Origin of the sequence: Lentzea indica (assembly GCF_012184385.1) — a bacterium.
GTDB lineage: Bacteria > Actinomycetota > Actinomycetes > Mycobacteriales > Pseudonocardiaceae > Lentzea > Lentzea indica.
In genome coordinates, this window is sequence record NZ_VSRL01000011.1 from 1 (window position 1) to 81,424 (window position 81,424).

Sequence of the window (81,424 nt, forward strand, 5' to 3'; positions counted from 1 at the left end):
CGAGAGACCAGTTGCGGCGAGGTGAGCCGAAACCACGCCGTGGGCGCCGAACGCCGCGGCGGACCGCACGACGGCACCCAGGTTGCGCGGGTCGGTCACGCCGTCCAGCGCCACCAGCAGCGGCGGGTCACCGGCGCGCTGCGCCAGTTCCAGCAGCTCGTTCGGCGACGCGTACTCGAACGGGGGCACCTGCAGGCCCAGGCCCTGGTGCATCGCTCCACCGGTGATCCGGTCGAGCTCGCCGCGGGCCACCTCCAGCACGGAGATGCCCCGGTCGGCGGCCAGACGCACGGCCTCTGCCACGCGGTCGTCCGCGTCGATGCCCAGCGCCACGTACAGCGCCGTCGCCGGCGTGCCCGCGCGCAGACACTCGACGACGGGGTTGCGGCCCGCCACGGTCTCCGCGTAGGCCTTCTCGGTCTTCTGACGCCGCTGCGTCTTGACCGCCTCGGTCTTCGCGGCCACCTTGGCCCGCTTGTACGCGGGGTGGTTCGGGCGCTCCGACGCCTTCGGAGTCGGGCCCTTGCCCTGCAGCCCCTTGGACTTCTGTCCGCCGGAGCCGACGACCGCGCCCTTCTTCGAGCCCGGATTGCGCATCGCGCCCTTGCGCTTGGAGTTGCCAGCCACGGAAGTCAGTCGTCCTTCAAAGTCCACTGCGGACCGTCGGGGGTGTCCTCGACGGCGATGCCCGCATCGAGCAGCTGGTCGCGCAACGCGTCAGCACGCGCGAAGTCCCTGCTCTTGCGGGCTTCCAGGCGCTCGACGAGCAGCCGATCCACGAGCGTGGTCAACGCCTGCCGCATGCCGAGATCGGCAGACGAGACGTCGTTCCACTTCGGCGACAACGGGTCGACGCCGAGGATGTCGGCCATGCGGCGAACGCACTCGGCGGCCTCGCGGGCCGCGTCGTGGTCGCCGTCGGCGAGCGCCGTGTTGCCCTGGCGCACCTTGTTGTGCAGTGCCGCCACGGCTTGGGGCGTGTTCAGATCGTTGTCCATCGCAACGACGAAGTCCGGGCACATGTCGCCACGCAGCTCGACCCGGCCCACGCGCTCGACGACGCGACGCAGGAACGACTCGATGCGGCCGTACGCGGTCACCGCCTCCGCCAGCGCGCCTTCCGAGTACTCGATGTGTGAGCGGTAGTGCGGCGAGACCAGGTAGTACCGCAGCTCCTGCGCGCGGACCTTGTTCAGCATCGCCGGGATGGACACGGTGTTGCCGAGCGACTTGGCCATCTTCTCGCCGGACAGCGTCACCCAGTAGTTGTGCATCCAGTAGTTGGCGAAGCCGTCGCCGGCCGCGCGCGACTGGGCCTGCTCGTTCTCGTGGTGCGGGAAGATCAGATCGAGCCCGCCGCCGTGGATGTCGAACGTGCTGCCGAGGTACGTCGTGGCCATCGCAGAGCACTCGAGGTGCCAGCCGGGCCTGCCGTTGCCCCACGGCGTCGGCCAGGACGGCTCGCCGGGCTTGGCGGCCTTCCACAGCGTGAAGTCGCGTGCGTCGCGCTTGCCGCGCACCGCGGTCTCACCCTGCTCCACGGAGTCGAGCTTCTGCCCGGACAACGCGCCGTACTCGGGGAACGAGCGCACGTCGAAGTAGACGTCACCGTCGACGTCGTACGCGTGACCCTTGTCGATCAGCCGCTGCATCAGCTCGACCATCTGCGTCACGTGACCCGTGGCGCGCGGCGCGTACGACGGCGGCAAGCAGCCCAGCGCGTCGTAGGCGTCCTCGAAGGCGCGCTCGTGCGTGTACGCCCATTCCCACCACGGCCTGTTGTGCTCTGCGGCCTTGGTGAGGATCTTGTCGTCGATGTCGGTGACGTTGCGGATCAGCGTCACGTCGGCGCCGTCGCGTGCGAGCCAGCGACGCAGAACGTCGAAGTTCAGGCCGCTGCGGACGTGGCCGATGTGCGGGATGCCCTGCACGGTCGCCCCACACACGTAGATCGACGCCGTTCCGTTGACCTGCGGGTGGAACTCCCGCATGCTCCGGCTCGCCGTGTCGTAGATGTGGAGGCTCACACGGGAATGGTACGGGCCACATCCAAAAGAGCATTGGGGCGGTCACTCGTCGGAACCGGATTGACAAGCCGGAAGGAGCAGCCGATCGCCTCGGCTCCGCCGTCCGCCTCCTCGCTGTCGCCGACCATCACCGCGTCCGCCGGATCGACGCCGAGCCGTTCGCACGCGGTGGTGAAGATCTTCGGGTCCGGCTTGATGACGCCCTCCTCGTAGGAGAGGACGAACTCGTCCACGAGGTGGGTGAGGCCGAACCGCTCGAACACCGGGCGGATGTCCCAGCCGATGTTGCTGACGACCGCGACGGGGATGTCGGCGAGGTGCTCCAGCGCGGCACTGGTGTCCGGGTAGGGCTGCCACGACTCGGCGTCGATCAGCTGGTCGTAGAGCGCCTCCGCATTGGGCACGAGTGCGTCGTTGAGGACCTTCACGTGCACCCAGCGGTGGACGTCGGGGTCGAGGTCGCGCCGGTACCACGCGTCCACGAGCTCGGGGTCCATGCCGTCGGCGATGCCGACGGGGGCGGTGAGCGCACGCATCAGGTCCGCGTTGGACGCCAGCTCGGGGTGCTCGAGCCGGAAGAGCGTGCCGGAGAAGTCGAAGAGTGCAGCGCGGATCGTCACGCCCCGACTGTACGTGCCGAACGGCTAGGTGGTCTGGACCTTTGTGAGCTCGGCCTCGACCTCCGACGGGTCGTACTCGATGGTCAGCGTCAGGTCGCCGGCACCGCGCTGGGCAGCGGCGGCGAAGTGCTCGACGAACTCCTCGATCTGCTTCAGCGGGTGATCGGCGAGCCGCGCCGCGGCCGCGTAGAGCGCGCGCAGGTGGTCAGGCGTCGCGGTGCCGCGCAGGTCGGCCGCCCAGTCGAGCAGGTTCTCGTACGCCTTGAGGAACGTCCCGGCCAGGTGCCGGATCCGGTCGGCGTCGCCCGGCTTGTTCGCCGGTCCGAACGCCCACTGCTGGTTACCCGCCGAGAGCACGTTCGAGACGCTGTTGACGATGTCGTCGAACACGCGCGAGCGCGCCTTGAAGTAGTCGAGCGCGTCGGTGTCCGTGGTGTGCGTGCGCACGTTCGCCGCGAAGGCCATCCCGTGGCTGAGCTGTTTGTCCTTCAGCTTGGCCATGTTGGTCGTGACCGTGTCCGAGAACAGCTGGTACTCCCAGCCGGCCGGCGGTGGACCGACCTCGACGCCCACCTTCTCCGCGATCTTCTCGGCCAGTTCGCGCGGGGTGAGGCGACGCAGGTCGAGGTAGCCGGTCCCGACGCGCAACGCGGGGATCACGGTGTCGTCGAACCGCACGGGCAGCACGTACTCGGTGTCGGAGACCAGCGCGCGGTCGAACGCGGACTGCCGCTCGTGCTTGGTCCACATCTTCCGCGCGTAGTGCTCGGAAACGAACATCACGCAGAAGCGCGAGTCCACGCGGTAGATCTGGTCGAGGTGCTCGACGAGGTTCTTGCCCCAGAGATCGGCTTGCTCGTCGGTGTCGTAGAAACGGGATACGCCCAGTTCGGAGAGGTGGCGGGCCACCTCGTCGACGTAGGGGCGGTCTTCACCGGCGAACGAGAGACAAACGTCGTACTTGGGCACCGGCGTCATGGTAGTGGCGGGAACCACAGCGCCGTGGCCGGAGTTGTCCAGGTATGAGCCTGGGGTTCCTTTTCGCGATGTCGTTACCGGCGTTGGTGGCCGCTCTGTTCGTGCTCGCCGTGATCGAACGGTTCGCGCGGGGGAAGAAGGGCACGCCGATGGCCACGGCCGGAATCGGCGAACTCGGCGCGACGTTCGAGGCGGGCAAGCGCGACGAGATCGAGTACCGCAAGGAGGAGCGGCAGCTGCGCGACGAGGAGGGTGACGCCGCGCCGCCGGGAAGCCGGGTGGACCTCGACGGCGGCACCGCTGTCCTGAAGCTGCCGGACTAGAGGTTTCCGGTCGTCTTGGTCACGTTCACGCGGACGATGACGCGCACGTTGTCCGTGCCGACGTCGCCCGGGTAGTCCTTGCCGATGTACTTGTGCGACAGCTCGTTGATGAGGTCGAACCCGCCCTCGGTCGTCAGCGACGCGGCGCCGCGGAACTCCGTGTACTGGTACGGGTTGTCCTTGTTGATCACGGTGATGCTCACCCGCGGGTCGCGCTGGAGGTGGCGTTGTTTCGCACGGCCGATCACGGTGGAGAACAGCACGTCGTCGCCGTCGCGCTTGATCCACACGACGGAGGTCTGCGGGCTGCCGTCCTTGCTCAGCGTCGCGACCGTGGCGTAGTTCGGGCTATCCAGAAGTTCGCGCTGTGGTTCCGAAAGCGTGGCCATGCGGTCAGGTTACGCTGATCAGCAACGCCGTGGCGATCGCCGCGATTCCTTCGTTTCGCCCTGTGAGACCGAGCCCGTCGGTGGTGGTGCCCGCGACGGAGACAGGGCCGCCGATGGCCTCGGAAAGCGTTTTCTGCGCCTCTTCGCGGCGTTTGCCGATGCGCGGCTGGTTGCCGATGACCTGAACTGTGGCGTTCGCCACACGGTATCCGGCCTCTTCGACGAGGCGGCGCACCTCCGTGAGCAGAACCACGCCGTGCGCGCCCGACCAGCGTGGATCGGAGGTGCCGAAGACGGCGCCCAGGTCGCCGAGGCCTGCCGCGGAGAGCAGTGCGTCACACAACGCGTGCGAGGCGACGTCACCGTCGGAATGACCCGCGCACCCGTCGACTCCCTCCCACAGCAGCCCGGCGATCCAGCACTCGCGACCTGCCTCGATCGGGTGGACGTCGACGCCCTGGCCGATCCTCACTCCTGGCCTCCGCTGAAAAGTGCTTCCGCGACCGCGAGGTCGAACGGGGTGGTGATCTTCATGGCATGGGCGTGTCCGGGAACCGTGTGGACCGTGCCGCCGTTTTTCTCTACGAGACCAGCGTCATCAGTCGCGGCAATACCGGAGCAATAGGCGGCTTTGAGAATCTCGGCGCGGAAACCCTGCGGGGTCTGGACGACCCGCAGACCGGTCCGGTCAGGTGTGGAGACGACTACTCCGACCTCGTTCACCTGCTTGATCGTGTCGGCCACCGGAAGCACAGGGATGACGGCGTCGTGCCCGTCGCGCACCGCGGCCACGACGTCGGCGATGACCTCGGGAGGGGTGAAGGCGCGAGCAGCGTCGTGGACCAGCACGATCGAGGTGTCCGGAATCACGCGGAGCGCGTGTTCGAGGGCGAGGCGCACCGAGTCGGTGCGTTCGGCGCCCCCTGAAAGCACGTGCACCGCCCCGCCGGCCGGAGCCAGCGAGGCGGTTGCGTTGTGCACCAAGTCCACATCGGACGGTGGCGCGGCGATGACGACGTGCTGCACCTGGCCTGAGGCGAACAGACCTTGAACGGCACGGGTCAGCAGCGGTACTCCGTTGACCGGCACGAGCGCCTTGGGCATCCCGTAGCCCAGACGCTCACCCCGCCCAGCCGCAGGAACGAGCGCGACAACACTCATCTTGCGGCGTTATCCGATGCTCTGTGTTTTGTGATTGTGAGAACTACGACGCGGTGGCGAGAACTTCGTCGAGGAGAACCTCGGCCTTGTCCTCGTCGGTACCCTCGGCCAGCGCCAGCTCGCTGACCAGTATCTGCCGCGCCTTCGCCAGCATCCGCTTCTCGCCGGCGGACAACCCGCGATCCTTCTCGCGCCGCCAGAGGTCGCGCACCACTTCCGCAACCTTGTTCACGTCGCCGGAGGCGAGCTTCTCAAGGTTGGCCTTGTACCGCCGAGACCAGTTGGTCGGCTCCTCGGTGTGGGGAGCACGCAAGACCTCGAAGACCCGGTCGAGCCCTTCCTGGCCGACAACGTCACGCACGCCTACGATCTCGGCGTTGTCAGCGGGAACCCGAACGGTGAGGTCGCCCTGCGCCACCTTGAGAACGAGGTACTTCTTTTCCTCGCCCTTGATCACGCGGGTCTCGATTGCTTCGATGAGAGCGGCACCGTGGTGCGGGTAGACGACGGTCTCTCCGACCTTGAAAACCATGTGTCCTCTGCCCCTTTCGCTTCCTCCATCCTAACACGTCCGGCAAGGCTTCGAACGCAGCTCGATGATCCGTTAGTGCTGGTCAGGGCCATGCGGGGGGTTGACAAACCACCTGTTCGCGTGCAACGTACGGGGGTGTCAAGATCGATTGGCACCACGTCGAGTCCGCTTTTCGGGCCCCGGTTAGGCTCCTTGCCTGGTGGTTGTTCCCTAGGAAGGACGCTGGAGCCGTGAATTCAGGAGTGTCTCGCCGGATGATCGTGACGGCAGCGCTGGCCGCGGGCCTCGGCCTGGTGGCGGTCGGCTGCAGCGCCGGTCAGGTCACCCAGACCGACACCCAGGTCGCTGCCGTCGACGGTGCGAGCGGCAACGCGGGCCCGATCGCGGTGCGCAACGTCATGCTGGCGTTCCCGCCGGATGGCAACCGCTACCACGAGGGTGAAGACGTGCCGATGACCTTCGTCATCGCGAACACGGGCGAGAACCCGGACAAGCTGCTGTCGATCAAGTCCGACGCCGCTGAGGGCGAGGCCGAGGTCGTGGGTGGCAAGGACATCCCGCCGCGGTACGCGCTGCAGGCCGAGTACGACGCCTCGAAGGCGCCGACGAAGACCTCCGCGCCTTCGTCCTCCGGGCACGCCCCGTCGTCCTCGCACGCGCCGTCTTCGTCGCATGCGCCTTCTTCTTCGGTGTCGCCGACGTCCGGTGCGCCGTCGTCTGCCCCGTCGTCGTCTTCGGTCGCCCCGACCTCGGGCTCCGTGTCGCCGTCGTCCGGCCGGCCTTCCGGCTCGTCCGTCGCGCCGACCTCCTCGTCGGCCGCGATTCCCGACGACCTCGAGGTGCTGCAGATCCGCTGCACGTTGAAGAAGATCAACCGTGACGTGGTGGCCGCGCAGACCATCAAGATCACGTTCCTCTTCGAGAAGGCTGGTTCGGTCACGCTCGAGGTGCCGATCGCGCCGTCCGAGCACAAGCGCGTCAGCGAAGGCCACGAAACCGGCGGTCACTGAGTTTTGGCCGCTGCTCCGCAGGCGGCGGCGAGTTCGTCTGCAAGTCGGTCGTCCGGCCACCGCTTCGGGCCGAATCGCCTGCGGCGGTTGACCCGAAGAGGTAACCGGACGACCGACACGAACTCGCGACATGACAAACGCCGCTCCCTCCTGGTGAGGGGGCGGCGTTCGTCGTCGTTCGGTCAGGCGGCCTTGAGCATCGGCCGGAACTTGTCGCGATAGGCCCACGCCAGGCCGATCTCGGCCGCGACCACCAGCAGCGCCATGACCATGCCGCTCGGCTCCAGGAAAATGTGGAACAGGAAGATGTTCACGACCATCGGGGCCAGCATCGCGAGCGCCAGCGGCACGAACCGGCCGATGATCAGCAAGAGGCCGGAGAGCAGCTGGACACCGGACGCGAGCTGCACCATGTACCCGGTCGCGTAGAGCGCGGCGTTGAAGGCCACGCCTTCGGGGGCCAACGTACTTGGGTCAGGTGCGGGCATGAACATCAGGAAGCCGTTGAGACCGGTCGTGGCGAACAGCAGGCCGGTCAGCACGCGGGTGACGACGGTGGCGTAGCGGCCGACGGTGGACTTGCGGGTCTGGGTCGGGTTAGCGGTGGTCACTGTGTCCTCCAGGCTGTCGTGTCCTTCCACTGATGCGTCGAACGGGCGCGACACCGGATCGACAAACCTGCCAAAAATCTTCGAAGTTTCTTTGACCGGGTGTCTGACCTGGGACGCGAGTTCGCGTCGGTCATCCGGTCACCTCTTCGGGTCAACCGCCGCAGGCGATTCGGCCCGAAGCGGTGGCCGGATGACCGACTTCCCGGCGAACTCGCCGCCGTCTGCGAAGCGGCGGCCAACAAACACTGTCGGTGTCGTGCTCTAACGTTCGATCCCGTGGCGAAGACAGCGCGGCCGATCTTCCGTTGTGCCGAGTGCGGGCACGAGGTGGCGAAGTGGTTCGGCCGCTGCCCCGAGTGCCAGGCCTGGGGCAGCATCGAGGAACGTGGCACGGCGTCGGTGACCCGCGTCGTGGCCGGTGCGCCGACGTCGGCTGCCCGGCCGATCGGCGAGGTCGACATCGAGTCGGCGCGGGCGCTCACGACGGGCGTCAGCGAGTTCGACCGCGTGCTGGGCGGCGGTCTCGTGCCGGGTGCCGTCGTGCTGCTGGCCGGCGAGCCCGGTGTGGCAAGTCGACGTTGCTGCTGGAGACCGCGCACCGCTGGGCAGAAGGCCACGGCCGCTGCCTCTACGTCACGGGCGAGGAGTCCGCCGGTCAGGTGCGGCTGCGCGCGGAACGCACCGGCAACCTGCACCACGAGATGTACCTGGCGGCCGAGAGCGAGCTCAGCGCGTTGCTCGGCCAGGTCGACCAGGTGAAGCCGTCGATGCTGATCGTCGACTCCATCCAGACCATGTCGACCGTGAGCGTCGACGGTGTGCCCGGCGGTGTCACGCAGGTGCGGACCGTCGCAGCAGGACTGATCGCGATGGCCAAGGAACGCGGCCTCCCCGTCGTGCTGGTCGGGCACGTCACCAAGGACGGATCCGTTGCGGGGCCTCGGGTTCTGGAGCACCTCGTCGACGTGGTGCTGCAGTTCGAGGGCGATCGCCATTCGAGTTTGAGGCTGTTGCGCGGCATCAAGAACCGCTACGGCGCGGCGGACGAGGTGGGCTGTTTCGAGCTGCGCGACGACGGCATCGTCGGGGTGCCGGACCCGTCGGGGCTGTTCCTCACGCGCCGCGAGAAGGCCGTCGAGGGCACCTGCGTCACGGTGATCGTCGAGGGCAAGCGGCCGATGCTCGGCGAGGTGCAGGCGCTGGTGGCCAAGACGAACCTGCCGGCACCCCGGCGTGCGGTCAGCGGTCTGGACGCCGCGCGGATCTCGATGGCGCTGGCGGTGCTGGAGAAGCGCGGGAAGGTCAACCTGTTCCAGAAGGACGTGTTCACCGCGACCGTGGGCGGGATGCGGCTGGTCGAGCCCGCCGCCGACCTCGCGGTCGTGCTGGCGGTGGCGTCTGCGGAGCGGGAGATCGCGTTGCCCGCCGACCTGGTGGTGCTCGGCGAGGTGGGGCTCGCGGGGGAGATCCGGCGGGTCAACGGCGTCGGCAAGCGGCTGACCGAGGCTGCTCGGCTGGGGTTCAAGAAGGCGTTGGTGCCGCCGGATCACGGGCCGTTGCCCGACGGGGTGCGGGCGCTGGTGGCGAACGATCTGGTGTCGGCGCTGGACGTGCTGGGCCTGAACGGGCGTCGCAGCAGCAAGGGTGAGGAGGGCTGAGCTGACGCGCCGGTCGCCCCGGTGGGCGACCGTGATCGAATACACGGGTGTTGGGGAGACACGACAGCGAGATAGGTGAGCTGTTGCGGTTGGCTGCGGGACTGGTGCCGGCCGAGGTGCAGAGCGCGGACGTGCTTGACCACCTCGACCACGAGGAGTGGGAGCTGGTGCTCGACCTGCTGGGGGAGTTCGACGGCAACACCTGGCAGACACCGCGTTATTGGGCGCTGCTGGCGGAGACGGCGATCCAGATGGACCTCGACGAGGCCTGGTTCCAGTGGCGCTGCGTGGAGTCGATCCAGGGCCTGATGCGGGTCGAGCTGACACTGTCGTACGACGCGGAACCGTTGCCCGCCAGGGGACAGCGGCCGACGTGGGACCTGACGGGCAACGATCGGCGAGTGGCCGCGCTGTGGATCGAGTCCAAGCCCGTGCTGGGGCCGGGTGAACGTGCGACGGCACGGTTGCGCCCGTTCGTGCCGCCGGCGTGGGCTCATCTCGGCAGAGGCGATGTGATCACCCTGCAGGGCAGTTCGCCGGGCACCGCGAAGATCGTGGAACGGGTGCCACCACGACCGTGAAACGCACTCGGGGACCTTCCGGGTGTGGAAGGTCCCCGAGTGCGGTCAGATCACTGCGAGAGCAGCTGGGCGCAGCGGATCAGGCCCAGGTGGGAGTAGGCCTGCGGGTGGTTGCCCAGCGAGCGCTCGGCGATCGGGTCGTACTCCTCGGGCAGCAGGCCGGTGGGGCCGGCGGCCGCGACGATCTGGCCGAACAGCTCCTCGGCCTCGGTGCGACGGCCGGTGAGCAGGTAGGCCTCGATCAGCCACGCCGTGCACAGGTGGAAGCCGCCCTCGTCGCCCGGCAGGCCGTCGTCGCGGTGGTAGCGGTACACGGTCGAGCCGGACCGCAGCTCGGCCTCGATGGCGGTGACCGTCGACTGGAACCGCTCGTCGGCCGGGTCGATCAGACCCGACAGTCCGACGAAGAGCGATGCCGCATCCAGGTCGTCACCGTCGTAGGCCGTGGTGAACGACTGGACCTCGTCGTTCCAGCCGTTCTTCAGCACGTCCGTGGCGATCGTGTCGCGCAACGTCACCCACGACGGGTCGAGATCCCGGCCGAACTGCTCGCCGAGCTTGATCGCGCGGTCGATGGTCAGCCAGCACATGACCTTCGAGTACACGTGGTGGCGCGGCGCGTGCCGCTCCTCCCAGATGCCGTGGTCCGGCTCGTGCCAGCGCCGCGAGACGGCCTCGGCCATCGCCTGGGCCATCTTCCAGTCCTGGTCCGACAGCGAGCCGCGCGCGGTGGCCAGCTGGACGACCAGGTCGACCACCGGGCCGAACACGTCGAGCTGCACCTGCTGGTTGGCGAGGTTGCCGACGCGAACCGGACGCGAGCCCGCGTAACCGGGCAGCGTGTCGATCACGGCCTCGGCGCCGAGCTGGGTGCCTTGCAACGTGTACAGCGGGTGCAGGCGCTCCGGACCCGGGATGGTCTGCAGGACGCCGTGCAGCCACGCCAGGAAGCCGTCGGCCTCCGCGAAGGAGCCCACGGACACCAGCGCGGCGGCGGTCATCGCGCCGTCACGCAGCCAGCAGTAGCGGTAGTCCCAGTTGCGGACACCGCCCAGCTCCTCGGGCAGCGACGTGGTGGCCGCGGCCATGATCGAGCCGGAGTCCTTGTGCACCAGGCCGCGCAGCGTCAGAGCCGAGCGCAGCACCAGGTCCGTCTGCACGGGCGGGAGCCTGAGGCCCGCCGCCCAGTCCGACCAGTAGCCGGACGCGCGGTCACGACGGACGGACTCGGCCTGCGCGTGCTCGGAGATGTCGTCGGTGCCGCAACGCAGCTCCAGCAACACCGGTGCGCCTTCGCGCGGACGCACGATCGCCCGTGCGGTCTCCTGAACGCCGTCGGAGGTGATCTCCCAGTCGACGCCGGGCGAACGCAGCACCATCGGGTCCGAGGTGCCGACTACGCGCAGACCTTCGCGCTCGCGGATGAACCGCACCGGCACTTGACCGAACTCCGGGCGCGGCGCGAACGTGATCACCGCGTTGGTCGAGCCGGAGATCCTGCGCACCAGGTCCGTGCGGTGCGAGGCGAGGTCGTGCTCCAGGTAGTCGGTCACCAGGAGCCGCGACCAGCGGGTCTCCACGATCATCGTGCCCGGCAGGTAGCGCTGGCCCAGCGGCAGCGACCCGTGCTCCGGCTTGATCGAGAAGTGGCCTGCGGCCGGACCACCCAGAAGGTCTGCGAAGATCGCCGCGGAGTCCGGCTCCGGGTGGCACAGCCAGTTGACCTTGGCATCGGGCGTCACGAGGGCGACCGAGCGCTCGTTGGCGAGCATGGTCAGCCGCTCGATCGGCACGGCCTGGTCGCCGTGCAGCCACGCCCGTCGCTCCTCCAAGAGGAACGCGAGGACCGTGGCCACGTCAGCGGGGTCGCTCACGTAGTGCTCGGCCAGCGACTCGCCGGCGCCGACGCGGATACCGACGTCCGGACCGTGCAGGCGCGCGAACGCCTTCTCGTCCGTCACGTCGTCACCCAGGAAGATCGCCGCGGTGGCGCCGACCTGGTGACGCAGGACGTCGAGGGCGTGGCCCTTGTCGGTCTCGACGACGGCGAGCTCGATGACGGCCTTGCCCTCGGTGACCTGGACACCTTCCCAGGTGCACGGGCCGGTGCGGACGGCGGAGAGCACCGTCTCACCGATGGCCTCGCTCGCGGCACGGCGCACGTGCACCGCGACCGAGGCGGGCTTGACCTCGAGCTGGACGCCCTCGTGGCCGTCGACGATCTGTTCCAGCTCGGCTTCGATGCGCCGCAGCAACGCCTTGGCGTTCGCGTCCAGCGCGTGGACGAAGCCGACGTCGAACTCGGAGCCGTGTGAACCGACGAGGTGGACCTCGCCGGGCAGGCGGGACAGGGTTGCGAGGTCGCGCAGCGCGCGACCGGAGATCACGGCAGAGGTGGTCTCGTGCAAGCTCGCGAGAGAACGCAGCGCGTTCACCGACTCCGGGAGCGGGCGTGCCTGCTCCGGGTCGCTCACGATCGGCGCGAGTGTTCCGTCGTAGTCGCTGGCGACCAGCAGTCGTGGGGTTCGGGCCAGCTGCACGATTGCTCGGCGCAGTTCGGCGGGGAGGGCCTCGGCGGTCAACGCCCCTCCTGGAGCACTCGATGGGTCAGTGGGATCTGAAATGATTCAGACCGAGGTCTGCGTGCCCAACGCCTCCAGGAACGACCTCGCCCAACGGTCAACGTCGTGGGTGAGAACTTGGCGGCGCAGCGCGCGCATCCTACGGCGGCCTTCAGCGGGATCGATGTCGAGGGCGGCCTGCAGTGCGTTCTTGACACCGTCCAGATCATGGGGGTTCACCAGGAACGCACTGGTCAGTTCTGCGGCAGCGCCGGCGAACTCGCTGAGCACCAGAGCTCCACCAAGATCATATCGGCAGGCGACGTACTCCTTGCACACGAGGTTCATACCGTCACGAACCGGCGTCACGACCATGACGTCCGCGGCGCTCATGAACGCGACGAGTTCCTCGCGGTTCACCGACTGGTGGAGGTAGTGCACGACGGGTTTGCCGACTCGTCCGAACTCGCCGTTGATCCGGCCGACGGACTGTTCGATGTCCTGACGCATCGTCTTGTAGTGGTCGACACGCTCCCGGCTGGGCGTGGCGAGCTGGACCATCGTGACGTCCTCGGGGTCCACGCGTCCGTCCGCGATCAGCTCGTACAGAGCGCGGATCCGGACGTCGATGCCCTTCGTGTAGTCGAGACGGTCCACGCCCAGAAGGATGCGCTTGGGGTTGCCAAGATCCGCTCGAATCTGCCTCGCGCGGGCCTGCGTCTCCTTGCGCCGTGCCACCGCGTCCAGGCCGGCGCTGTCGATCGAGATCGGGAACGCGCCGACGCGCACCGTGCGGTCGCCGACCTGCACGACACCTGGCCGGGTCCTGACACCAACGGTGCCGCGGCTGGGCTCGAGGCCGACCAGCCGGCGGGCCAGCCAGAGGAAGTTCTGCGCGCCGCCGGGGCGGTGGAAGCCGATCAGATCCGCGCCGAGCAGGCCGCGGATGATCTCGGTTCGCCACGGCAGCTGCATGTACAGCTCGACCGGCGGGAACGGGATGTGCAGGAAGAAGCCGATCTTCAGGTCCGGCCGCTGGTCGCGCAGCATCGCGGGGACGAGCTGCAGCTGGTAGTCCTGCACCCACACGGTCGCGCCGTGCGCGGCGATCTTCGCGGTCGCGTCGGCGAACCGCTGGTTGACCCGCACGTACGCGTTCCACCAGTGCCGGTGGAACGCGGGCTGCGCGACGACGTCGTGGTAGAGCGGCCACAGGGTGCCGTTGGAGAAGCCCTCGTAGTAGTCCTCGACCTCTTTGGCGGACAGTGGCACGGGGTGCAGCAGCAGGCCGTCGTCTTCGAACGGTGCCACCTCGGCGTCGGACACGCCGGGCCAGCCGACCCACGCGCCGCTGTGTGAACGGAGGAACGGCTCGAGCGCGCTCACCAGCCCTCCCGGGCTGTGCTTCCAGCGCTCGGTGCCGTCAGGCAAGCGCTCCAGGTCAACCGGCAGCCGGTTGGCCACGACTACGAATTCCGCCCCGTTCTCGCCAATGTCCATGCTCACGTTTCTGAGGCTAGTGCGGACGCGTGTCCGGGGCGTGTCGTGTAACCCCCGTCACAGCGAGTTTCACTCCAAACGACGCTTCGTGGGTTTGAGAGGCCCGGACATGCGCGGACCTGCGAGCTTGCGCTCCAAACGGCTCAGTCCGGTGCGCACTGGCTGGGCCAGGTACTCGCCGAACACGACACCTCCGGCCAGAGCGAGAGCAATGCCACTCGCGAACACCAGCGTGCTCAAACCGGCCGGATCGCCCTCCGCGGTGAGCTGGAACAGGCCCCGGTAAGTGGTCCAGCCCGGCAGCAGCGGAACGACGCCGGCCTGCACGACGACGAGCGTCGGAATGCGCAACCGGCGGGTCATCGTCGCGCCGCCGAACCCCGTGATCGCGGCCGCCACCGCCGATCCGAGCAGTGCGTCGAGACCGAAGGTGGTGACCAGGCCGTAGGAGGCCGTGCCGATCGCGCCGGAGATGGCGGCGGCGACGAGCGCGCGGGGCCGGGCGTAGCAGGCGAGCGCGAAGAACCCACTGGTCGCCGCACCGGCCGCGAACTGCATCGGCACCGCGGAGATCAACGGCGGCAACGGGTCGGTGAGCCGGATCGGGAGTCCGAAGTGGACGGCGGTGCGGATGGCGAGCGCGACGCCCGCGATCAGGCCCGCGCTGAGCAGCACTGTTTCCACGGTGCGGCCCGCGGCGGTGACGTTGTAGCCGGAGATCGCGTCCTGCACGGTGCTGACCAGCGCGAGCCCCGACAGCAGCACGACGATCCCGACGGCGACGAGCAGGCTCGGGCGGACGTTCGGCAGCAACCCCGTGGCGTAGACGGCCAGCGCCGCACCCGTGGCGAGCGCACCGCCGACGACCTGCTGGAAGAAGAACGGCAATGCACGGCGGTTGAGGATCCGGCCGACCCTGTCGATCACGGCGGTGACGATCGACGCGGTGATCGCGAGCTCCAGCCCTCCGCCGACGAGGAACGCGACGGCCGCGGCCATCCCGGCCCACGCGACGGTGGCGACCCAGCGCGGGTACGGGTGCTTGGCGTTGGTGATGTCTTCGAGCTTCGCGTGCGCGTCCTCGATCGGGCCGAGATTGCGCACCAGATGTTCGACGGCCGCTAGCCGCGTGTAGTCGAGACTGCGCTGCCGGACGACCCGTACCGCGGTGATCGGCGGTGACTCCGTGCCTCGATGACACGACACGCTGATAGAGGTGTAGATCACGTCGACTTCGGTGTGGGGAAGTCCATAGCTCTCGGTGACTGAGAGAATCGTGGCTGTTACGTCGGCCGCGCCCGCACCACTGGCCATTTGGACCTCACCGATCTTCAATGCGAGATCGAGTACCAGGTGAACAGTGGTGTCGTCGGGCAGCGAGGGACCGTGCATGTTGTTCGTGGAAATCTCGCGCACCTCCGTGGTGTGATCGTGCGGAGTCCTTCGACTGTTGCTGTGTCGTCTGCCACCTCCGATCGGGCGACCCGAAAAGGAGGACATGATCACTGTCCGTTGGTTACCCTCCTGACCTGGTCAAGGCGGTCGGTCCGACGCTTTGAGCCACTCAGTTGGTTGGTCCGACTCCGGTCGGAGCAATCCGATCACACTGAGAGCAGACCGTTCGCCGCAGGTAGCACCCGCAAGGGGCGCTTACCATGTTCGCGAACACGAGCCAGGCCGGCGTAGCTCAATTGGCAGAGCACTCGCCTTGTAAGCGAAAGGTTAGGGGTTCGATTCCCCTCGCCGGCTCTTGTACAACGAGGGTTCGCCCAGGTGGGCGGGCCCTCGTCTCATTCCGACGTGACAGTTCGTCAGCTTTTGCGAACGAGTCCGGTAAAGCCCGCGACGCTCAGCGTGGCGAACGACCAACCCAGGATCTGCACGACCCAGCCTGCTCCGGTCGCCCATTGCCCGGCTGTTCCGTTCGCCAGTTCGCACCTCGGCGTGCCGCCGAGCTTCACCAGCGGGATCGCGAGATCGGCCGCAAGACTGATCCTGTTCACGGGTGAACAGGAGTCGGCGGGGCGGTCCTTGGCCGGTGTCAGGCCGTTGAACTCGCCCGCCGTCCACACCAGACAGATCGACAGCAGGAACGTGACCAGCAGTCCGACCACTGCTCTGGACGGCTTGTAGCCGTAGCCCAGAGTGACGCCGAGGAACCAGTGCCAGAGCTTGTTGCCGGGGTCGCCGCGGCGGCGGAGATCGCGTTGCTGGGCGATCAGGACCTTGCGGGCGGTGTGTTCGTGGCCGGCGGCGCGGCACACGGCGGCGAGCTGTTGGTACGGCTGGGCTTCGTACCGGAAGTTGTGGTCTCGCAGCATGGTGAGCCACGCGCCTGTGTCGGCCGGAGGCTCGGGGTAGGTCAGGCCGTTCACCGTCACGGTGAAGCGCTCTGCCTCCATCAACTCCGGGACGTCGAGCCGCAACGGGTCCCCGACCTTGGTGTTGGACAGGCTGAGCTCGTAGCCGTCGCCGTGGTTGATCAGCTTCTCCGGCCGGAAGGTCAGGGTGCCGCTCACGGCGGTTTCGTCGATCTCCACTGCGGGCCGCGGGGTGTTCGCCTGGATCACGGTGTCGCTGAGGTAGAACGTTGCCGAGATCGTCGACTTCTGCACGATCACGGCAGGGCCGTCGTCGTTGCGCACCGACCCCTGGATGGTGAGGCTGCCGCCGATCCGGGCTCCGACGATTCGGACCGTCCCGAAAGTGGGGGCGTGCTTCGACCGTGCGTCGAAGCCCTCGTTGAGCCGCACGTTGGCCTGGAATTGGCTGCCGTCCAGGCTGAGCCCGCAGGTCGCGGCGGTGCGCACCACCGCTCCCCGCATGTGCAGGGCGCCGGCCGTCGCGTCGATCATCAGTAGCCCACAGCCCTCGCCGCCCGCTTTGACCAAGATTTCGTCGAGGTAGACGTCCCCACCGATCTTGGCGTTGTTGAGGACCAGGGCCGTGTCCGACTCGTTGACGATCACCGCCTCGTACAGGTTCAGATCGCCGCCGATGTCGCAGCCGTCGAGCCGGACCTCGGTGGCGAACAGCCGGTACGCGACCACGCGCCGGCTGACGCGCAAACCCGCCGCGTACATCAGACCGACACTGCTGCTGTGGAGCAGCAACGGGCCGTCGATGTACGCGTTGTCGAGGTTCAGGAATCCCGTGCAGCGGGCGTTCCGCATCCCGAAGTAGCGGGTCTGCAGGCCGGACGCGTCGAGGCCCGGCAGCGTGGATCCGTCGAACGTCAGGGAACGCAGTTCGGTGTCGCAGAGGGACGGCGGCTCCTCGAACACGCATTTGTCCAGTTCCAGCGATGCCGGGGTCTGGAGGTTGGTGAGATCGAGCAGGCCAGTCACGCGTGCGCCGACGACCCGGACCCCGCGTGGGTCGATGCTGCCGGAACGCAGCAGGGCACGGATCGCTTTGGCGCTCAGCGCGTTGTCCCCGCGACGCGAGAGATCGAGCACCTCACCCGCCTCGGCGGCGCGTCTCATGTCCTGCTCTGTCTCACTACGGCGTGACATTGTGGGCCCCATGTCCTACCTCGCGGATAGCGCGCGCTACGACCAGATGACGTACCGGCGGACGGGACGCAGCGGCCTCAAGCTGCCCGCCATCTCGCTCGGCCTGTGGCACAACTTCGGCGGCGACCGGCCGTACGAGCTCGGCCGCGGTATCGCTCGGCGGGCGTTCGACCTCGGAGTCACGCACTTCGACCTCGCCAACAACTACGGTCCGCCCTACGGCTCGGCGGAGATCACGTTCGGGCAGATCCTGAAGGATGATCTCAGGCCGTACCGCGACGAGCTCGTCATTTCGACCAAGGCCGGCTACGACATGTGGCCGGGGCCGTACGGGGAGTGGGGCAGCCGCAAGTACCTGCTGAGCTCGCTCGACCAGTCGCTCACCCGGACGGGCCTCGACTACGTCGACATCTTCTACTCGCACCGGTTCGACCCGGAGACGCCGCTCGAGGAGACGATGGGCGCGCTGGTCAGCGCCGTCCAGCAGGGCAAGGCGCTCTACGCAGGCATCTCGTCCTACTCGCCGGCCAAGACCCGCGAGGCGGCCGAGCTGCTCAGGTCCGCCGGTGTGCCGCTGCTGATCCACCAGCCGAGCTACTCGATGCTGAACCGCTGGATCGAGCCGGAGCTGCTGGACGCGCTGGAGGAGGTCGGCGCGGGCTGCATCGCGTTCTCGCCGCTCGCGCAGGGCATGCTGACCGACCGCTACCTCAACGGTGTGCCGTCCGACTCCCGTGCCGCGCAGGGCAAGTCGCTGTCGACCGACCTGCTGACCGAGGAGAACCTCGGCCGCATCCGGGCGTTGAACGACATCGCGAAGTCCCGTGGCCAGTCGCTGGCCCAGCTCGCGTTGACGTGGACGATTCGCGACCCGCGCGTCACGTCGGCGTTGATCGGTGCCTCGTCCGTCGGGCAGCTGGAGCAGAACCTCGCGGCTCTGCAGGCGCCACCGCTGACCGACGACGAACTCGCCGAGATCGACAAGCACGCCGTCGAGTCGGGCATCGACCTGTGGGCCACCAGCTCGCAGTCCGAATGAGTTTGGGCGTCTGCAAGTACCGCCAACTCGCAGTTGGTGGTACTTGCAGACGCCGAACAGCTAGCCCAGGTGGCGGGGGAGACGGATCGTGAACGTCGTCGACCCCGGCCGGCTGGTCAGTTCGATCGTGCCGCCGTGGACCTCCACCAGTGACTGCACCACGGCGAGGCCCAGGCCGCTGCCGCCGCGCTGGCGGGTCCGCGAGTCGTCCACGCGGTAGAACCTGTCGAAGATCCGTGCCTGGTCGGTCTCCGGGATGCCGGGGCCGGTGTCGCTCACCTTCACCACCGCCCAGCCGTTCTCGGACCGCACCCGCACCGACACCGAGGTGCCCGCCGGCGTGTGCACGGCCGCGTTGGTCAGCAGGTTGTCGAGCACCTGCCGCAGCCGGGTCGGGTCGGCGGTCATGGTCACCGTGTCGGCGTCGATCTCCAGCGAGTGCGACGGCCTGGCCGCGCGGAACGCGTCCGCCGCCGCCTCCGCGATCACCGCCAGGTCCAGCTCCTCCGGGCGCAACGGTGGTTCGGTCTCGGCGGAGTCCAGGCGTGCCAGCAACAACAGGTCGTCGAGCAGCACGCTCATCCTCGACGCCTCCGACCGCAGCTTCTCCAGGTGCTTCTCGCGTTCGCCCGGCTCGTTGGCCGCCGCGTACCGGAAGAGGTCCGCATAGCCGCGCAACGACGTCAAGGGCGTGCGCAGCTCGTGTGACGCGTCGGCGATGAACCGCCGCAGCCGTTGTTCTGCGGCCGTGCGTGCGGCCAAAGAAGAGTCGATGTGCGCGAGCATTGTGTTGAACGCTTCGCGCAGCTCCTCGACCTCGACACCGCCACCGCTGCCGTCCACCCGCACCGTGAGGTGAGCCGAGTCGGTCAGGTCGTGCGACGAGATGTCGTGCGCGGTGTCGGCCATGTTCGACAGCGGCTGCATGCCCTTGCGGATCAGTGCCTGGCCACCCACCACCAGCGTGGCGAGCGCGGCCAGGAACGCGATCACCCCGACCGTGATCAGCTGGGAGAGCGTGCTGTCCCTGTCGTCCATCGGGGCCGCACTGACCAGCACGATCTCGTTCGGCTCGATCGGGCACGCGCGCAGCCGGAACTTGCCCTTGCCGCGCAGGTACTCGGTGTCGAAGTGTTCGGTGGTCAACGCCTTCTTCGCGAGGGCGTCGAACTCCTCCCTGTCCTCCGGCTGCTGCTCGCCCGGCTGGGCGCGCAGCTCGCCGTTCTCCATCACGTACACGACGGCGAACCAGTCCGGCGGGATCTTCGTGACCTTCTCGTAGGCCACGACATCCTTGGCCGAAGCCGTCTGGCTCATCGCCATCTGGTCGTCGAGCCGCCGGTCGAGGAACGTCTTCATCGACGTGACCATGACCGTGCCGACGATCGCGAACACCGCCAGCGCGAGTGCGCCGAGCGCTAGTGCGAGCCTCGTGCCGAGGCGCAGCTGACGCCTTTTCATTCCGCGGCTCGGCGAAGCACGTACCCCACACCGCGCACGGTGTGGATCAACGGCTCGTGGCCGTCGTCGAGCTTGCGGCGCAGGTGGGAGATGACCAGCTCGACCACGTTGGAGCGGCCGCCGAAGTCGTACTCCCACACGTGGTCGAGGATCTGCGCCTTCGTCAGCACGGCAGGTGAGCGGCGCATCAGGTAGCGAATGAGCTCGTACTCGGTGGGCGTCAGAGTCACCAACTTGCCGCCGCGACGGACCTCACGGGTGTCCTCGTCCATCACGAGGTCTGCGACCTTCAGCACGGAGCGCTTCCACGACGGACCCGTCGAGCGTCGCAGCACGGCCCGAAGCCGCGCCATCAGCTCTTCCACCGAGAACGGCTTCACGAGGTAGTCGTCGCCGCCACGGGTGAGACCCGCCACACGGTCCGCGGTGCCGTCACGAGCCGTCAGGAACACCACTGGCACCATCGCGCCGGCCGCGCGCATCCGATCAAGAACGGTGAATCCGTCCAGGTCAGGCAGCATGAGGTCGAGCACGACGATGTCCGGCTGGAACTCGGCGGCCTCTCTGAGCGCGTCCTCGCCGTTGAGCGCTGTCGCGGCCTGCCAGCCCTCGTACCGGGCGACCGTCGCGACCAGGTCAGCGATGTGCGGCTCGTCGTCGACGACGAGCAATCGAACCGAGTTCCCCTTGTCCACGTGCTCATGGTGCGTCACCTGATGGCCCCCTCGCTCGATCGACAGGAAGTCGACAGCCCGTGCAAAGCGGAGCCACAGCTCTGACACCCAGGATCGTGACACACCGACAGAGACCGCCTGACCGAGGAGCCCGCCGTGACGACCACCCTGCAGCCTTCCGTGCGACCGGCTCCGGCCGGGCGCGCGACGCCGCACAAGGTGCTGGCCAAAGCCGGCCTCTATGTGTTCCTCCTGGCCAACGCGGCCTTCGTGACCTACCTGTTCAACGCGGCGGGCGTCGGCTCGAACAAGCTGGTCAACTTCGGCAGGCTGACCGGTCTCTACGGCGCGCTCGCGATGGCGTTCCAGCTGCTGCTGGTCGCCAGGCTGCCGTGGCTCGACCGCCGGCTGGGCATGGACAAGCTGACCTCGTGGCACCGCTGGGTCGGCTTCACGATCTTCTGGATGCTCGTCGGCCACCTGACCTTCATCGCGTTCGGCAACGCGGGTGACTCCGGCCCGATCGCCGAGATCATCCGGCAGGCGACCGAGCTGGAAGGCATCCTCCGCGCGCTGGTGGCGTGGACGATCATCATGGTCGTCGGCGTGGTCTCCGCCCGCTTCGCGCGGCGCAGGATGGCCTACGAGACCTGGCACTTCATCCACCTCTACACCTACATCGCGATCTTCCTCGCGTTCACGCACCAGGTCGCGGTCGGCAGCACGTTCCGCAAGTCCGCGCTCGCGACCGGCTACTGGTGGGGCCTCTGGGCGTTCGCGCTCGGTTCTGTCGTGATCGGACGGTTGGTGCTCCCGTTCTGGCGCAACTGGCGCCACCAGTTCCGGGTCGCCGCGGTCGTGCCGGAGGCGCACAACGTCGTCTCGGTCTACATCGAGGGCAAGGACCTGGACCGGCTGGGCGCCAAGGCCGGCCAGTTCTTCCTGTGGCGCTTCCTGACCAAGGACCGCTGGTGGCAGGCCAACCCGTTCTCGCTGTCCGCGGCGCCGAACGGCAAGTACCTGCGGCTCACCGCGAAGGCACTGGGCGAGGGCAGCGCCGACGTCCGCAACATCAAGGTCGGTACGCGCGTCTTCGCCGAAGGCCCGTACGGCGCCTTCACGACCATGCACCAGACCAAGCCGAACGCGCTCCTCGTCGCGGGCGGTGTCGGTGTCACGCCGATCCGCGCGCTGCTGGAGGAGATCAAGGGCCACGTCGTGGTGCTGTACCGGGTCAGCGACCCGAAGGAAGCAGTGCTGCTGCACGAGCTCGAAGGCCTCGCACGGGCCAAGGGCGCGGTGTTGCGCCTGGTCACCGGTTCCTCGAAGACCATCACCGCGAACGGCCCGTTGCTCGGTCCCGACAACATCGCCGCGCTGGTGCCGGACGTGGAGGACCGCGACGTCTTCATCTGCGGCCCGAACGGCATGACCGACGCCGTGGTGCGCAGCCTGTCCGAACTGGGAGTGCCCAGCAACCAGATCCACGCCGAGCGCTTCGCGCTGGCCAACTGAGAGGGTGCGACGAAGTGAAAAGGGCAATTCCTGTTCTGCTGCTGAGCGTCGGCGGCCTGGTCCCGGTCTGGATGTACTCGCCGGGCGCGGCGCACGACGGCGAGCTCAGCGAGGTCGCCGCGCCGGAACCGCAGCAGCAGACCCAAAAGCAGGCCGCGCCGCAGACGACCGGGTCCGCACCCAAGACAACGGGTTCCGCGCCCAAGGCGACCGGGGCCGCGCCGACCACCCAGCAACAGCAGCAACAGGCCCAGACCCGGAACGTGCCTGGTCCGGCGGTGCAGACCTCGGAAGGCACCGTGCAGGTGCAGGTCACGCTCCAGGGCACCAAGATCATTGACGTCAAAGCCCTGCGCGCGCCGAACAGCAACCCGACCAGGATGGCGCTGCCGTTGCTGCGGGAGTCGGCGCTCAAGGCGCAGAGCGCGGACATCGACACGGTGTCCGGTGCGACCGCGACCTCCGACGGCTACAAGCAGTCGCTGCAGGCCGCCATCGACGGAGCGCGGTAGGAATGCCGGTGCGGCGCGTCGAGCACATCATGGGCCTGCCGATCTCGGTGGACCTGCGTGACGGGGACGCCGCACTGGCCGAACGCGCGTTCGCCTGGTTGGAAGAGGCCGACACCCGGTTCTCGCCGTTCAAGCCCGACAGCGAGGTGTCCAGGTTGGACCGGGGTGAGCTCACCAGGGAAGAGCTCACTCCGGATCTGGTCGAGGTGCTCGCGCTCTGCGACTGGTACGAGGAGTCGACGTGCGGCGCGTTCACGGCACAGGTGCCGGGACGCGGGCTCGACCCGTGCGCGGTGGTGAAGGGCTGGGCCGTGCAGCGCGCTGCGGACATCCTGCGCGAGGGCGGAGCATCGGTCTTCTGCGTCAACGCGGGCGGCGACGTCGTGACGGCCGGCGAGCCGGAGCCGGGAAAGCCTTGGCGCGTGGGCGTTCGGCATCCCGATCTCGCCGACCAGCTCAGCGTCGTGCTCGGCGTGCGGGACGGAGCCGTTGCCACGTCAGCGTTGTACGAACGTGGCCAGCACATCCTGGACGGTCGTACTGGTCAGCCCGTCACGGGACTTTTGTCGGTCACGATTTTCTCGGACGACCTGGCGATCGCCGATACCACTGCCACAGCAGCGTTTGCGCTGGGCAGGGACGGAATCGAGTGGGCGGCCTCGCAAGAGGACTGCGAGGTCTTCATCGTCGACGAAGATCGTCGAGTGTTCTCGAGCCCTGGACTTCCGGTACACATGTGTTAACATGCCCGGCCAACGGAGCATGACTCCGGGGCACGGATTTCGTTGATCAAGAGCTGGATCGGAGCTCGCGCTCGGGGCAAGACCCGGCCTGCTGTCGACCAACTACTCGTGCGAGAGAGCCTGCCGGCGCGCGAATTCGGGAGCGCGCGCCCGCAGGCTCTTTCTGTTTGATGGCGAACTCGCTCAGGCGTAACGGTCCTCGTCGAACTCGAGGTTCACGGCGGAGCAGCCCAGGTCCCTGCCCATCGCGTCCAGGACGTCCACGAGCTCCAGCCCGCTCAGCCAGTCGCGGGGCAGCGCCTCGGTGCCGTGCAACGCGCCGAGCACGTTGCCGGTCAACGCCGCCGTGGCGTCGCTACCGCCGGAATGGTTGGCAGCAGCACGCATCGCGTCCACGAACTGCGACGGCTTCGGGTGCGTCAGCACGGTGTAGACCGCGATCGCCAGCGCCTCCGGACCCGTCCAGCCGCTGCCGAGCCGGTCGACGCGCACGGACGACTCGCCGTTGTGCTCCTCCGCCAGCACCACGGCCCGTGTCAGCACCGTCGCCGTGTACGTGTCGTCGCGCAGCACCCGGCCGATGACTTGGTCGATCGCCTCGCGCAACGGCCTGCCCTTCACCGCGAGCAGGTGGACCAGCAACGCCAGCGCGCCGCCGGACACCCATCCGCCCGTGCCGCCGTGCGTCAACGCGGCGAACCGGCAGCCCAGGTCGTACGCGATCGCCGCGGACGGCGCGAAGCCGGCGGGCGCTGTGCGCGTGACGCCGTTGCAGCCGGACGACTCGTTGTGCGGGTTCTCCGGAGTGGACGGGCTTTCCGCTGCCAGCGCGCGCAGGCACGTCAAACCCGGCGAGCGGCTCTCGTACAGCCGTTCGTCTGCGAGCAGCCCGACCGCTCCCCGTTCGGGGGCCGGTTGCTGCTGGGTGATCAACCAGCGCCGGTAGCTGTGCCACACCATCTCCGACGGCTCCCACTGGCCCGTCCGCTTCCCACGCACCCAGGCGCGCAGGTAGCCGTCGGCGGTGAAGAGCGTCAGCTGGGTGTCGTCGGTGAACAGTGCGGGCTTCGGTGGTGCGAGCACACCTTCGGCGCCGTGTTCGCGCTGGATGTCGGCCCAGCCGAGGTACTGCACCGGTGCGCCGAGCGCATCACCGAGAGCGCCGCCGAGGAGGCACCCGGCGCCGCGGTCAACCACGGAATTCCGATCTCGCGGCACGGATGAACAGTAGCGTCCCGCGAACTTGAACCGTACTTGTATCTGAGACGCCGCCTCCCGCACCTGTTGAAGTGACAAGGTCAGCGCACCGAGGGAGGGGCATGCGGAGCAAAACCGGACTCGAGTTCGGCGTGCTCGGTCCACTCCAGGTGCTCGCGGACGGCCGTCTCATCCAGCTGGGCCGCCGCGGCATGCGCGGACTGCTGGCCATGCTGGTCGTCGAGGCGAACCGACCCGTCTCGATCGACCAGATCGTCGACGCGCTGTGGACGGACTCGCCGCCGGCCACCGCGCGGACGATCGTGCACGGTTACGTCTCGCGGCTGCGCAAGGTGCTGGAGGAGGCCGATCCGACCGGCTCCGCGATCATCCGCACCACGCCGACCGGGTACCAGCTGACCGTGGATCCCTGGCGTCTCGACCTGCACCGCGCCCGGCAGCTCGTGGCGTCTTCCCGTGGCAAGCCCGCCGCCATCAGGGCGGGCTTGCTGCGCGAGGCGTTGGGTCTGTGGCGCGGGCCCGTGCTCGCCGACGTACCTGGCGACCCGATGACCTCTGATCTTGAAGAGCTGCGGCTGTCGGCGTTGGAGGAACGCATCGACGCCGAGCTGGAGCTGGGCCGTCATCTGGAGCTCGTGGGCGAGCTGCGCGGGCTGTGCACCGAGTACCCGTTCCGCGAACGCCTGGTGGCGCACAGCATGCGCGCTCTGTACCGATCTGGGCAGCGCGCCGATGCTCTCGAGGCCTACCAACGGTTCCAGCGCCGTGCCGTGGACGAGCTGGGCATCGATCCCGGCCCGCAGCTGCGGTTGTTGCAGGAGCAGGTGCTGCGCGACGACCCGGCGCTGAGCGTGATCGGCGCGGTCGAGAGCCGTCCTGTCGCACCTCGCGCGGGGATCGTGTCGCCGGCGTTGCTGCCCGCCTCCGCGTCCCGGCTGTTCGGTCGTGACAACGACAAGGCGTGGCTGGACAACGTCTGCGCGACCAGGAACCTGCTCGCCACGACCGTCGCCGTGCTGACCGGTGCGCCCGGCGTCGGCAAGAGCGCACTCGCGATCACGTGGGGGCACGAGAACTCCGAGATGTTCCCGCACGGCGTGCTGTTCGCGTCGCTCGGCGACACCGAGCCGGGCGAGGTGCTGACCAGGTTCCTGGTGGCGCTGGGCGTTCCCGCGGACGGTGTGCCGGTCGCGCTGGAGGACCGCGTCGGGCTGTACCGGTCGTTGCTCAACCGCCGCCGCGTGCTGGTGGTGCTGGACGACGCGACGGGCTTCGACCAGGTGCAGCCGCTGCTGCCGCCCGGTTCCGGCTCGGTCGTGCTGGTGACGTCGCGCATCAAGATGGAACGTCTCGTCGTCACGAACAGCGCCCGCGTGCGCAAGCTCGGCCCGCTGGACGACGACGCGGCGCGCGAGCTGGTGGACGACGTGCTGGGCAAGCCGTTGTCCTCGGAAGACCCGGTCGCCTCCCGCAAGCTCGCCGAGCTGTGCGGCGGGTTGCCGCTGGCGCTGCGGGTGGCCGCGGCGAAGCTGGTGATCAGTCCGGAATGGACTGTCGAGGAGCTGGTGGGAGAACTGGCCGACGACGGGCACCGGATGCGTGGCTTGGACCTACCTGAGGCAGGCGTGGGGGTGTCGCGGGCGCTCGACCTGTCGACCCGCGACCTGCCGTCCGAGCTCGGCGAGGTCTTCGAGTCCGTCGGCATGGCGCCGGGCCGCTGGATGTCGTCGCACGCCGTCGCCGCGCTGACCCGCACCCGCGTCGAGTCGGCCCGCGACCGGCTGACGCAGCTCGTCGAGGTGAACCTGCTGGTCGAGCCGTGGCCGGACGGCTTCACGATGCACGAACTGGTGCGGCTGTACGTGCGGGGAGCGGGTCGTTCCGACCTGGACTCGTTGCGCCGCCTGGTGAACTACTACCTCGTCGCGTGCGACCACGTCCGCCGCGCCATCCGACCGGCGCGCGACGGACTGGACTTCGCGTTGGGGGACAACGGGTCCACGTCGGTGCCGGCGTTCGGCGATCCGATCGACTGGTTCGACCAGGAGTGGCCCAACATCGTCGCGGTCGTGCACGCGTCCGCCGAATCGGGCCTGCACGACCAGGTCTGGCAGCTCGTCAGGCTGTTGCACACCTACGCGACGGCGCGGGCGCTCACCGGCGAGTGGGTCGCGCTGGTCGGGTTCGGCCTGGCCGCGGCCGAGGTGACGGGGAGCCGCCTCGGCCAGATCCTGATGCTCGACACGACCTACACGACGAACGCCCGGCTGGGACGCCCGGTTCTGCTGCCGGACGCACGCCGCGCGCACCGGCTCGCCGTCGAGCTGGGAGAGCGCCAGTACCTGGTGCTGACGCTCGCCCAACTCGCCGACGTCCTGTTCCGGCTCAAGCACCACGACGAGGCGTTGCTGCACTTCTGGGAGTCGGTGCAGCTCGCGCAGCAGTCCGGTGACGTGGTCGGCGAAGGCCATGGGCTCAACAACGTGGCACAGGTCGAACTGGCCCGCGGTCGCGTGGAAGTCGCGCTGCAGCACCAGTCTCACGCCGTCGAGGTGTATCGGCGCTCCGGCGACCACGTCGCGTTGATCCGGGGTCTCGCCAACCTGGCCGAGCTCCATCTGGAAGCCGGGTCCCTGGACCAGGCCGAGTCGCTCGCGCGTCAGGTCGTCGACCAGGCCGCCGTCGCCGAGGTGACCTACCTGGAAGGCTTTGGCCGCCACGTGCTCGGCGGTGTGCTGCTCCGGCGGGCGGAATGGGTTGCTGCAGCAGCGGAATTGACTGAGGCGCTGCGCCTGTACTCGCAGGTCAACTCGGCCCGCGCGGTCGAGGTGCGTGCCGCTTTGGACTCGCTGTCGTCAGAGGTTTAGCGGCTGTTTAGTCGTCTGGTCCCAAAACATGGGATGTTGGATGTGCAGGCCGCCGAGTGGGGGATTACCGAGGGGGTAAGGCGCCTGCGTTCGGAGGGCCCGACCGGCATTCGGGGGAGAGTGCCGGTCGGGCTCTCGCTCGTCAGCACCTTCAGAAGTTCTCTTCGGTGCAACGGGCGATCGGCAGCAATTCCGGCCGTTTCGGCGCCAGACCATCGCCCATCGACTCGCCCCGCAGCTGCCTGCCGATCCACGGCACCACGTGCTCGCGCGCCCACTTGAGGTCGGCCTTGCGCTGCGTGACCCAGTCCGTCTGCTCGAGCGCGGGCCACGGCTCGTTCCACGAGTGGTCGTCGCTGAGGCCGAGCACCTCGTAGGCCTTGAGCGCGACTCGCTGATGCCCCTCCGGCGAGAGGTGCAGCCGGTCCTCGCTCCACGCGCGACGGTCGTGCAGGACGTGCATGGACCACAGATCGACCATCCGGCAGTGGTAGCGCTCGGCGATCGCCCACAGGTGCGAGTTGTAGATCGCGATCTTGCCCCGCAGAGACCGCAGAAGAGGCGTGGAACGGGTGTCGAAACCAGTGAAGATCACGACGTCGCACCCGGCTGCCCTGAGGTCGGCCACGGCCACCTCGTAGACCTCGGCCAGCGCGTCCGGATCGCTGTTCGGCACCATGATGTCGTTGCCGCCGCCGCAGAACGTCACCAGGTCCGGCTTGAGCGAGATCGCGAGCGGCACCTGCTCGTCCACGATCTCCTGCAGCATCTTGCCCCTGATCGCGAAGTTGGCGTACCTGAACTCAGGCGCCCGCGCGGCGATCATCTCCGCCAGCCGGTCCGCCCACCCCACGTACGTGTCGCCCGGCCCTGGATCGTCCATGCCCTCGGTGAAGCTGTCCCCCAGGGACACCAGACTGTTCCATCGCAGCAGCACAACATCCCCCTCACTTCCGCGTGCCCTCACTTCCGCGCGCCCGCGGCTCCCGTTCGCAGGCGACTGGTCAGCATGCACAACCAACCACCGGTTACGCCACCGTCGGTTACGGCATCGTAAGTTTTGTCGCTGTGGGTGACGATTCTTTTACCACTCGATCGAGGGAAGCTTGAGAGTGATCCGGGGGATTGGTCTCATTCTGTCGCTAGCTTCTGTCGCGTGCGTTCAGGTTTGCCGCTTCCTTCCATTTCACTGGGTGTCGCGCTCGTCACACTTGCTGTCCTCGCCGGTGTGGCCGTGAGCACCGGTGTGGTGCCCGTCCCCGGGCCGTCCGATGCCGCACCCGTCGAGCCGGAGGTGGCGAACATCGGGGGTGATCAGCCGCCCATGGAGTTCACCCCGGCGTCGTCCGTGGTGAAGGTGTCGCCGTCGCGGCCTTCGTCACCCAGGCCCGTCGTGATCCCGCCGCCGCACTCGAACCCGGTGGTGACGCCGGAAGCCGCGGAGCCGCGGATCAGCGTCGCCGGCACCACCGTGGTGCCGACGGTGTCGCTGCCGACGCTCTCGTCCGAGCCTGCGCCCAGTGCGCCTTCGTCTTCCGGCCCAACGGAAAACCCCCGCAGCGACCTCGGCGCGTGAGGTCGCTGCGGGGGCCGTTGGGACCTTTCCGAAGGGGAGCGCCGCCGCCGATCAGCTCCCCCTCGGAAAGGGGTGGGACCACTGCCCGGGACGCCGCCGCCGATCTGCCCCGAGCAGTGGGGTTTGGGACCGTCTCAGGGGGCGCCGCCGCCGATCTACCCCCTGAGACGGGGTCTTGTTCACCCGCTGGCTGCCACGTCCAGGGCAGCAGCCGGCAGGTGATCGTCGTAGGCCGAGCGCAGCCTCAGCTCTGCGCCCGGCGAGGCTCCGATGAAGTCGAGTCCGAGCAGGGCCGCGCCCACCACCGGAGGCACGTCGACCACCCGCACCTGGGCCAGCGGCGCCATCTCCAGCAGCTTCTGACGGACAGGGCCCACCACGACGTCGCCGGTGCTGGTCAGGACGCCGCCGCCCAGCACCACGTCCACGGGCTCGTCCATCAGGTCGAGCTTGCGCAGGGAGACGGTGGAGAGCAGCACGATCTCCTCGACCAGGCGGTCGATCTCGGCCAGGGCCACGGCATCGCCGCGGGCGGCGACGTCGAAGACGATGGGGCAGAGGGCGTGCGGGTCGAGCGCGATCTCCTCGAAGTGGATCTTCTCGACCACCTTCAGGATGGACGTCTCGCCGTAGTGCTCCAGCAGGGCCGGCAGCAGCTCGGTGTGCTTGCCGCGGCCGTCCTCGGCTCGGACGGCGTGCCACAGCGCGTCGTTGCCGAGCTGGCCGCCGCCGCCCCAGTCGCCGGAGATCGCGCCCAGGGCGGGAAAACGGTGAGTGCGCCCGTCATGGGCCACACCGACGGCGTTGATGCCGGCGCCACACACGACGGCGACACCTACACCGGATGCGGTTCCGGCGCGCAGCAACGCGAAGGTGTCGTTGCCGACGAACGTGGTGGTGGACCAGTTTCGCTCGGTGATCGCCCGCGTCAGGTCCTCCTCCTCGCGGGGCAGGTCCGCTCCCGCGAGGTAGGCGGCCGTGTGCGAGGCGATCGGCTCGTCGGGGGACAGTCCCGCCTGAGCTGCGGCCTCGCGTGCCAGTTTCTCGAACACGTCGAGTCCGCGCTTCATGCCGACGGTCTGCGGCGGCGCACCTGGGCCGCGCACCTGCGCGAGCACCTTGCCGTCCGCGTCGACCAGCAGCACCGCGGTCTTGCTGTTCCCGCCGTCGATGGCGAGCACCCGGTCCGTCATTGTTGTCAGGCTCCCTTCACCCACGGAAGCAGATCGCGGTTCTGCGCGATCAGCTCGTCGGCCAGCTGGTCCGCGATGGCGTGCTGGCCGATCAGCGGGTGGGCGAGCAGTGCGTTCGCCACTCGGTCGCGACCACCGTGGATCGCGGCTTCCAGTGCCAGGTACTCGTACGCGGTCACGTGCGAGATGAGGCCGGAGATCGACGGCTCGACCGGGCGCACCGGCAGTGCAACGCCGCCGTTGGAGTCCACAGTGGACGAAACTTCGATCACAGCGTCATCGGGCAGGAACGGCAGCGTGCCGTTGTTCTGCACGTTCACCACGTGCCTCTCGGCGCCCGCACCGCCCGTCAGCGCGTGCACGAGCTGCACGGCGGCCTCGGAGTAGTACGCGCCGCCGCGCTGCGACAGCTGCTCCGGCTTCGTCACGACCGACTGGTCGCCGTAGATGTCGAGCAGCTCCTTCTCGACCGCCGCGACGACCTCGGCGCGCGGCGGCTCGGTCTGCTGCTTCTTCACGACGGCGTCGTGGTTGTAGAAGTAGTTCAGGTAGTACGACGGCACCATGTTCAGGCGCTGGATCAGCGACGCGTCGATGCCGACGTGCTCGGACAGGCCCTCGATGTGCTGCGAGAGCAGCTCCGGCAGCCGGTCCACGCCGTCGACGTGGACGCCGCGCTCCCACGTCAGGTGGTTCAGTCCGATGTGGTCGAGTTCCACAGTGGACGGATCGACGCCCAGCAGGCCGGCGGTCCAGCGCTGGAAGGTGATCGCCACGTTGCACAGGCCGATCGCCTTGTGACCCGCCTGCAGCAGCGCACGCGTGACGATGCCGACCGGGTTCGTGAAGTTCACGATCCAGGTGTCCGGGCCTGCCAGGCGGCGAACCCTCTCCGCGATGTCCAAGACCACCGGCACGGTCCGCAGGGCCTTGGCGAGGCCTCCCGCGCCGGTGGTCTCCTGGCCGACGCACCCGCAGGTGAGCGGGAACGTCTCGTCCGACGCGCGTGCCTTCTGGCCGCCGACTCGCAACTGCAACAGCACTGCGGACGCGCCCTCGACACCCTCTTCGAGCGACGTGGTGGTACGCACCTTCGCCGGGTGACCCGCGTGGTGCAGCAGACGCTGGCTGAACGGGCCGACGAGGGAGAGGCGGTGCTCGTCCGGGTCGACGAGGACGATCTCGTCCACCGCCAGGCTGGTGCGACGACCGGCAATGCCGTCGATCAGCTCAGGTGTGTAGGTGGACCCGCCACCGACGACGGTGAGTTTCATCCCTTGACTCCCGTGAACGTGATTCCCTTGACGAACGACTTCTGAGCGAAGACGAAGAGGACGACGGCCGGGATCATCGTCAGGAACGTCACCGCCATCGACGAGTTCCACTGGACGATGTGCATGCCCTTGAACGTCGCCAGTGCCAGTGACAACGTCCACTGGTCCTTCACTTCGCCGGTGTAGAGCAACGGGCCGAAGTAGTCGTTCCAGGTGAAGAGGAAGCAGAACAGCGCGGTGGCCGCGATGCCGGGCTTGGCCATCGGCACGATGATCCGGATCAGCGTCTGGAACTCCGAGCAGCCGTCCACCCTCGCAGCGTCTACATATGACTGCGGGATGGTGAGCATGAACTGGCGCAGCAGGAAGATGCTGAACGCGTCGAACAGGAAGTACGGCGCGATCAACGGCCACAGCGTGCCCGTGAGGCCGAGCGACGACCACGTGTCGTACAGCGGCACGGCCACGACCTGCGGCGGCAGCATCATCGCGCCGATGACCAGCAGGAAGGCCAGGTTCCTGCCGCGCCACCGGAGTTTCGCGAGCGCGTAGGCCGCGGGGATCGACGAGATCAGCATGCCCGCGGTGGCGAGCAGCGAGTACGTGAGGCTGTTGATCAGGTACTGGAACAGCGGTGCCTTGTCGAAGACCTCGACGAAGTTCTCCCAGTGCCACTCGCGTGGCCAGAGGTCTGAGGTGAACGCCTGGTTGTCCGACATCACCGCGGTGAGGAAGACGAACACCACGGGAGTGGCGAACATCAGGCCGAGTGCGAGGCCGATCGCATGCGTGGCGACCCAGTTCAGGAAACCGCCGACGTTGCGCTTCCTGCGCGGCAGCTCCCGTTCGGCTGGGACGTCGACCGGTGGTTTGGCCAGCGTGGCGGTCATGCTCCCGGACCCCCTTCCTCAGCGCTGGAGTTCTTGCGCATCCGCTGGACCAGCACGATGGTCACGGCGAACGAGATGATGAACAGGACCGTGGCCATCGCGGCCGCGTAGCCCATGTCGAAGTAGCGGAAGCCTTGCGTGTACAGGTAAACCGGGAACGTCAGCGTGGAGTTGTCCGGGAACCCGAGGTACTTCGTCGACCCCGTCGCGTCCGCCGCACCCGAGCCGGCCGACCCCGCGACGACCGCCTGAGTGAAGAGCTGCAACGCGAGGATCACCGAGTTCACGACGCCGAAGAGCAGCACCGGGGAGATCGTCGGCAGCGTGACGTGCCACCAGCGCCGGATCGGGCCGGCGCCGTCGAGCTCGGCGGCCTCGTACTGCTCCTGCGGCACGTCGAGGATCGCGGCCAGGATGATGATCATCAGGTCGCCGGAGATCCACAGCATGATCGCGGTGATGCCGGGCTTGGCCCACCCTGGGTCGGAGAACCACAGCGGCGAGTCGAGTCCGAACCAGCCGAGAACGCTGTCCAGCGGACCACCGTTGGGCCGCATCACCATGAAGAACACCAGCGTCGCGGCCACCGGCGGTGCCAGCGACGGCAGGTAGCAGAGCGTGCGGATCAACCCGACGCCCGACTTGAGACGAGCGATGACCGACGCCACGCCCAGCGCGAACACCGTCCGCGCGATCGTGAGCACCACGACGAACCACAGCGTGTTCGTGATCGCCTTGATGAGCAAGGGATCCTTGAACATGAACGTGTAGTTGTCGAGGCCGTTGAACTCCGGCGCGTTGATCAGGTCGTACTTCGTGAACGAGAAGACGACCGTGGCGACCAGCGGATAGCCGAAGAACAGTACGAAGCCGATGATTGCCGGGGCCATGAACCCGAGCACGGCGAGACGGTGGCGGGCACGTGCCCGCCCCCTGCCGGGGGCGGGCCGCGCGCCGAGCGTGGCGGCCATCTTGCGAATCCCTTACTTGCCGCTCTTGGCGATCTGGTCGTCGATGTTCTTGTCGACTTCCTTCAGCCCCGCCTGCAGGTCCGGGACCTTGCCGGACTGGTAGGAGACCGAGAAGTCGGTCACCGCCTTGATGTGCGCGTCACCGATCGGGGTGACGGGGTTGCCCTTGAGCTTGTTGCTCTTGGCGAGGTCGATGAACGTCTTGAACTGCTCGTCCACCTCGAGCTTCGAGCTCTCCATCGCGGCCTTGGTGCTCGGCACGTTCTTGATGCCGTTCGCCAGGTCGACGATCGTGTCGGTGTCGAACGACAGGTGCTTGATCAGCTCCCACGCGGCGCCGGGGTTCTTGGCGCCCTTCGGGATGCCCATGATCGTGCCGGTGGTGAACGCCGTGCCGTACTGGTCGGCCTTCAGCGTCGGGAACGGAGCGGTGCCGAACTTGATCTGCGGCGCCTGCGCCTTGAGGAAGGCGGTGCGGTACTCGCCGTCCATCATGATCGCGATCTTGCCCTGGTGGAACGCGTGGTCGGCCGAGTACTCCTGGCCGAGACCGGCGCGGAACCGCTCCAGCGCGTCGTAGCCGTAGAAGTCCACGAGCTTCTTCTGGAACTTCATCATCTCGGTCCAGCCCGGCGAGGAGGCGAGCGCCGACTTGCCGTCAGCGGTCTCCCACGCGGCGTCGTACGACGGCGCCAGGATGGTCGGGCGGTTGGCGTAGAAGCCCATCGTGGGCAGGTAACCCGCGACCTCGATGTCGCCGTTCGGCGCCTTCTTGGTCAGCTTCGTCGCCGCGTCGTAGAGCTCGTCCATCGTCTTCGGCGGGTTCGTGACGCCGGCCGCCGACATCATGTCCTTGTTGTAGTACATGGCGTACACGTCGGTGAGCATGGGCATCGCGCAGCGGTTGCCCTTGTACTCGGTGTACTCCCGGACGGCGGGGGAGATCTGGTTCAGGTCGACCTTGTCGCGGTCGATGTACGGCTTCAGCGCCTGGAACGCGCCGGAGGAGCAGAACTGGCCGATGTTGTCGGTCGTGAACGACAGCGCGACGTCCGGCGTGTTGCCGGAACGGATGCCCGCGGTGATCTTGTCGTCGTCCTGCGAGCCCTCGTGCTTGATCTCGATGTTCGGGAACTTCTTGTTGAACGTCTTGAGGGCCTTGGTGACCTCTTCGTACTCGCGGTCGGAGTAGTTGCTCCAGACCGTGAGCGTCAGCTTGTCGTCCTTACCGGGAGCTGCGGCAGCACCGTCGGTGCTGGAACCGCCGCCCTTGCCCGCCGCACATGCGGTGAGGGTCAGCGCTGCGGCGACACAGAGCAAGGCAGCACGTGTGTGCTTGCGCATGTGCACTCCTTCTCGATCAACGTGGGGACCCGGCGACCACAGGGCCGCGGAATGGAGCCGTGGTGGCTGCCGGCAGACCGAACACCGTCTCGCGAGCTACGGCCAGCGCCGAGTGCAGTGCGCCACTGCGCACGGGCTTCCCGGTCACCAGAGCCAGTTGGACGGGTGTCCTCGGCACCACCAGTTGCCGCAGTTCCGCGGCAACGAGATCGTTCAGCGTGGTTCCGCCTGCCTGCGCGATGTCGCCGGACAGGAGGATGAGTTCCGGGTCGAGCACCGCGACGACGCTGGCCACGCCCGTGGCGATGCGCCTGGCGAGATCACCCATGAACTCCCGGCCCGCACGCCCCGCGGCCAACGCCTTGCGCACGGCACCGTGACCGTTGCGCGCGGCGAGCCCGTGAGCCCTGGCGAGCTTGCAGATCGACGCGTTGCTGAGCAGCTCACCGAACGTGCCGCCGGAGCGGTCCGTGTCGGTGTCGGCAGAGGCGCGGTCGGGGATCATCAGCCCGTCGATCTCGCCCGCGCCACCGGAAGCGCCGCGCAGCAGCACTCCGTTGATCACGACAGCGGCACCGACGAGGTCCGCGGGCCAGATGACGACGAAGTCGCGCACCTCCGTGGCCCGTCCGGCGACCATCTCCTCCAGCGCGACGAGGTTGACGTCGTTCTCGACGCTCACCGACGTCCCGAGCTGCTCGCGCAACCGGCCGGGCATGTCGAAACCGTTCCAGCCCGGCAGATGTGGTGCGTAGGCGAGCTCGCCGTTCGCGGGGTTCACCGCTCCGGGACAGCCCACCACGACGTGCAGCAACTGGTCGGCGCTCAGGCCCGCTTGCCCGCACGCCTTGCCGACCGCGCTCACGAACGCCTCCAGCACGCCGTGCTTCACGGGCATCGGAGCCTTGTGCTCGGTGAGCACGGCACCGGAGATGTCCGCGATCGCGATGTCGACCGTCTCGGGGGTGAGATCGACAGCGGCGATGTGCGCAAGCGTTCCGTTGACCGACCACAGCTGGGCACGCGGCCCGCGTCCACCGCCGCGCAGTCCGTTGCGGACCACGGTGTCGGCGGTTTCCAGCCGGGTGAGCAGCTGTGCGGTCGCCGGCTTGGAGAGACCGATCAGGCCCTCCAACTCCGACCTGGTCAGCGGCCCGTTGCGCAGCAAAGCCTCGATGGCTGCGCGGTCGTTGATCTCCCGCAGCAGTCGTGGGCTTCCGGCACGCATTAGGTCCGCTCCTGTCTGTTAACTTTCCAGACGATTTCGCAAGACGGTAGTGACCTGGTTCACCGCGGTCAATCCCCGATATGGGTCCGTTACCTGACTTAGGTTCACCTAAGGCAGTCTGGAAGCATGACCGACGTGCGCCAGGAGTCGCTCGCATCACTGCTCGGAGGCCGAGGCGGCGCCCTCGACGCCTCCCTGCCTCCGCTGGCGTTCGTCGCGGGCTGGCTGCTGTGGGGCCACTCGATCGGCGCGGGCGCCGTCGCCGCCGTCCTGTGCGGAGTGGTGATCGGCGTCTTCCGCTTCGTGCGCGGCGAGAAGCCCCGCGCGGTCGTTCTCTCGGTGCTGCTGGTCGTCGCCGCTTCGCTGGTCGCTTTGTACACCGGGCGCGTCGAGGACTTCTTCCTCATCCAGCTGCTGTCCAACGTCGCCTCGGCCCTGGCGTGGGCGGGCTCGATCGCCGTGCGCTGGCCGCTGCTGGGCGTGGTGGTGGGGACGCTTTTGGGGCAGAAGACGCGGTGGCGTCGGGATCCTGCCCTTTTGCGCGCCTACTCAGTTGCCTCTTGGGCTTGGGTTGGGCAGTACGTGCTGCGGGTCGCGGTCTTCACGCCGTTGTGGCTCGATGCTCAGGTGTTCTGGCTGGCCACTCTGCGAGCGGCTCTGTCCTGGCCGCTGCAGATCGTCTGCATCCTGGTGTCGGGGTGGTTGTTGAAGCGGGCGCTGCCAGCCGGGCACCCCGGCTTCCGGCACCCGCAGGAGCCCGAGTCGGTTTAGGACGCCTGAAGGTGGGAGCCCATGGAGCGGCTCCAAGTTCTACGGCTGCACCTTGAAAGCCGCTTTCCGCGCCGCTTTCGCGATCTTCTTGTCCGGGTGTTCCGCGCCGATCATGGTGAGCACTTCTCCCGCCTCCGGATGGGGAAGGCGCCACATCGCGTCGAACATGTCCTGCACCAGCTCGTGCGGTACTTCCGGCGGGAACGCGTTCTCGACTTCGCCCGTCGCCGCCACCACGTCGGTGAGGAGCCATGCCGCCTCGGCGATGTCCGGCTCTTCGCCGGCCAGTTCGGTCTTCGCGTACGGTCGCATCTCGGGCAGGTCCATCGCCGACCGCCACAGCGATTCGGTGCCCAGGTCGTTGGACCTGATCAGATGGACGGCGTACATCCGCTCGAAGGCGTCGCCGAGCACCGCCGCGGAGATCAGCTCCCGAGCTGCCTGCTCAGGAGCGCGCAGCGTGAGCCAGGCCTGGGACTCGGCGGCGCTCTCCTCGTCACTGAGCAACGCACCGGCGGCGAGAACATCGGCCGCGGTCATCTGTTCGACCGGCGGCAGCACGCCGATGTCGACGCCCAGCGCGACGTACCGTTCGCGCATGCCCCACAACGCGAGCGGGGTCAGCTTGACGGTGTCCTCGACGATCTCCACGGCACCGAGTTCGCGCAACCGCCCCAGAAGCGCGGGCGTGGGGTCGCCGGCCGTCTCGAAGGGATCCTTGTCCGGCTTCTCTGTCAGCCCGGCTCGGACGAGTTCGCTCAACTCGTTGCGGGGCAAGCCGTTCCCGCCCGCCAGGAAGAGACCGAACATCATGGCGGGGCCGGCAGGACCGAGGTCCGGATCGGTCTCCGGATCGAGGTCGCCGTCGTACCAGACCGACTCGGTGAGCACGAACTCGAACGCGACGTCCCACACCTCGACCACGTCGTCGTCGCTGCCGTCCGGCCACTCTTCTAGTCCTTCGGCAGGCCGCGCTTCGTCGTCCGTCACCTCGATGAAGTCGAGATCCTCTGCGAGTTCCCACAGCATCTCGAACTCGTTGTCGGAACAGCCGAGTGCGGCCGTCGCGGCAGCCGTGTCGGCCGCGCTGAGCTCGAAGTCCTCGACCACCACTTCGCGACCGTCGAGCCATGTCGCCACCTGGTGCACCTTGGTGAGGAAGGCGCTGCCGCGCGCTTGCGATGCCAGCGTCGCGAAGTCCGGCACCCGGATCGGCGGCAGTTCGTCCGGCAGGCCGAGTTCGGCGGGATCCGGCACGAGGAGGAACTCGTCGTCCATCCGGCGAACCTACTCCGCCGCACCGACGGGACTGTCAGGGCCGTCGGCACACCGCTACGCACAGTTGACCGCGAATCCGCTCCGTGACCCGCCGACTTGTAGTACGTGAGGTAGTACCATGCTCTCATGGAGCAGATTCCCATCCGCACGTTGAACCAGAACACGGCTGGTGTGCTGGAACGCGTCGAGCGTGGCGAGACGGTCGAGATCACCAACAGGGGCAAGCCGATCGCGCGCATCGTGCCGGTGGTCGAGGGCGAACTCGACGACCTGATCGCCGCGGGCGTGGTGACGCCGCCGACCATCGCGGGTCCCATCCCGATGCCGCGCGCCAAGGCGGAGCCGGGCGCCGACGCGGGGGAGTTGCTCTCGACCATGCGTGACGAGGAACGCTGGTGATCTACCTCGACACGGCGGCGGTCGTGAAGTTGGTGCGCGAGGAGAAGGAAACCGAGGCGCTGGTCGAGTGGCTGAACGACGCCACGGACCAGTCTCTCGTGTCGTCCGCGTTGATCGAGGTGGAGCTGCCTCGTGCTCTCCGGCGTAGTTCCCCTGGTGTGCTGGGCGCCGTCGCAGGCGTCCTCGCCCGGCTGCACAGGGTGGACATCAACGCTGCTGTTCGCGCTACGGCGGCCGCGTACGCCGATCCTCTGCTGCGATCGTTGGATGCCATACATCTCGCCACGGCCGACGTGCTTGTCGCGTCGGACAAGAAGATCACTGCGTTCGTCACCTACGACAAACGCCTGGCGGCAGCCGCCATCGGCCTTGGACTTCCTGTGACCGCTCCTGGGGAATGACGGCGCTCTCAAGCCGGGCGCGGGGCGGTGGGCCCGAGCACGTCCACGGCCGCCAGCCAGGCCGCTCCGGCAGCGCCCTCGGTCGCCATGATCACCTGAGCGTTGCAGCGCGTGAGCAGTTCCTGCTTCAGATGGGTGCCGACCGGCGTCTTGATCAGGCTGCCCACCAGCACGATCGGTGACGTGTCGGACGGCTCGCGCACGACGGAGGCCGTGTCCGCGAGCAACCGGGCAGCGGACGCCACGATCGTCAACGCCTCCGGATCGCCGTGGTGGTAGGCGGAACTGACCAGGGGAGCGAACTGCGCCAGCGCGATGGGCGGCTTGGCGTTGACCGCGTTGATCAGCTGACCGCGGTTGCGCGCGCCCGCGGCCGTCAGCACGGCGGTGGCCAGGCCTTCCAAGGGCGCGTCGAGGTCCAGAAGGCGAAGGGTCGCCCTGACGGCTTCGCGGCCCAGCCAGAACGCCGAGCCGTCGTCGCCGATCAGCCAGCCGTAGCCGCCGGACTGGCCGACCATGCGGTGGCTCGCGATGCGACCCGCGATGGAACCGGTGCCCGCCACCAGAACCGTGCCGTCGGGCGACGAGGTGCCGGTGGCGAAGGCCGCCTCGCAGTCGGTGATCACGCGCATCGGGCAGTGCAGGCCCGCGCGTTCCCAGGCCTCATGGAACAGCGTGGACACGGCAGGGTCTGCCATCTTCGAGGCGCCGGCCATGCCCAACACGCCCGAACGGACCTTGCGGGAGTCCAGGCCGTCCAACGCTTCCGCCAGCGCTTCGCCGATGTGGGCGGCGGCCACTGTCGGTGGGTGCGAGTTCGGGTTTGCTCCGCCCGCCATGCCCTGGCCCAGGCGGGCGCCGTCGAGATCGAGCACCAACGCCCTGGTTGAGGTGCCGCCAGCGTCGAGTCCCACGACCAGATCCATAACGACCGAGTATGCCGAGAGTCGCTCACCATAGGCACGCCCAACCGGGTGTCACCTGGGTGGTGCGGTGATCACTGCCTTTCCCGGCCCCTTTCACGCCCAGCGGGGCACCTCGCGGCACCGACCCCGCGCCCCCATATGCCCGATGTGAGGGCGCGGGATCGGCACCACGATGCACCCGTCTGAACGCGGAATGAACGCGGAAAAGGCAGTGATCACCGCACCAGCGCACGGTTACCCGTTGCGTTGTGGTGGAAGAACACCAGCGATCCAGAAGGAACTTGATCACCCGGATGGACCACTGTGGACAGTGAAGGGACGATCACCTCGTAGGAGAACGTGGCAGAAGGCGCGACGTCGACGAGTTCGTCGGGGTCGGCCGGTGCGGTGTAACGGCTGTGCACGCCGACGGTGTAGGTCACCGGGCCGGGCGGCAGCGCGGACCGCGAGACCGGCAGCACGACGACGTCACTGTCGAACAGGTTCGTGTCGAAGGAGCCGTCCAGGCCGTTCAACGGCTGCTCGTCGATGACCTCCTCCGAACCTGCGGGAGTGGTCTGCGCGAACCAGATGTCGGCGGTCACGTCGCCGTCGGCGTTGGTCCGTTTCACCGCCGTTGTCACGAAGTCCTTGCCGCCCACCGAGAACCTCACCTCCGGCTTGGTGTTGCTGCCGATGTTCGCCCAGGTGTTCCAGGTCGCGACGCCGAACGCCAGCAGGTCGGGGGTCGCCGTGGCGCCCACGTAACGCAGGTCGCCGCCGCGGGCGGTGCGGTTGATCGCGCAGTTGTCCTGCAGGTCGGGGCCGCAGTCCGGCAGGCGGTCCGAGGTTGCGCCGAGCTGCAGCACGGTCATGCGGGACTGGTAGTCCTGCTGATCGAGCCCACGGCCGGCGACCCGGCCGCCTGCCACGGTCAGCCGTGACACCGGCTTCGGTGCCGCGTACACGGGCACCCGCAGCGAACGGTCCCCCGAGAACACCACCAGCCCGGACGCCTCTGCCAGGAACTGCCGCCCGCCGGCCAGCGACACCGTGGGATCGGGTGTCTTGCGCAGCGCCGCCGGGTTCACGATCCGCAGCTGCACGCGCACCGACGCCGACCCTCCCGGCGGCAGCACCACGTACGGCGTCGTGACCTGGAAGGACACGCCGGGTACCGCAGTGATCGGCTCGTAGCGCGCCTGCAGGCGGACGATGTTCGTTCCCTTGTTCAACAATCGGATCGTTCGATTGTTCAACAATGGGGCAATCACTTCGACCGTGCCGAACGACGCGTCGCCCAACGCCAGCACGTCCGTCGACAGGGCGGCGAGCCCGTCCACCCGGCCGGCACCGACCCGCATGGGCGCCTCTCGCACGCCCGCGGCAGACCGGACAACGCCGGAAGCGGTGTTCACCAGCGCGGCCTTGATCTCCGCGACGGTCCACTTCGGATGAGCCTCGCGCAGCAGCGCGGCGATGCCCGCCACGTGCGGCGACGCCATCGAGGTCCCGCCCATCGACGCGCCGTCGGAGGCCGTCCCGGTGGCGGCGGAGAAGACCGTGTCACCCGGCGCGGCCACCGAGATCGACGAACGAGAACGCGACGAGGACGGAGTGATCGTGTCCACGATCGACGGCTCCACCGATGGCACCGCGAGCTTCAACGCGGAAGTCAGATGCACGGTCAACGTTCCGGCTTCCAGTGCGGGACGCAGAGCGGCAGAAGCGGGCGCGGTCAGCTGAAAAGCCGGAATGTGCGCATTGCCGGCGATCCCGGCCGCGAACACCGGCAACGAGGTCGGCAACAGCACTCCCGCCGCCCCTGCCTTCCAGGCGTTGTCCGTGCGCGCGCCGGAACCGCAGGCACGCGTGGCGTCGTTGTCGTCCCACTCCAGCCAGACGATCTTCCCGCCCAACGGCTCCGAGATCGGCTGGCAACCGTCCACGTTGGACGAAAGACGCACCACGGGCAGCGTGAGATCCAGCGGTCCCTTGTAGTTCTGGCTGTACTGCCCCGGCCATTGCTTCCCCAGCGCCTCCAGCCCGTCGAGCATCGAGAACGCGTCACGGCTGTTCGCCACCGAGATCGCCTCCGCTGCGTTGCCCGGCGACCCGGCGACGTCGTAGAAGTCGCCACCGTTTCCGGCTGCCGCGACCACGACCACGCCGTTCTGCACGAGCTTGCGCACGAACAGCGCGTCTGGGTCGTCCGCCGCGCCGAAGTCGCTGCCCAGCGACAGGTTCACCACGTCGAGCCGGTCGGAGAAGTCGCCGTCGCCGTTGGGGTCGAGCGCCCAGTCCAGCGCCTGCGCGGTCAGGTTCGTGCCGCCCTCACAGCCGAACACCTTCAATGCGTAGAGCAACGCGTGAGGTGCCGTCCCCGGTCCGATCTTCAACGAGTCGAGATCGACGGAACTGTAGGGCCCTCGATAGGTCGTGCCATCGGCGTTCACCCCGAACCCGGCCGCGGTACCCGCGACGTGCGTGCCGTGGCCTTCGCAGTCCAGGGGATCGGCATCCGGCTCTGGCAGTGACCCTGGCGACCCGGTGTAGGCGTCGCCCGCGAAGTCGTGACCGCCGACGACCTTGGCGTTGGGGAACGAACCGCCGCCGAAGTCCGCGTGCCGGTAGTCGATGCCGGTGTCGATCACCCCGATCCGCACGCCGTCCCCGAAACGTCCGAGCGACTTCCACGCGTCGGCTGTCCGGGTGAGACGGACGGCGTGCGCGTTGGCGAGCTTCTTGGGAACCATCCGGTGCACGGCTCGCACCTCGGGCATGCGCGACAAAGCAGACAGGCGTGACTTTTCTGTCGACAGGACCACGCCCGGCACGGCGTTGGTCGTTCGCGCAACTTCCCGGCCTCCCGACCGGGAGACGACCTGGGAGACCTGCACCGACGTGCGGTCCCGCGCTGAACGAGCCTGTGAAACGGTGCCCGTGTCGACGGCGGCGTCGAGGTCAGCTCGACGAAAACGGTTACAGGCCCGGTTGGGCCGGACGGCGTGAGCAGTGCGCCCACCAGGAGTGATGCAGCCACCAATTTCATGATCAACTCCCGCTATTCATCGGACGACTTCACGCTGGGACCTAGACGAACGCAGCCTCTCGGGGCTATACATCCGATGTATTTCGTGCGGTGTGACCAGAGGAGGAACGGCCGTGCAGTTTTTGCGCCTGGGGCCGGTCGGCGATGAACGTCCTGCAGTGAGGACAGACGACGGGGTCACGTACGACCTCCTGCCGATCACCCCGGACATCGACGGCGCGTTCCTCGCGAACGACGGCGTGGCACGTACCAGGCAGGCACTCGAAGCCGGCGAGCTCTCCGTGCTGGACGCGGAAGGTGTCAGGGTCGGGCCTCCGCTCGCGCGTCCTGGCAAGGTCATCTGCATCGGCCTCAACTACCGCGACCACGCGGAGGAGACCGGCGCCGACATCCCCGGCGAGCCGGTGATGTTCCTCAAGACGCCGGACACGATCGTGGGCCCGTACGACGAGGTGCTCGTTCCCCGCCGGTCGGTGAAGACCGACTGGGAGGTCGAGCTCGGCGTCGTCATCGGGCGCACCGCTCGCTACCTCGAGTCCGAAGAGGACGCTCTGAGCTGCATCGGCGCGTACGTGCTCTCGCACGACGTCTCCGAGCGGGAGTTCCAGATCGAGCGCGGCGGGACGTGGGACAAGGGCAAGAACTGCGAGACGTTCAACCCGCTCGGCCCCTTCCTCGTGCCCGCTGACGAGATCGCCGACCCGCAGAGCCTGGAGATGCGGCTCTGGGTGAACGGCGAGATCAAGCAGAACTCGTCCACCAAGAACATGATCTTCCCGGTCGCGGAGATCGTGCGCTACCTGAGCCAGTTCCTCGTCCTCCGACCGGGTGACGTGATCAACACCGGTACCCCGGCCGGTGTCGCCCTCGGCCAGCCGGAGCCCAAGCCGTACCTGCGTGCCGGTGACGTCGTCGAGCTGGAGATCGAGGGCCTCGGCAAGCAGCGGCAGACCCTCGGGCAGGCCTGAACCATGCCCCGGAAAACACCACAGATCACCGCACTGGACGTGCTGGACATCCGGTTCCCGACGTCGCGCGAGCTCGACGGCTCCGACGCGATGAACCCGGACCCGGACTACAGCGCCGCGTACGTGGTGCTGCGGACCGACGACGGACCGGAGGGCCACGGCCTCGCGTTCACCATCGGCCGCGGCAACGACGTGCAGGCCGCCGCGATCAGGGCCCTGGCCCCGCACGTGGTCGGCAAGGACGTGCCGGAGACCGCGAAAGGGCTGGCGGAGCTGTACTTCGAGCTGATCGGCGACTCGCAGATCCGCTGGCTCGGCCCCGAGAAGGGCGTCGCGCACATGGCGATCGGCGCCGTCGTCAACGCCGCGTGGGACCTCGCCGCCCGCCGCGCAGGGCTGCCCGTCTGGCGGTTCCTCGCCAGGATGACGCCGGAGGAGATCGTCAGCCTCGTCGATTTCCGCTATCTGAGTGACGCTCTCACCCCGGACGAGGCGCTGCAGATCCTGCGGAAGGTCGAGCACGGCAAGGCCGAGCGCGTGGAGACCATTGCCCGCGAGGGATATCCGGCCTACACGACGTCACCCGGCTGGCTCGGCTACTCCGACGAGAAGCTCGCGGGCCTCGCCAGGCAGGCGCTCGCCGACGGCTTCGACATGATCAAGCTCAAGGTCGGCGGCAGTCTCGACGACGACGTGCGCAGGATGAAGCTCGCCCGCGAGGTCGTCGGCGAGGACGTTCGCGTGGCGGTGGACGCGAACCAGCGCTGGGACGTCGACACGGCAGTGCGCTGGATGCGCGAGCTGGCGCCGTACAACCCGTACTGGATCGAGGAGCCGACCTCACCGGACGACGTGCTGGCGCACCGCGCGATCGCGGACGCGCTGGCCCCGATCCGGGTCGCCACCGGTGAGCACGTGCAGAACCGCGTGGTGTTCAAGCAGTTCCTGCAGGCGGGCGCGATCGACGTCCTGCAGCTCGACGCCTGCCGGGTCGCGGGCGTGAACGAGAACATCGCGATCCTGTTGCTGGCCAAGAAGTTCGACGTCCCGGTGTGCCCGCACGCCGGCGGTGTCGGCCTCTGCGAGCTGGTCAGGCACCTGTCGTTCTTCGACTACGCCGCGATCTCCGGCGAGGTCGGCGAGCGCGTGATCGAGTGGGTCGACCACCTGCACGAACACTTCCTGGACCCGGCCGTCGTCGAGCGCGGCCGTTACCTGGTACCCGCCGAGCCGGGATTCTCCGCTCAGCTCAAGGACGAGACGCTGTCCGACTACCTCTACCCGGACGGTCCGGTGTGGACAGCATTGGAGGGCGAGAGTGACTGACTTCGAAGGACTTGTCGCCGTTGTCACGGGCGGTGCGTCCGGTATCGGTCTCGCGACGGCGAACCTGCTGTCGTCGCGCGGTGCGACGGTGGTGGCGCTGGACCTCGACCCGGACGTCAAGGACCCGCTCGTCGGGATCCGCGCGGACGTGTCCGACGACGACAGCGTCAAGGCCGCGATCGACGAGGTCGTGCAGCGGTTCGGCCGGCTCGACGTGGTCGTGAACAACGCGGGGATCGGTGCGCAGGGCGACGTCGCGGCCAACGCCGACGACGAGTGGCAGCGCGTCATGAACGTCAACGTGCTGGGCATGGTCCGCGTGTCGCGGGCAGCGTTGCCGCACCTCAGGAACTCGCCGTCCGCGGCGATCGTCAACACCTGCTCCATCGCTGCCTGGGCCGGGCTCCCGCAGCGTGCTCTCTACTCGGCCAGCAAGGGCGCGGTGTACTCGCTGACGCTCGCGATGGCCGCTGACCACGTGCGCGAAGGCATTCGCGTCAACGCGGTCGCTCCCGGCACGGCGGACACCCCGTGGGTGGGCCGCCTGCTCGACTCGGCGCCGGACCCGGCAGCCGAACGAGCCGCGTTGGAGGCACGCCAGCCGCACGGGCGTCTTGTCTCCGCCGATGAGGTCGCGGGTGCGATCGCCTACCTGGCGAGCCCGCTTTCCGGTTCCACCGCAGGCACGATTCTCGCTGTCGACGGTGGCATGTATGGCTTGCGCTTGCGTCCCAAGCAGTCATGAAAGGCAAATGACACGATGAAGCGTCGCAACCTCACCGCCGCGGTGTGCCTCGCGCTCGCCGGTGCTCTGACATTGACCGCGTGCGGTGGCGGGTCCGCCGGAACGGGTGCCAGTGGCGTCGGCCCGATCGGTGCCGACCACCCCCGAGCCGACTCCGACTTCTGGAACTCCTACATCAAGTACTTCCCTGACAAGGCCAAGGAACTCGGCATCAACCTGCTGAACCCCACCAACTCGCAGAACAAGGTGGAGAACCTGGTCGCCAACGCGCAGTCGCTGCAGTCGCAGGGTGCCAAGGCGATCGTGATGGCCCCGCAGGACACCGGCGCGATCGCGTCCACTTTGGACAGGCTGGACAAGGCGAAGATCCCCGTGATCACCGTCGACACCCGTCCTGACAAGGGCAAGACCTACATGGTCGTGCGCGCGGACAACAAGGCGTACGGCGAGAAGGCCTGCAAGTTCCTCGGCGACAAGCTCGGTGGCAAGGGCAAGGTCATCGAGTTCCAGGGCGCGTTGTCGTCGGTCAACGGCCGTGACCGCTCCGAGGCGTTCGCCGCCTGCATGAAGCAGAACTACCCCGGCATCACGGTGTTCGAGGAGCCGACCGACTGGGAGGGCCCGAAGGCGTCAGCGGCCCTGCAGACCAGGCTCAACCAGCACCCCGACATCAACGGCATCTACATGCAGGCAGGTGGCGTGTTCCTCGCGCCGACGCTGCAGGTGTTGCGGCAGAAGGGCCTGCTGGTCCCGCCGAGCGACCCCAAGCACGTCTTCATCGTCTCCAACGACGGCATCCCGTCCGAGCTGGAAGCGATCCGCAAGGGCGAGATCGACGCGACCGTCTCCCAGCCGGCCGACCTCTACGCGCAGTGGGCGCTCTTCTACGCCAAGGCCGCTGTTGAGGGCAAGACGTTCTCGCCCGGCAAGACCGACCACGACTCCACCATCGTCGACGTCGGCGACGGCCGCCTGGAGGACCAGCTCCCGGCACCGCTGATCACCAAGGAGAACGTCGACGACAAGGCCTTCTGGGGCAACCAGATCGCCAAATGACCGAGTTCGCAGCCATCGCGCGTGGCGTGACGAAGCGGTTCGGGCGGACGCTCGCGTTGGACGACGTGGGCATCGAGATCCGGGCCGGTGAGTCGCACGCGCTCGTCGGTCGCAACGGCGCGGGCAAGTCGACGTTGGTCTCGGTCCTCACCGGCATGCAGGTGCCGGACGCGGGCGAGGTCAGCTTCTTCGGTGAGCCCGCGCCGCCCGTCGCCGACCGCGCGGCGTGGCGGCGTCACGTCGCGTGCGTGTACCAGAAGTCGACGGTCGTGCCGGAGCTGTCGGTCGCCGAGAACCTGTTCATCAACCGGCAGGACCTCGGCGGCGGCCTGATCAGCTGGAAGAAGCTCCGGCAGGAGGCTTCCTCCTTGCTGGAGACCTACGACGTGGCGGTGAACCCGGACGAACTGGTGTCCGCGCTGACCGTCGAGCAGCGGCAGCTCGTCGAGATCGCGCGGGCGCTGTCGATCGGCTCCCGGTTCGTGATCCTCGACGAGCCGACCGCGCAGCTCGACGGACCGGCGATCGAGCGGCTGTTCGACCGGATGAGGTCGTTGCAGGACAAGGGAGTGACGTTCCTCTTCATCTCCCACCACCTGCAGGAGGTGTACGAGGTCTGCCAGACCGTCACGGTCTACCGCGACGCGCGGCACATCGTCACCGCACCGGTCTCCGAGATGTCCAAGCCCGACCTGATCGAGGCGATGACGGGTGAGGCCGGCGGGCTCAACGTGCCCAGCGGTGATGATCGGCCGTCCTCTGAAGATCTTGTGCTGACCGTGTCGTCGTTGAGCGGGGAGTCCTTTTCGGACATCTCGCTCTCGGCGACGCGTGGTGAGGTCATCGGGCTCGCGGGCAGTGCGTCGTCCGGCAAGCACGAGTTCGCAGAGACCGTCTACGGGCTGCGCAAGCCGTCGTCCGGTTCGATCTCGGTGGACGGCTCTGCGGTGCGCGGTGGTGACGTTCCGGCTGCTTTGAAGGCCGGAATCGGCTGTGTGCCACGGGATCGTCACCACCAGGGGCTCGTCCTCGACCTGTCGATCGCGGAGAACGCGACGATGAGCACGGCGGGTTCCTTCGTGTGGCCGTCGGCGCAACGTTCGGCAGGAAGCACCGCGATCGCGTCCTACGACGTCAAGGCGGCCGGGCCGGACCAGCCGGTGTCCGACCTGTCCGGTGGCAACCAGCAGAAGGTCGTGATGGCGCGGGCACTCGCCAACGACCCGTCCGTGCTGGTGCTGATCAACCCGACCGCGGGCGTCGACGTGAAGTCCAAGGAGTCGCTGCTCGGGGTCGTCGACGCGCAGGCACGCCGGGGCAAGGCGGCGATCGTCGTGTCCGACGAGCTCGACGACCTGCGGGTCTGCGACCGTGTTCTGGTGATGTTCCACGGTCAGGTCGTGCGCGAGTTCGCACGCGGCTGGCGCGACCAGGAACTCATCGCCGCCATTGAGGGAATGAGCTCGGAATGACGAAGGCCATGACTCCGCAGGTCTCGGCGCCCACGCCACCGCCCAAGCAGAAGTTCCAGTTCGCGCGGTACCAGGACCTCGCACTGGTCCCGGTGATCATCATTCTGCTGATCGTCGGGGCGATCCTGTCGCCGATCTTCCTCACGCCCGGCAACCTGATCGCCGTCCTGACCCAGCAGAGCGAGCTCTCGCTGCTGGTGCTGGGGCAGGCGATGATCCTGATCGTCGGCAAGATGGACCTGTCGCTGGAGTCGACGGTCGGTCTCGCACCCGCGCTGGCGGTCGCGTTGATCATCCCCGCGTCGGCAGGCGGTCTCGACGTCGGCTTGGCCGCGTGGATGGCGCTGCCGTTGTGCCTGCTCATCGGTGTCGCGATCGGCGGTCTGAACGGGTTCCTGATCCTGAAGATCGGGCTGTCCGGGTTCATGGTGACCCTGGGCATGCTGACCATGCTGCGCGGTCTGCAACTCGCCATCACCGAGGGCAAGTCGCTGATCGCGTGCGGAGTCGTTCCTGTACCTGGGTTCCACGACCTGGCTCGGGCTGCCGGCCGCGGTGTGGATCTGCGTCGTCTGTTACGCGGTGGGCATCTTCGTGCTGAAGTACCTGCGCGCAGGCCGTTCGCTGTACGCGGTCGGCGGCAACTCGGAGGCCGCGCGTGCCGCCGGTGTCCGGGTGGACCGCGTGGTGTGGATCGTGCTGATCATCGGTTCGGTGCTGGCCGTGATCGCGGGCATCCTGATGACCGGACGGCTCGGTTCCGTCGCCGCGACGCAGGGCGAGGGCATGATCTTCCAGGTCTTCGCGGCCGCGGTGATCGGCGGCATCTCGTTGCAGGGCGGCAAGGGCACGCTGTTCGGTGCGCTGTCCGGTGTGCTGATGCTCGGCCTGGTCGAGCAGATCCTGCGGCTGCAGGGCGTGTCCGGCTTCTACATCAAGGCCTCGTACGGCGCGGTGATCATCCTCGCGCTGATCGTGACCCGGTTCGCGACCGGTCAGAAGCAGGAGTGAGTCTTGGAGACCGTTGCGCTGCACACCCGGCTTCGCGAGGGGCGGGAGGCCGACTACGACCGCGTTCACGCCACCATTCCCGTGGAGCTGGACGCCGCTCTGCGTGAGGCCGGGGTGCACTCGTGGCGGATCTGGCGGTCCGGACGCGAGCTGTTCCACCTCGTTGAAGTGGACGACTACCGGGCGATGCGTGCTCGTCTGGCCACTCACCCCGCGAACATTCCGTGGCAAGCTCAGATGGCAGAACTGCTGGAGGTCGAGGACGATTACTCCGGCGCCGAACCCGATGTGCGACTTGTGTGGGAGCTGCCGTGAAGGTTGCTGTATCTCGTCTGGGCTTTGGTGCCGCGCCGATCGGCAACCTGTACCGGGAGATCTCCGACGAGGTGGCCTTCGGTGCGGTCGAGGCGGCCTGGCAGAACGGCGTTCGCTACTTCGACACCGCGCCGCACTACGGTCTCGGGTTGTCGGAACGGCGGCTCGGCGTGGCTCTGGCCGGGCGGCCGCGCGACGAGTACGTGATCTCCACGAAGGTCGGGCGGTTGCTGGAGCCGTTCGACGGTGAGGGCCTCGATGACGAGGGCTTCGCGGTGCCTCGGCACTTCCGTCGTGTGCGCGACTACTCGGGAGACGGTGTTCGCCGGTCCATCGAGTCCTCTTTGGAGCGTTTGGGCACCGACCGGGTGGAGATCGTCTACATCCACGATCCCGATGACTACTGGGACGTGGCCTTCGGCGAGGCCTATCCGGCGCTGGAGGACCTGCGGTCGCAGGGTGTCGTCGGCGCGATCGGTGTCGGCATGAACCAGTGGGAGATGCCGGAGCGGTTCGTCCGCGAGACCGACATCGACGTGGTGATGCTGGCCGGGCGGTACACGTTGCTGGAGCAGCCGGCGCTGCCGTCGTTCCTGCCCGCGTGCCTGGAGCGCGGCGTTTCGGTGGTGGCGTGCGGGGTGTTCAACTCCGGACTGCTGTCGAAGCCCGAGGTGGCCGCTGACGCCAAGTACAACTACGAGGAGGCGCCGCCTGAGCTGGTCGCGCGGGCTCGGTCGATCGCTGAGGTGTGCGGACGGCACGGGGTGACGTTGCCCGAGGTGGCGATCCAGTTCGCGCTGGGCCACCCTGCCGTGGTGTCCGTCGTGATCGGGTCGCGGACCGCTGAGCAGATGACCTCGAACGCCGCGTACTTCTCGGCTTCGATTCCCGATGAGCTGTGGCAGGAGCTGAAGTCTTCCGGCCTGCTCGGCGAGGAGGTTCCGACGCCGTGATCGTCGACGCCCACCACCACCTGTGGGACCTGTCCGTGCGTGACCAGGACTGGATCACCGATCCGCCGATGGGCGTGATCCGGCGGTCGTTCCTGGAGCCGGACTTCGTCGCCGCGGCGCCTTCTGTTTCGGCTTCCGTGCTGGTGCAGACGGTGTGCGTGCCGGAGGAGACGCCGGAGTTTCTCGCGGTTGCTGCTTCTTCGGACGTTGTCGGCGCGGTGGTGGGCTGGACCGATCTGACTTCCGCGGGCGTTGGTGACGCGCTGGCGGAGCTGACCGGTGGTCCTCACGGTTCCTGGCTGCGCGGGATTCGGCACCAGGTGCAGGGCGAGCCGGACCCGGAGTGGTTGTGCCGCAAGGACGTCTGGAACGGTCTGGCTGCCGTTGGCGCTGAAGGGCTGGTTTACGAGCTGCTGACGTTGCCGCACCAGCTGCCGGCGGCGCGCAAGACCGTCGCGGCGTTGGGCAACGTTTCCTTTGTGGTGGACCACTGCTCGAAGCCCGCGATCGGTTCCGGATCGGTCGGGGAGTGGGCTGAGCTGATCCGGTCGCTGGCCGTGCACGAGAACGTGACGTGCAAGCTGTCCGGGCTGGTCACCGAGGCCGACTGGAAGTCGTGGGACGTGGCCTTGCTGCGGCCGTACTTCGAGGTCGTGCTGGACGCGTTCGGGCCGTCACGGTTGATGTTCGGCTCGGACTGGCCGGTGTGCCTGCTCGCGGCTTCGTACTCGGAATGGCTTGAGGCCGCTCGGGAGTTGACGTCTGAGCTGTCGCCCGACGAGCAGGCTGCGATCTTCTCGGGCACTGCTCGCCGGGTCTACTCGCTCTAGAACAGCGCCTTGAGCTCGTTGATCAGCTTCGGCGTGGCCTCGGCGAGCGGCTCGCGGACCGGGCCCGCCGGCAGGCCGAGCAGGTTGAGCGCGGCCTTGACCGCCACGGCGCCCGGCTCGCGGGTCATGATCGCGGTGATCACCGGCAGCAGGGCCTGGTGGCGCCGGAGGGCCTCCTTGTTGTCGCCCTCGTCGTAGGCGTCGAGCATGGCCTTGATCTCGTTGCCGACGACGTGCCCGACGGTGCTGACCGTGCCGACGCCGCCGATCGAGTACAGCGGCAGAATCAGCTCGTCGTTGCCGGAGTAGTAGTCGAGGCCGGTCTCGGCGATCACGCGGGCCGTCGCCAGCAGGTCGACCTTGCAGTCCTTCACACCGACGATGCGCGGGTGCTCTGACAGCCTGAGCAGCGTCTCCGTCTCGATCGCCGTGGCCGTGCGGCCGGGGATGTCGTAGAGCAGCGCTGGCAGGCCGGACGCGTTGGCCACCTGCTTGAAGTGGTTCTCGACGCCTTCCTGCGTGGGCTTGCTGTAGTACGGCGTCACCACGAGCAGGCCGTCCGCGCCGTTCTCCTCGGCTTGGCGCGCGAGCTCGATGGTGTGGCGGGTGGAGTTGGTGCCAACGCCCGCGAGCACCTTGGCCCTGTCACCGACCGCTTCTGTCACGGCCTTGATGACCTGCGCCTTCTCCGCGTCGGTCGTCGTCGGCGCCTCGCCAGTCGTGCCGTTGACGACCAGCCCGTCCACTCCGCCCTTGTCGACGAGGTGCGCCGCCAGCTCCTGCGCACCCTTGATGTCCAAGTCACCGTCGGGGGTGAACGGGGTGACCATCGCTACCAGCACTCGTCCGAACATGACTCCAGCGTGGCTCTAGTCTTCGCAAAGTTCCAGTTAGAAGTTCTGCTCGGAACGTTAAGCTGAGCTTTGTGTTGGACGTACGACGGTTGAGGTTGCTCCACGCTCTGTCGGTGCATGGCACGGTCACCGCCGCCGCGGAGGCCCTGCACGTGACCTCTCCCGCGGTCTCCCAGCAGCTGGCCGCCCTGGAACGCGAGGCGGGCGTGGCGCTGGTCGAACGGGAAGGGCGCCGGTTGACGCTGACCCGCGCCGGCCACGTGCTGGCCGCCCACACGCAGCTGGTCCTCGACCAGCTGGCGGCGGCCGAGGCAGATCTGGCGTCGCTGCGGACCTCGGTGTCGGGTGTGGTCCGGATCGGGGCGTTCGTGTCGGTCGCCGCCCTGCTGCCGCGCGTGATCCAGGTGCTGCGCTCGGCGCACGGGTCCGATGTGGACCTGTTCGTGCACGAGATGGAACCGGAGGCGTCGCTGCCGGCGTTGCGGCGCGGGGACATCGACATCGCGGTCATTCACTCGTACAACATCATGCCGCGCTCGTTGCCGACGTCTTGTGAGTCGCACGAGCTGTTCGTGGAGCCCGTGAACGTGGCTCTGCCGTTGAGCGATCCGTTGGTGCAGCAGGACTCCGTGGATCTGTCGGTGTTGGTCGACCGGCCGTGGATCATGCCGCGCACCGACGCGTCGTGCCACGAGCTGACGCAACGTGCCTGCGGTGCCGCCGGGTTCGTGCCGCGGGCGCAGGCCTACTGCGACGACTTCGGCGTGATGTGCGGGCTCGTCGAGGCCGGGCTGGGTGTGGCTTTGGTGCCTTCCGTGGCGCGGCGGCCCGGGGTGGCGTTGCGGCCGTTGAAGCAGCAGGTGTTCCGGACTGTTTCCGCTGTGGTGCGGCATCGAGCGGATGGGCAGCCTGCTGTGCGTGCGGTGCTGGAGCAGCTACGCCAGGTCTGACAGCCACTGCTCGACGCCGGCCACGTGCACCGTCGACCAGCTGCGCGCGAGTTCGGGCTGGTGAGCGGCGAGCGCGTCGACGATGGCGCGGTGCTCGGCGACCGTGCGATCGACAGCGTTCGACTGGGTGATGCCGCGCCAGATGCGGACGCGCACCGTCGGGCCTGCCAGCGTGTCCAGGAGCTGGGCGAGGTAGGCGTTGCCGGAGCACTGGGCGATGGCGCGGTGGAAGTCGAGGTCGTGCTCGACCAGTTCCTCCACGGACTTCGCGGACTCGGCGGCGTCGCACAGCGCGCGGAGCTTGATGATCTCTTCCGCGTCGACGCGCTGGGCTGCCATCGCGGCGGCGGCGGGCTCGAGGATGCGGCGGACCTGGAGAACTTCGAGCACCGAATCTTCGCCTCGGTGCAGATCGAGCACGAACGAGAGGGCGCCGAGCAGGTCGTCGGCGCGCAGGCTCGACACGTAGGTGCCGTCGCCCTGGCGGACGTCCAGCACTCGAACGAGTGACAGCGCCTTCACCGCCTCGCGCAGGGAGTTGCGCGACAGACCGAGGCGTTCTGCCAGGTCAGCCTCTCGCGGGAGGCGATCGCCAGGCTTGAGCTCGCCCGAAACGATCATCTCCTTGACGCGCAGGATCGCATCGTCAGTGACTGCCACGGCACCCTCAACTCGTCGTAGACCTCGGATGTCTGAGGACCAGTATGCGCCACGGTTGGTCATCTTCGGCGGACCCCGGTACGAATGGCTGTGATTCACGTATTGGGATGTGAGATGGTTATCTACTAACGATACGTGACGCGAACCCCTGTTGTCGCCATAATGGTCTGGACCATTCAAGGAGGGATCTTGGACGCCGTTGTCGCAGCACCGCGCGCTTTGCTCGGTCGCACGATCGTCGGTCCTGCCTCGGTGCGGATCAGGGACGGCCGCATCGTCGAGGTGACCACCGGTGAAGCACCACCCGGCGCGGAGGTCCTGTCCGACGGCCTGCTCACACCGGGCCTGGTCGACGTCCAGGTGAACGGCGCCGTCGGCGTCGACTTCGCCGAGGTGGACGCCGCCGGGATGCGATCCGTGGCCGAAGCTCTGCCGTCCACAGGTGTGACCAGGTTCTTGCCCACGCTGATCACCGCGCCCGTGGACGTGGTCATCCGGCAGGCTCGGACCGTTCTGGCCGCGTCGGCCGCATTGCCGGACGGAGTGGGAGCGCGCCCCCTCGGCGTGCACCTCGAGGGGCCCTTTCTGTCGCCGAAACGGGCCGGGGTGCACGACCCGTCGTTCATGGTCGAGCCTGGCCCGGACCAGATCTCGGCGCTTTTGGAGGACGACACGCTCCGCCGTGCGTTGCGGATGGTGACTTTGGCACCTGAGCAGCCTGGCGGGTTGGAGGCCGTGCGCCGACTCGTCGAGGCCGGGGTTCTGGTGGCTGTCGGGCACTCCGACGCCACTGGTGAACAGACTCGGGCTGCTGCCGATGCCGGGGCACGGATGGTCACCCATCTGTTCAACGCCCAGCGGCCGTTGGGGCATCGGGAGCCAGGTGTTCCTGGCGTGGCTTTGGTCGATGAGCGCTTCACGTTGGGGCTCATCGCTGACCTGGCTCACGTTGGGCCGGATGTGTGCCGTCTGGTGTTCAACGCTGCTGGGGCACGGGTTGCCCTGGTGACCGATGCTGTTGCTGCTGCGGGGATGCCGCCCGGGCGGTACCACCTTGGTGGGGCGGACGTTCTGCTCACCGAGGACGGGGTGCCGCGTTCGCCGGAGGGCACGATCGCGGGGTCGGCGCTGACTTTGGACCGTGCTGTGAGGAACATCGTGTCTGTGGGTGTTCCGGTGGCTGATGCTCTTGCTTCCGCGACGATTGTTCCTGCTGAGGTGATCGGGGAGTCCGGTCTCGGTCGGCTCGCACCGGGTGCCGTCGCAGACCTCGTGTGGTGGGACGACGACCTGCGGCCCAAGAAGGTCTGGGTCGACGGCCGGGTCGTGTTCGACGCAGCCGTGCCTGCTCGGCCTGTCTCCGCCGGCTACGCCACCGCTGGCCAGTAGCCCGCACCTCATGGCGAAAGGCGCCGCCCGGACTGGCCGGGCGGCGCCTTCGCGTTGTGTCAGCAGTTACAGGGTGCGGGTGACCTTGTTCAGGCCCCGTGGGTTGTCCGGGTCGCCGCCTCGCGCCAGTGCCAGGCCGTACGCCAGGCGCTGCACCGGGAGGATCTCCAGCACCGGAGCCACTTCCTCTGCCGTCTCCGGGATGGGGATCGACAACGTCGCCCCCATCTTCTCCGAGGCCGAGCCGACCGCCACCACGTCGGCGCCGCGTTGGTGCACCACGTCCAGAGCATCGCGCAGGGAGTCGCCGCCCTTGCCCAACGAGGTGATCGCCAGGACTGCGGTCTCGCCGTCCACGGCTGCGACTGGGCCGTGCAGCAGGTCGGCGCCGCTGTAGGCGCGGGCCGCGAGGTATGAGGTTTCCGCCAGCTTCAGGGAGGCTTCGAGAGCTGTTGCGTAGGAGTAGCCACGGCCCGTCGTGAGGACCCGGTCCACGAACCGGTATCGGCGCACGGCTTCTTCGACGGTCGCCGCGCTTGCGTCCAGCGTCACCTGGGCCAGGTCGCCCAGTGAGGCTGCGGCCTCGCCGTCGCCGCCGCGTACGGCGTCGATGAGGAGATAGAGCGCCAGCAGGGTTGCCGAGTAGGTCTTGGTGGCCGCCACCGCGTGCTCGACGCCTGCGGACACGTCCACGGACAGTTCGGCTGCCGCGTTCAGGGGGGACGAGGCCGTGTTGGTCACCGCCACGGTCAGGGCGCCTCGGCGGCGGGCGGAGGCGGTGACCTCCAACAGGTCGGGGGAGCCGCCCGACTGGGACACGGTGATCAGGAGGACGTCGCGCAGGTCGGGCTCGGCGCCGTACAGCGTGGTCGTGGAGGCGGAGACCAGGCCGGCCGGGAGTTGCAGCAGGATCTCGGTCAGGTACTTCGCGTAGATCGCGGCGTGGTCGCTGGACCCGCGTGCGGCGAACAGCACGAAGCGCGGTGCGCGCTCGCGGATCACGGCTGCTACCTCGGCGATCGAGGAACGCGATGCGTAGAGCGAAGAGAAGATCGACGGCTGTGCGGCGATCTCCGCTGCCATGTGCTGGCCTGGCTGGGGCGTGGTCATGTCGTGCCTTTCAGGATCAGCTCGGCCGCGGCTCGGAGGCTCACCCGAGAACCGCCGTGGGTGTCGATGCGGGCGACGCTGCCCAGGTCCGGACCCGGCACGCCGGTTTCGACGTGCACGACGTCCAGGCCCAGATTAGTTAAGTTTGTTACCAGTTGTCGAGCGCTGGTGTGGCGGTGGGCGTCTCGCGTCACGACAACAATCGTGCGGTCACCTGCGACTTTCGCAACCTCGTCCGCGGAGATGTCGCGTGACGCGATCACCTCGGTGCCCGCGAGCACCTCGCGCAGATAGGGTCCCAGGCCCCACGGGACGTCGCCGACTGCGATCGACGGGTCCACCACCAGGTCTACGACGACTGGTTCCGCACCGACACCAACCCGGCCGCGCACCTCGAGAGCGCGTCGAGCGGCGGTGAGACCGATCTCAGCGTCGTGGGCGTCGACGGTCGACGGCGGGAGGCCGAGGGCGAGCGAGCGGGTGGCCGCCTGGGTCAGGCGTTCCTCGGACAGTTCGCCGGACTTGACCGCGGCGACGATCGAGTCGATCAGCCACTGGAGGTCGTCGTCGTCCAGGGCCATGCCGCCGAGGCACAGCGCGTCGACGCCGGCGGCCAGGGCTCGGACCGCTCCGACTGCCAGGTCGCCGCCGACGGCCTTCATGTCCAGGCCGTCGGTGATCACCGCGCCGGTGAAGCCCAGTTCGGAGCGCAGCAGGTCGATGGCGTGCTTGTTCAGCGTCACCGGCGCGTTGCCCCACTCGGGCACGACGAGGTGGCCGGTCATGATGGACCGCACGCCCGCGTTCACGGCCGCCTGGAACGGCACCAGTTCGACCGCGCGCAACTGCTCCTCGGTGCGCGGCAGAACGGGAAGCTGTTCGTGGGAGTCCTCAGTGGATGCTCCGTGGCCGGGGAAGTGCTTGGCGCAGGCGGCGACGCCGACGGTCTGCAGGCCCTCGACCCACGCGGCGACGTGCCGTGCGGCCAGCACCGGGTCCGAGCCGAACGCGCGGACGCCGATGATCGGGTCGTCCAGGGTCAGCACCAGGTCCGCGGACGGCGCGAGGTTCAACGAGATCCCGCACCTTGGCCAGCCGCGCGCCGATCGACGCGGCGACGGACCGGGTGAGGTCGAGATCGTTCGCCGCGCCCAGGGCGTGGTTGCCGGGCACCTCGGAGCCGCGGCCCGCGTCGAGACGCGTGACATCGCCGCCCTCCTCGTCGATGCCGATCACCACGTCCGGGCGCACCGAACGCAGTTCACCGCACAGCGCGGTCACCTGGGCATCGTCGACGACGTTGCGTCCGAAGAGCACAACGCCGCCGAGTCCGTCAGCGACCCGCCGCAACAACCAGTCGGGGGCGGTCGTTCCGTGAAACCCAGGCAGCAGAACGGCAGCGGCCAACTGATCCACTTGTCATCCCTTCACCGCACCGGCGGTGACGCCGGCGACCATCTTGCGTTGCACGATCAGGAAGAACACCAGCGCGGGCACGGTGAACAGGACGGAGGCGGCCATCGCGCCACCCCAGTCGGTGCCGAACGCGGTCTGGAAGCCGGACAGCCACACCGGCAGGGTTTCCCTGTCCTGGCTGCGGATCAGCACCTTGGCGAACAGGAACTCGTTCCACGCCGTGATGAACGCGAACACCGACGTGGCCACGAGACCCGGTCCCAGCAAAGGCAGGGTCACCTTCTGGAACGCGCCCCAGCGGCCGCAGCCGTCGACCATCGCGGCCTCTTCGAGCTCGACCGGGATGCCGTTGACGAACCCGCGCAACGTCCAGGCGCAGAACGGCAGCGTCACCGCGAAGTACACCAGCACCAGCGACGAGAGGTGTTCGTAGAGCTGGAGATCCCGCATCATCAGGAACATCGGGATCAGCAACGCCTCGAACGGCGCCATCTGCGCGACCAGCATCAGCAGCACGAAGCTCTTGCGGCCGCGGAACGCGAAGCGCGACATGGCGACCGCGGCGGTGATGCCGACGATGATCGCGGCGACGACGGCCGTCAGCGTCACGAGCAGGCTGTTGCCGAGCGAGGACAGGAAGCCGGGCTTCGTCCACGCGTTGACGAAGTTGGAGAACGTCACCGCGAGCGGGACGAGGTCGTAGTCCGACGTCAGCGCCGAGCCCTTCGGCTTGAGCGCCGACGTGATCATCCAGTACGTCGGGAACAGGAAGAACAGTGCGAGCAGCACGCCCGCGGTGTTCGCGGCGGTCTTCTTCACAGCTTGCCCTCCTCGGTCTTCAGCAGCCGGCGCAGGTACTGGAAGGTGATCAGGCCGAGGATGACCATCATCAGCACGCTGATCGCGGCGGCGACACCGAAGTGGCTCTTCGCGATGCCTTCCAGGTACTGCAGCACGGGCAGCGTCGTGCTCTCACCGCTCGGACCGCCCTCGCGGAACACCCAGATCTGGGCGAAGACCTTGAAGTCCCACAACGTCGACAGGAACGTCACCATCATCAGCAGCGACCGGATCTCCGGCCACGTCACCGCGCGGAACGTCTGCCAGCCCGTCGCGCCGTCGATGCCGGCGGCCTCGTAGAGGTCACGCGGGATGCCGACGAGCCCGGCGTAGAGGGAGAAGGCGAGGAACGGGATCGCCTGCCACACGATCAGCAGGCCGACGACGGACAGCGTCGACGTGCCGGAGGAGAACCACGAATAGCCCGCGTATGAATCAAAACCCAGTTGCACCAAGGTTTTGTTCAAGATGCCGTAGTTCTGGTCGAACATCCACTGGTAGACCGTGGTGGACGCGAGGATCGGCATGGCCCACGCGCAGAGCATCGCGATCTGCAGCGCGATCCGCACCCACGGCGAGAGCACGCGCATCATCAGCGCGATCAGCAGACCCGCACCCACGGACACACCGACGACGGCGACGGTGAACACGACCGTGCGCAGCGAGACGGTCCAGAACCGGTCGTCCTGCAGCACCGTCACGTAGTTGTCGATGCCGGTCCACACGATCTCGCCGCGGACCAGCTCGCCGAGGTTGAGCTGGCGGAAGCTCGTCACGACGACCGAGACGACCGGGAAGCCGATCAGCCAGAGGATCGCGATGAGCGCAGGAGCCAGCAGCAGGTAGGGCAGCGCCCGGTCGAAGGCGCCGCCCCGGCGGCGACGCCTGGGCGTCCCACCCGTCACGGCAGGCGGCAGCGCCGGCGGGGTGTTGTCCCCGGCCGGCGCTGCCGTTTCGGTCGTCTTGACGGCCGTCATCTCAGCTGGGCTAGCCCATGGCCTTGGTGATGGCGTCGCTCGCGTCCTTTGTCGCCTGGTCCAGGGACTTGGCGCCGGACAGGTACGCGGTCAGCGCGTCCTTGAGCGGGTTCTGGCCGGCCTCGACGGCCGCCCACTTCGGCGTCACCGGGGTGACCTTGCCGTTGGGGGCGGAGTCGGCGAGAGCCTTGCCGACCGGGTTGGTGGCGAGCTTCGCGGTGTCCTTCGAGGTGCCGGGCACCGAGCCGCCCTCGGCGAGCATGTCCTGGTACTTCTTGGACGACAGCAGCGCCAGGTACTTCTTGGCCGCGGCGGAGTTCTTGCTGGCCGCCGGGATCGCGAGGTTCGAGCCGCCGAGGAACACCGGCGCGGACGAGCCCGCCTTCTTGGACGGGATCGGGAACGCCGAGGTCTTGTCCTTCAGGTCCGGCTTGGCCTTGACCGCACCGGCGAGCTCCCACGGCAGACCGATCATCATGCCGACGTTGCCCGTGCCGAAGACCTCCATCTGCTGGGGCTTCGCCTCGTCGGTGTCAGCGGGGGCCTTCTTGGCGGCCGAGGCGTCGTAGAGCGCCTTGTAGGCCTCGAAGCCCGCCTTCGCCTGCGCGGTGTCGAGCGCGCCGGTCCACTTGCCGCTGTCCTGCTTGGCGACGTCGCCGCCCTCGTCCCACAGCAGCGAGAGCAGGAAGTACCAGGACTGGCCAGGCAGGTACAGCGCCTGGAACTCCGGGTTGGACGCGTTCGCGGCCTTGAGCTTGTTGATCGCGTCGATCCACTCGGCGCGTGAGGTCGGCGGCTTCGCGATGCCCGCCGCCTGGAACAGGTCGGTGCGGTAGATGACGGTGCGGTTCGCCGCGTAGAACGGCACGCCGTACTGCTTGCCGTTGAGCGTCAGCGAGTCCTTCAGGCCGCCGAGCCACTCGCCACCGTTGAACTGGCCGGCGTCAGCGGTGAGGTCGGCCAGCGTGCCCTGGTCGGCGAAGCTCGCCGTCTGGGTGTTGCCGAGCTCGATGACGTCCGGCGGGGTGCTGCTGGCCAGCGCCGTGGTCAGCTTCTCCTGGATGCCGGTCCACTTCTGGACCTCGTACTTGACCTTGATCCCGTTCGCTGACTCGAACTCCTTGTTCAAGGCGTCGGTCAGGGTCGTCGGCGCGGAGCCGTCCATGAGCCACACGGTGATCTCTTTGGTCTCCGTGCCGCCACCGCTGTTCGTGCTCGTGCCACATCCTGACACGGCCACTGCCAGTGCGGCGGCACCAGCAGCGAGTCCTCTCCAGCCCTTCACAGTCGCGCCCTTTCAGCAAGCCCGGCCCCACGGCCGGAACGCCCAAGTGGTGTAGACCAATGTGGAACAGCGTGTGCTGCGTCACCGGTCCTGTCAAGCGCGTTGCCAAAGCGTTGCGGAGTCCTCCGATCATTTTTGTGTCGATTGGCGGGGGTTCGAACGCACGAAACGACACGGACAAGGCATCCTTGTGTGGCGTGACGTGGAGTGCGAGGAGGAGGCCATGCTGGAGACGACGCCTGCATCAGGCGTGGACGCCAGGACGCGTGCACAACGCGAGCCGAAGTACTGGGGTCTCAAGCGGCACCTGCTCGACCTGTTGAGGGCACTGCCGCCTGGTTCGCCGATCCCAACGGAACGGTCGCTCGCGGCGGAGTTCGACGTCTCCAGGACCACCGTCCGGCAAGCGCTTGCCGAGCTGACGGTGGAAGGCCGGTTGCTCCGCGTGCAGGGCAAAGGCACCTTCGCGGCGGAACCCAAGGTCGCCCAGAGGTTGCAGCTGTCTTCGTACACAGAGGACATGCGCGCCCAGGGCCGTGTGCCGTCGTCCAGGCTGATCGAGGCCTCCGAGATGCCTGCGGAGGCCGAGCTCGCCCGCCTGCTGGGCGTGCGGCCTGGTGCCAAGGTGCTGCGCCTGCACCGCCTGCGCCTCGCCGACAACGAGCCGATGGCCATCGAGACGACCCATCTCGCGCTGGGCCGGTTCCGCGGTCTTCGCCGGTACCTGGCGCCCGGTGCGTCGCTGTACCAGGTGCTGTCCGAGCGGTTCGGCGTCGAGATGGGACACGCGGAGGAGACCATCGAGACCGCCCTCGCCTCGCCGGAGGAGGCGGAGCTGCTCGGCGCCGACATCGGCCTGCCGATGCTGCTGCTGTCGCGGCACTCGTTCGACACCGAGGGCAGCCCGATCGAGTGGGTGCGTTCGGTGTACCGCGGTGACCGGTACAAGTTCGTCGCCACGCTGAACAGGCCGTCTTGATCGCCTGGGGCACGCCACGCGCCCGCGCGGTGCTGGCAACGACGATCCTCGGTTCGGGCATGGCGATGCTCGACGGCACGATCGTCAACGTGGCGCTGCCCCGGATCGGCGCGGAGTTCACCGCGTCGGTCACCGATCTGCAGTGGATCCTGAACGGCTACATGCTCGCGCTGGCCTCGCTGATCCTGGTCGCGGGATCTTTGGGCGACCGGTTCGGGCGGCGGCGCGTCTACGTGATCGGCGTGGTGTGGTTCGGCGTCGCGTCCTTGCTGTGCGGCGTCGCCTGGGACGTGCCGGTGCTGGTCGCCGCACGCGTGCTGCAGGGCGTGGGCGCGGCGTTGCTGACGCCGGGCGCGCTGGCGATCCTGCAGTCCTCGTTCAACCGGGAGGACCGGTCGCGGGCGATCGGGGCCTGGTCGGGTCTGTCCGGTGTGGCCACCGCCATCGGGCCGTTCGTCGGCGGGCTGCTGGTGCAGGCGTGGTCGTGGCGGCTCGCGTTCCTGGTGAACCTGCCGGTGGCCGTGGTCTGCGTGTACCTGGCGCTGCGGTTCGTGCCGGAGTCCCAGGACGACGAGGCCGGCCACCCGAACTACCTCTCGGCGCTGGTCGGTGCGGTGGGCCTCGCCCTGCTGACCGGCGGCCTGGTCGAGCAGTCCTACCTGGTGGCGGGGCTGGGGCTCGCGGCGATGATCGCGTTCGGCGTGGTCCAGGTCCGGTCTCACGACCCGCTGGTGCCGCCGGAGCTCTTCCGCGATCGCACGTTCCTGGTGGCGAACCTGCTCACGTTCCTGGTCTACGCGGCACTCGGCGGCGTCATGGTGCTGCTGGTCCTCCAGCTCCAGGTGTCGCTCGGCTACTCGCCGACGGCGTCCGGCCTGGCCAGCGTGCCGATCACGATCATCATGCTGCTGGCGTCGTCGACCTCGGGCAAGATCGCGCAGCGGTACGGCCCGCGCTGGCAGCTCATCGTCGGCCCGGTCGTGATCGGCATCGGCATGCTGCTCCTCCGCAACGCCGCACCCGGATCGACCTACCTGACCGGGGTGCTGCCCGGCGTGCTCGTGTTCGGCATCGGCCTGGCCGCCGTGGTCGCGCCGGTCACCGCGACCGTGCTCGCCGCCGCCCCCGACCACCACGCGGGTGTCGCCTCCGGCGTCAACAACGCCGTGGCGCGCACCGGCAGCCTGCTGGCCATGGCCGTGCTGCCCGCGGCGGTCGGCCTGATGGGCGACGACTACACGAACCCGGCGGTCATGACCTCCGGGTGGCAGATGGCCCTCGTGCTGTGTGCCGTCGCCGCGATCATCGGCGGTTTGCTCGCGGTCGGCGTGGACAACAACGTGCTGGCCGCGGCACCCGAGCAGCACGAGACCCCGCACCCCGGCGAGTGCCTGCACTGCGGCGTTGAGGGCCCGCCGACGCACATCCGGTCAGGTGGCGAGCAGGTCCGCCACTAGCGATGGCCGGTTTCGCGGCGGGAGAGGACCGGTGGCGGGCTCGTCTGGGCACGCTCAGGCAGGTCGTTCGCCAGGAACTGGTGGCGCGGCAACTGGCGGCTCACCTACCGCGAGTGGCGTCGTTGCGCGTCTTGGACGTGGGCTGTGGTCAGGGCACGCAGATGCTTCGGCTTGCGCGGGGCGGACACCATGTGACGGGCGTGGACTCCTCACCGGGCTTGCTGAACGAGCTCGCACGTGCCCTGGATGGTGAGCCAGACGACGTCCGAGCACGGGTGCGCACTGTTCAGGACGACGTCAGGAACCTGTCCTCGCTGTTCGGCGCCGCGAGCTTCGACGTGGTGCTGTGTCACGGGCTGCTGATGTACTTTGCCGATCCCGAGCCGCTGCTGGACGACCTGGAGCGGCTGGTCGCACCAGGTGGTGTGCTGTCGTTGCTGGTCCGCAACGGTGACGCACTGGCGATGCGGCCTGGCCTGCTCGGCGACTGGGACGCGACGCAACGCGCGTTCGAGAGCTTGTCCTACGGCAACCGCATCGGCGTGACGGCCCGCGCCGATCGCATCGACGATCTGGTCGCCTCGTTGGCTGACCGGAGGATGACGGTGCGCGACTGGTACGGCGTGCGGGTGTTCACCGACATCGTGGCCACCGACGCGCCGCTGCCCGACGAACCCGAACTGACGACATTGCTGGCGTGTGAGGAACGTGCCGGCGCGTCAGAGCCGTACCGCCGAGTCGCCGCGTTGACGCACGTGATCGCCAGCTGCGGTCAGCTGTTCGTCAGGACGTCGGACAGCAGCTCGGGATCGATGTTGCCGCCGGACACGACGGCGACACCGCCTCCAAACTTCGCCTGAGCCGCGACCGCGACGGCACCGCTGGGCTCGGCCACGAGCCGCGCCCTGCGGGCCAGATCGGCCACCGCGGTCAGGATCTCGTCCTCGGTCACGGTGATCACGTCGTCCACGAGCTTGCTGATGTGTTCCCACGTCAGCTCCGAAGGCTCGTCCCGCAGCGCGTCCGCGACCGTCCTCGCCCGCTCGTCCGGGTCCCAGTGCACCAGTTCGCCCGCCCGCAGCGAGTCCGCGATGTCTGCGGCCAGTGCGGGCTCGGCGCCGATGACGCGCACGTCCTGGCGCAGCGTCTTGATCGCCGTCGCCACGCCGGAGATCAGCCCGCCGCCGGACATCGGCACCACCACGGTGCCCACGTCCGGCAGGTCCTCCAGGATCTCCAGGCCGATCGTGCCCTGGCCGGCAATCACGTCGGGGTGGTCGAACGGCGGGATCAGCGCCGCGCCGCGTTCGGCGACGAGCGCCTCAGCCCGTTCGACGCGTTCGGTGATGCCGACGATGAAGACCTCGGCTCCCAGCGCTTTCGTGGCCTCGATCTTGACCGCCGGGGTGTTGTCCGGCATCACGATCGCTGCCGGAACGCCGTGGAGACGGGCTGCGAAGGCCACGGCCTGTGCGTGGTTGCCGCTGGAGTACGCGACGACGCCGCGTTCGCGATTCTCCAAGCGTGCCAACGCGTTCAGCGCACCGCGGAGCTTGAAGGCGCCGATCGGCTGCAGGCTTTCCGGCTTGAGCCAGCCGGGACCGTACGGCAGCAACGGCGTGCGCACCACGTGCGGCGCGATCACCGTCGCCGCCGAACGGACGTCGTCCAGCGAGATCATCCGCCGACCAGGGAGGCGAACAGCGCGGGCTCGATGTTGCCGCCCGACACCACGGCGACGGCAGGGCCGGCGGGCAGTGAGCGGTTCAGGTACGCGGCAACGGGAACGGCGCCGCTCGTCTCCGACACGATCCGCGTGCGGCGGGCGATCTGCTTCACCGCGTCGCGGATCTCGTCCTCGGACACGGTGACGATGTCGTCGACGTACTCGCGGATGTGCGCCCAGGTCAGCTCGGAAGGCTCGGCGCGCAGTCCGTCGGCGATGGTGCGGGCACGGTCGTGCGCGTCCCACCGGACCAGTGAGCCCGCGGCGAACGAGGCGGCGGCGTCCGCTGCCAGCTCGGGTTCCACGCCGATCACGCGGACGTTGGGGCGCAAGGACTTCACAGCCGTCGCGACGCCGGAGATCAGCCCGCCGCCGCTCACCGGGACCAGGATCGTTGCCACGTCCGGGAAGTCGGCGCAGATCTCCAGGCCGATGGTGCCCTGGCCGGCGATCACGTCAGGGTGGTCGAACGGCGGGATCAACGTCGCACCGCGCTCCTCCACCAGTTCCGCGGCGCGCGACTCTCGTTCGGTGATGCCGACGACGAACACCTCGGCGCCGTGCGACCGCGTCGCGTCGATCTTCAGCTGCGGCGTGTTGTCCGGAACGACGATCGCCGCCGGCATGCCGAGGAGCTTGGCGGCGTAGGCCACCGCTTGCGCGTGGTTACCGCTCGAATACGCCACGACACCACGTGCGCGGTCCTCGGAAGGTATGCGGGACAACGCGTTCACCGCGCCGCGCTGCTTGAAAGCTCCGATCGGTTGCAGACACTCGGGCTTGATTCGCAGACCGGAGTCGAAGGACAGCAGCGGGGTGTGAACGACATGCGGGGCGATCGCGGCGGCGGCCGCGTGGATGTCTTCGAGAGTCACCAGGCGCATGCGTTGATGATGCACGTCACCGGCGCACAACCGGTGAACTGTGCCCGACGTCCCACAAGTGTCATGTCTGAAAAGGAGAACATCACCCCCGTCCAGCTCATCGCGAGTGTGCTCGCCGCCGTCACCGCGGCCGTGCTGAGCCTTCGCCTCAACGTCGCCGGCACCATCATCGGCGCGATCCTCGCGAGTGTGGTGACCACTGTGGGCGCCGTGCTCTATCAACGGTCGATGGAACGCGAAAAGCGTTGGCAGGTAATCGCCGTCGGTGGCCTGCTCGCGTTCGTGGTGATCGTCCTGACCGTCACGAGCGTTCAGCTGGTCACCGGCAAGCCGACATCGGCGGACCCGCGGCCGACCACGAGCACCCGCACCGAGACCAGCACCGAGACTCACACCGGGACGACGAAGATCGAAACGATCACCGTGACGGCCCCGCCGAGCACGTCCGGTCAGTCGCCGACCGAAAGCACCACGACGACCGGACCGCCGACCACGTCGACAGGATCCCGACAGCCGACCGACAGCTCGACGCCGTCGTCAACGGTCGACCCCATTCGGTGATCACGTCACTACTTTGAGCGATAGTTAACTGTCAATTGCTACGCACCGCAGTTGATCTGTCGTGAGCTGTGACACACTTCGTCCACGGTCGAGGTCGGGCGTCATAGATAACAGGCCTATAACGTCACTCGAACGGGCGACACATTTCGGGTCAGAAGGACCGGGAGGAGGGCGCGATGAGGCTCGTGGAGGGATCACTTGAGCGCAGCGCCCACACCGGACGCCCGTGTGTCTTGACCAAGAGGACCCGCGCCCCGCGCGGCAACTTCACAGTGGGAGGGGTGGGGCGACCCCTGCCGCCGCCCCACCACCCGTCCCCCTAGAGCCCCCGAGAGAGGTCCCTGCAACCGATCTCTCGGGTTCCCCTGCACCCGAAAGTGAGGGAGACGTCTGATGAACCGCACGAGTGCGGCCCGTATCACCGGCGCCGTGTTGCTCGCCACCGGAGTCGTGACTGCTCTCAGCGTACCGGCGTTTGGCGCCCCTGCCGCACCGGTCACCCCAACCGGTTCCGATACGGAGAGCTACCCGGCAGAGTTGCTCCAAGCGGTGGAACGTGATTTGGGCCTGAACGCTGATCAGGCCCGCGTCCGGTTGGCCACTGACCAGACGTCGAGCGAAATCGCGGAGCAGGCGAAGGCCTCCCTCGGCGACGCGTTCGGCGGAGCGTGGATCGACCAGGCGAGCGGCAGACTGACCGTCGCCGTGACCAGGCCGGGACTCTCCGTGACCGGCGCCGACGTCAAGGTCGTCCAGAATTCGCTCACCCAGCTCAGCGGCACCAAGTCGGTGCTCGACCTCATGAGCGCTCCCGCGAGCATCACCAGCTGGCGTGTCGACGAGAAGTCGAACAGCGTCGTGGTCGAGGTCAACAAGAACCTCCGCGACGCGGCCGCGGACAAGTGGATCGCCACCGCCAAGGGCATCGGCGGCGCGGTTCAGGTCGCCGAGGTGACCGAGAGCCCGACCCCGCTGTACGACCTGCGCGGTGGAGACGCGATCTACATGGGCGGCGGCCGCTGCTCGCTCGGCTTCTCCGTGTCCGGTGGCTACGTGACGGCAGGCCACTGCGGCCGCGCCGGCACCGCTGTCTCCGGCTACAACCGCGTCGCGCAGGGTTCGTTCGCCGGCTCGGTGTTCCCCGGCAACGACATGGCGCACGTGCGCACCAACTCCAACTGGACCCCGCGTCCGTGGGTCAACCGCTACGGCGGCGCGAACGTGATCGTCCGCGGCTCGACCGTCGCGGCCATCGGCGCGCAGATCTGCCGTTCGGGCTCCACGACGGGCTGGCGCTGCGGCACGGTCCAGGCCTACAACCAGACCGTGAACTACCCGCAGGGCACGGTCCGCGGCCTCACCCGCACCAACGCCTGCGCGGAGCCCGGTGACTCCGGCGGTTCGTGGGTGGCGGGCTCCGGCTTCGGTCAGGCCCAGGGCGTCACGTCCGGTGGTTCCGGCAACTGCAGCAGCGGTGGGACCACGTTCTTCCAGCCGGTCAACCCGATCCTGTCGCGCTACGGGCTGACTCTGACGCGCGGCTAGATCTCAGCTGAACTGCACTGATCGTTTCGAGAGCCCGTACCAGAAGCCTTCAACGCTGGTACGGGCTTTCTCGTCGCTAGCAGCGCCCAGTGCGACGAACAGCGGTGCGAAGTGCTCAGTCCTCGGATGTGCGATCCCCGCCGCCGGAGCCTTCTGCTGGAAGTCGAGCAACGCGTCGACGTCGCCGCTGGCCAGCTGCTGGTGCGCCCAGTCGTCGAACTCCTTCGACCACGACGGCGGCTCGTAGTCCGGTCCGGCCGGGAAGTTCACGCAGCTCAGGTTGTGCGTCATGAACCCGCTGCCGACGATCAGGACGTTCTTGTCCCGCAGCGGAGCGAGCTTGCGGCCGATCTCGTGCAGCTCGCGCGGGTCGAGCGTGGGCAGCGACATCTGCAGCACCGGCACGTCCGCGTCGGGGAACATCTCCTTCAGCGGCACGTAGGCGCCGTGGTCGAGCCCGCGCCCGGCGTCCTGCTCGACGTGCCCGCCGAGGAGCTTGCGGACGTCCTCTGCGAGTTCCGGCGCACCCGGTGCCTCATACGTGACCTCGTAGTACCGCTGCGGGAATCCCCAGAAGTCGTAGACCAGCGGCACGGTCTCGGTCGCGCCGATGGTCGTCGGCGCCTCCTCCCAGTGCGCGGAGACCATCAGCACGGCCTCCGGGCGCGGGAGGGTGGCGGACCAGTCCTTGAGCTCTTTGGTCCACGTCTCGTCGTCAGCCAGCGGGGGTGCCCCGTGGCTCAGGTACAGCACAGGTGCGCTCACGGTTTCGAGCGTACGCCGTCTTGTTCAAATTTCAACTACTAAGTTCAAATTTGAACGACTCGGCTGCCTTGCGGGGGTCCTCGGCGTCGGTGATGGCCCTGACGACGACCACGCGGGTGGCTCCTGCCTGGAGGACCTCGTGGAGATTGGTGAGGTCGATGCCGCCGATCGCGAACCACGGGCGCTCGCTCGTGGTGGCCCTGACGAGGTCCAGTCCCGGTGCCGGGCGGCCCGGCTTGGTCGGCGTCGGCCAGCACGGGCCGGTGCAGAAGTAGTCCACGCCCGGTTCGTCCGCTGCCGCCCGCATCTGGTCGACGTCGTGCGTGGAGCGTCCGATCACCACGTCGTCGCCGATGATCTTCCTGGCGCGCGGAACGGGCAGGTCGTCCTGGCCGAGGTGCAGCACGTCGGCCTGGACCGCGTGCGCGATGTCCGCGCGGTCGTTGACGGCGAGGAGCCTGCCGTGGCGCTCGGAGGCTTCGGCGAGGATCTCCAGCGCCGCGATCTCCTGCTTCGCCTCGAGTGACTTGTCCCGCAACTGGATGATGTCGACGCCGCCGGCGAGGGCCGCGTCCGCGAACTCGGCCAGATCAGGCCGGTTCGGCGTGCAGAGGTAGAGCGTCGCGTCGGCGAGTCGTTGCCTGATCAGGTTTCCGTCGAGTCCTGGCACGTACGCACGTTAACCGTTATGTTGAGGTCGGTCCGCACGGGAGCCTGGAGAACACCGGGCTGAGAGGGAGCGTGGTTCGCTCCGACCGTCGAACCTGATCCGGGTCATGCCGGCGCAGGGAGCGTGAATGCCTTGAGCAGTGTGGAAGTGGCCGTCCGGGGTGGCGGTGTCATCGGCCTGTCCGTCGCGCTCGCAGCGGCACGGGCCGGGTACTCGGTCTCCGTGTTCGACGAAGGCTCGCCGCACGCGGGCTCACGGGTCGCCGGCGGCATGCTGGCGCCGTTGACGGAGGCATGGCCGGGCGAGGAAGCCGTGGTGGCACAGGGTGTTGAGGCCCTCGCACTGTGGCCTGTCTTCGCCGAGTCGATCGGTGTCGAACTGTTCACCGCCGGGACGTTGGCCGTCGGCACCCAGTCCGGCGACCTGGCCGATCTGCGGCACGCGGGAGAGTTGCTGACCTCGCGGGAGATCCGCGCGCTGGAACCTTCTTTGGGCCCAGCGGTTCGCGGTGGCGTGTACGCGCCGGGTGATCTCGCTGTCGACAACCGCCTGTTGCTTTCCGCACTGTGGAAGGCTTGCGTCGAAGCCGGTGTGGTGTCCTCAGTGGACGGACAGGTCGAGGTGATCGCGGCAGGGGCGTGGAGCGGTGCGTTGCACGCCGCGTTGCGCGACGTGATCCGGCCCGTCAAAGGCGAGATTCTGCGGCTGACGCACCGTCCTGGCGCGTTGCCACCCCCTCGGTACACCATCCGCGCCCTGGTTTCGGGCCGCCCGGTCTATCTGGTGCCGCGGGCGGGCGGCCTGGTCGTCGGCGCGACCCAGTACGAGGCCGGGTTCGACACCGACGTTTCCGTGGCCGGCGTGCGAGACCTGTTGCGGGACGCGGAAACCGTGCTGCCGGGCATCGCCGAGTACGCGCTGACGGAGGCCGCTGTCGGGTTCCGCGCGGGCAGCCCGGACAACGTCCCGATCGTGCGCTGGCTCGAACCGGGCGTCATCGCCGCGACGGGCCACCACCGCAACGGTCTCCTGCTGGCCCCGCACACCGCTCGTCTCGTGGTCGAGCTGCTCCAGGGAGGAAGTTCGTGAAGGCACAGGTCAACGGCACTGCTCGGGACTTGGCCGACGGCACGTCGGTAGCCGCCGTGGTGTCACTGGTGGGCGCGCCGGCCTCCGGCGTGGCAGTGGCCCTGGACGGCGCTGTGGTGCCGAGGGCGTTGTGGGACAAGACGATCGTGCCGGACGGCGGCGTCGTCGAGGTGCTGACCGCGGTCCAGGGAGGCTGACGTGGACGATCCGCTGATCATCGCGGGCCGGGAGTTCCGGTCCAGGCTCATCACCGGCACCGGCGGTGCCGCGAACCTCTCCGTGCTGGAACGGGCCCTGGTGGCCTCCGGCACCGAGCTGACCACCGTCGCCATGCGCCGGGTGGATTCCGCTGGGCAAACCGGCGTGCTGGAGTTGTTGCGGCGCCTCGGGATCGAGGTCCTGCCGAACACCGCGGGCTGCCGCACGTCCGCGGAGGCCGTGCTGACCGCCCAGCTCGCGCGTGAGGCGCTGGAGACGAACTGGGTGAAGCTGGAGGTCGTCCACGACGAGGAGACCCTGCTGCCGGACCCGGTCGAGCTCCTGGACGCGGCCGAGCGGCTGGTGAACGACGGGTTCGTCGTCCTGCCCTACACCAACGACGATCCGGTGCTGGCGCTGAAGCTCCAGGACATCGGCTGCGCCACGGTCATGCCGCTGGGTTCGCCGATCGGAACCGGCCTCGGCATCCGCAACCCGCACAACATCGAGCTCATCACGTCCCGAGCTTCGGTGCCGGTGGTGCTGGACGCGGGCATCGGTACCGCGTCCGACGCGGCTCTGGCGATGGAACTCGGCTGCTCAGCGGTGCTTCTGGCGACGGCGGTCACGCGCGCGCAGGACCCGGAACGGATGGGCGCCGCCATGCGTTGTGCGGTGGAGGGCGGGCGGCTGGCGCGGTTGGCCGGACGAATTCCGCAGAGGTTTTGGGCCCAAGCGTCTTCGCCGAAGGTCTGAGGTCGCTACCTTGTGTGCATACGTGTTGGGGGATGATTGAGCATTACCCATCCGCCGAGGAGGACGACTAGCCGTGACGGCCCCCATTGACGCCGAGGTCGAGGACGCGACCGCGCGCCTGTACCTGGCGATCGGCCGGCTGGCCCGGTTGCTGCGACGCACCGGTTCCCCCGGACTCGGCCCCGGCGCGGTCTCCGCGCTCGCCACGCTGGCCAGGTGCGGCCCCATGCGCCTGGGCGACCTGGCGAACAAGGAAGGCGTGGCGCCGCCGACGTTGTCCCGAATCGTCGCCGCACTGGTCGAGGCCGGCTACGTGAAGCGCGAACCCGACCCGCAGGACGGCCGCGCCTGGCTCGCCACGCCCACGCCCGAGGGCGAGACGATGGTGTCCGGCGTTCGTTCCGCGCGGGTGCGCGAGCTGCAGCGTCGGATCGAGCAGCTCAAGCCCGAGCACGTCGCGGCGCTGGTGAACGCGTTGGACGCGCTGGAGACGCTCGTCGGAGAAGAGTCGAAGTAGGGATGAGGCCGCTCCGCCGACGAGCGGCCGCTACCCCTCCAGCCTCCAGAGCGGTGACACCGGGCCGACACCTGCACCCAGCGGGTAGGACGCGGCCACCGACTTCACGATGAAGTCCTTGCCGAACCGCACGGCTTCCGGCACGGTCGCGCCCTTCGCGAGTGCCGAACTGATCGACGACGCCAAGGTGTCGCCGCTGCCGTGCGTGTGCTTGGTGTCGTAGCGCGGGCCTGGCAGTTCGATGAACTCGCTGCCGTTGTAGAGCAGGTCGAGGCACTCCGGGTCGTCCCACATGTGGCCGCCCTTCACGAGGACCCACTCCGGCCCCATGGCGTGCAGCGCTTCCGCCGCCACCCGCTGGTCCGCGCGGTCCTTGACCGCGATGCCGGTGATCAGCCGGACCTCGTCCAGGTTCGGCGTCACCAGCGTCGCGCGCGGGAAGAGCAAGTCGCGCAACGCGTTCAGCGCGTTGTCCGCGAGCAGCTGGTCGCCGTGCATCGACGCGGAGACGGGGTCGACGACGAACGGGGTCTTGCCAGAGCGCCCGATCCCGACGCGGTCCAGCGCCGGCGTGATGGCCTCGATGATGGCCGCCGACGCCAGCATGCCCGTCTTCGCGGCCTGCACGCCGATGTCCTCGGCCACCGAGATGATCTGCGCCGCAACGGTGTCCGCCGGGATTTCGGAGACACCCGTGACGCCCAGGGAGTTCTGGACCGTCACGGCGGTCAACGCGACGCAGCCGTGCACTCCGCACGCGAAGAGCGTGCGGAGGTCGGCCTGGATGCCCGCACCACCGCCGGAATCGCTTCCGGCGATGGTGAGGACCCTCGGAGGTGTTGCTGTCACGTCGTTTCCACCACTGGCAGATAGACCTTGTTGCCCGTGTCGGCGAACTCGCCGGACTTCTCCGCCATGCCCGCCTCGATCGCCTCAACAGTGGACAGACCGCGTTCCTCGGCGTAGCGCCGCACGTCCTGCGTGATCTTCATGGAGCAGAACTTCGGCCCGCACATCGAGCAGAAGTGCGCCGTCTTCGCCGGTTCCGCGGGGAGCGTCTCGTCGTGGAACGAGCGCGCGGTGTCCGGGTCGAGCGACAGGTTGAACTGGTCCTCCCAGCGGAACTCGAAGCGCGCCTTGGACAGCGCGTCGTCCCAGTCCTGGACACCGGGGTGGCCCTTGGCGAGGTCGGCGGAGTGCGCCGCGATCTTGTACGTGATCACGCCGGTCTTCACGTCGTCCCTGTTCGGCAGGCCTAGGTGCTCCTTCGGCGTGACGTAGCAGAGCATCGCGGTGCCCAGCCAGCCGATCTGCGCCGCGCCGATCGCGGACGTGATGTGGTCGTACGCCGGCGCGATGTCCGTGGCCAGCGGCCCGAGGGTGTAGAACGGCGCCTCGCCGCACCACTCCTCTTCGAGCCGGACGTTCTCGGCGATCTTGTGCATCGGCACGTGGCCGGGGCCCTCGATCATGACCTGGACGTCCTTGGCGCGCGCGATGTGCGTGAGCTCGCCGAGGGTCTTCAGCTCGGCGAACTGCGCCGCGTCGTTGGCGTCCGCGATGGAACCCGGCCGCAGCCCGTCACCCAGCGAGAACGTCACGTCGTAGGCGCGCAGGATGTCGCAGAGCTCCTCGAAGTGCGTGTAGAGGAAGCTCTCCTTGTGGTGCGCGAGGCACCAGGCAGCCATGATCGAACCGCCGCGCGAGACGATGCCGGTGACGCGCTTGGCCGTCAGCGGCACGTACCGCAGCAGCACGCCCGCGTGCACGGTCATGTAGTCGACGCCCTGCTCGCACTGCTCGATCACGGTGTCGCGATAGACCTCCCACGACAGCGCCGCCGGATCACCGTTGACCTTCTCCAGCGCCTGGTAGATCGGCACCGTGCCGACGGGAACGGGCGAGTTGCGCAGGATCCACTCGCGCGTCTCGTGAATCCGCTTGCCGGTGGAGAGGTCCATGATCGTGTCGGCACCCCAGCGGGTCGCCCACACCATCTTGTCGACCTCGTCCTCGATCGACGACGACACGGCGGAGTTGCCGATGTTGGCGTTGATCTTGACGAGGAACTTCTTGCCGATGATCATCGGCTCGGCCTCGGGGTGCTTGCGGTTCAACGGAATGACCGCACGCCCGATGGCGACCTCGTTGCGCACGAACTCCGCGTCGAGGTTCTCCCGCACCGCGATGTAGCGCATCTCCGGGGTGATGATCCCGGCCTTCGCGTACGCGAGCTGGCTGACAGCTCCGTTGATCGGTTCCCGTGCGGCGATCCACCCCGACCTGATGTCAGGCAGTCCACTGTGGACGTCAATGATCGCGTTGTCGTCGGTATACGGACCGGAAGTGTCGTAGAGATCGACATGTTCGCCGTTGGTCAGTTCCACCCTGCGGTAAGGCACACGGATGTCAGAAGAGACTTCGCGGTACACCTTGCGGGAGCCCGAGATCGGGCCGGTGGTCACACTGGGTTTGACCGAACGGTCGTCAAGTGCCGTCACGACATTCCTCCCTACGCCGGCATTACCCGGTCAGGTTCAGGCGGTCGGTGACGCCGGCACTACAGCCAGTCACCCTCTCAGCCCGCTTTGGCGCGAGCTCCCGCGTTTGTTGAGTTGTCCTCCCGACCATAGTCAGGGCGCGGCGTAGCTGCCAAGGGGACGGTTTGGCCCTAATCTTCTCCCCGTGGCTGATCACCAGCCGTTCCCGCCCGGCGCGCGTCGCGGTCAACGTCCCGCCGTGGTCTCCGCATGCCCTTCCTGCGGTGAACTCGCAGGTCGCGGCTACCCGGACTGCGGGTTCTGCGCCGAGCTGCTCGATCAGTTCTGGCTCGCGGACTGGGAAGCCCTGCGGACGTCGTCCCAGCTGGCGGACAGGGAGCTGGCCGAGCTGGTGACCTCCGCCGACGTCGGCCAGTACCCGTGGACGTGCGTCGACTGGGCGATGACGCTGCTGGCGTGCTCCCGCTGCGGCGCTGAGCTGGGCACCGGACCGGTCGAGTGCGTGCGGTGCGCGGTGACGGAGGAGCGCCGGTGGAACTGGGACCACTCGGCGCATCCGTACACGATGAGCGCCAACGAGCACCTTTTACGAGTCGCCCGCGCGGCCTTGCGCGCACCCCACCGGCGTCGGCCCGCGGTGGTGCGGGCCTGGCAGCTGGTGCTGCCGTTCCTGATCGCCGGTGAGGTGATCGAGTTCGGCCGTCTGGACCGGATCCGCGCGCACGTGCTGGCCGGCGGCTACGCGTCGATGGCCACCTGCCACACCTTCGGCGAGCTGGCCGGGTTGCCCGAGCTGTTCTGGCGCCGGGGCGACCCGATCTCAACGCGGGTCGAGTACCAGCCGGACTCCGAGCGCCAGCAGCACGCCGCCCGACAGCTTCTCGAGCGACGAACGGACCCGCGGGCGGCTGAGCCAGCCGCGGATCGTGTGCAGGATCGACGCGATGATCAGGTACCAGACGGTGTCGATGACGACCCAGAACACGGCGAGGAAGAGCAGAACCCCCTGGCCGGCCTCCCCGGCAGGCACGAACTGCGGTAGGAACGAGATCGCGAACACGCCGAGCTTCGGGTTGGCCAGGTTCACGATCAACCCGCTGCGGAACGCGTGGCTCGCCGGCGGAGGCGCCGTCTCGGGCTTGGCCTTGCTGATCAGGGCCTTGACGCCCAGGTAGATCAGGAAGACCGCGCCGCCGATCCGCAGGGCGTGGTAGGCGATCTCGGACGCCGTGAGCAGCACCGAGATGCCCAGCGCCGCGGCGACGGCCCAGCACGCGACGCCGACCTCCATGCCGAACACCGTCGCCAGCGCGGCTTTTCGCCCGTGCACCGACTGTCGCAGGACCATGGCCGTGCCGGGTCCTGGCGACAGTGCGATGAGGAACGAGGCCGCGACGAAGGCGACGAGGTTGTCCAATGGCATGCCTCTGATGGTCGCTGACAGGAGCAATTCTTTTTCGTCGGCTGGTGCTTGACCTGGAGCGCGCTCCAGGATGTTCGCTGGTGCCCATGACAGCTGTGGGGAACTTCGAAGTACCGCCTCTGGGCATCGGCACGTGGGCGATGGGAGGGCCGTTCTCGGCACCGACGGGCGAGCCGGTCGGCTGGGGACCGACCGACGACGCGGAGTCGGTGAAGGCGTTGCAGAGGTCGTTCGAGCTCGGCGTCCGGCTGTTCGACACGGCCGACGTCTACGGCTGCGGCCACTCCGAAACGCTCCTGGGGCAAGCGTTTGCGTCGGTGCGCGACGAGGTGGTGATCGCGACCAAGTGGGGTTGCCGGTTCGATGCCGAGAACCGGCGGATGATCGAGAACGACGGATCAGTCGAGTACCTGCGCCGCGCCGTCGAGGGGTCGCTGCGGCGGTTGGGGACTGACAGGATCGACGTGTACCAGCTGCACATCGGCGACCTCGGGCTCGAGGAGGCCGCCCTGCTGCGGGACGAGTGCGAGGCGCTGGTCACGGCGGGCAAGATCCGTTCGTACGGCTGGAGCACCGACGATCCCGAGCGGGCGCGGTTTTTCGGCGAGGGCGAGCACTGCGTGGCCGTGCAGGCCGACATCAACGTGTTGTTCGACAACCCGGAGATGTACTCGGAAACCTCGCTCGCGGTGCTGTGTCGTCGTCCGCTCGCGATGGGGCTGCTCGCGCGGGAGACGTTCGATGAGCTGCCCTCCGACGACGTGCGCGTCACGAACCCGTCGTGGCTGCAGTTCTTCGTCGACGGACGGCCTTCGCCGGAGTACTTCAAGGCACGCGAGGCCGTGCGGGACGTGCTGACCTCGGGCGGGCGGACCCTGGTGCAGGGTGCCCTGGCGTGGTTCTGGGCGCGTTCTCCCCGGCTGATCCCGATCCCGGGCATCCGCACGGTGGCGCAGGCCGAGGAGAACGCCGCGGCACTGTCGTTCGGGCCGTTGACCGCTGACGAGCTGGCCCAGGTGGAGTCGGTGCTCCGCCCTTAGCCCTCGTCTTCAGTCCTCGTCTTCGTCGTAGAAGTTCGCGGGGTCGGCCGGGTCCCACGAGAGGCCCGGCTGGCCCCACTCGTTGTCGCGCAGCATCCGCTTGGATTCTTTTTTGTACCGGCCGACGAGGCGGTCGATGTAGAGGTAGCCGTAGAGGTGGTCGGTCTCGTGCTGCAGGCAGCGCGCGAAGAAGCCGGTGCCCTCGACCTCGACCGGCTGCCCGTCGACGTCCTGTCCGGTGACCTTCGCCCAACGGGCGCGTCCGGTCGGGTAAGCCTCACCCGGCACGGACAGACAGCCCTCGAAGTCGTCGTCCGGGTCCGGCATGCCCTCAGGGATCTCGGAGGTCTCGAGCACCGGGTTCACGATCACGCCGCGGAACTGGTTGCCCTCGTCGTCCGGGCAGTCGTAAACGAAAACCCGCAGGTCGACACCGATCTGGTTGGCTGCGAGCCCGACTCCGCGAGCAGCAGCCATCGTCTCGAACATGTCGTCGACGAGCGTCTTCAGCTCGGTGTCGAACTCGGTGACCTCGCGCGTGGGGTTGTGGAGCACGGGGTCACCAGCGATGCGAATGCGATGCACGGCCATGGTCAGACCTTAAGTGGTCCAAAACTGTCGGTGTCGCGCGGTAGGTTGGAACGATCACGTGATTGAATTGCCCGCACCTGAGATGGTGTGGCGACCGTGGGGAGCCAGATGGATCACGCCGAGACGCTGACTACCGCTGACGGGCTGACCAGCCGTGAACGCACGATGCTCGCGTTCGAGCGTCAGTGGTGGAAGTACTCGGGATCCAAGGAACAGGCCATCAGGGAACTGTTCGACATGTCGGCCACTCGCTACTACCAGCTGCTCAACGCACTTGTTGAGAAGGAAGCCGCTCTGGCTGCCGATCCGATGCTGGTCAAGCGGTTGCGCGGCGTGCGGACAGGCCGACAGAGGGTTCGCGCACGCGCCAGGAGCACCGAGGACTGATGACCTCCCCCGAGTCCGCAAGCCCGTCCCGCCCGGCGAAGGCCGCCGGCTTCGCCCTGCTCGGCGTCGCCGCCGTGGCGCTGATCATCGGCGTTGTCAGTTTGTTCGGTGGGGGGTCTGACTCGCCGCCTTCCGCTGAGGGGTCTTCTACCGCGCCTCCGGCTTCTACCACTTCTGGGTCGCCCACTGCGCCCACTTCGGTTTCGTCGGAGCCTCCTGCTGGTACTACCACGGTTCCGCCTACCACGTCGTCTGCCGTGGTTCCGCCGCCTCCCGTTACGCAGTCCGGGGTTGCGAAGGTTCCTGTTCGGGTTTACAACAACTCGACCGTCACTGGGTTGGCCAGCAAGGCTTCGGATGAGGTTCGGGCCAATGGGTGGACTGTTGCCGAGACTGGGAACTACTCGGCTGGGACCATCCCGACCACCACTGTGTACTTCCGGCCTGGGACTGATGAAGAGGCCTCGGCACGGGAGTTGGCTGGCGTGTTGCGGGCTCGGGTTGAGCCTCGGTTCGACGGGATTCAGTCGGCGGCGGCTGGGATCATTTTGATCGTCACCAACGACTATCAGGGTGCTTCTAAGAACAAGTAGGGCTGACTGTCAGACCCGCTGAGTACGTTGAGATGTAGGGGTTCCCGGATCGGGGGGACGCCTGCGGTCGCCTGCCTGTTTCGTGTCTGTAGGTGGGCGCGTTGCGTTGTTTAGCTGGCGGTTGCGAGAGTTTTCTGGGGCTCCGCCCCAGACCCCGCCAATCTGATCAAAGACCTGTCCAGCGCCGCCTGCGGGTTGATGGCACGCCTGTTGCTTTTGGCGGCTTGCTGTTGCGTAGGTGTTTGGGGTGTGGGGTGGTCCCGTCACGAGTCGTACGCGAAGGCAGCCACACCCGAGGGGTCAGGTCAAGTCGACGAAAAGCGTGTCGACTTGACCTGACCCCTCGGGCGCGGCAACAGCATCGGCACGACTCGTGACGGGACCACCCCACCCGCGTTGTGTGTGAAAGCAGGCTCGGCTTCGCCTTCGCCTTTGCGGTCGCCTCGCCTTTGGCTTCGGCCTTTGGTTAGCGGGAGGCTGCGTAGGCCGCCAGCGATGCCAGCTGTGCTGGGTCCAGTGACGGTCGCACCACCTTGCGGGCCTTTGCCAGGTGGGCCTGCGTTACCTCGGCTGCGTCCAGCGACTCCCGCATTGCCGTCAGCGCAGCCTCTCGGACCAGGCCTGCGCAGTCTGCCGCCGAGTACATGTCCAGCTCACCGGCCAGCGCGGCCAGGTCCACGTCTTCGGCCAGTGGCGTGTTGCGGGAGGCAGCCTTGAGGATTTCTGTGCGGGCGTTGGCGTCTGGTGGTGGCACGTTGACCAGCCGCTCCAGGCGGCCTGGGCGTAGTAGGGCGGGGTCGATCAGTTCTGGGCGGTTGGTCGCGGCGATCACCACCACGTCGCGCAGGGGTTCTACGCCGTCCAGTTCGGTCAGCAGGGCTGCTACTACTCGGTCGGCTACTCCGGCGTCGGAGGATTGGCCTCGTCGGGGTGCCAGGGCGTCCACTTCGTCCAGGAAGATCAACGATGGCGCGGCGTCTGCGGCTCGGCGGAAGAGTTCGCGGACGGCTCGTTCTGACTCGCCTACGAACTTGTCCATCAGTTCTGCGCCCTTGACGGTCAGGACGTTCAGTTGGCCTGAGCCTGCTAGGGCGCGTACCAGGAACGTTTTGCCGCATCCCGGTGGGCCGTAGAGCAGCACGCCTCGTGGGGGGTCCACGCCCAGCCTGGCGAAGGAGTCCGGGTACCGCAGCGGCCACAGGGCCGCCTCGGTCAGGGACTGTTTCACCTCGGTCATGTCGCCTACGTCGTCCAGGGTCAGGCCGCCGGTTTGGATCGTGTCCGACGCGGACATCGAGATCGGGCGGACGGTGCCCAGTGCTGCCAGCAGATCCTCTTGTCCCACGCGGGGTTCTGCTACGTCGCGTTGGCGCAGGGCTGCGCGTACCGCTGCTTCGCGGCGCAGTGCGCACAGGTCGGCTGCTACGAAACCTGGCGTTCGTTCGGCCACGGCGCCGAAGTCCACATCGGACTCCAGCGGGACGTCGCGTAGGAGTACCCGCAGAAGTTCGGTGCGTGTGGCGCCGTCGGGGAGCGGCAGCGTCAGTTCTCGGTCTACCAGGTCTGGGGCGCGTAGGCGGGCGTCTACGGACTCGGCGCGGGCGGATGTGACCACCAGGGCCAGGTTCGGGCGGGAGATGGCGGTGCGCAGGATGTCCAGCACGACCGTTGCCACCGGAGGCGGGGTCGAGGGGAGCAGGGCGTCGATGTCGGTGAGGAGCAGGACGGTGGGCTGCTCGGGGACGCCGGCGATCGCGTCGCCCAGCTGTTTGGCCATCGCGCCCGGTTCCAGCACCGAGATGCTTGGGGCGGCCAACTCCACGATTGAGGCGTCGACGGAACGGGCGACGGCGCGGACCAGCGTTGCTTTGCCCACGCCTTCTGGGCCGCTGATCATGGCTGCCAGGCGAGCGGAGGCGCCCAGGCGGGTGAGCAGTTCGGGCTGGCGGAACATCAGTTCCAGCCACTCGGTTAGCCGGCGGGCCTGATCCTTCTGGCCGACCAGGTCCGCTGTGGGGAGCGCTTCGTGCTTTTCCTGCACCACCACGGGGGTGACCTCGGCGGCGGGTGCTGAGGCTGAGCGCCAACCCACGACGCTCGACGGCTGCACGGCCACCGGGCCCGCGGGGTCGGTGGAGGTGATGGTGATCAGTTCGTTGGTCCACGTCATGCCGATGGCGTTGGACAGCTTGCGGCGCGTTTCGGAGAGGTTGGCGCCGGGTGGTGGCGCCAGGTCCTGGGGGAGCAGCGAGACGCTGTCGCCGACGGTCAGGACCTTGCCGGTCAACGCCATTCGGACGTGGTCGGGGGTCAAAGCCGTGGTGGCCAGGCGGGAGCCGGCGACGGTGATCGAGCGCGCGCCCGCCACCTGCACGGGAGCGACGACGATCTCGGAACCCTCGACCACGCCGAGGTTCGTCAACGTCACGTCGTCGACGAGGACCACGCCTGGTGGTTGTTCGCCGGACGCGGCCAGGGCGGCGCTCACGCGGGCGCCGGTCAGTTTCACCGCGTCCCAGGCGCGCAGGCCCAAGGCGTCGAGCACCTCGGGGTGGAGGCGGACAACGCCTCGGCGGGTGTCCAGTGCGGACGGGGACAGGCGAGCCGTCAGCGTGATCACGCCACGACAATAGTGCGGCGGTTGCGCCGGGGTACGGCGCAACCAGCCGATCAGGACTTACTTGTGGTGACGACGAAGGCCCAGCTGGCGCCAGGACCTTCTGCGGTTGCCGGAGGTGGGTGCCGCGCCTTCCGCGGCGGCGGCCGTGGAGGCGTCGCGTCGCGGGCGGCGCACCGCGCGCATCGCTG

At 68.2% G+C, this 81,424-nt stretch carries 78 protein-coding genes, 1 tRNA gene, 3 pseudogenes and 2 riboswitches; of the genes and pseudogenes, 38 read left to right on the forward strand and 44 right to left on the reverse strand.

Translation table 11 applies throughout. From position 1 onward, the window contains the following. The 4 genes from FXN61_RS04915 to FXN61_RS04930 all read right to left on the reverse strand — a co-directional run. On the reverse strand, positions 1-627 hold a 627-nt coding region (locus tag FXN61_RS04915), incomplete at its 3' end, for a TrmH family RNA methyltransferase (RefSeq protein WP_312877549.1). Between the two features lie 5 nt (positions 628-632). Then, positions 633-2,027 carry a cysteine--tRNA ligase gene (gene cysS, locus FXN61_RS04920; protein ID WP_167970653.1) on the reverse strand — a complete coding sequence of 465 codons (1,395 nt, stop codon included), beginning with the start codon at positions 2,025-2,027 and terminating at the stop codon, positions 633-635. Continuing rightward, positions 2,024-2,647, reverse strand: a complete 624-nt coding sequence (locus FXN61_RS04925) for an HAD family hydrolase (RefSeq protein ID WP_167970655.1) — start codon at positions 2,645-2,647, stop codon at positions 2,024-2,026. The genes cysS and FXN61_RS04925 overlap by 4 nt, the downstream gene beginning before the upstream one ends. Before the next feature lie 24 nt (positions 2,648-2,671). Beyond that, positions 2,672-3,616 (reverse strand): toll/interleukin-1 receptor domain-containing protein, encoded by a 945-nt coding sequence (locus FXN61_RS04930; RefSeq protein WP_167970657.1) that lies wholly within the window; start codon positions 3,614-3,616, stop codon positions 2,672-2,674. A 53-nt stretch (positions 3,617-3,669) separates the two neighbouring features. On the opposite strand from FXN61_RS04930, the gene FXN61_RS04935 reads away from it, so the two are divergent. Beyond that, positions 3,670-3,948: a DUF6191 domain-containing protein gene (locus FXN61_RS04935; protein WP_167970659.1), complete on the forward strand. Its 279-nt coding sequence runs from the start codon at positions 3,670-3,672 to the stop codon at positions 3,946-3,948. Here FXN61_RS04935 and FXN61_RS04940 read toward each other — a convergent pair. Genes FXN61_RS04940 through FXN61_RS04955 form a run of 4 tightly spaced genes read right to left on the reverse strand, consistent with a single transcriptional unit; the run spans position 3,945 to position 6,030 of the window. Continuing rightward, positions 3,945-4,337, reverse strand: coding sequence for a PPOX class F420-dependent oxidoreductase (locus tag FXN61_RS04940; RefSeq protein ID WP_167970661.1), 393 nt, complete (start codon positions 4,335-4,337; stop codon positions 3,945-3,947). The two genes, FXN61_RS04935 and FXN61_RS04940, sit on opposite strands and share 4 nt — an antisense overlap. 4 nt (positions 4,338-4,341) lie before the next feature. After that, positions 4,342-4,809, reverse strand: a complete 468-nt coding sequence (gene ispF / locus FXN61_RS04945) for a 2-C-methyl-D-erythritol 2,4-cyclodiphosphate synthase (protein WP_167970663.1) — start codon at positions 4,807-4,809, stop codon at positions 4,342-4,344. Next, entirely contained in the window at positions 4,806-5,498 is a 693-nt protein-coding gene (ispD, locus tag FXN61_RS04950) for a 2-C-methyl-D-erythritol 4-phosphate cytidylyltransferase (RefSeq protein ID WP_167970665.1), read from the reverse strand. Before ispD ends, ispF begins: the two co-directional genes overlap by 4 nt. A 43-nt stretch (positions 5,499-5,541) precedes the next feature. After that, a complete protein-coding gene (locus FXN61_RS04955) occupies positions 5,542-6,030 on the reverse strand; it encodes a CarD family transcriptional regulator (RefSeq protein WP_065915127.1) in 489 nt (162 codons plus the stop codon). Positions 6,031-6,284: 254 nt separating this feature from the next. Between FXN61_RS04955 and FXN61_RS04960 the strand changes: the two genes are divergently transcribed. Next, on the forward strand, positions 6,285-7,040 hold the full coding sequence (locus tag FXN61_RS04960) for a hypothetical protein (protein WP_167970667.1): 756 nt from the start codon (positions 6,285-6,287) through the stop codon (positions 7,038-7,040). Between the two features lie 182 nt (positions 7,041-7,222). Here FXN61_RS04960 and FXN61_RS04965 read toward each other — a convergent pair whose 3' ends face one another. Further along, the gene (locus tag FXN61_RS04965; protein WP_167970669.1) at positions 7,223-7,651 is read right to left on the reverse strand and encodes a DoxX family protein; all 429 of its coding nucleotides are present in this window, start codon (positions 7,649-7,651) and stop codon (positions 7,223-7,225) included. A 276-nt stretch (positions 7,652-7,927) separates the two neighbouring features. Between FXN61_RS04965 and radA the strand changes: the two are divergent. Beyond that, positions 7,928-9,309, forward strand: a pseudogene (gene radA / locus FXN61_RS04970) (DNA repair protein RadA). Positions 9,310-9,392: 83 nt separating this feature from the next. Next, positions 9,393-9,890 carry a hypothetical protein gene (locus tag FXN61_RS04975; protein ID WP_167970671.1) on the forward strand — a complete coding sequence of 166 codons (498 nt, stop codon included), beginning with the start codon at positions 9,393-9,395 and terminating at the stop codon, positions 9,888-9,890. Between the two features lie 50 nt (positions 9,891-9,940). On the opposite strand, the gene otsB is transcribed toward FXN61_RS04975, so the two are convergent. The 3 genes from otsB to FXN61_RS04990 form a co-directional block, all read right to left on the reverse strand. Next, positions 9,941-12,472 (reverse strand): trehalose-phosphatase, encoded by a 2,532-nt coding sequence (otsB, locus tag FXN61_RS04980; RefSeq protein WP_167970673.1) that lies wholly within the window; start codon positions 12,470-12,472, stop codon positions 9,941-9,943. Positions 12,473-12,517: 45 nt separating this feature from the next. Continuing rightward, positions 12,518-13,951 (reverse strand): alpha,alpha-trehalose-phosphate synthase (UDP-forming), encoded by a 1,434-nt coding sequence (locus tag FXN61_RS04985; protein ID WP_167970788.1) that lies wholly within the window; start codon positions 13,949-13,951, stop codon positions 12,518-12,520. Between the two features lie 69 nt (positions 13,952-14,020). Further along, a complete protein-coding gene (locus FXN61_RS04990; RefSeq protein WP_376770583.1) occupies positions 14,021-15,367 on the reverse strand; it encodes a threonine/serine exporter family protein in 1,347 nt (448 codons plus the stop codon). 260 nt (positions 15,368-15,627) lie between these two features. Between FXN61_RS04990 and FXN61_RS04995 the strand changes: the two genes are divergently transcribed. Further along, positions 15,628-15,700 (forward strand) — tRNA-Thr (locus FXN61_RS04995). Positions 15,701-15,762: 62 nt separating this feature from the next. On the opposite strand, the gene FXN61_RS05000 is transcribed toward FXN61_RS04995, so the two are convergent. Beyond that, a complete protein-coding gene (locus FXN61_RS05000) occupies positions 15,763-17,436 on the reverse strand; it encodes a hypothetical protein (RefSeq protein WP_167970677.1) in 1,674 nt (557 codons plus the stop codon). Positions 17,437-17,476: 40 nt separating this feature from the next. Here FXN61_RS05000 and mgrA point away from each other — a divergent pair, with 40 nt between their 5' ends. Further along, the gene (mgrA, locus tag FXN61_RS05005) at positions 17,477-18,505 is read left to right on the forward strand and encodes an L-glyceraldehyde 3-phosphate reductase (RefSeq protein WP_167970679.1); all 1,029 of its coding nucleotides are present in this window, start codon (positions 17,477-17,479) and stop codon (positions 18,503-18,505) included. Between the two features lie 60 nt (positions 18,506-18,565). Here mgrA and FXN61_RS05010 read toward each other — a convergent pair whose 3' ends face one another. Continuing rightward, positions 18,566-19,966 (reverse strand): sensor histidine kinase, encoded by a 1,401-nt coding sequence (locus FXN61_RS05010; RefSeq protein WP_167970681.1) that lies wholly within the window; start codon positions 19,964-19,966, stop codon positions 18,566-18,568. Next, the gene (locus FXN61_RS05015) at positions 19,963-20,661 is read right to left on the reverse strand and encodes a response regulator transcription factor (RefSeq protein ID WP_312877550.1); all 699 of its coding nucleotides are present in this window, start codon (positions 20,659-20,661) and stop codon (positions 19,963-19,965) included. The genes FXN61_RS05010 and FXN61_RS05015 overlap by 4 nt, the downstream gene beginning before the upstream one ends. A 135-nt stretch (positions 20,662-20,796) precedes the next feature. On the opposite strand from FXN61_RS05015, the gene FXN61_RS05020 reads away from it, so the two are divergent. From FXN61_RS05020 to FXN61_RS05030, 3 genes are read left to right on the forward strand one after another with little or no spacing between them, the layout of a single operon-like run. Beyond that, positions 20,797-22,155 (forward strand): ferredoxin reductase family protein, encoded by a 1,359-nt coding sequence (locus tag FXN61_RS05020; RefSeq protein ID WP_167970685.1) that lies wholly within the window; start codon positions 20,797-20,799, stop codon positions 22,153-22,155. A 14-nt stretch (positions 22,156-22,169) separates the two neighbouring features. Beyond that, positions 22,170-22,667 carry an FMN-binding protein gene (locus FXN61_RS05025; RefSeq protein ID WP_167970687.1) on the forward strand — a complete coding sequence of 166 codons (498 nt, stop codon included), beginning with the start codon at positions 22,170-22,172 and terminating at the stop codon, positions 22,665-22,667. Positions 22,668-22,669: 2 nt separating this feature from the next. Continuing rightward, the gene (locus FXN61_RS05030; protein WP_167970689.1) at positions 22,670-23,410 is read left to right on the forward strand and encodes an FAD:protein FMN transferase; all 741 of its coding nucleotides are present in this window, start codon (positions 22,670-22,672) and stop codon (positions 23,408-23,410) included. A gap of 183 nt (positions 23,411-23,593) precedes the next feature. Here FXN61_RS05030 and FXN61_RS05035 read toward each other — a convergent pair whose 3' ends face one another. Next, entirely contained in the window at positions 23,594-24,628 is a 1,035-nt protein-coding gene (locus FXN61_RS05035; RefSeq protein ID WP_167970692.1) for an ADP-ribosylglycohydrolase family protein, read from the reverse strand. Between the two features lie 101 nt (positions 24,629-24,729). Between FXN61_RS05035 and FXN61_RS05040 the strand changes: the two genes are divergently transcribed. Further along, entirely contained in the window at positions 24,730-27,495 is a 2,766-nt protein-coding gene (locus tag FXN61_RS05040; protein ID WP_167970694.1) for an AfsR/SARP family transcriptional regulator, read from the forward strand. A gap of 151 nt (positions 27,496-27,646) precedes the next feature. Here FXN61_RS05040 and FXN61_RS05045 read toward each other — a convergent pair whose 3' ends face one another. Beyond that, positions 27,647-28,408, reverse strand: coding sequence for an SGNH/GDSL hydrolase family protein (locus tag FXN61_RS05045; RefSeq protein ID WP_312877551.1), 762 nt, complete (start codon positions 28,406-28,408; stop codon positions 27,647-27,649). Positions 28,409-28,651: 243 nt separating this feature from the next. On the opposite strand from FXN61_RS05045, the gene FXN61_RS05050 reads away from it, so the two are divergent. After that, positions 28,652-29,071, forward strand: coding sequence for a hypothetical protein (locus FXN61_RS05050; protein WP_167970696.1), 420 nt, complete (start codon positions 28,652-28,654; stop codon positions 29,069-29,071). Between the two features lie 179 nt (positions 29,072-29,250). Here FXN61_RS05050 and FXN61_RS05055 read toward each other — a convergent pair whose 3' ends face one another. Genes FXN61_RS05055 through FXN61_RS05080 form a run of 6 tightly spaced genes read right to left on the reverse strand, consistent with a single transcriptional unit; the run spans position 29,251 to position 35,971 of the window. Further along, positions 29,251-30,264 (reverse strand): N-acetylglucosamine kinase, encoded by a 1,014-nt coding sequence (locus FXN61_RS05055; protein WP_167970698.1) that lies wholly within the window; start codon positions 30,262-30,264, stop codon positions 29,251-29,253. A 5-nt stretch (positions 30,265-30,269) separates the two neighbouring features. After that, positions 30,270-31,538, reverse strand: coding sequence for a 6-phospho-beta-glucosidase (locus FXN61_RS05060; protein WP_167970700.1), 1,269 nt, complete (start codon positions 31,536-31,538; stop codon positions 30,270-30,272). Next, entirely contained in the window at positions 31,535-32,428 is an 894-nt protein-coding gene (locus FXN61_RS05065; protein WP_167970702.1) for a carbohydrate ABC transporter permease, read from the reverse strand. The genes FXN61_RS05060 and FXN61_RS05065 overlap by 4 nt, the downstream gene beginning before the upstream one ends. Beyond that, complete coding sequence (locus tag FXN61_RS05070) at positions 32,425-33,399, reverse strand: carbohydrate ABC transporter permease (protein ID WP_167970704.1); 975 nt, start codon at positions 33,397-33,399, stop codon at positions 32,425-32,427. The genes FXN61_RS05065 and FXN61_RS05070 overlap by 4 nt, the downstream gene beginning before the upstream one ends. Before the next feature lie 12 nt (positions 33,400-33,411). Then, on the reverse strand, positions 33,412-34,743 hold the full coding sequence (locus FXN61_RS05075) for an ABC transporter substrate-binding protein (protein ID WP_167970706.1): 1,332 nt from the start codon (positions 34,741-34,743) through the stop codon (positions 33,412-33,414). Between the two features lie 16 nt (positions 34,744-34,759). Continuing rightward, entirely contained in the window at positions 34,760-35,971 is a 1,212-nt protein-coding gene (locus FXN61_RS05080; protein ID WP_167970708.1) for an ROK family protein, read from the reverse strand. A 126-nt stretch (positions 35,972-36,097) separates the two neighbouring features. On the opposite strand from FXN61_RS05080, the gene FXN61_RS05085 reads away from it, so the two are divergent. Beyond that, positions 36,098-36,742 (forward strand): DUF3159 domain-containing protein, encoded by a 645-nt coding sequence (locus tag FXN61_RS05085; protein ID WP_167970710.1) that lies wholly within the window; start codon positions 36,098-36,100, stop codon positions 36,740-36,742. A gap of 39 nt (positions 36,743-36,781) precedes the next feature. Here the strand turns inward: FXN61_RS05085 and FXN61_RS05090 are convergent, their stop codons facing one another. Then, positions 36,782-38,020, reverse strand: a complete 1,239-nt coding sequence (locus FXN61_RS05090) for a hypothetical protein (protein WP_167970712.1) — start codon at positions 38,018-38,020, stop codon at positions 36,782-36,784. Between the two features lie 126 nt (positions 38,021-38,146). On the opposite strand from FXN61_RS05090, the gene FXN61_RS05095 reads away from it, so the two are divergent. Together FXN61_RS05095 and FXN61_RS05100 are read left to right on the forward strand one after the other, a co-directional pair. After that, positions 38,147-38,419: a type II toxin-antitoxin system Phd/YefM family antitoxin gene (locus tag FXN61_RS05095; RefSeq protein WP_167970714.1), complete on the forward strand. Its 273-nt coding sequence runs from the start codon at positions 38,147-38,149 to the stop codon at positions 38,417-38,419. Continuing rightward, the gene (locus FXN61_RS05100) at positions 38,416-38,820 is read left to right on the forward strand and encodes a type II toxin-antitoxin system VapC family toxin (protein WP_167970716.1); all 405 of its coding nucleotides are present in this window, start codon (positions 38,416-38,418) and stop codon (positions 38,818-38,820) included. The genes FXN61_RS05095 and FXN61_RS05100 overlap by 4 nt, the downstream gene beginning before the upstream one ends. 8 nt (positions 38,821-38,828) lie before the next feature. Here FXN61_RS05100 and FXN61_RS05105 read toward each other — a convergent pair whose 3' ends face one another. Both FXN61_RS05105 and FXN61_RS05110 read right to left on the reverse strand, forming a co-directional pair. After that, positions 38,829-39,746 (reverse strand): N-acetylglucosamine kinase, encoded by a 918-nt coding sequence (locus FXN61_RS05105; RefSeq protein ID WP_167970718.1) that lies wholly within the window; start codon positions 39,744-39,746, stop codon positions 38,829-38,831. A 215-nt stretch (positions 39,747-39,961) separates the two neighbouring features. Continuing rightward, positions 39,962-42,508, reverse strand: coding sequence for a S8 family serine peptidase (locus FXN61_RS05110; RefSeq protein WP_167970719.1), 2,547 nt, complete (start codon positions 42,506-42,508; stop codon positions 39,962-39,964). A gap of 382 nt (positions 42,509-42,890) precedes the next feature. Between FXN61_RS05110 and FXN61_RS05115 the strand changes: the two genes are divergently transcribed. From FXN61_RS05115 to FXN61_RS05155, 10 genes and pseudogenes are all read left to right on the forward strand, one after another. Further along, a complete protein-coding gene (locus FXN61_RS05115) occupies positions 42,891-43,745 on the forward strand; it encodes a fumarylacetoacetate hydrolase family protein (RefSeq protein ID WP_167970721.1) in 855 nt (284 codons plus the stop codon). 3 nt (positions 43,746-43,748) lie between these two features. Continuing rightward, a complete protein-coding gene (locus FXN61_RS05120; protein ID WP_223165315.1) occupies positions 43,749-45,071 on the forward strand; it encodes an enolase C-terminal domain-like protein in 1,323 nt (440 codons plus the stop codon). Then, on the forward strand, positions 45,064-45,816 hold the full coding sequence (locus tag FXN61_RS05125; RefSeq protein WP_167970725.1) for an SDR family NAD(P)-dependent oxidoreductase: 753 nt from the start codon (positions 45,064-45,066) through the stop codon (positions 45,814-45,816). The genes FXN61_RS05120 and FXN61_RS05125 overlap by 8 nt, the downstream gene beginning before the upstream one ends. Positions 45,817-45,831: 15 nt before the next feature. Further along, positions 45,832-46,872 carry a sugar ABC transporter substrate-binding protein gene (locus FXN61_RS05130; RefSeq protein WP_167970727.1) on the forward strand — a complete coding sequence of 347 codons (1,041 nt, stop codon included), beginning with the start codon at positions 45,832-45,834 and terminating at the stop codon, positions 46,870-46,872. Further along, on the forward strand, positions 46,869-48,344 hold the full coding sequence (locus FXN61_RS05135; protein ID WP_167970729.1) for a sugar ABC transporter ATP-binding protein: 1,476 nt from the start codon (positions 46,869-46,871) through the stop codon (positions 48,342-48,344). Before FXN61_RS05130 ends, FXN61_RS05135 begins: the two co-directional genes overlap by 4 nt. 212 nt (positions 48,345-48,556) lie before the next feature. Further along, positions 48,557-48,769: pseudogene (locus FXN61_RS54125) on the forward strand (ABC transporter permease); the annotation flags it as partial. A gap of 130 nt (positions 48,770-48,899) precedes the next feature. After that, positions 48,900-49,355: an ABC transporter permease gene (locus tag FXN61_RS54130; RefSeq protein WP_312877552.1), complete on the forward strand. Its 456-nt coding sequence runs from the start codon at positions 48,900-48,902 to the stop codon at positions 49,353-49,355. Between the two features lie 3 nt (positions 49,356-49,358). After that, positions 49,359-49,670, forward strand: a complete 312-nt coding sequence (locus FXN61_RS05145) for an L-rhamnose mutarotase (RefSeq protein WP_167970731.1) — start codon at positions 49,359-49,361, stop codon at positions 49,668-49,670. Then, a complete protein-coding gene (locus FXN61_RS05150; protein WP_312877553.1) occupies positions 49,667-50,623 on the forward strand; it encodes an aldo/keto reductase in 957 nt (318 codons plus the stop codon). The genes FXN61_RS05145 and FXN61_RS05150 overlap by 4 nt, the downstream gene beginning before the upstream one ends. Next, on the forward strand, positions 50,623-51,453 hold the full coding sequence (locus tag FXN61_RS05155) for an amidohydrolase family protein (RefSeq protein ID WP_446684929.1): 831 nt from the start codon (positions 50,623-50,625) through the stop codon (positions 51,451-51,453). Before FXN61_RS05150 ends, FXN61_RS05155 begins: the two co-directional genes overlap by 1 nt. Here the strand turns inward: FXN61_RS05155 and dapA are convergent. Continuing rightward, positions 51,450-52,307 (reverse strand): 4-hydroxy-tetrahydrodipicolinate synthase, encoded by an 858-nt coding sequence (dapA, locus tag FXN61_RS05160; protein ID WP_167970737.1) that lies wholly within the window; start codon positions 52,305-52,307, stop codon positions 51,450-51,452. The two genes, FXN61_RS05155 and dapA, sit on opposite strands and share 4 nt — an antisense overlap. A gap of 71 nt (positions 52,308-52,378) precedes the next feature. Between dapA and FXN61_RS05165 the strand changes: the two genes are divergently transcribed. After that, positions 52,379-53,257 (forward strand): LysR family transcriptional regulator, encoded by an 879-nt coding sequence (locus FXN61_RS05165; protein ID WP_167970739.1) that lies wholly within the window; start codon positions 52,379-52,381, stop codon positions 53,255-53,257. On the opposite strand, the gene FXN61_RS05170 is transcribed toward FXN61_RS05165, so the two are convergent. Then, complete coding sequence (locus FXN61_RS05170; RefSeq protein ID WP_086662552.1) at positions 53,243-53,917, reverse strand: FadR/GntR family transcriptional regulator; 675 nt, start codon at positions 53,915-53,917, stop codon at positions 53,243-53,245. The two genes, FXN61_RS05165 and FXN61_RS05170, sit on opposite strands and share 15 nt — an antisense overlap. A gap of 189 nt (positions 53,918-54,106) precedes the next feature. Here FXN61_RS05170 and nagA point away from each other — a divergent pair, with 189 nt between their 5' ends. After that, positions 54,107-55,306: an N-acetylglucosamine-6-phosphate deacetylase gene (gene nagA / locus FXN61_RS05175; protein WP_167970741.1), complete on the forward strand. Its 1,200-nt coding sequence runs from the start codon at positions 54,107-54,109 to the stop codon at positions 55,304-55,306. Between the two features lie 66 nt (positions 55,307-55,372). Here nagA and FXN61_RS05180 read toward each other — a convergent pair whose 3' ends face one another. The 6 genes and pseudogenes from FXN61_RS05180 to FXN61_RS05200 form a co-directional block, all read right to left on the reverse strand. After that, positions 55,373-56,416 (reverse strand): SIS domain-containing protein, encoded by a 1,044-nt coding sequence (locus tag FXN61_RS05180; RefSeq protein ID WP_167970743.1) that lies wholly within the window; start codon positions 56,414-56,416, stop codon positions 55,373-55,375. Next, positions 56,413-57,489, reverse strand: coding sequence for a glycoside hydrolase family 3 N-terminal domain-containing protein (locus FXN61_RS05185; protein ID WP_246290723.1), 1,077 nt, complete (start codon positions 57,487-57,489; stop codon positions 56,413-56,415). Before FXN61_RS05185 ends, FXN61_RS05180 begins: the two co-directional genes overlap by 4 nt. 73 nt (positions 57,490-57,562) lie before the next feature. Beyond that, positions 57,563-57,832: pseudogene (locus FXN61_RS51530) on the reverse strand (glycoside hydrolase family 3 protein); the annotation flags it as partial. Between the two features lie 3 nt (positions 57,833-57,835). After that, entirely contained in the window at positions 57,836-58,651 is an 816-nt protein-coding gene (locus tag FXN61_RS05190) for a carbohydrate ABC transporter permease (RefSeq protein ID WP_312877554.1), read from the reverse strand. After that, positions 58,648-59,649 (reverse strand): carbohydrate ABC transporter permease, encoded by a 1,002-nt coding sequence (locus FXN61_RS05195; protein ID WP_167970745.1) that lies wholly within the window; start codon positions 59,647-59,649, stop codon positions 58,648-58,650. The genes FXN61_RS05190 and FXN61_RS05195 overlap by 4 nt, the downstream gene beginning before the upstream one ends. Positions 59,650-59,659: 10 nt before the next feature. Next, positions 59,660-60,934, reverse strand: a complete 1,275-nt coding sequence (locus FXN61_RS05200) for an extracellular solute-binding protein (protein WP_167970747.1) — start codon at positions 60,932-60,934, stop codon at positions 59,660-59,662. A 223-nt stretch (positions 60,935-61,157) separates the two neighbouring features. On the opposite strand from FXN61_RS05200, the gene FXN61_RS05205 reads away from it, so the two are divergent. The 3 genes from FXN61_RS05205 to FXN61_RS05215 are packed head-to-tail and all read left to right on the forward strand — an operon-like array spanning position 61,158 to position 64,230. After that, positions 61,158-61,913, forward strand: a complete 756-nt coding sequence (locus tag FXN61_RS05205; RefSeq protein ID WP_167970749.1) for a GntR family transcriptional regulator — start codon at positions 61,158-61,160, stop codon at positions 61,911-61,913. Then, the gene (locus FXN61_RS05210; RefSeq protein ID WP_281360323.1) at positions 61,910-63,370 is read left to right on the forward strand and encodes an MFS transporter; all 1,461 of its coding nucleotides are present in this window, start codon (positions 61,910-61,912) and stop codon (positions 63,368-63,370) included. The genes FXN61_RS05205 and FXN61_RS05210 overlap by 4 nt, the downstream gene beginning before the upstream one ends. A 2-nt stretch (positions 63,371-63,372) precedes the next feature. Beyond that, positions 63,373-64,230, forward strand: coding sequence for a class I SAM-dependent methyltransferase (locus FXN61_RS05215; RefSeq protein WP_167970751.1), 858 nt, complete (start codon positions 63,373-63,375; stop codon positions 64,228-64,230). On the opposite strand, the gene FXN61_RS05220 is transcribed toward FXN61_RS05215, so the two are convergent. Together FXN61_RS05220 and FXN61_RS05225 are read right to left on the reverse strand one after the other, a co-directional pair. Then, on the reverse strand, positions 64,143-65,051 hold the full coding sequence (locus FXN61_RS05220; RefSeq protein WP_167970753.1) for a threonine ammonia-lyase: 909 nt from the start codon (positions 65,049-65,051) through the stop codon (positions 64,143-64,145). The genes FXN61_RS05215 and FXN61_RS05220 overlap by 88 nt on opposite strands. Beyond that, positions 65,048-65,980, reverse strand: a complete 933-nt coding sequence (locus FXN61_RS05225) for a threonine ammonia-lyase (protein WP_167970755.1) — start codon at positions 65,978-65,980, stop codon at positions 65,048-65,050. The genes FXN61_RS05220 and FXN61_RS05225 overlap by 4 nt, the downstream gene beginning before the upstream one ends. A 63-nt stretch (positions 65,981-66,043) precedes the next feature. Between FXN61_RS05225 and FXN61_RS05230 the strand changes: the two genes are divergently transcribed. Next, entirely contained in the window at positions 66,044-66,541 is a 498-nt protein-coding gene (locus tag FXN61_RS05230; RefSeq protein WP_167970757.1) for a hypothetical protein, read from the forward strand. Positions 66,542-66,934: 393 nt separating this feature from the next. After that, complete coding sequence (locus FXN61_RS05235) at positions 66,935-68,086, forward strand: S1 family peptidase (protein WP_167970759.1); 1,152 nt, start codon at positions 66,935-66,937, stop codon at positions 68,084-68,086. A 3-nt stretch (positions 68,087-68,089) separates the two neighbouring features. Here the strand turns inward: FXN61_RS05235 and FXN61_RS05240 are convergent, their stop codons facing one another. After that, positions 68,090-68,851 (reverse strand): dioxygenase family protein, encoded by a 762-nt coding sequence (locus FXN61_RS05240; protein WP_167970761.1) that lies wholly within the window; start codon positions 68,849-68,851, stop codon positions 68,090-68,092. A 31-nt stretch (positions 68,852-68,882) separates the two neighbouring features. After that, the gene (thiE, locus tag FXN61_RS05245) at positions 68,883-69,521 is read right to left on the reverse strand and encodes a thiamine phosphate synthase (protein WP_167970763.1); all 639 of its coding nucleotides are present in this window, start codon (positions 69,519-69,521) and stop codon (positions 68,883-68,885) included. 26 nt (positions 69,522-69,547) lie between these two features. Continuing rightward, positions 69,548-69,659, forward strand: a riboswitch (TPP riboswitch). Here thiE and FXN61_RS05250 point away from each other — a divergent pair. The 4 genes from FXN61_RS05250 (at position 69,654) to FXN61_RS05265 (ending at position 72,081) form a co-directional block, all read left to right on the forward strand. Further along, positions 69,654-70,610 (forward strand): FAD-dependent oxidoreductase, encoded by a 957-nt coding sequence (locus FXN61_RS05250; RefSeq protein WP_167970765.1) that lies wholly within the window; start codon positions 69,654-69,656, stop codon positions 70,608-70,610. Its footprint overlaps the riboswitch before it by 6 nt. Further along, positions 70,607-70,807, forward strand: coding sequence for a sulfur carrier protein ThiS (gene thiS, locus FXN61_RS51535; protein WP_167970767.1), 201 nt, complete (start codon positions 70,607-70,609; stop codon positions 70,805-70,807). Before FXN61_RS05250 ends, thiS begins: the two co-directional genes overlap by 4 nt. 1 nt (position 70,808) lies before the next feature. Continuing rightward, complete coding sequence (locus tag FXN61_RS05260; RefSeq protein WP_167970769.1) at positions 70,809-71,564, forward strand: thiazole synthase; 756 nt, start codon at positions 70,809-70,811, stop codon at positions 71,562-71,564. A 73-nt stretch (positions 71,565-71,637) separates the two neighbouring features. Further along, entirely contained in the window at positions 71,638-72,081 is a 444-nt protein-coding gene (locus FXN61_RS05265; protein WP_312877555.1) for a MarR family winged helix-turn-helix transcriptional regulator, read from the forward strand. Positions 72,082-72,111: 30 nt separating this feature from the next. On the opposite strand, the gene thiD is transcribed toward FXN61_RS05265, so the two are convergent. The 4 genes from thiD to FXN61_RS05285 all read right to left on the reverse strand — a co-directional run bounded on the left by thiD (position 72,112) and on the right by FXN61_RS05285 (position 76,005). Further along, positions 72,112-72,930, reverse strand: coding sequence for a bifunctional hydroxymethylpyrimidine kinase/phosphomethylpyrimidine kinase (gene thiD, locus FXN61_RS05270; protein WP_167970771.1), 819 nt, complete (start codon positions 72,928-72,930; stop codon positions 72,112-72,114). After that, positions 72,927-74,582 carry a phosphomethylpyrimidine synthase ThiC gene (thiC, locus tag FXN61_RS05275; RefSeq protein ID WP_167970773.1) on the reverse strand — a complete coding sequence of 552 codons (1,656 nt, stop codon included), beginning with the start codon at positions 74,580-74,582 and terminating at the stop codon, positions 72,927-72,929. The genes thiD and thiC overlap by 4 nt, the downstream gene beginning before the upstream one ends. After that, positions 74,573-74,696, reverse strand: a riboswitch (TPP riboswitch). It overlaps the preceding gene by 10 nt. A 204-nt stretch (positions 74,697-74,900) precedes the next feature. Continuing rightward, positions 74,901-75,158 carry a hypothetical protein gene (locus FXN61_RS05280; protein ID WP_167970775.1) on the reverse strand — a complete coding sequence of 86 codons (258 nt, stop codon included), beginning with the start codon at positions 75,156-75,158 and terminating at the stop codon, positions 74,901-74,903. 244 nt (positions 75,159-75,402) lie between these two features. Then, complete coding sequence (locus tag FXN61_RS05285) at positions 75,403-76,005, reverse strand: LysE family translocator (protein WP_167970777.1); 603 nt, start codon at positions 76,003-76,005, stop codon at positions 75,403-75,405. Positions 76,006-76,091: 86 nt separating this feature from the next. Between FXN61_RS05285 and FXN61_RS05290 the strand changes: the two genes are divergently transcribed. Next, entirely contained in the window at positions 76,092-77,045 is a 954-nt protein-coding gene (locus FXN61_RS05290; RefSeq protein WP_167970779.1) for an aldo/keto reductase, read from the forward strand. Positions 77,046-77,054: 9 nt separating this feature from the next. Here the strand turns inward: FXN61_RS05290 and FXN61_RS05295 are convergent, their stop codons facing one another. After that, positions 77,055-77,636, reverse strand: coding sequence for a peptide deformylase (locus FXN61_RS05295; protein WP_167970781.1), 582 nt, complete (start codon positions 77,634-77,636; stop codon positions 77,055-77,057). A 108-nt stretch (positions 77,637-77,744) separates the two neighbouring features. On the opposite strand from FXN61_RS05295, the gene FXN61_RS05300 reads away from it, so the two are divergent. Together FXN61_RS05300 and FXN61_RS05305 are read left to right on the forward strand one after the other, a co-directional pair. Then, positions 77,745-78,023 (forward strand): DUF3263 domain-containing protein, encoded by a 279-nt coding sequence (locus FXN61_RS05300; protein ID WP_167970783.1) that lies wholly within the window; start codon positions 77,745-77,747, stop codon positions 78,021-78,023. Beyond that, positions 78,023-78,616 (forward strand): LytR C-terminal domain-containing protein, encoded by a 594-nt coding sequence (locus tag FXN61_RS05305; protein ID WP_167970785.1) that lies wholly within the window; start codon positions 78,023-78,025, stop codon positions 78,614-78,616. The genes FXN61_RS05300 and FXN61_RS05305 overlap by 1 nt, the downstream gene beginning before the upstream one ends. Positions 78,617-79,082: 466 nt before the next feature. On the opposite strand, the gene FXN61_RS05310 is transcribed toward FXN61_RS05305, so the two are convergent. Beyond that, on the reverse strand, positions 79,083-81,236 hold the full coding sequence (locus FXN61_RS05310; protein ID WP_167970786.1) for an AAA family ATPase: 2,154 nt from the start codon (positions 81,234-81,236) through the stop codon (positions 79,083-79,085). Positions 81,237-81,424: the final 188 nt, after the last annotated feature.

Excerpts from the sequence above, each read along its gene's own strand:
- FXN61_RS05060 (WP_167970700.1), bottom strand. The coding sequence starts at position 31,538 with ATGAAACTCACCGTCGTCGGTGGCGGGTCCACCTACACACCTGAGCTG.
- FXN61_RS05085 (WP_167970710.1), top strand. The coding sequence starts at position 36,098 with ATGACCGACGTGCGCCAGGAGTCGCTCGCATCACTGCTCGGAGGCCGA.
- FXN61_RS05295 (WP_167970781.1), bottom strand. The coding sequence starts at position 77,636 with ATGGCCGTGCATCGCATTCGCATCGCTGGTGACCCCGTGCTCCACAAC.
- mgrA (WP_167970679.1), top strand. The coding sequence starts at position 17,477 with ATGTCCTACCTCGCGGATAGCGCGCGCTACGACCAGATGACGTACCGG.
- FXN61_RS05130 (WP_167970727.1), top strand. The coding sequence starts at position 45,832 with ATGAAGCGTCGCAACCTCACCGCCGCGGTGTGCCTCGCGCTCGCCGGT.
- FXN61_RS05135 (WP_167970729.1), top strand. The coding sequence starts at position 46,869 with ATGACCGAGTTCGCAGCCATCGCGCGTGGCGTGACGAAGCGGTTCGGG.
- FXN61_RS05285 (WP_167970777.1), bottom strand. The coding sequence starts at position 76,005 with ATGCCATTGGACAACCTCGTCGCCTTCGTCGCGGCCTCGTTCCTCATC.
- FXN61_RS04940 (WP_167970661.1), bottom strand. The coding sequence starts at position 4,337 with ATGGCCACGCTTTCGGAACCACAGCGCGAACTTCTGGATAGCCCGAAC.
- FXN61_RS05120 (WP_223165315.1), top strand. The coding sequence starts at position 43,749 with ATGCCCCGGAAAACACCACAGATCACCGCACTGGACGTGCTGGACATC.
- FXN61_RS05010 (WP_167970681.1), bottom strand. The coding sequence starts at position 19,966 with ATGAAAAGGCGTCAGCTGCGCCTCGGCACGAGGCTCGCACTAGCGCTC.
- FXN61_RS05195 (WP_167970745.1), bottom strand. The coding sequence starts at position 59,649 with ATGACGGCCGTCAAGACGACCGAAACGGCAGCGCCGGCCGGGGACAAC.
- FXN61_RS05105 (WP_167970718.1), bottom strand. The coding sequence starts at position 39,746 with ATGGATCTGGTCGTGGGACTCGACGCTGGCGGCACCTCAACCAGGGCG.
- FXN61_RS04960 (WP_167970667.1), top strand. The coding sequence starts at position 6,285 with ATGATCGTGACGGCAGCGCTGGCCGCGGGCCTCGGCCTGGTGGCGGTC.
- FXN61_RS05055 (WP_167970698.1), bottom strand. The coding sequence starts at position 30,264 with ATGACGGACCGGGTGCTCGCCATCGACGGCGGGAACAGCAAGACCGCG.
- FXN61_RS05090 (WP_167970712.1), bottom strand. The coding sequence starts at position 38,020 with ATGGACGACGAGTTCCTCCTCGTGCCGGATCCCGCCGAACTCGGCCTG.
- FXN61_RS05000 (WP_167970677.1), bottom strand. The coding sequence starts at position 17,436 with ATGAGACGCGCCGCCGAGGCGGGTGAGGTGCTCGATCTCTCGCGTCGC.
- FXN61_RS05205 (WP_167970749.1), top strand. The coding sequence starts at position 61,158 with ATGCTGGAGACGACGCCTGCATCAGGCGTGGACGCCAGGACGCGTGCA.
- FXN61_RS05180 (WP_167970743.1), bottom strand. The coding sequence starts at position 56,416 with ATGACCACGCCCCAGCCAGGCCAGCACATGGCAGCGGAGATCGCCGCA.
- FXN61_RS05215 (WP_167970751.1), top strand. The coding sequence starts at position 63,373 with ATGGCCGGTTTCGCGGCGGGAGAGGACCGGTGGCGGGCTCGTCTGGGC.
- ispD (WP_167970665.1), bottom strand. The coding sequence starts at position 5,498 with ATGAGTGTTGTCGCGCTCGTTCCTGCGGCTGGGCGGGGTGAGCGTCTG.
- FXN61_RS04955 (WP_065915127.1), bottom strand. The coding sequence starts at position 6,030 with ATGGTTTTCAAGGTCGGAGAGACCGTCGTCTACCCGCACCACGGTGCC.
- FXN61_RS04935 (WP_167970659.1), top strand. The coding sequence starts at position 3,670 with ATGAGCCTGGGGTTCCTTTTCGCGATGTCGTTACCGGCGTTGGTGGCC.
- FXN61_RS05220 (WP_167970753.1), bottom strand. The coding sequence starts at position 65,051 with ATGATCTCGCTGGACGACGTCCGTTCGGCGGCGACGGTGATCGCGCCG.
- FXN61_RS05040 (WP_167970694.1), top strand. The coding sequence starts at position 24,730 with ATGCGGAGCAAAACCGGACTCGAGTTCGGCGTGCTCGGTCCACTCCAG.
- FXN61_RS05235 (WP_167970759.1), top strand. The coding sequence starts at position 66,935 with ATGAACCGCACGAGTGCGGCCCGTATCACCGGCGCCGTGTTGCTCGCC.
- FXN61_RS05080 (WP_167970708.1), bottom strand. The coding sequence starts at position 35,971 with ATGCGTGCCGGAAGCCCACGACTGCTGCGGGAGATCAACGACCGCGCA.
- FXN61_RS05030 (WP_167970689.1), top strand. The coding sequence starts at position 22,670 with ATGCCGGTGCGGCGCGTCGAGCACATCATGGGCCTGCCGATCTCGGTG.
- FXN61_RS05225 (WP_167970755.1), bottom strand. The coding sequence starts at position 65,980 with ATGCGCCTGGTGACTCTCGAAGACATCCACGCGGCCGCCGCCGCGATC.
- FXN61_RS05070 (WP_167970704.1), bottom strand. The coding sequence starts at position 33,399 with ATGGCCGCCACGCTCGGCGCGCGGCCCGCCCCCGGCAGGGGGCGGGCA.
- dapA (WP_167970737.1), bottom strand. The coding sequence starts at position 52,307 with ATGTTCGGACGAGTGCTGGTAGCGATGGTCACCCCGTTCACCCCCGAC.
- FXN61_RS05305 (WP_167970785.1), top strand. The coding sequence starts at position 78,023 with ATGACCTCCCCCGAGTCCGCAAGCCCGTCCCGCCCGGCGAAGGCCGCC.
- FXN61_RS05075 (WP_167970706.1), bottom strand. The coding sequence starts at position 34,743 with ATGCGCAAGCACACACGTGCTGCCTTGCTCTGTGTCGCCGCAGCGCTG.
- FXN61_RS05300 (WP_167970783.1), top strand. The coding sequence starts at position 77,745 with ATGGATCACGCCGAGACGCTGACTACCGCTGACGGGCTGACCAGCCGT.
- FXN61_RS05230 (WP_167970757.1), top strand. The coding sequence starts at position 66,044 with ATGTCTGAAAAGGAGAACATCACCCCCGTCCAGCTCATCGCGAGTGTG.
- FXN61_RS05065 (WP_167970702.1), bottom strand. The coding sequence starts at position 32,428 with ATGACCGCCACGCTGGCCAAACCACCGGTCGACGTCCCAGCCGAACGG.
- FXN61_RS05110 (WP_167970719.1), bottom strand. The coding sequence starts at position 42,508 with ATGCCCGAGGTGCGAGCCGTGCACCGGATGGTTCCCAAGAAGCTCGCC.
- FXN61_RS05095 (WP_167970714.1), top strand. The coding sequence starts at position 38,147 with ATGGAGCAGATTCCCATCCGCACGTTGAACCAGAACACGGCTGGTGTG.
- FXN61_RS04985 (WP_167970788.1), bottom strand. The coding sequence starts at position 13,951 with ATGGACATTGGCGAGAACGGGGCGGAATTCGTAGTCGTGGCCAACCGG.
- FXN61_RS05290 (WP_167970779.1), top strand. The coding sequence starts at position 76,092 with ATGACAGCTGTGGGGAACTTCGAAGTACCGCCTCTGGGCATCGGCACG.